The following is a 95,441-nucleotide window of genomic DNA, read 5'->3' on the forward strand; positions in this document are numbered from 1 at the left end:
CAGTATCGGACAACTGATTTCACCGGTCATTACTGGTTATTTAATCGAGTTTAGCCAATCATATTTCAGCGCCTTCCTTCTCGCTACGCTTATCAGTTTCATCGCGTCCATTAGTGCCTATAAACTACACCGTAACGAAGTAAATCAAGCTACCATTGAGCTCGAGACAAAGTCTGTATCAATGAAATAAACCAAAGTGAGGAGCTAATCAAAAAAGCCCCTCACTTCTCTTATTTACATATTCCTTTTTACTTAGAATATAAACCAAGATCCGCTAAATAGACAGGTGAATCCAGTTATGCCATATTGAACGGACTGCTTGCGATATTTCTTTACCAAGTCTGGTTTTGATACGGAAAATGAGTACTTAAAATAATTCGCCATTGCAAAAAGTAATAATACACCTGCCATAATCAAGCCAAACTGAATACCTGCCACATACATTGATGATCCCTCCTTATGTTTTTTTAATGACGATGACTTTTTGTTGTCTTCAAGTATGATTTTGCTATCGAGTGAATTTCTGGTGTCCAAGAAGACAGCGAATGTATCATCGCTTTATTGACCTGCTGAACACCTTCATCATGATAATAATCATAATGGCGTTTGTTGTTTTCTATATTTTCTAAAAATTTAGTTAATTTGTCAAGGGCATCGCTTGCGTCATCTCCTCGTGCAATGATCTCACACTTTTCCCCTACTTTTGTCATGATCAATAAAGACATGACCCCTAATATACTTTTGCCATTGGACGTTTGATTATTTTTGGAAAAGGAAATACTACTCTCAAATTGATCTGCCAACATCACTAGTTCGATGACTTTATGAACCGTTAACCCTCTAAACATCGTGATTGTTGCTTTCCTCTCCATAGCTACCCCCCTTATTTTTTAAAAGAGCATGATTCATGTTCTTTAATTATAAGTTTATTATGCCAATTACCAATCTTCCATAAAATTGTTAGATCATCTCACACCTTTTTTAACAAAAAGCTGTCCAAAAAGAGGGTTACCCTCTATTGAACAGTTCTAAACATATATTTATATGTTTAACTATATTGCGGGCGCATGTTTTTACGTTTGTTTACCTGCTGCTCTGCATCTAGTGCTGCAATGGATCATCTGCTACCTTACTCCTCAACTATAAATTATGACTTACGTTTTGATTATTTCTACCTAAAACCGATAATAAATCTCGTAGAATATGATAAACTGTTCATAAAAAGAGAATTTGTTCGATTTACAATAACATTCTCTAAAACTATTCCGAACTGGGGGGAGCTCCTTTGTTATTATCAAAGGGAACAAAAGAACTAAAATTAGAAAACGAAAGGTTAAAAGAGAGAATTTCTGACCTTGAATCCTTATATGAAAAAAAGCATAACGAAACTGATCAACTTTTATCCGAGCTATCTGATAATTTACAAACGATTATATCTGACCATGAAAATGTCAATGATCAGCACGGGCAGTTACGTACGATTGTCAACACGATTAAAGACCGTTTTCATACAGTTGAAAACATTAGCAATGACTTAAGTGATAACTCACAACTTATGGCTCAAAAAGGACAATCGTTAATCCAATCAACAGATGAAATGGTTGTCAAATCAAATGAAGGTCAAGAGGCTGTAGAAAAAATCCAAGCTTTGATTACACGGCTAGGGGAAGAATCAAAAGAAACCGCAAACAGCATGTCTAAACTAGGATCCCGTTCAAAAGAGATTGAGGGGATCGTCAAAGTCATAAATGAAATCGCTGAACAAACCAACCTCCTTGCCTTAAATGCCTCAATTGAAGCTGCGAGAGCTGGGGAGCACGGTAAAGGCTTCGCAGTTGTTGCCAATGAAGTTCGTAAACTAGCTGAAAATACAGCCCAAAGCACCAAAAGCATTGATGAACTGATTAAACATATTCAAGTCGAAACCGAAAAAGCGATGAAAGACTCAACGAATACATTAACAGCCGTGAATGAAGGAATTGAACACAGCAATACAACATCAAAGAGCATTAACGAGATTTTAGAAGCGACTCAACTTGTTAAATCAGAAGTATCAGATGTACTCGAAACCATCCATTCACAAGAGCAATTAAGTACCGATACGATTAAAGAAATCCATGCCACAAAAGATACATTTGAAGAAGCCAATCAATTAATTATTAAACATATTGATGATGCAGCCCATGTCGATGAAAAGCTAAAAGATGGCGTCAATGAATTACGTCGAAAAGAAGACGAATAGACCTAAAAAACCTATTGATTTTAGTGCATCAATAGGTTTTTCTATAGATTTAATTTGATTCTTTCTCAGCTTCTGCTGTTAACGCTTCAAGATCAAAACCTTTCTCAACATACAAGCTTCGACTTGGGAAGGCAACAGAGACTCCCTCTTTTTCTAATATACCCATAATCTCTAAATTAACTGCTTCTTTTACAGCTAAATACTCTCCCCAGTTGGTCGTTTTCGTAAAGAAGTAAAGGAATAGATCTAGACTGCTATCGTTAAATTTATCAAATGTAACGAAAATGACTTCTTGGTCTATATCATCGCGCCCGCGAAGCATCTCTTCAATCTTATGGACACATGCTTCTACCTTTTCTTTCGGCGTTGAATACATCACACCAAGATGAAACGTAATTCGGCGTTTCCCCATTTGCGTCCAGTTGGTAATTGCTTCGTTTGCAAGGGTCGAGTTAGGGACTGTCACAACAGCATCGGCAAATGTTCTTATTTTGGTACTGCGAAATGTAATATCTTCGACGGTCCCCTCAACACTCGGTGTATGGATCCAATCTCCTTTTGCAAATGGCTTTTCTGTAATGATAATGATCCCGCCAAAGAAATTTCCGATCGTATCTTGAGCTGCTAGTGCAAACGCTAAGCCACCTAAGCCAAGACCGGCAACAAATCCATTTACATCATACCCCCATTCTCCGGCGATAATGCTCAAGAATAGTGCAACAATCAAAAACCGGGAGAATTTTGACAAAAATGGGATTAGCATGCTATCTCCGTCAAGATCCAGTTTAGCACCAACCTTTGCAAAGAAACTCGAGGACTCCGAGGCAAAATTATAAAGCCCCCAGCCGATACAGAGGATGATAATCGTTCGGTACAATTTCGTAATCCCTACCATCGTCTCAGCAGACAATGGTAAATAGAGTAAAGACAGGTATATCCCCACGAAAACAAAGAAGACCCGCAATGGCTTCTCAAACGCTAATAACACATTCGTAAACACATCTGTTGGGGCTTTCCGTGATAATTTAATAATTAGTTTAAAAATGTACCTTGTAAAAATCTTACGAAACACTAAAAATAAAATAAAAATCCCAAGAGCAATCCCAATATCAAACCAAGGAATAGCTAATAGATAGTCTTCAAACCACGTGTAATCCAATTGTAACCCTCATTCCATAATCATTTGTGCATGTCTTATTTTATCATTATCTCAAAAATGATTCATTTATCCAGTATTTTATTTCGGTAAGATCATGAGGGCACTATTAGTTACTATGTTTCCCACTTATAATTAGCTATTCCAAACGCCTCGCCTATATCCATAACACCAGTAGTAGAACCCTCATGATCAAGGTATCGAGAGGATTCAATAAGAAGTGTTTTTATTGCATCAGGTGTTGCAGAAGGAAAAGCCTCTTTAAGCAGAGCGATTGCTCCTGAACAAATTCCTGTCGCCATCGATGTACCAGATAGTGATAGATAGTTACGACCAATCATCTCCGTTGCTGCTGATACATTCGCCAGCGTTGATTCCGGTGCTAATAAACTAACAACATCAAACCCTGGGACAAGTACATCTGGCTTATCAAGTCCATCAACGGTTGGTGGCCGACTACTAAACCGAGCTAACGTATGCTCACGGAGATTAAGAGAGCCTTGATCATTCGTTGCCCCGACCGTGATAATTGTTGGTTCGATTCCTGGTGTAACAATTGAGCCACCAGTTCCAGAGTTACCAGCAGCAGCGACGACAACAACCCCACTTATCCATGCTTTTCTGCATGCAGCCGTAAGTGGGTCATGCCTATAAGAGGTAGAAGGATTCGCACCAAGAGAGACATTCATAATTTGAATTCCATAGCGACTACGGTTTTCAATGACCCAATCAATTCCTGCAATAATAGAGGAAATTGTACCTCCCCCTTGTTTATTAAGAACTTTCACTCCAATGAGATTTGCTCTAGGTGAAGGGCCTCTATACGTACCGTTTGAACTCCTTCCATTTCCTGCAGCACACCCGGCAACATGGGTGCCGTGTCCATGATCATCATAAGCCTCACTTCTATCATTAATAAAATCTTTAAAAGCAATCAATCGATTTGTTGGAGTGATCAAATCACGATGAGGGTATATACCGGTATCTAGAACTGCAATCCCAACATCGTTACCTGTCACCCCAACCCTTTGCCCTACATTAACCGCTCCAATCGCAGGCGTTGCCACATCTAACACCGCTTTTACTGGATAATCAAAACAAATATATTGAATATCTGGGTGTCGCTGCAGATCTTCTATCGTTGTTCTACAATAGCTACCCGTCATCATTTTTAAGCCACGTAGTGAAGATCGATGTTGATCTCTCTTCCTTAAGCGACAATAATCGTTTATATGACAAGAAGAGACAGTGTCTTTTAATGTGATGACGACGGGAATAACCTCCGCCTCATTATGAGATAGCATCTGCATGACCTTTTTATCCGTCTTCATACTAGCCTCCTTCCCCCGTATCTTAAATGTTTTGACATACATCTCGAGGGATCATAAATTATCTTCTTTTTATACCATGCAATGAATAGCCATATGGAAACGGTCAGAAGCGGAAACAACAGATTCCTTCTATTCTCGAATAGAAAACAAAAAAAAGGCTCCAAAGGTATACTTCTCACCTATGGAACCTATCTAAAGAATGTTAAACCATGACTTTACATATATTATTTGAAAACTCAACAGGATCTTCTACTGGCAATCCTTCAATCATACATGCTTGATTATATAATAAGTTTGTATAAAGCTTAACTTTCCCCTTGTCATTTTCAAACGCCTCTTTCACCGAATGAAACACATCGTGCCCTGTATTAATTTCTAATACCTTATCTGCCTTGATATGTTGGTTATCAGGCATCGCCTGAATCACTTTTTCCATTTCAATACTCACGTCACCTTCACTCGCCAAACAAACCGGATGATTTTTTAATCGCTTCGAAACACGCACATCCTTGACTTTGCCTGCTAGTGTTTCTTTCATGAGATCAAATATTTCTTTGTACTCTTCTGCTTCAGCTTCTGTATTCGCATCGTTTTCATCAGCTTCAATCCCTAAATCCCCACTTGCAACGGATTTGAATTCTTTATCTTTGTAACTCATCAACACCTTAATCGCAAACTCATCGATATCTTCGGTGAAATAAAGAATCTCATAACCTTTATCTGCAACTAGCTCTGTTTGTGGTAGTTTTTCGATACGGTCATACGATTCACCCGTTGCATAATAAATATACTTTTGGTCGTCAGACATTCTTGACACATACTCATCTAGCGTCACGAGTTGCTTTTCTGTTGACGAATAGAACATCAGTAAATCTTGAAGAACATCCTTGTCACTACCAAAGTTGCTATACACACCAAATTTTAATTGGCGTCCAAACGATTCATAGAACTTTTTATAGTCCTCTCGTTCATTTTTCAGCAATCGCTGCAATTCACTTTTAATTTTATTTTTAATGTTTTTGGCAATTTGCTTTAATTGACGATCGTGTTGAAGCATTTCACGGGAAATATTGAGCGATAAATCCTCTGAATCAACCATACCTTTGACAAAGCTAAAGTAATCCGGGAGTAAGTCCGCACATTTATCCATAATCAATACGCCATTTGAATAAAGCTCTAAGCCTTTTTCATACTCCTTCGTATAATAATCAAAAGGAATCGTCTCAGGGATAAATAAAATCGCATTATAACGTAGCATTCCATCGACGCTAATATGAACATGTTTTATCGGCTTGTCAAACCCATAGCGTTTCTCTTGATAAAAGTTCTCGTAATCTTCATCGGTGAGCTCACTTTTGTTTTTTCTCCAAATCGGAACCATACTATTGACGACTTGTTCCTCTCGAACTTCTTCGTACTCATCATCGCTACCTTCTTTTTTCTTTCTTGTTGTCACATCCATTTTTATTGGGTAGCGGATGAAATCGGAATATTTTTTTACAATCTGTTGCAGGCGATGTTCCTCTAGGTATTCATCAAAGCGCTCATCTTCGCTATTTTCTTTTACCTTCAATATCACTTCTGTTCCGACTTCATCCTTTTGCGTCTGCTCAATCGTATAGCCTTCTTCTCCGGTTGATTCCCATTTATAAGCAACATCACTGCCTAAAGGTTTACTGATCACAGTGACCGTATCTGCTACCATAAAAGCAGAATAAAAACCAACACCGAATTGACCAATAATATCGTATCCATCTTTTAATTCTGTCTCGTTTTTGAATGCTAGTGAACCACTCTTTGCAATCGTCCCAAGGTTATTCTCAAGTTCCTCTTCTGTCATTCCAATACCGCTATCAATAATCTTTAACGTTCGATCTTCCTTATCCGCAACCACTTTTATGTAGTAATTATCTTGATCAAAGACGAGCGAATCATCTGTAAGTGCTTTGTAATAGATTTTATCAATTGCATCACTCGCATTTGAAATTAACTCACGCAAAAAAATTTCACGATGGGTGTAAATGGAGTTGATCATCATTTCTAATAGTCTCTTTGATTCTGCTTTAAATTGTTTTTGGACCACGTAAATCTCTCCTTCCAGTGTATACCTCTATTGATTCCGAAGTACTGCTAGCACTCGATAAACCCAAGTGCTAATCACATATTTTATTTATCATAAAGCAGTAATAGTGTCAACACCTAGTACTAGTAGACACTTAGCACTGGACAAGAAATTCCATGAATTTACCATTCCACCTCCCCATACTAAAAGCAATCGCAAACATAGTCTGTCACTATAAGGGTTTTCCCTTAATAAAAATTTCTTGGAGGGATGATAATGTTCGACATCGATGTAAAAAAAGTAAAGAAAGTGATTGAAGACTTGCAGCAACAAATGCAAGATCAAAAGCAGTGGCAAGAGCAGTTACAAAAACAACTTCAAGAACAGCTGCAGGTGCAAAAACAGCTTCAAGAGCAACTTCAGGCACAACGACAAAATCAAAAACAAGTTGATAAGGACGATATCAAGTTCGGTGATATCGGTAACAACAAAACGGTTGTCTCCCACGACAATACGTTCCTTATCATCTTAATTATTGTCATCTTTGTTGGTGGTGGATCTGGATATGGATTAGATACGGTTCTTTCACAACTATCAAATAATGACAATTAATCAAGAAATGACCCTAGCAAATGTTCAACTCTGGAGGTGAATGAAACCAATGCTCGATTTAAACTTTATTTATACAGCTAAATTAATAAAACAATTACAAGCTCAACAAGAAGAACAAAAACAGTTCCAACAAGAATTGCAACTTCAATTACAAGAACAGATTCAACTTCAAAAACAATTACAAGCTCAACTGCAAGCACAACAGCAAAGCCAAAAGCAACAAGACCTTGATACGATCACGTTTGGCGACATCGGAAACAATACGACGAAGGTTAACATCGATCATTCAACACTCTTAATCTTCATCTTAGTTGTGCTCGTTGGTTCAGGAAATTTGGACAACCGTTTACTAGAGCAATATCTACAGTCCACACAAGTATGATAGACAACACAGCTGCCCGATAGGGTTCTCCCTACTAGGGCAGCCTTTCCATACTCCTAAATCAAAGCGTGACAACGAGTTACAAATCGATAGGCTTTTTGATTGCGACTTTTATTTCAAAGGAAACATCCTCAATGTAACGGTCGATTTACATACTTACCGTGATCAGGAATTGCTATTTCCTCAAACTGGTTAGCTAGTTTCTCTAAGTTTTTGGACAAATCATCACCAGCCATTGGTAACCCGTGACCTGTTACAGCGATAGCTGGTTTTAACGATTCAAGCTTACGAACAGATGACCATGCACTCTGCCAATCTGGTGTTAAATAACGTGGTGGTCCGCTAATTTCCTGTTCTTGCGTTAGCACTTTATATAATGATTCTTGCTTCACCGTAACAAAAGCATCACCAGCAATTAAGGTGTGGTCTGAATCTCTGAAGAATGAAACATGTCCCGGTGTATGTCCAGGGGTGTGGAGCCAGCGAAATCCCTTAACATGCGGGAGACTTCCATCGGACGGTAGCGGTTGAATATAATCGCCTAGGTTAACCGGGTCATTCGGAAAAAGTGACGATAGCTTAGCCACTGCCCCACCCTCGACCGTCGGATCTGGTTCTGGATAACTCATTTCACCTGTTAAAAAGGGAAGTTCAAGTTCGTGAGCATAAACAGGTACATTCCAATGATTGACTAACTCAATAATCGCGCCAACATGATCAAAGTGGCCATGCGTTAAGATAATTGCTTTTGGTTTGCTGTTTGCCCCAAATCGCTGTTCAGTAACAGAAATGATCTCCTCGGCTGTTTCAGGCATACCTGCATCAATTAAGACAAAGTCCTCACTCTTTGGATCACCCACAAAGCATATATTGACGATCTGAACCGTGTACGTATATAGATCAGGCAGAACCTCAATCCCCTGACCACTTGCAAGTGAGGTTGCCGGAATATACTTGTAGTCACTTCCATAGCTTAATTCATTTTGCTTGTCCATTTGTCCTTCTCCTTTATTAAAAAATTAATGCATCGTTATTGTTCCTTAGATCTTTGATGTCATTCTTTTGTTTTCCTATAATCACCGCAAGAAATATTATTGTTGAATAACAGAGCACTGTCCTTTACGATAGTAAAGGGAGGCGTAGCTAATGGGGATTTTATTTGCACTACTTACAGCATTTGGCTTTGCAATTAGTAATATTTTTGTTCGAAAAGGGATGGAGAAATCAAAAGGTGATAACGGCTTTTTAATTACTGTGATTATTAATGTCTTAATATTAGGAATCGCTGCGCTTATTTATCGGTTAGTCGTTACGAATGTACCGATTACAATGTATGGGTTTCTTTTATTTGCCATTTCAGGTGTATTTACGACATTTTTAGGGCGAATGACCTTATTTATGAGTTACCGTGAAATCGGTCCGAGTCGAGGGGCAGCGATCAAAAACAGTGCTCCGTTATTTACCGTTTTATTTGCAGTCTTATTTTTAAATGAATGGATCGGCCTGCTCCCTTCAATTGGAACGTTCTTTGTCCTTGCCGGTTTAGGGATACAAGGGTTCTTTTTAATCCGACAAACAACTACCACAACGGCGAATGACCAATCAAACCTAAAAAAAGGCTATTTCCTTGCATTATTCTCAGCAATGGTATTCGGTACAGGACAAGCGATCCGAAAACCAGGGTTGGAAGAGTTGCCTGATCCTTTTTTTGGTGCTTTTGCCGGGGCATTAACGGCTCTTATCCTTGTACTTCTCAGCGATTGGAGTAAAGGTGTCTTAAAAACAAACCTACGCAATCAAATCACATCATTTAATTTATTTTACTTATGGTCAGGTTTATTCACGAGTATCGCAATGCTATCTTTTTTTATTGGTGTCACTTATATTCAAGTCTCTTATGTCGCCGCAATTGCCGCGATGGAGCCATTGCTTACGATTCTGTTAAGTAAGTTATTCCTAAGAAAGCAGGAAACGATTGCCCGCTATACGATCTTCTCTTCCCTTATTGTGTTTACAGGTGTTATTATCATTATTTTATTTACGTAGACATTTTCATGCTTATTTATACATAACAATCTTGAATTCGAAAATAGTAAATAACGTAAATATAGGTCCGGCAAAAGGAGATGTCTAACATGGCTTTTATTTGGGAAGCGATTCTTATGGTGTTTTGCGGGTTCCTCCTATTGAGGGTATCTGGACGGAAATCAATCGCACAAATGACCATTACTACAACCATCGTTATGATTTCAATTGGGGCTATTATTGTACAGCCAATTATTGAAGATAGTGTTATAAAAACAATTATAACCATTGCCATTTTTATTGGCATTCTTGTTTTGATTGAATACCTCCAAATGAAATTTAATACCCTTGAAAAACTCTTTACCGGAAAAGCGATATCCGTGATTGAAAATGGGCAAGTAAATACAAAAAACTTAAAAAAAATCCGCTTAACGATCGATAAACTAGAAATGCAAATTCGTCAAAATGGCATTTCAAGTATCGATGACATTAAAAATGCAACAATTGAACCAAATGGTCAATTAGGCTATGAACTTATGCCTGACGCTCGCCCATTAACAGTCGGGGAATTTAAAAAGCTAATGGGATCGTTGCAGCCACCTTCACCAGATAACACTAGAAGCCTTTTCCATGAGGTTCAAACGAAACAACATCCTACACCAAACAAAAATAAATTTAAGTAACTAAAAAAGAACCTAACTGCTAAAACAGCAATTAGGTTCCCTCTCTACTTATTCACCAATCATCTCAGCTACATGATCTTGATTTTCATCAATCCATGCTTGTGCAACCTCTTCAGGTGCCATACCGTCTTCAATGTCAATGATCATTTGTTCAACATCACTAACATCAATGTTCCAATTGCTTAAGAATTGATAAGCATCTGGGGCTCTTTCCTCTAGATCATTATTTGCAATGACATGTACTTCTGAAGCAACGAAATACCCTTTTGTGTCTTCTAATACTTTTAGGTCATAGTTGACAAACATTGGGTGTGGACGCCATCCGAAAAAGACAACTGGTTCTTCATTTGCCATCTGGCGAGACGCTTGTGCAAGCATTCCACCTTCACTTGAAGAGACATGGTCCATGTCAAGACCGTAATCTTCAATCAGTTCACGTGATGTCATCGTTGCACCTGCACCTTCTTCAATACCATAAAACTCATTGCCAAATTGATCTTCAATACCGATCAAATCTTCAACTGTATTAATGTCTTCGAGATATGTTGGAACAACCCAACCAATATCTCCATCAGGATAACTTACTGAAATACTTGAAAGCTTATCCCCAAATTGTTCCATATAATTCTTATGCATATCCGGTAACCATGCATCCATAAACACATCTAAATCTCCACGTGACAAACCAGCATAAACACCGCCTGCATCTGCACTTACTTCTTCAACTGAGTAACCCATATCCTCTAAAATTAACTTCGCTACTTGAGTTGGAGGTACAGTACTTGACCATGGTGTAACACCAAATGTAATCGTAGTATCTCCACTACTTGAATCGGTGTTCCCTTCCTCAGTCGCACCACAAGCAGCCACTACGGCTAAAATTAAAGCTAATAATGATAATTGTAATATCTTTTTCACGTTTCTTCCTCCTATTTATGCTTTTTGTCCTACACCTTGTGTAATTCGGTCTAAAATGATGGCTAACACAACGATTCCTAATCCACCTGTTAATCCAAGCCCAACATTCACACTAGAAATTCCAGCAAGAACCGTTGAACCTAGTCCAGGTGCCCCAATCATTGAAGCAATAACTGCCATGGATAACGCCAGCATGATCGTCTGATTGACCCCTGCCATAATCGTCGGAACCGCAAGCGGTAATTGGACTTTCAAGAGCATTTGTTTCGATGTTGCTCCAAATGCATGTGACGCTTCAATCAATTCTTCAGATACTTGTTTAATCCCAAGTGTCGTCATCCGTACAGCTGGTGGTGTTGCAAAGACAAAGGTTGAAATCACCGCAGGAACACCACCGAGACCAAATAGTAGAATCGCAGGAATTAAATAGACGAAACTAGGTAATGTTTGCATGAAATCAAGTACTGGGCGTAACAATTGGTCAACTTTTTTATATTTTGCACTTAAGATCCCGAGTGGAATACCGACTAGGATTGAAAAGATCGTCGCGACTAACACAATCGCTAATGTTTGCATCGCATCAGCCCATAAATTGACTGACCCCAAGTACAAGCAACCAAATAAGGTAAAGATGGCGATCCCTCGACTAGCAAACTTCCAAGCTAGTAAAATTAAAATGACTGTAATCACCTCAGCAGGAACCCATGTTAAAATCGATTCAACCCCGCCGATGAAAAAGCCAATAATGGCACTGATCACATCAAAGAATCCACCTAATACTGGAATTAACCATTCATTAACAAAAGTATTCGTCCATTGTTCAAGAGGTAAATCGAAATAATTCATTACGCGATCACCTCTTCTTTACGATTTGTTTTTCCTAAATCTAGTCCAGCTAGAATCGATGTTTTCACAACTACACCTATTAATTTATCGTCCTGAACCACCGCAATCGGATGTTTCGTGTCTGCCGCGACTCCAAACAATTGGTGTAACGGCGTGTTCGGTTTAGTAGTAGCAAAATCATGTACTAACAGGTCCTCTTCCCAGGACGACTGATTCATCCCTTCGACTGCTTTATCATAGGTTAATAGACCTTTAAGCTGCCCTTTGTCATCTACGACAAATATGCTTGACAACTCAGCTTCCTGCATTTTTTTCACCGCAACACTTGCACCTTCACTCCAAGTAACAACAGCTTGAGGCTTTGTCATCACATGAGCCGCTTCAAGGACTCTCGAACGATCGACATCGTTCACAAAGCTAGCAACATAATCATTAGCAGGAAACTCTAGTATTTCCTCAGATGTCCCGATCTGTACGATCCCACCATCTTTCATAATTGCGATACGATCCCCTAACTTAAGAGCTTCGTCTAAGTCATGGGTAATAAATAATATTGTTTTTCCTAACTTTTTTTGAAGATATAGAAGTTCATCTTGCATCTCTGTTCTTATTAATGGGTCGAGGGCACTGAACGCTTCATCCATCAATAGGATATCGGTGTTGTTCGAAAGTGCACGTGCTAATCCGACACGTTGTTGCATTCCCCCACTTAACTGGTCCGGATAACTATCCTCATACCCAGCCAGACCTACATCCTCAATTGCTTGTCTCGCAAGTTTTTCTCTCTCTTCTTTCGGTACATGTTGAATTTCTAAGCCAAATTCAACATTTGCTAGTACCGTCCGATGTGGAAACAAGGCAAATTTCTGGAACACCATACCAAGTTTTTTTCGTCTCATCTCTGTTAGAGACTGCTGGTCAGCTTGTGCAATATCATCGCCGTCGATGAGAATTTCACCACTTGTCGGTTCAATTAAGCGGTTGATCAGTCGTATCAGCGTGGACTTCCCACTACCTGAAAGACCCATGATGACAAAGAATTCACCTTGCTCCACTGTAAAGGAAGCATTGTTTACACCAACTGTCATCCCTGTCTCTTCAAGAATTTGATCTTTCCCTTCACCATTTTTAACTCGTTCTAACCCTTCTTCAGGGTTAGAACCAAAGACTTTTGTAAGATTACTTACTTCAATTTTCTTCATATGTCTCTCCTTTAAATTGTCAACTACCTACGAATCCCAATTTGTCTTCCGACCTCTTTTGGAATTTCTTTCTTTTTATCTCTTTTTGCGATCTCCTTAACATATCCATTGACCTGCTCTGGAAACGGTGCTGGACGCCCACTTGTTTCATCGATTCCCATCACCATTTGTTCACTAGTAGCCAACCGTTCGTCGCTCTCATTTTTTAGTACAAAAAAGAGATGTAAGCGTTTGGCGTCATGGTCGATTAATTGGAGTGTCACTGTAAGTGGTTCTCCTTCGTGAGCCTCACGTAAATAACAAATATGATTTTCTAATGTAAACATCGTATAATGATGCACTTCACGTTGCTTAGCATCTAATCCAATCTCTTCCATAAGTCGATCAATAGCAAAGCTAAATACTTGAGCATAAGCAGCATCATTCATATGGCCGTTATAATCCACCCACTCTGTGCGTACGTGTTCAGTTAGTAAGCACTCATTGATCATGATTTCTTTTCTCCTTCGTTTTCAGGCCAATATTCTTTCACAAGATCGATTAACTTCACAAGAAATTCATCGCGACGCTCTGCAAGTTCTGACACTGGGCGTCCATCCGCTTGCTGTTCACAACCTTCAACGACCCGCTCAATGAGTTCATCTGTCAGTTCTGGAGCTTCAAGCTTTGTCCATGGTAGCTTAAGAGCTGGTCCAAACTGTTGTAGCATATGACGCATGCCTTGGTCTCCTCCAGCAAGGTGGAACGTTAAGAATGGCCCCATCTGCGCCCAACGTAATCCTGCACCGTACACAATTGCTGCATCAACTTCTTCTGTTGTCGCAACTCCATCATTGACTAAATGAAGGGCTTCTCGCCAAAGGGCCTCCATTAGACGATCTGCAATGTGACCATCAATTTCTTTTTGCACGACTAATGTGCGCATATCAATTGACTGGTAGAAATCAGTTGCTTTTTGCATCGTTTCTTCCGTTGTCCTTTCACCTGCAACCAATTCTACTAATGGTAATAAATAAACAGGATTAAACGGATGAGCAACAATCACTCGTTCAGGTCTCTTGCAATCTTGTTGTAAAATCGTTGGCTTAATACCTGATGTACTTGAGCCAATAATCGCACCTTCTTTTGCATGTTTATCGATTTCCGCTAATAAGCTTCGTTTGAGCTCCTCACGCTCAGGTGCATTTTCTTGAATCACATCAGCATCTTTGACAGCCTCAGCAAGGTCCGCTTCAAAACGAAGACGATCTTTCGAAGCCCCAGGCTTTAAACCGATCTTTTCTAATGAAGGCCATGCACGATCGACAGCTGCTCGCATGCGTTCTTCTGCACCTTCAGCAGGATCTGTTGCGACGACATCATAGCCTTGTGCTAAACAACGTGCAATCCATCCGTTTCCGATTACTCCAGTTCCTACTACAGTTACTTGTGTCATTATTGATCTCCTCCGTGCGGTTTTTTCAGTCCAAGGTGTTGGCGAGCCTCTTGTGGTGTCATCGGTTCTGACCCAAGGCCTTGAATTAAGGTTGCTGCCTTATCAACTAATTGTTCATTACGAGCAAGTACACCCTTTTCTAAATAAAGGTTATCCTCTAATCCCACGCGTACATTACCGCCTAATAAAGCAGACTGAACAGCGATCGGAATTTGTAAGCGCCCGATACCAAACGCAGACCAACTTGCATGTTCTGGCAGACGATTTCTCATGCCAATGATCGTTTCTGCATCCGCATCAGCCCCCCATGGGATTCCTAAACAAAATTGAAACATTGGCTTCCCATCGATTAAGCCTTCTTGCACAAGTTGATTCGCAAAACGAACATGTCCAAAGTCAAAACACTCTAATTCTGGCTTTACACCACTTTCTTGGATTAGTCTCGCTTGACGCCTTAACCAGTCAGTTGGACTAATGTAAATTTGTTCACCAAAGTTCACACTCCCACAATCTAATGTGCAAATCTCTGGTAACAGCTCACCAATCGGTTCATGACGCTCCTCTGGCGTTTGAATATCAGTTCCAGCACCACCTTTTGTTGGATCGTCGTTACTTGGGATCCAGTCACCACCACCGCCTGCAGTTAAATTGATAATCACATCTGTATTCGCTTCGCGGATCCGCTCAACAACCTCACGGAATAAATTCACATCGTGGCTTAATTTCCCTGTTTTCGGATCACGAACATGGATATGAGCAACCGCTGCACCAGCCTTTGCTGATTCAATCGCTGATTCAGCGATTTCTTTTGGTGTAATTGGTACGTGAGAGCTTTTTGCTGTCGTATCCCCAGCTCCTGTTAAAGCACTAGTAATAATAATTTTTTTTTGCACAACTCTTCCTCCTTGATTGTTTGTATTCTAGCCGTTGTTCGAGTCGGCTCCATCCTCTGTTTGTGATAATAACCGTTGGTAAATGCGTTGTTGCAAATCTTCATCGATATATTTTAAACCTAATAACTCAGACAGCCACAGCCCATCTACGGCTAAGCGTAAAATTGTAGCGTTAACCGGATCAATTCCATCGGCCTCAATTTTTTCTTGCCAATCTTCATAGGCTTTTTGAATTGGACCTAATAATTTCGGGTCCATCGCCAGAGCAACTAAAAAACCCGCATTAATATCAAGGTTAGAAAACGTTTGTTCATACGTCTCCATAACAATGGCTCGCGTCCACTTCCCTTTTTCACCAGTGTCTGCTTCTGCTCGCTGCTTAATATTTTCAACATAGTCATCAATAACATGCTCGACCATCGCTGTTACTAGAGCTTCTTTTGATGGAAAATGGTAAAGCAAGCCGCCTTTGCTTACGCCTGCCTCTTTTGCAACTGCATCTAGCGTTAAAGAAAATACACCTTTAGTTTGGACAATTCGAGACGCTGCTTCGAGAATCTCGATATATCTCGATTTTTTTGGCATTGGTTTATACCTCTTCACAATTTTTTAGTTTCAAAGTGTACCGTTCAGACGGTTAAGTTACGAATATAACTTTACCAACCAGACGGTCCAGTATCAAACCGTATATCGATAAGAATGAACTAGTAAATTATCGAAATATAAGATTTGACCAACACTAATCAAAACAGAAAGTAAATTTTTAGCGATTTTTCACTAAAAATCACGTTAAATCGATAACAGACAACAATTTTCGCGTGACTATCAAAAAAATAGCTTATAATTAGCATGGACAAATTCGTTCATAATAGCCGATAAATAAACATTTTTTTCTAGGAAAGGTAAATTCATAAAAGCTTCCTTTCGAATATAAAAATAGTGTGATACTATTTTATGTACATTTAAGGAAAGATGGATGCTCATTGTTTTGGAGAAAGGATATGTTTGCGAAATGATTGATTTATTATGGCAATATACTTTAATTTTTATAATGGCTGCGACACCTTGGCTTGAAATTTTACTTGTTATTCCAATCGGTATTGGAATGGGATTACATCCTTTTTGGGTCGGCGTCGTTTCATTTGTTGGGAACTTCTTGCCCGTTTTGTTTATCGTGTACTCACTAAAAAAAATTCAGCACTCGAACATGTACCGTCGCTGGAAACAGAAACGTGAAGAAAAAAAGCAGCAGAAAGAAGCAGCAAAACAACTTGATCGAGATGAAACCATGGATTCAAATGATGAACGTGCTCATGCCGAAACTACCGAGTACGAATCGAATCATCCGAATGAAGTTGAAAAGAAATTATCAAAACAACAACGTGCTTTTTTAATTTTTCAAAAATACGGATTACCTGGGTTAGCCATACTTGGTCCATTTATCACCGGGATTCACCTTGCTGCGATCATTGCTTTAACGCTTAAGGCTGATAAGCATAAGACAACCATATGGATGGGGATCAGCTTACTGTTATGGACAGTCTTTTTGACAATTGCAAGTTATTATAGTATCGATTGGGTTTCAACATGGTTTTCTTAAGGTGAATGCATGGATAAAAATTGGCCGATTTCGCTTGAACATGGAGAATATGAAGAAAATCTTGAGCTTGCCATCAGCGATGTCACTATCTTTACCACGTACCAACATCGACAAGTTTCCATAAAACAAAGAGGGCAAACCGCTCTCGGTTGCCCCCTTTAGTAAGCTCATGATTTATTTAAAATGATTTTGCTTACCTCATATGCACTTGAAAACGACAATTCTGATAATTGCCCTTGGCCTTCACACCAATCTCCAGCGAAAAATGTATTACGTAGATCCGGAAAACAGATCGGCATCGCTTCTTGATTCATGTTCCACTTCACTTCTTGTACAACAGCACTTTTCGACACTCGCGGAACAGCTAAATTCTCTCGCCACCCGCTAAAGTGCTTATCATATAGCGCTTCAATTTTTTCCTTATAGGTATCAAGGACTTCTTTGTCACCGATCTCATCTTCCTTTAAGTATGCAATCGCTTGTAATAATTGCCCGCCTTCTGGAATACACGTCTCATCATAATATGAAATATCTGTGATAAACATCTGATTTTTTCGGTCATAAATGTAAGTAAACGGGCTCTCCACTCGTTTGGAAAGACCAATATCATAAACAAATACTTTCGATGACTTATAAGCAGCATAATGACTAAGTAAATTCTCTATCGCTGTTTCAGAGAATACTTTAACCAACTCTTTTGGTGGAATGGCGAAAACAAATTCACGAGCATCATAGATATGATCCCCACTCTGAATTTGCTTTACCCGGTCTTGTTCAACAACAACGTTTTGTACTTTCGATTTTTCAAAAATCTCGCCACCATTCGCTTCAATCACACGAACAAATTCAGAAATTAGCGATTGCCAACCCCCACCAATATAAGCAACCGGTTTGTTTGTCGTAAAGATTCGCTTATAGTATTGGAAGAATACTTCAGATGGTATTTGTTCTGGTTCACTTGTGAAAAAGTTTGAGGAAGCAAGCGTTAGCATCATTTTCTTTACATCATCATTGATGTTATGTTTTTCTAACCACTTACCAATCGAGAGATGTGGTTCCCCAGAATCAATACTTAGCATCGTCTTAAATACTTCCCACGCAAATACCACTTTCCCCGGACTTGAAAGAATTTTGGTTTTAAAAAGGCCACGTACATTTGATGGAACATGACTTAATTCAGTTCCTGAGTCATACCTTGCTTTATAGGGGTTAAAGTCTTTCCATTCGATATCTAGCTTTAACTCTTTTTCAAACGTTTTCAAAATTGACGTATCTCGTCCGTAAATGGCATGTGCACCAAAATTAAAATTAAACCCTTTTATCGGTAACGTAACAGCTCTTCCTCCTAGTTTCCCTCGTTCTAGTAAGGCTACCTTTTTTCCATGAGACGCTAAATAAGCAGCTGATGAAAGCCCTGCCAATCCTCCACCAACAACGACTACATCATAGTGCTTTGTTTGATTATCCATAATGACCTCCAGTATGTAATCCTTTTCATCTGTGTCTACATAAACAGGATGACTTTACACTATATTAAACTTATAAATAGTAAAATCTAATCCTATGATATTATGATATAATTCTGAAATCAAATCAACGGCTTTTCATCGTTCTATTAAAATATTTTTCATTACAGTTCCCGAAAACAATTTAGCTCTTGTTTCACATGATGATTCCAGCATTCTCTGTTCCTACTGCTATACCCTATCTCTACAAGTATATTTCCTGGAAGCTCTAGCATAAATAACCATTATATTAAAAAAAGCAAAGGAACTCTCGCCTCGTAAAGTTCCTTTGCAAATTATGACTAGCCTACCTCTGAATCGTTAGCAGAACAGATACTAATATAAGCACGATTCCAATCACATTCCACCCTGTTAAAAGATCACCAAAAATGATCACACCAACAGCAATCGCAACAACTGGTTCAATCGTTGAGAGAATGGATGCTTTACTTGATTCCACATACTTCAAACCAAGCGTATAAAAAATATATCCTAAAACGGTCGCAAACAATGCCAAACATACACCATATATTAGGACACTTTGTTCCGTAAATACTTCCGCTTTTTTCCATAATGCACTCGTCGGGATAACAAACAGCGCACCTAAAAGCATCGAATAAAAAGTTATCGTTAATACGTGATAGCGTTGGCTGACGAACTTTCCAAAAATCGAGTACAACGCATAAAACAAACCAGATCCGATTCCCAAAATTAGCGTCCAATAACCAATTGATAAGTTCCCTCCAGGAATCAATCCAACCGTAAATCCACAACCAATCAGGACGACAAACAACGCAAGGAGCTTTTTGACCGTAAATGATTCTTTAAATACGAATTTAGACATCAGTGTCACAAAAACTGGGGCTGTATATAAGAGAACAACGGCAATGGAGAGATTTGCATGCTCCATGACTGTAAAAAAACAATAGTTAAAAAATGCGATACTAACAACACCAGTTCCGACAAAATAAGGAAAATCCTTTCTTTTTATTTTGAAAAGATCTCGATTATATCCTAGTAAAAATAGAGCGAGCAAGATGGTTGAAAATGACAGCCTAATACCAACAACTTCCCAAGGTGTAAAGCCAAATGTATACAGATGTTGAACAAATAACCCTGTAATCCCCCACAAACTAGCACCAAGGATCACGAATACATATGCTAAACCTTTCGACATCTCGTCTCCCTCCTTTCTTTTATTGCAAACAACTGCCATTGTAACAAGTTCTATGAAAAAAATATAGGTTATCCCCTTTTGAAGAAACAATCAGCCCTCGATTATTTTCTACCAACCAAACGACTGGAAACAGTTCATCCAAGACAACAACTGAATAAATCTAGTATAATACAAGAAACGACAAAGCATAGGAGTTAATGCACATATGTATCGAAATTTAGAAGAGAGTATTCTTGATTTAGAGAAACACGGTCATTTAGTAAGAATTAAAGAAGAAGTTGATCCTTACCTTGAGATGGCTGCTATTCACCTTAAGGTTCATGAAGCTGGTGGTCCTGCCCTTTTATTTGAAAATGTTAAAGGGACAAACTACCAAGCCGTCTCAAACCTTTTTGGAACTGTCGAACGCAGTAAATTTCTATTTAGAAAAACATGGGACTCAACGCAAAATGTAATCAGCTTGCGAAATGATCCTATGAAAGCTATCAAAAATCCGTTTGCGCACCTAAACTCAGGGATTGCCGCTTCAAAGGCATTACCTAAAAAATCGAACAGCTTACCGGCTGGCACAAAAGAAATTTCAATATCTGATTTACCACTGATTCATCACTGGCCTGATGATGGCGGGGCGTTTGTCACCTTACCTCAAGTTTATACAGAAGACCCAGACAAGCCTGGGATTATGAATTCGAACCTAGGGATGTACCGTGTCCAGCTTAGCGGCAATGACTATGAAATGAATAAAGACATTGGTCTTCACTATCAAATTCATCGTGGGATTGGTGTTCATCAAGCGCGAGCAAATCGACAAGGTCAACCATTGAAAGTGAGTATATTTATCGGCGGACCACCGGCACATACGCTATCCGCGGTGATGCCTTTACCAGAAGGGTTAAGTGAAATGACATTTGCAGGGCTCTTAAGTGGGCGACGTTTTCGCTATAGTTATGTCGATGGGTACGCGATTAGTCACGATGCAGATTTTGTCATTACAGGTGAGGTTCATCCTGGTGAAACAAAACCAGAAGGGCCATTTGGAGATCATTTAGGGTATTACAGTCTAACCCATGAGTTTCCTGTGATGAAGGTACACAAAGTGTACGCACGAGAAAATGCGATTTGGCCGTTTACAGTTGTTGGTCGACCACCTCAAGAGGATACAGCTTTTGGAGCGATTATTCATGAGTTAACGGGTGATGCTGTAAAGCAGGAAATCCCTGGTGTCAAAGAAGTTCATGCCGTTGATGCAGCGGGTGTACACCCATTATTATTTGCGATCGGTAGCGAACGCTACACACCGTATCAAAAAGTGAAACAGCCTGCAGAACTTTTAACCATTGCCCATCGTATATTGGGGACAGGCCAATTAAGCCTTGCCAAGTATTTATTTATTACAGCTGAGGACGGAGAGCCAATTGATACGCACCATGAAGTTGATTTCTTAACGTACATTTTAGAGCGAATCGACCTCACTCGTGACCTTCATTTTCATACAAACACGACGATTGATACGCTTGATTATTCAGGTACAGGGCTAAATAAAGGCAGTAAAGTTGTAGTCGCAGCTTACGGTGACAAAAAACGTGACTTATGCACGGATGTCCCCGAGGAGCTAAAAGAATTACGTAACTTCAATGGTGCTCGACTTGTCATGCCTGGGATTGTTGCGATTGAGGGGAAGGCTTTTACCGACTATCAAGTAGCTGCGGGCGAAATGAACGCATTCACGGATGCGATCAAACAGAGAGGTTCACTAGACTCATGTCCTATGGTCATTGTTTGTGATGATAGTCAATTTATGAGTGAGAACATCAATAATTTTCTCTGGGCGACATTCACTCGTAGCAATCCTTCACACGATATGTACGGTGTGAACAGCTTTTATGAGCATAAGCATTGGGGCTGTGATACGGTCATCATTGATGCTCGCATCAAACCACATCACGCACCTCCACTGATTCCAGATCCAACGGTGGAAAAAAAGATTGAACGGTTATTTACAAAAGGTGCAAGCTTAGCTGATGTAAAGGTCGATTAACCAAATACAAAAACCACTGTTTGAATACTAGTATCGTTCAAACAGTGGTTATTTGTATTTTTACTATACAGTCGTCTATCATCACATCTTTAACCCTAATTCTTCCGCGCGTTTTGAATGCGTATATAAACCCCATTCAGAAACCCCTTTCCGGGTCATTGCTTTTTTGATTAACTCAATTTCGGTGTACATACGCTCAGACAACACATGTCGATCAATATTTCTTTTTATTTCTACATAAAAGTCTGCTAGTATCGGTAACGGTAGTCGCTCATAAAAATTATCTCCCGTATCCAATGCAATTCCTCCTTCACATGTGCTTTTATACGAAAGCGCTTACAGCAGTATAGGGGGTGTGTCTCAATTAATAGTTTTGACAATGAGCAACAAAAACCCTTTTTTTCTCTACTAAAATAGTACTAATGGTCCCTTTCTCACCTACAAAGCGTTAGATGGACTCACATTTTTGGCGACATCATTTTTATTACAAAATGCGTGAAAACGGACAACAGCCTTCATTGTACGTTTTCACGCATTTTGGAAAGAATTCTTTTCACTTCCGCCAACTCTTCATCCGTAATCCCTTGTCGAACCGTTTCATTAAACTCTTCTGTGATCGGGATGACACTGTCCCCAAGTTTTCGACCAGATTCAGTTAAATGCAAACGCTGAGTGCGCCGATCATTCTCACAACATTTTCTTGTAATATAGCCTTTTTGCTCAAGATTATAGGCCATACGTGCTACATTGGTTTTGTCTTTATCTAATTGTCTTGAAATTTCATTTTGCGATTGTCCATCTCTTTCCCACAACAGCATCATAACCAAATTTTGTTCTGGTGCGATGTTAAACGGTGCTAACTTCGTCTTTACAAAACTTGTTAAATGAAGATCTGTTTGATGAATAAAGATACTAATATAGTCCTTAAAAGATAACTTCATGCGATCACCATCAATTAATTTATACTATTTTTTCCATTTTAGTATAGTAAAAATTTCACAAAGAGTCAATCACTTCAAGGAGAACAACGTTCGTTTTCAAATCATGGACTCACATTTCATTAAAAAATAGGGATTGTTACGAACAATCCCTATACCTTACATTTTAATTAAAATTCTTTTGCAAGTGATTCAGCTTTCTTTAACCCTGCTTCAATAATTTCTTCAGCTTGGTCAGGAGCTTGGTTATGACCTTCAACAATCACTGTTGAAATATCTTGTACGCCCCAAAATTGAAGTAACGTATTCACTAAATTCACAGCCATTTCAGCGGATTGAGCAGGACCCTCTGAATAAACACCACCACGAGCATTGAGAAGGGCTACCTTTTTGTCTGGAATTAGGCCAACAGGACCATCTTCAGTATAACGGAACGTTTTACCCGCTTGTGCTAAGTAATCTAAATATGTGTGTAAAACAGCCGGAATCGTCATATTCCATAGTGGGAATGCGAACACAACTTTATCAGCTGCTAAAAACTGATCTAAATAAGAAGTAACAAGATCTGCACCTTTCGCTTCAGCTGCTGTTAATTCTAATCCTTGTGCTGTTTTGAACATGCCATTAATCATATCGGCATTGTAATATGGTAAATTTTCTTCAAATAAATTTAGCTCTGTAATTGTATCTGATGGATTCGCTTCTTTATAACTATCAACGAACTTGTGATAGAGCTTAACACTTACTGATTGATCAATTGGTCGATCATTTGCTTTAATAAATAATACATTTGCCATGTTTAAAATCCTCCGTAAAATGATATTTTATAAAGTTGTTATAGCAACTATTTGCTATGAAAGAGATTCATAACAATCAATATGTTCCGGAACCTTCTACTCCATTAAAATCACGAAATAATAGTTGCTACACATACTAATTACATGAGTTAGTATAAATAATTGAATTTACGTTGTCAACGAGAAGCACTTCCAGAGTAAATCAAAACTACCCCATGCATGTTAAAGATTAATGTGGTTAGTTTCCAAAGGATCGTGACACCAGGTAGGATACATGATCGGGAAGTATAAACGTTATACACTTTCAATTTACCTATATTTTACCTCATTCAACTTTTCAGTTTATCTCTGTATAATAATCGTAACAACCTACAATCAGAATACGAAAGGGGATAGAGATAATGGGGCAACCCGTGATTGATAAAACTCAAACGAGAAAGCGACCAATTTTGATTACGTTTATCGTTGTTCTTTTTATCATAAGTGGTCATTCAATCTACGGTTATGTAAAACCACTTCCAGAAGGTATATCATTTGAAGGCGAGGTTCATGAGAATCAAGAAGTTGAATTTTTAGTTGATCTCACCTATCCTACCGAAGATGCTTTGCAACATGAGCAAATGATTTTTGAACGGATTTATTCTATTATTAAGGATGCTGAGAAGTTTATCCTCTTAGATATGTTTCTATTTAATGATGAATATGACCGTACAGCAGATTTCCCATCGCTCTCAGACGATCTTACAGAGCAGCTTATTACAAAGAAACGAGACAATCCAGAAGTGGAGGTCATCGTCATTACAGATCCAATCAATACCTTTTATCACTCGTATCCCTCTCCATTGATTGAAAGATTACGTGATCACGAGATTGAGGTAATTCTGACAGATTTGACATCGTTACGAGATTCTAATCCAGCTTATACGGGGGCATGGCGTACATTCTTTCGCTGGTTTGGAACCTCGGAAAATGGTTGGCTCCCAAATCCTTTTAGTCCCGACTCTCCAGATGTAACGATCCGTTCTTATCTTGAATTGTTAAATTTTAAGGCGAATCATCGCAAAGTCGTGATTTCGGAACAAGAAGCCATCGTCACATCAGCTAACCCACATGATGGCAGTGCCTATCACTCTAACATCGCTTTTGCGCTTGAAGGAGAGATATTAGAGGAGCTAATCGAATCAGAAAAAAGTGCTGCAGTTATGTCAGGAGCTAATGCTGATCGATTTGAATCACTGACTCCAGTACACAGTGAACCTACTAATGAAGACAACGGTGGGGTTCACCTGCAATTACTAACGGAAGGGATGATCAAGAAACACCTTCTCGCTGCGATCGAACAAACCGGTGGAAGTGATGCGATTTCAATTGGCGCCTTCTATCTTTCGGACCGAGACCTCATAGCAGCCATACTTGATGCATCTTCCCGTGATGTTACGATTCGAGTCCTTCTTGATGCAAACAAAGATGCATTTGGCAGAGAGAAAAATGGAATACCTAATCGTCCTGTCGCCCATGAGCTTAGAGAAAAAAGCGACCAGCAAATCCAAGTTCGCTGGTACAACACATCTGGCGAGCAGTACCATACAAAGCTAGCGATCATTGATCGTGTAGAAGAGGTCGAAGTGTTCGGCGGTTCGGCAAATTTTACGAAGCGTAACCTAGATAACTTTAACCTTGAAACAAATGTAAAGCTTATCGGTACTAACGATGATGATGTTATTCGCGATATCGATCACTATTTTGAGCGGTTATGGAACAATGATGGCGGGGAGTATAGTCTTGATTACGAGACATACGCCGATGGCTCATCAATGAAACAGCTTTTATATCGATTTCAGGAATGGAGTGGCCTCTCGACCTTCTAGCTACAATAACAAGAAGGCTTTATCATTGCATGTAAAACATAAAAAGACATATACTATCCTTGGATTTATAGCTATGAAAGGGGTCTATCTATGGGGCAAACGATTTCGGGTAAGACAGCACTCGTAACAGGTGCTGGAAAAGGAATAGGAAAAGAAACAGCGCTCGCTTTAGCGAAGGAAGGCGTCAATATCGGCTTGTTCGCTCGAACGGAGGAAGATTTACAACAAGTAGCATCAGAAATTAAGGAGCATGGGGTAAACGTTGCCTATGCGACCGTTGACGTCTCTTCACTTGACCAAGTCGAAAAAGCAGTTGGTGACATCACAAGCCAACTTGGCTCTTTTGATATTTTGATTAATAATGCTGGGATCGGGAAGTTTGGAGGCTTTCTCGACCTTACCCCTGATGAGTGGAAGCAGATGATTGACGTAAATTTACTCGGCGCTTATTATGTCACCCGAACTGTTCTTCCTCAGCTTATCGAAAAGAACAGCGGTGACATTATCAATATTGCCTCCACAGCGGGTCAAAAAGGGGCACCTGTTACAAGTGCCTATAGTGCATCAAAATTCGGGTTGTTAGGCTTAACTGAATCTTTAGCATTAGAGGTTCGCAAACACAACATACGGGTAACCGCCTTAACCCCAAGTACTGTCGCTACAGAACTGGCATATAAAGCAAATTTAACGGACGGCGACCCTGAAAAAGTGATGCAACCAGAAGACTTAGCTGAATTTATTGTCGCTCAGCTTAAACTGCACCCGAGAGTGTTCATTAAATCTGCAGGCCTTTGGTCGACAAATCCATAACAAAAAAGACACAGGTGAAAACGTTTCATCTGTGTCTTTTTTTTACAATTCAATCGTGCCATAATTCGATTCGCTCTTCAACATTCTTATGTTGATTAACATCCCACCATTTTACTACCATATAAACCTTCTCAATATCCTCTCGGGTCACTGGCTCGCCTTCTTCATTTAAATATGGCCCTCCATCCACCGTACCTATCGAGTGTTCAGCGATATTCCCCCCGTGCCCGCTAACTGAACCTCCATGAACTCGCTGTTCCTTATTCCCAATCATGACCGTCGTGTAAAAAGAAAAGAAATCGGTATGGTATTCATCCGTACCCTTCATATGAAGAATTCCACTCCCTGCCGCAAACGAATCAGGTGTGATTTCCATTTGATAACCTTCAAGTTTCCATCTTTTACTCTCACCTACAAAAGAAAAGTAATCGTGCCGGAGATCCATTTGAGTCCCACACCCTGACACGAACAAAAGCAAACTGATGATGGCTAGTAAAGCCCGTATATCGATAGATCGTATATTCATATGTCCCCACCCGTCTTTGTACAATAACTATCCCATTCATTCCCATCATTCTATCAGCTATTCAACCGTCCTACATGAATGGCGAAAAAGTAAAGGTTCTAATTCTTTTAATGTTGGCATAGCCATGGTATCTTTGTTCATGAGGACTCTCTACTTGTTTGTTTTGTTGGCCAAACACTACTTCACAATAAGAAACTGGTATTTTTGTCATCACTTTGCCGAAATGTCGTTAAAAAGTTGTTGTTGAACTGCTGATAGAGAACTCACTCCTCGATTCGTGTAACTTCCATCCCGTACCAATGGAGATACCCACAGCGATTACACATTAACGTTGTTGAAGATTCATTAAGCCAATCCAGATCAAAAAACGTCATCCCTCTCGTATTTAATAAAGCATCTCCTTTTTCAAAACGGTCATGCTTACATTGAACACAAAGGATTTGATCACCATGCTTAGCACGATATTTTTGGTTTTGTCTCTCACGACCTAAATCCAATTTTTCTGCTCTTTCTTCGCCTTCTTTTCGCATCCGTTCTAATTCTTCTTTGCTATAGTACAACGAAAACACCTCCAGAAAAAATAGACTGTACGAATAGGAATTATTCCCTTACGTACAGCCCTTACAAAGCGATGTTACTAATCGTCAAAACCGATCATAAATTCATCTGGGTGAGGGCCGAAACGTTCATTTTTATTCAACCCATCAATCTTTTCCATATCTTCTTTTGATAATTCAAAATCAAACACATTTGCATTATCGATGATGCGTTGTTCTTTAATCGACTTTGGAATCGTAACGACTTTATTTTGTAAATCCCAGCGTAGAATCACTTGCGCCTCGGTTTTCTGATGCTTTTTGGCGATCGCTGAAATCGTTGGTTCAGTAAGAAGTTCCCCATGCTTTAACGGTGACCATGCTTCTAATTGGATCCCTTCTTTTTGACAAAAGCTTAATAGTTCCTTCTGTGTTAAATGTGGATGGTATTCGACTTGATTGACCATCGGTTTAATTTCTGCCTCACTCATTAACTCTTCAAGGTGATGAATTTCAAAGTTACAAACTCCAATGGCTCGAACCCGACCATCTTTATAAAGCTTTTCAAGCGCTTTCCACGTGTCCTTGAACGTGTCTTTTCCTGGCCAATGGATTAAATACAAGTCCAAATAGTCTAAATCAAGTCGATCTAAACTTTTATCAAAGGCTTCAAGAGTCTTCTCATATCCATGGTCACGATTCCATACTTTCGATGTGATAAATAGCTCGTCTCTTGGAACACCTAATTCTTTAATCGCTTGTCCAACACCTTCTTCATTTTTGTATACCTTTGCTGTATCAATACTCTTATACCCATGTTTCAGCGCAGCCTTCACAGCTTCGATCACTTCTTCGCCTTCCTCAACCTTAAAGACCCCGAGGCCAAACCAAGGCATTTCCACTCCATTATGTAAGGTTGTCGCATCTTGTAAACTTCTAGGCATGTTAGTTCCCCCTTTTCTGCTTACCTCGTTCTAGAACACCTTTTTCTAGAAACGTGTAGCATCCTGCCACACTATAGCAGCAGGATACCCATGACTAGTTTATCATTGTTAAACCTGTAAGAAAAATGATTCAATTCTTTCTCTTTCTTACTAGCCTAACCTCGCTAACCAAGTGTCTTTGATAAGATCAAGAAGGAACGCAGATACCCATGGCATTAACCCTAAAAATAGCACAATCCCCATGATGACCATAATCACACCGCCAACTTTCATAATCAGTTGACCACGTCGAACAATCCACCTTGTCGAACCAAGGAAAAACGTTAACACGAGAAATGGCAATGAAAAACCGACTACATACATCATCGTATAAAAAATTCCTTGCGCAGGGTTACTCGCAGCTAACAGTAGAATTGAGCCAAAAATCGGGCCGATACATGGGGTCCATCCAGCTGCAAAACCAAGTCCAACAAAAAAGGTACCTACATAACCTGCTGGCTTTTTCGAAAAATGAAAACGCTTCTCTTTCATCAGCCATGTAATCTGGAGCCATCCTCCTATAAATAAGCCGATAATAATAATGAACAGACCTGCTACTCGTTGCAGGAACAGACCTGTGTCCCCGACTAATAAGCCCTGAATCCATTGCCCGAAAAATGACGCACTCGCTCCTAAACTGATAAATATCGTTGATACCCCTAATAAAAAGACGACTGAATGACTGAGGAGCTGACGCCTCACTTTCGGTTTATGCTCTCCCTGCAAATCCTTAACATTAATTCCAGTAATATATGATAAATATGCTGGGAAAATCGGTAACACGCATGGCGACAAAAATGATAATGCCCCAGCTCCAATCGCTAGTAACATTCCAACAACTAGCATTGTATCTGCTTCAATTCCTGTCATGATAATCTTCCTTTCTTTTACAAAATGCCCTCTTAAACACTGCAACCCCCGAAGCCCCCGTCTGTAAACTTCCTTACTTACGATAAAACAGAAATATTAACATCTCGTTAAGAACAAAAAAAATGATCACACTTATCCATAGTTTTTTCTCGTCCACATTATGACCTTCTAAATGACCAAAGCACGATAAAAAAGCATTCCCAAATAATTAGTAGGAATGCTTTTTATCGTAATCGTCAAATATCAACGAGTTATTTAATATACTTCATCGCCCCCCAACTCCCACAGAAAAAATTTCTTGAAACCACTCGCCCCTGAATTAATTGATCTTTAACAAGTTGTCTACGCACTCGTTCGTTGCTGTGAATTCTTCTTTTCCTTCTTCCTTTTCCAGAAAACGATATAACCTGCACTAATCCCTAAAACAACAAGAAAAACAGCTAAATAAGAAGTAATTTTTCCTGCCACTTCTAAATCACTAATATTATTTGGAATAAAGGCAAAAAGAAATGTAAAGAACGTCAGGATGCTAGGCAATAGCTTGGCATCCCTTTTTGAAAAAAACTCATCTTTTGCCACATAAATCCCAAGAAAGTGCGCAGTCACTATCGTCGTAAAGAGGGCCATTGTCCATATCGTCATCGCCAGTGATTCCAAGCGCTCAAAAAAACCGCCTGGCACTTCAATTTGTTTAGCTAATTCGATCATTGGAAATGTTATCTGTTTAACCGTCTCTATTGTAAATACAGTATATGAAGCAATCGTAACGATGACGAAGAAAAAAATAAGCACCACACTCGCAAGATAAAGCGGGATTATGCTAATATCTTTCTCCTTCATTTTAGTTAAAATAATAAACATCAAGGGAATGACTCCAATAAAAGATAGAAAAGTAGCTGGGACTCCTCTAAAGATAGGGAGAATGCCTTCAGCTAATACCGGTTGAACTTGCTCAAACTCCATCTCACCAAGATTGGCTAACACTAGTACTAACATCACAAAAATAATAATCGGTATAAATAGCGCATGAATATGCACAATTCCTTGTAGTCCTTTACTTGCACCATATGCACTTAAAAGCAAGATGACGGATACGATCACTTCCGATGGAGTTTCTGCAAGTAAGTATAATTTCACTGCGATGGAAAGAATTCTTGCTACAAGCCCCACTAAAAGGAGACAGTAGATCACAATCAAAACACTGTATAGTTTTGCAAACCATCTTCCAAGATGACCTTCCCGGAAAAATTGGATGAGATGTTGATCTGGAAATTTCTTTTGTAAACGAACATAAATCGTAAGCATAATCATCATTAACAATCCAGATAAGATGATCGAAATCCAACCATCTGGTGTGTCCATTTCTTCAGATAACGTTCTTGGTATCGTTAGTATCGCACTTCCAAATGCAGTTGAAACATAAGTCGCAGCGATCTCTGCTTTTGAAATCTGAAAATCCTCTCTATGCATCGACTTATTCCTTCCATTTTATCGGGCTGATTAACAGTATTTTGCACGTATCGTTTTGTACCTATTCATAAATGAAATTTCTATTGCTACTTGAGCTGTGCTAAAATAAATAACGTTATCCTTTTCCATGATTAGCAAAGGCTGACATTAAACAGAGACTATCATCTGAGTTGGAGTGATTATATACCCTATGAAATTTAAAAAAGAATTATCGATCTTATTTGCAACCATGTTTCTTGTCATGGTTGGCTTTGGAATCATTATTCCAGTTATTCCTTTTTATGCAGAGGAAATGGGAGCCTCCCCGACACAATTAGGGTTACTAATGGCGACGTATTCCTTCATGCAGCTTGTCTTTGCACCAATGTGGGGACGAGTTTCTGATCGCATCGGACGAAAACCAGTCATTATGATTGGAATCTTCGGCCTGGCGTTATCATTTTTCTTACTTGCTGTATCAACAGAACTTTGGATGTTATTTGCAGCTCGAATCATCGGTGGCTTTCTGTCTGCTGCTAATATGCCGACAGTCATGGCTTATGTAGCTGACATAACGTCCGAAGAAGACAGAGGAAAAGGGATGGGGATTATTGGAGCAGCGATTGGACTGGGCTTTGTATTTGGTCCAGCGACCGGAGGGGTTTTTTCTGAAATTAGCTTAGCGATGCCTTTCTATGTGGCAGCAACCTCCTCTTTTATTACTCTTTTCCTTATCTTTTTCATGTTGAGAGAATCATTACCACTTGAAAGTAGGCAGAAACGTGCGAAGAAGAAACGATCACTGCGACTGGAACTTCAAGGTCCAAAGTCAATCCTGTTTTATTTACAGCTCTTTGTCTCGTTATCACTCGCTGGCCTTGAAGCCACCTTCGCCTACTTTGCTGCCGAACGAGCAGGACTTGGACCTGTTCAATTAGGATATATCTTTATGATCATGGGACTTGTGGGTGCGATGATTCAAGGAGGTCTTGTAGGCAGGTTAACAAAGAAATACGGGGAAGGCGTTGTCATTCAAGCTGGAATTACGATTTCAGCGATTGGTTTTGCGTTAATTTTACTTATTGATAACTTTGTAACAGCGGCTATCTTTTTATCGATCTTTGGGATTGGGAACGGCCTCATCCGTCCAAGTGTATCATCGTTATTAACGAAAGAATCAACAACAGGATATGGAAGCACAACGGGCTTACTATCGTCGTTTGATTCGTTAGGAAGAATTATTGGTCCACCTTTAGGCGGTTGGCTTTATACGTTTACCATTGGGATGCCCTACCTTTCGGGGATTTTCTTATCCGTTGTCGCCTTATTCCTGTATCGAATCTATGTAGCACGTTCTCATCATTCATCATTGCATCAGCCAAATTAACACCTACACAAAACCCTCGAGTCTGATACTCAGAGGGTTTTGCTTCGTTTATTTTAGCTATGACGATTCGTTTTCTTCTTTTTCTCTCTCTTTGACGCGTTTGGAGTCCCTCCAGATCGTGAATGAGGGTTTGTTTCATTTGCATACTCTACAGCTTGCTCAAGTTTCTTTTTCATCGTAATGTCCTCCCCAAAAAGAAAAGTCATGTTGTTCTTTTTTAGGGTTACCGAATACGTTTCATTCACTCCTGACAAAAACTACATAGGTCGTATAGACTACTGATGTGTATCTCCTCATTCAAGTGATACAAGCATTTTCTCTTTTGGTATATGAAGAAACAAAATGATGAATAATAAAAGATCGATATTCTATACGGAGGTGAATATGTTGCGCTCGAAGAAAATGGCCAATAAGGTACCATATCTTTTGTTGGGTGTGATCCATTTGTTCATCCTTGTTTACACTTTTTATAAAAGTAAAGATAAAAAAAGGCATATCATATTATTATTAAATTATATCGGCTTTGCTTATATATTTGATTACATTGTTGTTTCATTATATAGTGGATATCAGTACCGTCCCAAATTCCTCAAACAAAAACAATTAGATGATATCCTTGGCTCGGTTTTATCTCAGTTTTTTTATGTTCCTGTTACCGCGTTATTTATTACCTCTTTTCACTTAGGATGGAAAGTAAAACTGCTCTTTACTGTTTGCTTTTCCATGATTGAACGACTATTTATCTATTTAGGTATTTTTAAAAACAATTGGTGGAAAACAATGTATACATTTGTGTTGATTTTCATTTCTTTTATAATCAATGACATATGGTATCGCCAGCTAAAAAAAGAAAACCTATTCGTAACAACTATATCATTTTTCAACATGATCCAAGTAACTTGGATGAACATCGTCTTTACGTTTGCTGTTTTACGACAATTACGTTATGGGTCTGATTGGTTTTTCTCCTGGAAGGAGCATTTTAGAGTTGCACCTGCAATTGGATTACTCATCTCACTGTTATTAGCTTGGGGAACACGTATCGGAAGTTGGAGGGCAAAACTGAAACTACTCTGTTCGATGCTAGTTATCGATATGTTTTTAATGAAAGAACAATTATTAAAGGTAAAATCATTCCCCATCTTACTGACCATCTATTTGCTAATGATTTACTCAGCAAGTTATTTTAAGCGCTTAGTCTTTATTGAAGCAAACAAATGTAGATCATGATTGATGAACCTTCTTCATTCAACTTTGACATGGATCTTAGCTACTGCATTGTACCCATACCCTTTTTTATTCCAATGTGGTTCCTGTGGTTGGAGTCGTCCTTTTGAGTCAATTGCTCTTGACTGGATGGTGTACTCACCTTCCTGCTGGACCCTCCAATCGATTGACCACTTACACCATGTGTATCGATGAGTAGGATCGGTTTCAATCAATGCCTCTTGCCATGTATTCCCTTCATCAAAACTGATTTGAACGTTAGTAATTTCACCCTTCCCTGTCCAGGCAATCCCATGGACTCTATGAACACCATTTTTAATAATCGTATAATTCAGTGGATACTGGATCGTTGAATTCACATTTATTGTCGTCACCGGAAAAGGTTTCATTTCACCTTCGTTAGGATAATAAACATAATCATCGGTTTGAAAAGGGCCTTCGAAGGAATGGTCAATAACAGTAATATTTTTTAACCATTTTACAGATGCCATCGCATACCATTCAGGTACAATCAGTCGAAAGGGAAAGCCATGTTTATAGGGAATGGTTTTACCATTATAAGCATATGCAATAATCGTATCCGGATGAAGGGCTTTCGCAAGCGAAAGGCTCCGTTGATAAGAGACCACTTCACCTGTACCTGTTTTCTCTCCAACATCCCAACCTTCGAACACCACTTCTTTGGCTTGCTTTGATAGACCTGTATATGAGAGCAACGTACTTAGTGAGACACCTTGCCATTGCCCCTGACTGATTGCTCCTTCTTCCCATTGTTCACCGTATACACGTGGATCAAATTTTGACCGTTTATTCCCTGCGCATTCAAGAACAACGGTTAAAGTCTTCCGATCCAAGCAAAAGAGTTCATTGTAAGTAAATGTATAAGGATTGATGACTTCACCTGTAATTGGGAGCGTATAGCTTTGCGGACCTAAAACTGGATAAGAAAAATGATTTCGCCGAAAAAAATAATATGAGGGAATGTATTGCTGAGGTAAAAAATGAATAGGAGACTCTTGATTTTCCGGGTCAAGACTTTTTGTGATCAAGTATGGGTATCCTTTATGTGAAGGCATATTCTTCATCACTCCATTAATCTCCAATAATAGTTTACTTATATTAACTGATGAAGAACTTTATTCTGTCCTTTTATCGTATAATCACCCTTTTGAAACTATTTATCCTTAGCAAATGTTTTTAAGACGCCTAAAGGGGAAAACCCCCTTTGGGCACTTACAACAATGCAATGTGATACGTTAGCGAACCCCTTAAACGCCTTTTAATGAAGGCATTCTTAATAAACGCTTGAACTGTAAAGTCAATTTTTTTAGTAAGAATACCACTCTAAGAGCTTCGAAAAACAATGTTGGGAAGAAGCGAAAAAGGATGTTCAAAGTGTATCCCTCCACATTGAAGTTATCATGTTTGCAAAAGCAAACATTAGCATTAGTATCTACCACATTTCACAATATCATTCTTGTCTCCCCTAAAAATTCGATACCTGACTACAGGAAGTATATACATATATAGACTTCTCTAGTTTTGGAGATAGTAACGTTAAATCATGATATGAAAGGAATGTTGCTATTTCATGGACGATAAGACAAAAATTCAATTAACATCTACAGAAATGTCCGGCTTATGGAGTCAGTATTTAAATGACACACTGGCTACTTGCGTTAATACATACTTCCTCGAGAAGGTAGATGATCCTGAAACGAGATCGATTATAGAATTCACATTAGGTGTAGCCAAAAATAACTTGTCCATCATGGAAGGCATCTTTAAAAAAGAAGGATTTCCGATCCCGATTGGTTTCACCGAAAATGATGTTAATCCAAGTGCACCTCGACTCTTTTCCGATGCATTTATGTTAATGTATTTACGACATATGTCCATTCTTGCAATGGCTGCAAGTAGCGCCGCAATCGCTGTTGTTACTCGTCCAGATGTTGTTGATTTTCACAAACGTGTACTAAATAAATCAGTGAAGTTGCAAGACTTGACCCGCGATCTCATGTTGCAGCAAGGAACATATCAGAAACCACCACTCATTTCGGTCCCAGACGAGGTGGATTTTGTCGAAAAACAACAATTTTTAGCTGGATTCTTTGGGAAAAAGAGATCGTTAACCGCAGTTGAAATTACTCATTTATTTTTAAATGCACAAACAAACATGGTTGGGAAAGTTCTTATGACTGGCTTTGCTCAAAGTGCTGAACGTGATGACGTGAAACAATTTTTAATACGTGGAAAGCAATTGGCACAAAAACATATTGATATTTTTAGTGAAATCCTTCAAAAGGATGACTTACCGGTTGCTATGAGTTGGGATTCGTCTGTAACCAACTCCACAACCAAAGTATTTTCTGACAAGCTGATTATGTTTCACACGTCTGCAATGATCGCTGCTGGTATTGGAAATTATGGAGTGGCATTAGCAGCAAGTCCACGTAGGGATTTAGGGTTGAAATATGCATCGATGATCCCCGAAATTTCCTTGTATGCTGAAGATGGCGCCAATATTATGATTAAACACAAGTGGATGGAAGAACCACCACAGGCCGATGATCGTGATCAATTGATAAGAGGTTAAACCTTCAAAAGCAATTAGCCCTACTAATGCACAAACTAGATTTCCAGTGCACCATTTACATGGAATAATTCCATGGGAGTTTTCGTTGTGTACCCATATTCACGATTAGACCATTTGTCTACCTCCTCCTTTTTTTGATTTTATCCACCATACTGGGGGCTCCTACCTGTTCCACCTTTTTGGCCACCACCATCTCCAATTATCCTTTAAGCGGCTGTCCTAAAAGGGGTTATCTACCTTTTAGGACGATATCAATTTTGATCAAGTTCTTTATACTGACATAACAAATACGTTTTATTCTGCTTTTTCATCTCCTTGCAATAAAATTCACCCTTGTGATTTTTAATGGGTTTGTGCCGAACAAGCCCCGCCGACTTACTTATTAAAAGAATGTTAATATTTTATTAATATATTACTCTAGTTTTATTCATCCAAACGTATTATAATAAGTTCTTCGAGTTCTTTAATTTATTCACGGGTGGGAAATACAATGTCTGGAAAAAAAATCCAAAATCAAAAAAGTGATACGAAATACACACTAAAAGAATATCTACGCTTCCTTGTTCCTTCATTACTAGGGATCTTCCTTTTCATGGTGCCTTTAAGCTATCAAGGTGACGTCACCATTCCTGTTGCTTTTATGGCAAACCAAGTAGAAGCACTACTTCAAGGGATTCTTCCGGCACTGATCACAATCATTCTCTTTTTTGTTGCCGTCATGACAACAATCGTAAGCACGTTTCAACCACAATCACTGATGCGCTATCCATTGATACAAGCCCTATTTTTTGTGCAACCCATTTGGCTATACACACGCATTCTTGGACTTATTTTTGCAGTGATGACGTTCTTTCAGATCGGCCCGGAATGGGTGTGGTCGATGGACACTGGTGGGTTATTACTAACAGACTTAATCCCTATTCTGTTTTCTGTATTTTTATTTGCCGGCTTTCTCTTACCTCTCTTATTAAACTTCGGGTTATTAGAGCTGTGTGGGGTTCTCTTAAACAAAATTATGAGACCTTTATTTACGCTCCCGGGCCGCTCTTCAATTGATTGTTTAGCCTCTTGGATGGGAGACGGGACGATTGGCGTATTACTCACAAACAAGCAGTATGAGGAAGGCTATTACACGAAACGCGAGGCTGCGGTCATTGGCACAACATTTTCGGTTGTATCTATTACCTTTAGTATTGTGATTTTATCGTATATGGATTTAGAGCATCTATTTTTACCTTTTTATCTAACGATTATCGTTGCTGGTTTTGCTGCGGCTGTGATCTGTCCGCGCATTCCACCACTATCACGAAAAAAAGATGAATATATGATCGATAATCCTCAACGAATTTCAGATCATGAGTTACAAGATGTTTCTGTAGTAAAATTTGCAATTAAAAAAGCAGTGCAACGAGCCACTGCAAATGACAATGGCTTTGCTACGTCAACTAAAAATGGCTTAAAAAATGTGCTTGACATGTGGTTTGGGGTGATCCCTGTTGTGATGGCATTAGGAACCGTCGCACTTATTATTGCGGAACACACACCAGTATTTGAACTATTAGGAATGCCATTTATTCCAATCCTACAGCTCTTACAAGTCCCTGAAGCAGCTCAGGCTGCACAAACAATGGTGATCGGCTTTGCTGACATGTTTTTACCGGCGGTGATCGGTAGTGGGATTGAAAGTGAGTTTACCAGATTTGTGATTGCGGCGGTCTCAGTTACGCAGTTAATCTATATGTCGGAAGTTGGTGGATTGCTACTTGCTTCAAAGCTACCAGTCACATTTAAAGATCTAGTGATTATCTTTTTACAACGAACGATCATTGTTTTACCCATAATCACTTTACTTGCTCACTTTATTTTCTAAAAAAGCTAAGGCTGCTTGCCACGTCTACATTGGCAAGCGCCTTAGCTTTTTTTCATATGAATTCCTACTGCAAAGGAACATAGCCTGTTTGCTCGACGATCTGTTGACCTTGTTCCGATCGCATCCACTCAATAAACTTGTCAATATGCGGATGGTTATGGTCTGTCCTAGTGATTGCATAGAACTGATCGACAATCGGGTACGTTTCCGTTTGTATCGTATCCACCGTCGGGCGTACACCTTCTACCGCGATATGTTTAATCTCCCCACTTCCCACCATTTCTCCTGAAAAATACCGAAACGAAAACCCAATCGCACTCGATCGGTTTCGATAATTTGTCGTTTCCGTAATAATACCACCCATGGCAGAAACGATATCCTCAGAAGGTGGGTCCATTAACGGTTTACTGTTCATCATACTCTGTAAGGCCGATTGGCTTCCACTTCCTTCTGGGCGCTGAAAAGCACGAATCCTTTCATTTTTGCCCCCAACGTCCTGCCAATTCGTGATCTCCCCACTATAGATCCCTTGCAGTTGATCGATCGTTAACTCATCAACGGGATTTTTATGGTGAACAAAAAAAACAAACGCTTCCCTCCCAATCGGTGTTAGTGTTAACTCAACACCAAGACGCTCTGCTTGCTCAAATTGCGTTGCTGAGGGTTCAGCGATAAATATAATATCTACGTCTGAGTAAAGGAGACGTTCAAAGGCGTTAGCCGTTTGACTTGAGACAACCTCACTCGTATGTAATGGATACTCTTTTTCAGGGTAAACAGCTTGCACAAAGCCCGCATACACTGGATACAAAGCCGTCGCACCATCTAAAAGGGGCAAATTCTCCTCAATCCTATACATTGACTCCTCGTCAAGTGAAACAGCCTTTGTTTGTTCAGCAAACGGACGATACTCCAACAAATCTACATCTTGTGTACTGACGATTTCTAGACTCTCAAGATAACTTTGATAGGATTCATACGTGATCACAGATACAATGGCCAAGATGATAAACGAAAACACGCCCATCCTTGAATCTCTACGTTTCATCTGACCGTAGATCGTCAAAATCACAATCGCGATCAATCCTATCGTTACTACTGTGACGAACGGAACATAAAACGACGGTCTGAGCATAATTGAAGCGATAATAGCGGCTATATACCCGACAAATCCTAAAACAATCACAACTAGAAAAGCAAATAATAGTTTCATTGTTTCCCCTCCCTTTTTACTCTTTGTCTTATCTGAACATTTCTGGCATTGATTCATATCTGAGCTTCCTTATGGTAAACTATACCATAGTTTACGAGTATTCTAGCACAGAGAAAGGGGCAGCACTCGTGAAAAAACTAACAATCTCTTTATTACACCTGTTGCCGGTGGCTGGAGACATTACATATAATCAAAAGCTCATCGAGAAGGCAATCAATGTCGCTGCTACAAAACAGGCTGGCTGGATAGTAACCCCAGAGCTAGCGACAAGCGGGCTGCAATTTACGAATGTAGTCGGGACGGATTGGATCAACGAGCAGCCGGATGAATGGTTGACACACCTATCTAAGGTTGTCCAGCAGGCAAATGCTACGCTCTTTCTAGGCTCTGCCGAACGCTCGAGTACTGGTCACCTCTATAATTCCGTCTATGTCATTGACAGACAAGGTAAGGTTATAGGAAAACAGCGAAAGCTTTCAGCCATCGATCAGTGGTCCAGTCCAGGTGAACGGATTGAACCCATTGAAATAGACGGTATCAAAACAGGCATCATCATTTGTGCAGATGCCTATCCGAGTGAAATCGCCTCGACACTTGCAAACAAGGGTACAGAGCTCCTGGTTGCTCCGTCCTCATGGGGACCTGGTCTGCACGGACCAACAGGTGAGTGGGAGCAACGATCATGTGAAACTGGATTGCCTTTATTTGTTTGTAATCGCACCGGTGAAGACGAAACCGTTTCCTTTTGGGAAGCAGAAAGCCTCGTCATTCATCATGACAAACGGCTACTCGCTCATCAATCAAAACAATCAGCATGCCTAACGTTTGACTGGGACGTTGATAAAAACGAATTGATCTCTACTACATTTGATGTTGATCAACTTGATTAATAAGCTTGAAGAACGTGTTTTATTGACCTCTATCACCCAAATTTATAAACCTTGATCTTTTACAACCCTTTTCGTTTCCTAGCATTGGGTAATTTTGTTATAGTTACAGTAGACTTTCACACATTAACTAAATTGGAGATGATCATATGTATCGAAAAGTATCCGACTTTTTAACAGATTGGTCTAATGGGGCTAACGGAACAGCACAAGTGCTAGAGGCTTTAACGGACGAAACAATAGATCAAGCGATTGTTGAGGGGCACAGTACATTAGGCTGGCTTGGCTGGCATTTAGCAACGACCCCCGCTTTCTTTGCTAGCACCGTCGGAGTAAAGATCGAACTAGAGGTTGATCCAAAAACTGTACCAGATCAAGCAGACACCATTTCATCAACATATCAAAAAGTATCTGAACAACTTCAATATCAAGTCGAACAACAGCTGACGGATGAACAACTATCAGAAGAAGTTGAAAGCTTTGTTGGGAAGACACCACGAGGTGCATTACTGAGAACGTTAATTGATCATCAAACCCACCACCGTGGTCAAATGACCGTTCTTCTACGCCAGGCAGGCTTATCAGTTCCAGGTGTTATGGGGCCAACAAAAGAAAACAACGCATAACTTAGTGAAAAGGGCTGAGACAAAAAGGAACCATCCTTTTATCCCAGCCTCTTTTTCGTTTGATGACTAATCGCTTAAAATCATCACGGAAGAAACAACACTTGCTACTTTCTTCTCATTTTGAACTAAATCAGAAACGAGATAAGCCACTTTCCTTCCCATTCTTTCCACTCTTGCCTCTACTTCTACCTCTCCAATTTGCACCGGTCGGTGAAAGGTCGTATGTAGATCAATCGATGTAAACGTTTGCTGTTCATTTACTTTAGAGGAAACCGCATAAGCCATCATCGTATCGGCAGCGGCAGCCACATAACCACCCATTGCCACACCGATTCCATTGATAAATTTATCGTCGACCGTCCATATGCCACGGGCGATTCCATCGCTTGCATATGTTGGTTCGATTTGTAACGTGACATCACAATTCGGCGGCTTCTTCCCTTTCGTTACCACTTCTGCTAAATCAGTTCCTTTAAAGATCTTGATCATTTTTACAACTCCCCTGTATATAATGTCTTACGATACTGAATATTCTAACATTACATTTAGAAAGTGTCATCGTAAACTAAAAGAACATCCCCCTCTCCTACGCCCGTTAAAGGTGCTGTGACTAGCTAGCCCGACTGTTTATCTTTCTTGTTAGGCATTCTAGTCCTTTACATGAAAAAAGACCACTTCACGTTAGCGGTCTATTCGTCAAAACGTTATGCCTTTCTCTTCGGTAGGAGTAAATGTTTTCTTCTCATCCAATCCCTCATTAATGCATTACACTCATGCGGTGCTTTTGTGGGTACTTGATGTTTTGTTCCCTGGACATAAACAACTTCGACATCTTCAACAACCCGACGAAACAGATGCTGATACGCATGAACGTAATAATCATGGGCCCCATAGATTAACAACAATGGAGCTTTAATTTGATGTAGACGATCGGCACTGCTGTAATGTAAGCCAACATGATATTGCTCAGCTAGCATTTGCGCATCTGTTCGTTTGATTTCTCTATACATTTCATCTGCTGCTTGCGGGTCGGAAAAATGATTTTTAGCTAGCCCCGCAGCTAAGATGGTCATTAATCCATTTTTCGCTGCCCAAATACCAAGTTGATATTCCTTTTCTAAAAAGAAACTGTTTACTGCAAAATAACCACCAATAATCATAAGACCCGCTGTCCGCTCAGGGTACGTAATGGCAAACTCTTGAGCAATACAAGCACCGTTTGAATAACCACAGATCACAGCTTTATGTACACGATTAGCATCTAATACTCGTTTCACATCGTAAGCTAGTTGTGTCATCGTCATCGGTTCGGAACTTCGATCACTCCGACCGTCGCCTCGAATATCAAACGTGATCAACTTACATTTATCCATTAAACCGACTTGATAACGAAATGTAAGGTGACCAACACCTGGTGGTGGGATAAAAATAATCGTTGTACCCTTTCCTATGGTTTCATAATAAATTGATGGTTGATGTCTTTCCTTAGCAAACGGCATCTGCTCATTCAACTCCTTATCACTGTTCCCTTATAAAAAGGACCGATGTCCACCTAATCTTATGTTCCTTCTTCATTTAACTTTTACTATCCCTCAATCTTTGACTCCTATTCCTAGGGAAAAAGTCAACACGAACAGAGGTCAGAAAATAATTATAGTATTGATTTAAGAAAAAAGGTTCCTGTGTTGTTATGGACGTTTCCCAGATTCAAGTGTCACGACTACAATTTCGGGGCGATTAAAAAGCCTTACCGGAATGATACTATTACCCAGTCCCCGATTGACAATCATTGTCGTCTCCCCTAGTGTATGCTTGCCTGAGTCATATGTCGGAAACAAGCCTTGATTAGGCGCGACAAGCCCACCAATGAGCGGAATTCTAAATTGTCCGCCATGGGCATGCCCCGAAAATACGAGGTCAATATCAAATTGTGAGTACAGCGATAATAACTCTGGACGATGGGACAATAAGACCTTATAATCTGTTTCACCTCTTCCATCTGCGAGTGCTTCTGTTATTGTCTGATCAACCATTTCATCGTCTTGACCATGTGTTCTAGCAGGATCGTCAATTCCGACAAGTTGAATCTGCTCATTTCCTTTACTCAGTTCAATACTAGAATCCCTAAGCACACCGACACCGGCCTCGATTAATTTCTGTTCAAGTAAATCGAAGTGACCAGACCGCCATTCATGATTTCCAGTTACATAATACACAGGTGCTACTTCCACTAATTGTTGCATCAAAGTTAGACTACGATCTTCATGATACGTTCTAGAATCCACCAAATCCCCGGTAAATACAATCAAGTCGGGTTGTTCAGCCTTAACCTTCTTAACTAACGTGCGTTGATTGTCACCAAACGATTTACTGTGTAGGTCTGATAATTGGACGATCGTCCAACCTGAAAAACTCTCTGGTACCCGTTCGGAGCGAACCTCATAGCCAGTGATTACAATCAAATTATTTTGAACATAAACAAATACGATCAATCCGATCAAGCTAAATAGTGCAACGAAACCAAACCTTTTCACTTTTCTTTTCAAAATAAAACACCTCATTGGGAATGGATGTATTTAATAAATAAGTTAGGAACCCTTGGGCATACTTAAAGTGTGTTTGAACATAAAGGAGGAACTACACTCATGACAAACGTCAACAAGAAAATGGAGGAACTGTTTCAAGAAACATGCGGCACATGGGAAAACTGTACGGAGACAAATATACAGTCGTTCTTAGAACAGTGTAGGCAGCAAAATATCGACCCGCAATATTGCATGAGCTGGGTTGAACAACATAAGTCACAAATCCCTGACTGGGAATCCGTTTCAAAAGTATCGCTCGATTGGGTGAATGAACACACGGCAACTGGATCTCCTGTCACTGACACAGATCAAAGCCCTTTTTAAAATGTGGAGAGCACGCCGACTCTCCACTAAATTTCCCATTTTACTCACTCTTTTCTTTCAAGCTCTTCAACACGCTTTTTTAATAATTCAATGTCATGCCTCTGTTTACTACTCCCAGTACGTTTACTTTTTAATACAAGTATTAGAATGATTCCGATTAGAATTAAGATCAATAGTAAAAAGAAATTTTGAAAGATAAAATCTACGATATCCCCCACTCCCTACCTCTTCATCAGTAATAAAGAGTATATCATACATATTTTGTTAGTTGTTTTCGTTACAAAATATTTAAATAGACATACCCAAAATAGTCGCCTATGCATACACTTTTATTGACCAAACAAATGGAGGGGATCCAATGGAGCACGTACATGAATATACTGATTCACAGGCACCCGCTGAAGCCTTTGCTCAAGGGTTTGATCATTTAGAGCGTCAGTTACCGTATGGTCCATATCATAGACGTCGATACCCATATTGGTGGTTTTTCCCGCCTTATTATCATAGCCCACCGTTTTATCCGCCATTTTATCCACCTTTCCCACCTTACTACCCACCATTTTACCCGCCTTACTTCCCGTTTGGTTATGGAGGGTATTAAAAAGACCGTCATTAAACGCCCCAAAACAGATAAAAAAGAGCGTCACTATCAAGTGGCGCTTCATTTCGTCATATGTACGAGAACTGCTTCAGAAACTCTTCTACTTTTTCATTATATTCTAGATCATATACTGAAGGTTGGAGCCACTACTTATGCTACAGACATTAGTTGCTCATGATTTCTTTGACTCTACCTACAATCCCACTTTCTAACCTAACCTTGATCCCATGTGGGTGTGTAGCAGAATTAGTAAGAATCGTTGATACGATACCTTCTGTTAGCTTTCCAGAGCGTTGATCTTGTTTTTGAACGACCTTGACTTTGATCCCTGGCTTAATATTAGCTCGCTTTGTTCCTGGCATGATTATAATCTCCTTCTTAAATATTTTTTTATGTTGGTTTGTTCTAAAATGAACGACTTGTAATGTTCCATCTAGATTATACCACTTCAACGCTAAACAAATCGAAAGAGCTGTCGAATCGACAGCTCTTTCGATTAATCATCCCATTCCACGTAGAGAACCTCTCTAGTTATCACATCAATACAGACGGTTATCTCATCGTCATCCCTAGTACTTTCTTTGCAAAAAGCTAAGTAAAGGTTTAGCTCACAAAAAAATAGAACAGGATCCCTCTGCCTAGGGTATAAGTCCTACTTTTCAATAAAGTCCTAAGCGCTGTTTAATTCAACATTTTACCCAGTCACTAGCTATAGTTGTATTCCGTCAATGATCACCGAAAACGAATGGACTCCATGCTTATGTAGGGAGCCATGTTCCAGTCAACAATGATTTCTAATCCATAAAAAGAGGGTGCCCTAAAAAAGTGTAATACCTTTTAAGACACCCTCTGATATGCTCTCTGCGCGCAATGAGAGTCACTCGTCATTTTTAGTTGTTATTGTTGCGGTTGTTGTTATTGTTGCGGCGGTTATTTACATTGTCGACATTGTTGTCGTTTGCAAATTCAACGTTTGCGTTGTCAACGTTCAATTCTTGATTGTTGTTGTTGCGGTTGTTATTACGATTGTTACGGTTGTTGTTATTGTTGTTTGCCATCGGTATCACCTCCACAACCATTACTTTTCCCTGAAAACTGTTTTTAATACAAACAATTTTAACCGAAGGCAATTATGCTTCATTCAAACGCCCCTATTTATCGACCAACAAAAATATCCACCTTCTCATGACTTGAAGATGGCATCATAAATAACGATTGTCTTGTCCACTTAAGATGAGGTCACTTGTTTTTTTATTTTTAATTCTTCATATTGATTTAAGAGTGTATCTAAATATTGGCTATATTGGACTGTTTTATCGGCTTTCAATCCATATTTCATCCCATAATAAATCAACTGTTCTCTCACAACATCTATTTCTTTCACCAACTGTTGCTGCTTCATTATGAACCTCTCATTATATTATATTTTTACACATAAGCCTTATTTTAACAGATATATCGCTCGATAGACATATTTAAATTATGTAATTTTATCTATATATATAACCCGTGCTTTAGAAGGATATATAACTCCGTGCCAGATTAACCTTCATATCCTCAGACCTATATCCTTCTATGCGACTAGGGTCGTTTCCTTCATTTGATTAATGATACTTATTTAAATGAAGTCACTACACACGTTACTCATGTTTCTTATGACAAGCACCCATATAACACAGATTTACATACATTATTAATAGAAATTCAATTCGCTACTGGGAAGGAGAACCTTCATTTATGAGTTTACTAGCTTCAGAAATCACCCAACATACCTATCAGAAGCCAATTCATTCTAATAACAATCTATACCCTCGATATACAGATCAAGAATTTTATCACCGACCGATCAATGACGATCAGACTATTGGTACTTCAAGCTCACATGTTGATAATCAAAACAGTTCTCTCATAAACCCTACAAAAATGACACGATCATTCCTAGAACACCTCCGTCAAGGTAGCTATATCTTTTATGCTAGACACGCAGAAGCGACCGCTGGGGAAGATTCCACATTCATGAATATTCAGGATTGTTCCACACAAAGAAACCTCTCTGAGAGAGGAAGAAACCAAGCCAGAACATACGGTGAAATTTTCGCTAGATCAAATATCCCTGTAACACTTTTCATTTTCAGCAGTCCGTTATGTCGAACGATCGAAACCGCACAACTTGCATTCGGCCCTAACAATGTGCAAGTTGATCCATTTTGGTTAAACTTTTATCAATTAAGTGGACAGTTACACCCGACAAAACAAGCAAACATCTTAAATACCCTACACTTAGTGTTAGAGACACCACCTCCTGCAGGAATCAATAAAGTGATTATTGCCCATAGTTTTCCACCTGGGGTTGGTTTAGGGCGAATGCCGAACATGGGAACAATCGTTGTAAGACCTCGTGGGCAAGGCCGAGGATACGAGGTTGTTGGTCAGTTAACATTAGATCATTTTGAAGGTTTACTTGATGAATAATGGATGAGAAACAGGAGATGATTCGTTCATCTCTTGTCAGATCAAGTATCATTTTCATTGGTCCGATCAACTAAACTTTACCTGAGGAATATCTTTATTTACGAAGATCTTGGCGAAGTGGAGGATAATTTGAACGCACCTATCATAAACTACAGGTATGGAGGTGGACCTATGGAAAATAAACCAATGCATTATGACGGAAGCATCCAAAACAGCGATGTGACAAACACAAACCACACCGAGGAACCATTTACATTAACGGATGAAATGAGAAAAAACATCAGTGCTAATCCTTACCAATCGACAGAAAATGAATAGAAGTGGTGGTGCGACTTGTACATACCTCATCTTTCATATGTGACAAACTGTATCAACTCTAACGCTCAGAAATGAACTGAGCGTTTTATTATTGCTCTTGTGTTATAAACCTGTTCAAACACACGTAAAGAAGGTCTTTAAGTTTCTGTATATGATTTCATTTTTTTCAAAAACTAATCTAGATCAATTAAAACAGAAAGGACAGGTACAAACAATGACACAAGTATTGTACATTACAGCACATCCAAATGACGAGACTCAATCCTATAGTATGGCAACAGGCAAAGCTTTTATTAATACGTATAAGGAGCAGAATCCTGACCACGAAGTCGTGCATATTGACCTCTATCAAACAGATATTCCTTATATTGATGTCGACGTGTTTAATGGCTGGGGGAAACTTCGATCCGGACAAGACTTTGACCAACTTTCAGCGGAAGAAAAAACAAAGGTTTCACGCCTTTCAGAACTATGCGAGCAATTTATTTCCGCAGATAAATACATTTTTGTTACACCATTATGGAACTTTTCATTCCCGCCACTTGTCAAAGCGTACATTGATGCCATTGCTGTTGCTGGGAAAACATTCAAATATACAGAAGAAGGTCCAGTTGGCCTCTTAACCGATAAAAAAGCCTTACATATTCAAGCGCGAGGCGGTATTTATTCAGAAGGGCCAGCAGCTCAAATGGAAATGGGGCATCGTTTTCTTGACGTTATTATGCAATTCTTTGGGGTCCCTTCGTTTGAAGGATTATTTGTGGAAGGTCATAATGCTATGCCTGAAAAGGCTGAAGAGATCAAAGCAAATGCGATCGCCCGAGCCAAAGATCTCGCACAAACATTTTAATAATCAAAAATTAAACCGATGGATCCCCTATTCTAAGGGGTCCATCGGTTTACCTATATACGAAAAGCAATCTTTCCAATCTGCGAAGCGGACTCTAGTCGTTCAAACGCTTGCTGAAAATCGTTCAGAGAATAGACGTGATCTACTACGGGCTTGATTTGATGTTTGTTGATAAATTCAAGCATCTGTTGATATTCTTCTGCACTACCCATCGTCGATCCGAGAAGATTAAACTGTCCGTAAAAGAACTGACGGAGGTTAAGCTTAACCTCATCTCCTGCTGATGCCCCGAATGTGACGACAGTCCCCCCAGGTCGTACTTGTTGTAATGATTTATCAAATGTAGCTGCACCTACACACTCAATCAGAAGGTCCACCTTTTCACCAACAAGTGCTTGATCCCAGTCCTCATGACTATCGATCGCTTTATCTGCACCAAGCTCAAGTGCCATTTTACACTTTTCCGACGAACGAGACGTCACATACACCGTTGCCCCTACTGCTTTTGCAAATTGTAGCAAAAACGTCGCAACACCACTACCAATCCCAGGAATAAGCACTTTCATATCTGCTTGAATGCGAGCTCTTGTAAACAACACCCGATACGCTGTCAATGCCGCAAGAGATAAAACACCAGCTTCCTCCCAAGATAAATGCTCTGGTTTTTGCACGACATTTCCCGCAGGAATAATCACCTGTTCAGCAAAGGTCCCATCATCAGGAAGACCGAGGATTTCGAATTCTTTGGGAGGGGCATCACTTGTCTCCTTCCAACCAAGGCCAGGGTTAATCACCACTTCATCACCGATTTTGACATCTGTTACACCTTCACCAACAGCATCCACAACCCCGGCACCGTCCGAACCAATGATAAGAGGAGGGTCAGTCGGTTGATGACGCTTAAGTACAAACAGATCACGATGATTTAAGCCTGCTGCCTTTAGTGAAACACGCACTTCACCCCGTTTTGGTTGTGGGGTTTTAACCTCACGACAAGAAAGCCCTTTCATCCCCGTTTTTGACTCATGTACAATCGCCTTCATATTCATCACTCCATTTTTATATGTATCTTACAAAAGATTCATTATCTTTATCATACATCTAGATGCTCCTATGAAACCACTTATACTAGCTGAATTCTCATTATACTAAATGGCAAACGATAATCGAAACTCTGTCCCTTTCCTCATCTTGCTTTACACCTCGATTTTACCATTAAAATGATTGACTAGCTTATGCACCATAAACAAGCCAATGCCTTGCCCTGCAACAAGGATATGAGAGCCATCGCTTACTTCTATATCTTCCGTTAGTGATATCGACTTTGTTTTTAGAGTCATGCTAACCTCCTGTTGTATTGTAGAATGCTTACATAATTATTCTCTATGAAGGTAGCAAAACCTTTCAAAAAGTCAGTTTTTACCTAATTTTAGTATTTTTAATATGATTATCATTTCATTCATGTTAGGCTCCTTTTCAAGTAAAGCAAAGCCTTTCGTCTAGTAGACTAGATTAAAAATGCTCACAAATGTTGTGAAATACATTTGTGAGCATTTAACTTTTATATAATGTTTCAATGCAGCGGTATCATGGTGCCAGTATTACTTTTTAGTATAAGCAGAATATTCACCGCCAAAATATATACCAAACCCTGTAAAATCACAACTACCCTCTTCTGATATTTCATGAACACGAATCGATTCATCAACTAATTCCAATGTAGCTTCACAACTTCCACTACTAAAAGATGCCGTATCAGCAGAGGTTAATTGGGCTTCTCCATCATACTCATTAAATTCCCAAGGCATTTGATAACCAGCTAACTGACCACCGGTAGGGTCATAACGGTAACCAGTTTGTGATACAAACGATATTGCGTTCGAATTTTTTTGATGCACATATAACTCCGTAGTCATACCAGTCCCTGTATATCCTAAATTATAATATTGACCTAACCATGCTGAAGATTCTATGTTCCCGGTTCCATCTCCTCCAACGCTTACAGTTCTTGTGGAACCTTCCCAATGTACGGCCTCCCCTAACGATTGACTAATGAAACGAAGAGGAACAAACGTACGTCCTTCCCTCACTTGCGCCGGAACAGAAATGTTCACTTCTTTTCCATTTACTTTTGCTGTATTAGATCCTATTTTCAACCACACCGTTGTGTCACCTTTTGCAGCATCAATGGTTTTTTCTTTTTGATTCCATTGAACCGTTGCACCTAATGATTCAAAAATCCCTCTTAACGGCACTAAGGTCGTGCCATTTTCAATGACACCTTCATTGTTGTAATATTGCTTTTCATCATTTTCTATGTAGATAGAAACATCACTATATGCATGAGCACGACTATCACTAACATTTAAAATACAAAATAGTGTTAAGCTAAGTAAAGCGAGCTTCAAAATATTCATTGGTTTCCCCCTATTTTTCATTTAAAGAAACTTTTAGGTAAATATTCCTTTAAACTTTAGCTAAATTTTACCACATTCATAATGAAAGTAGGTTAATTTCACTAATAAAATTAAATTTAAATGCTTTTTACAATTTCTCCTTACACTGTTTTACCCAGTTAAAAAATTCATATTTTAACTATCCTTCCTCATGACCATTGAACTTGACTGACATAAGGTTTGAAACATGGATTCAATTGAATTTTTGAGATGATTGTTGGAAGGAGACAATAATTGGAGATAACAAAACCCCTTGCCTAGCAAGGGGTTGGACGTTTATATGTATGGTGACCCGTACTGGATTTGAACCAGTGACCCCTTGCCTGTCAAGCAAGTGCTCTCCCGCTGAGCTAACGGATCATTTATTAAGAATATGTATAATATACAATAGAACAAGTCCCTATGTCAACAGCGATTTCATAATTGTTTTATCTGAAGCAACGTATGAATGTTTATTTAGAACAATCAAAATCCCCCCTCTCCTGCGACTTCGTAAAAAATCAGTTAAATATATGAAGGCTAACGATAAACAAGAAGAAAAATGCCATCGTTATGTGCAACTTTCTTCGCATTCCGGTTGCTTTTTTATGACGACGGTAGCCTGTAATTAATAAAACGACTAATACGATAAATGCGAAGTAGCCACTTATAAATTTCAAACTCGTGAACGAGCTTGGGTGATGCATCAACATAAGTGCTGCATGAACGATCACAAGTGCTGTACCTGTTATTGCAATTGGAATATGTAACTTCATAAATTTACGAGAACCTTTCGCTAACGCTTTTTTTATATTTCTGTTCTTGCTCTTACGAATGATCAAAAAGATAAAAAACATGTTCACATTTAAAAGAAAGAATACTAACGCCGCTTGTGCAATTCCTTTTGAGGTCGTAATCATCATCGATAGATATTCTTTTTGCCAACTAAATCCTAAGACACAAATCAAAAACAAGCCATTTAAGGCGATCCACCATTTAACCACCGAAATTCTCCTCTCTCTACCAAATCTATCCTCATTCTAACACGCCCCAAACACAACAGTGCCTTATTCTTAAAAATACCCACCTATATGACATATCTAACTCAGCTCAGTACTTGTCCCAAACTAAACATAAAAGAGGATAGGATAAAAGGTACCAATCTTTTATCCCATCCTCTAGATTCTCTTTTCTTTAGCGTTGTGGTCCTCCAAGACCACCTACAAACTGATGCCAAACCCAAGGCCAGAAACCTCCGCCATGACCTGGCCCAGGTGTTGGGGGTCTTGGGGGTCCCCAAGGCCCTCCGCCGTGTCCTGGCCATACTGGTTGCCAGGGAGGCCTTGGTGGGGTCGGGCCAAAATAGGGACTGATTCCGACAAGATCACTATGATGAACTTGGATAAACTGTTGTTGATAAGACGGCCTAGGATAAATAAATAGGCTAACCATTCCAGTGCGATGATTATAATCAAGCACATAGGCAACAACTTGACCGTACCCAGGGATCGTTGTGGTGATCCACTGGTTCATGTAGCGCTCAATCACAGTCGGCGGTAAAAATTGTAATGAAGGTTGTTGACGAAAATTAAAGTCATATTCATGTTGGTAATTATACACACTGCGTCTCTCCTTTCCTCGTTGCTATAGCCTATGTTTACACCCCCCCATTGTGTGAGAATCACACGAAAAACAGAAGCACCTGACTTCCCTCAGATGCTTCTGTTTGACAGGTACATTATTTATCTAGGTTATCCATTTCATCTTCAAGCTTTTTTGCAAACCGCACTAGCTTGTCTACGTGTTGGTTCCCTGAATCAATGGTCTCATCTATTTCATCTTGAATGTCTTTATACGCATCAAAGTATTGTTCATTCTTATCGATCGTTCTCTTCGACTCCTGCATCATACCTGCGATTTCTTGACTACTAGCCGTTAACTCCTCCATCGTCGCTGCAATCTTATCTATATCTCCAGAAAAGCCCTTTAACTGATCTAACACCTGGTCCAAACTTTCATGGACAGAAAAAAACATTTTTCCACCTTCATTAATCTCTTCACGATCATCGGTCATCGAATCAACGACAAATTGGACATCTTTATTTACAGCTGAAATGATATCTCCAATATTACTAGTGGCTTTAATCGAATGTTCAGCCAGCTTACGCACCTCACCTGCAACAACCGAAAAGCCTTTGCCATGCTCTCCAGCTCTTGCAGCTTCAATACTTGCATTTAACGCTAACAAGTTGGTTTGATCCGCAATATCTTTTATAATGTCAACGACTTTTTCAATTTCTTTCATTTTGTCATTTAACCCTCGAACAAGAGTTGCAGTCCCTTTTGATTCCTCTTGTATCGTGCTAATCTGCTCAGAAATGTCCTGTAAGGATTGTTGACTGTTTTTTGCTAACTCACTCGACTTTCCTGAACTCTCATTCACACGCTGGATCGTATCTGTGTTATGTTCAATCGAGCTCGTAATCTCTTGTAAAATACTGTTCGTTCGATCAAAATCGTATATACTTCCTTATTACTCTTGTTATACGTAGTAAGTAACTCATTTTGGTGCTCGTTTTTCTCATAAAGCGTATCAAATGATTGCTTGAACACCTTCGACTGTTCGTATACTTGATTTGATCTCCGTTGTGATTCTTCGATACTATCAGTTAAAGTTTCAGCTAGTGACGACACATTTTTCCCAAGTTGAGACATTTCATCATTCCAGCGATCTGTCGCCATTTTCTCAAAATTACCTTGTTCAATCTTTGCTAACTGTCTATTTACGTCATTAATTCTTTTCGTAATAAACAAGTGTGCAAAGATGACAACGAGTAGTGGAATCGTTAGTAACTGCACAAGAAAGGTAGAAGCAGTAAAGACCGCTCCACTTTCAACACCGAAACTGATTAATGCTGAATTAATCCAACTGACAACTGGTGATCCGATCAACGTACTGATGACAACGATCAACAGCAATTTAAATTTAATAGATTTTACAAATGCTAATTTTCCTATCGTATTTTCCATAGACTTATCCTTCCTCTCTACCATTTACGTTTCGCTTATTCATACCGTAACTTTTCTTGAATATCTCCTCCTCGTTTGGGTCTACTGAAATAAAAGCCTTGACCTTCGTCACACCCTAGTTTCTTTAAGTAATCCATCTCTTCTGCAGTCTCAATACCTTCAGCGATGACTCTAAGACCTAATCCGTGACTCATATTAATGATCGCCTCAGTAATTGCTTGATTTTCCTTGTCACGGTCAATATTTCGAATAAACGATTTATCTATTTTCAGCTTGCTAATCGGAAATCTCTTCAAATAATCGAATGAACAATAGCCCGTCCCAAAATCATCGATATTGACTTTGATCCCCATATTCAAAAGTGTATGGAACGCAGAAAATACTTCCTCATCATCACTAAGAGCAGCTAATTCAGTCACTTCAATCACCAACTGTTGTGGGTCTATCTTTGTTTCTGTCACTACATGGTTTATTTTGTTGATGATATCTGGCTGCTGAAACTGCTTTGCTGAAAAATTAATCGATAGTTTCAAAGGCCGAAGCCCTTTCTCCTGCCACGTGCGAATTTGAAGACAAGCCGTTTTCAGAACCCACTCCCCAATTAATAGAATCAATTCTGACTTTTCCGCAATCGGAATAAAGTCAGCTGGTGAAACCAATCCTAGTTCAGGATGTTCCCAACGAATTAATGCTTCAAGCCCTACAATTTCACCCGTTTTAAGGTAGATTTGTGGTTGATAACAAAGGAAAAAATCCTCACGTTCAATGGCCGTACGCAATTCGTTTTCAAGTGTGAAATGATTAAATGATTTATGACTCATCTCTGTTTCATAAAACATATAGCCATTCTTCCCCTTACGTTTCGCTTGATACATGGCCGTATCGGCATTTTTCATTAATGATTCTCCACTTTCACCATCGCTAGGGTATAAGCTGATTCCTGTACTTGTCGTTAAATAAATCGTATGACCTTCCATTTCAAAGGGCTCAGTAAACGCATGACTTATTTTTGTTGCAACTTCTTTAGCACGTTCTTTTCCTGTATCTGATAGTAGAATCGTAAATTCATCTCCACTAATTCGACTAAGCGCATCATGTTCACCAATACAATTCTTTAAGCGTTTCGAAAACTCAATCAATAGCAAATCACCCACTTTATGACCGAGCGTATCATTTATCTTTTTAAACCCATCACAATCACAAAACATAACCGCAAGGCTTGAGTTTTTTAGTTGCGCATACGTCATCGCCAAATTTAGTCGGTGGTTAAACAATGTTCGGTTCGGGAGTCCGGTTAGTTCATCATGGTATGCCAAATAGGATATTTTTTCCTCTTTTTGTTTACTTTGAGTCACATTTTGAACGAAAACAATGGCTACATCTTCCCCTTGATAAGGAAATGAACTACTTTTCGCACGTAATATAATATCTGTACCATCCCTCTTAATCCCCGTGATTTCAAAGGAATCGTCTGATAATGATAATAAATCGTTTTTTGTCTTCTCTTGATGCTCATCCGTGATAAAATCTAAGAAGTTCCTGCCAACTACCTCTTCTTCAGTATAACCGGTCATCGTTAAAAACGTTTGATCCACCTCTAGTATCGTCCCTTGATCATGGATAAAAATACCGTCTGAAGAATTTTTTATAATCTCTTCAAGTTGTAATTGCACTTCTTCTCTGACTTTACTCCTATCCACCTGTTCGATCCTATCATCATTATTCTTGTTAACCATTTATCTACTCCTTAAGTTATAGTCATTTGTCATCAATTACTATATAGGTGTAAACTCACCTCAATTGACTCTATTATTTTACATGAACATCGCCTTATTCTCCATTATTCTACACGATCCGACAAATGTTGTTATATTCCAAATAGTCATATTGTCATAGCGAAAAAAAGAACACCTCACTATTACCCTTGAAAGTTATAACATAAACACTTTTTCACAAAAAATAGCAGTTTTTCTCAGCACCTTATTATATTAGATAAAAATAAAAAAGAACCATTGTATGGTCCCTTTAAGAGTTTTATACTATTAATTTATTCCTTACTTATAACTGCAACTGTACAACGTGAGACACAAATTAACTTCTCTTCTTCATCTTTGATTTGTATGTCCCACACCATTGTCGTTCTGCCACGATGAAACGGTGAAGCAACGGCAGTTACGACCCCCTCTCTTTTGCTGCGAATATGATTAGCATTAATTTCTAAACCGACAGCTACTTGGGTATCCTGATCAATTAAATTCCAAGTCCCAATACTTGCAACAGATTCCGCCAGTACAACAGATGCACCGCCATGAAGAATCCCATATGGCTGTCTTGTCGCATCATGAACAGGCATTGTTGCAACTACTTTTTCCTCAGTTACTTCCATAATCTTAATCCCGAGTGCATCAACAATCGTACTTCCCATTAACTTTTGAACCTCTTGACCCAATCCTATCACCTCATTCTTAAACTATATTCACTACACTACCATTTATTACTAAATCAACCAATAAATGGAATTCTGTTCAAGACTTATGAGTACGGGTTTCCTCATTGATCTTCACAAACTTTTCAAAACTGTTATATATATTTACCCATATCTGTTTTTTAGGTATTAATTTTCACAACAAGCGTTCAACCCACTCTGTCAAACCTATTTTTTGAACTTTTATTGAATAAACCCCCTTATTATCAATCTCTCTAAAGATAACCAACTGTTCACATATCTATCACGACTCCACCTAAAAAATGTGATTTGCATCACACCTACGCTCGCATTTGAACTGTTATAGTTTTAGTATAATCAAATTGAAACACTTACATGGAGGGAATCGCAGATGAAACAATGGCGTAATTTTAACCAAGGGAAATGGCAAAGTGAAATCAATGTGAGAGATTTTATTTTAAATAATATAAGTGTTTATGAGGGAAATGAATCATTTTTAGAAAGTGCGACTGAAGAAACAAATGCACTTTGGGACAAAGTCATGGAGCTTACAAAAGAAGAGCGCGAACGCGGTGGCGTGCTTGATATGGATACAGAAATTGTTTCGACAATTACATCCCATAAAGCTGGGTATTTAAATAAAGAAACAGAAAAGGTCGTTGGTTTTCAAACCGATAAACCATTTAAGCGTTCACTTCAACCGTTTGGTGGTATCCGAATGGCAGACCAAGCGTGTGCATCTTATGGGTTTGAACTTGACCAAGAAGTTAGAAAGATCTTCACAGATTATCGTAAAACCCACAATGCCGGTGTCTTTGATGCCTATACCGATGAAATGAAAGCTGCACGCCGTGCCGGTATTATAACTGGATTACCTGATGCCTATGGACGCGGTAGAATTATCGGTGATTACCGTCGAGTCGCCCTCTACGGCGTTGATCGACTTATTCGTGAAAAGCAAAAGGACTTATCAGAAACCGGAACACGAATGATGTCTGAGGAAATCATCCGTCTTCGCGAAGAAATTTCTGAGCAAATCCGCTCACTACATGAACTAATAGAAATGGCAAAAAGTTATGGATTCGACATTTCACAGCCTGCCGAAACGGCCCAAGAAGCCTTTCAATGGTTATATTTCGCATATTTAGCAGCAATTAAAGAACAAAATGGAGCAGCAATGAGCTTAGGACGAACATCAACGTTTTTAGACATTTATATTGAACGCGATTTAGCGAACGGTGTGATCACTGAAAAAGAAGTTCAAGAACTCGTCGATCATTTTGTCATGAAGCTACGTTTAGTCAAATTTGCCCGAACACCTGACTACAATGAGTTATTTAGTGGAGATCCGACATGGGTAACAGAATCGATTGCAGGTATGGCACTTGATGGTCGTCCGCTTGTGACGAAAAACTCTTATCGTTTCTTGCATACACTAGACAACTTAGGCCCTGCTCCCGAACCGAATCTAACGGTGTTATGGTCAAGTCAATTGCCCGATACATTCAAACAATACTGTGCAAAAATGTCAATTAAAACAAGTTCAATCCAATATGAAAATGATGATTTAATGCGTGAGGAATATGGTGATGATTATGGGATCGCCTGCTGTGTATCAGCGATGAAAATCGGAAAGCAAATGCAGTTCTTCGGGGCACGTGCGAACCTAGCGAAAACATTATTATATGCGATTAACGGTGGAAAAGACGAAATTTCCAAAACGCAAGTTGCACCTGAGTTTGCACCTATCACCTCAGAAGTGCTTGATTATGACGTGGTTATCCGTAAGTTCGATCAAATGATGGACTGGTTAGCTGAGCTGTACTTGAATACGCTAAACATCATTCACTACATGCACGATAAATACTCCTATGAGCGTGTTGAAATGGCGTTACATGATACCAATGTATTGCGGACAATGGCTACCGGAATTGCTGGGCTATCCGTCGTTGCCGATTCATTAAGTGCAATTAAACATGCGAATGTAAAAACAATTCGAGATGAAGATGGTCTCGTTGTTGACTTCGAAGTTGAAGGAGACTTCCCTACGTACGGAAATAATGATGACCGCGTTGACCAATTAGCCGTTCAGCTTGTTGAGTCATTTATGGCAAAGTTAAGAAAGCATAAAACGTACCGTGATGCCGTTCATACGACTTCGATTTTAACGATTACGTCAAACGTCGTTTATGGTAAGAAAACAGGCAATACCCCTGATGGCAGACGTGCCGGTGAGCCATTTGCACCGGGTGCAAACCCACTGCATGGTAGAGACAAAAAAGGAGCCCTTGCATCACTAAGCTCAGTTGCCAAATTACCATATGTATCATCACAAGATGGCATTTCAAATACGTTTTCAATCGTTCCTAAAGCATTAGGAAAAGAGGAACCAACACAAGTCGAAAATCTCGCTGCAATCCTTGACGGATATACTGAAAAATTAGGGCACCACTTAAACATCAATGTCTTTAACCGAGAAACGCTAATGGATGCGATGGACCACCCCGAAAAATATCCTCAATTAACCATTCGCGTATCTGGTTACGCTGTAAACTTTATCAAACTAACAAGAGAGCAACAGATTGATGTCATCAACCGTACGTTCCATGCCAGCCTTTAATAATGAGCGATAAGGATACTGCCCTTCAGGTACAATGTGTGCTTCTATATATTGTGCCTGAGGTGACTATTCTATGGCAATCCTATGACTCTACTCAATCTGTACAATCGGCTCTTCTTACAAACGAGGAGATGATAATATGATCAAAGGGTTTGTACACTCTATAGAATCTTGTGGTACCGTCGATGGTCCTGGGTTACGATATATCGTTTTTTTACAGGGGTGTCTATTGCGGTGTAAATTTTGCCACAATGCAGATACATGGGAAATTGGTTCAGGTCAAGAGATGACTACTGATGAGATTATTTCAGACTTAAAAAGCTACCTCCCATTTATGAAAGCTTCCAATGGCGGCATTACTGTTAGTGGCGGTGAGCCTTTGTTACAGATTGACTTTTTAATCGAATTATTTAAGGCATGCAAACAACTCGGCATTCATACAACCCTTGATACATCCGCTGGGTGCTATTCAACGAATGATGCTTTCCAACAAAAACTTACCGAATTATTAAGCGTTACTGATTTAATTTTACTTGACCTTAAACATATTGATGAAACAAAACATAAAAGACTAACAGGCAAAACAAATGAGCATATCTTACAGTTTGCCCGCCTGTTATCTGAAAGAGGCGTTCCTGTTTGGATCCGTCACGTCCTCGTCCCAACAATTAACGACAATCCCGTTGATTTAGAACGATTACGTCAATTCATCCTAACACTTAAAAATGTCGATAAAATTGAAGTCTTACCATATCATAAACTTGGTGTTTACAAATGGGAGGCACTGGGGTTGACCTACCCTTTACACCACATTGAACCTCCAAGTGAAGATAGTATCCGTTATGCAACCGATGTACTAACAGGAGCTAGCAGCCCGAACAAACAGCCTGTTTCAATGTTAGAGTAAGCATTGCCTGCTCGGGATTAACTATCACTAGCAGGCTTTTCTCTCTGAAATGGTAACAGCAACTGTTCAAAACATCCACTTCTTTCCACATCCAGATTTGTGCACATCATAAGGTTATAATATGATACACTAAACGTTGTTTTAAAACTACGTGGGGAGGACTACGATGAAACATAAGATTTTTCTGGTCGTCATTGTAGTCTTAGTGTTTTCAAATATTTATTTTATCTCGAACTATATGACACAAAAATGGATTGCTGATCATTACCATTTCATGACCATCAATCAAGCGACAAACGCGTTGCACTCGCTGCCTAAACAGTTTGATGAGCTTTCGACCGCAATTTTGCATGATACTTCTACCGAAGATCAATTCATGAAAATAGCGGATTTGTCCTCTTCTTTAGCCACTGCTGAAAACTCATTTTCTTACGTTAACATTTACCTTAGTCATTCGATGCCACGAACGATTGGAGATAGTATGGGAGAAATCTCCACGTTTTTCAGGGACATTCACCTCTACGTGAATGGACAAATCAGAAGATATGTCACAGGCGATGAAACGATTTCAAGAGAAGATATTTTATATCACATTGATACGTTTCATCAAGCGACTGAATATTTAAAAGAACATCTAGATGAAGATATTCTCTATGAGGGGACTTACGATAACGTGAAGAATCATTGGAGTATTCTCACGGATGAGATAACAACAGAGTTTACTAATAATGATGTCTTAACACGTTATCGTGAGTGGTGGATTGATTGACTCGTTGATTTCGTTCAAAAAAACACTTGGATACTAAAAATCCAAGTGTTTTTTCCTTCCTATCAAAATCAATCCCATGGTTTGATAACCCCAAATTCATTAGCCAATTCTACTGTTTCCCCTCTTCGTTTCCTTCTTACCTCTGCTCTTGCTTCAGCCCCTTCATGTAGCTTCTTTTCTTCTGGTGTTTCTGGGATAACTTTTGAAACTTGAACCGGCCTCATGTTTTCATCCACGGCTACAAATGTTAAGAAGGACACCGCACAAACACTTCGCTCACCTGTTAATAAATCCTCACCGATCGCCTTAACGAAAACCTCCATTGACGTTTTGTGGGTCCACGTCACAAATGCTTCAAGACAAACCGCATGTCCTTCTTTAATTGGGTTTAAGAAATCAATTGAATCCGTTGAAGCTGTAACGACATCCTTTCTTGCATGCCTAGTTGCTGCAATCGCTGCGACATCATCAATATAAGACATGAGCTTACCACCAAACAATGTTCGGTGATTATTGGTATCAGGTGGTAGGACAATACTAACTTTGATCGCCCGTGATTCCTTCATTGCTTTTGATTCTTTCATCATCTGTCTCTCCTTCTTTTATTCCATTCTATTTTATGGTTTCCAAAAAAATTCACTTGTATATAACAATATGTTGTACTGTATGTATCCCATTTTTGTGAGTCACAAACCCAGATATCTATAATAGGATATAGTGCTGCTTCAATAACATCAAAGAAGGAGTGAGCTATGAATATTACGATCGTTCAAGGCAATGACTGCCAATTACCTTTTGCTGATGTTAACATTGTTATCGATGTTATCAGAGCATTCACTGTTAGTCACCTTTGCTTTTTACAAGGAGTCAAAGAGATATGGCTTGCCAAAGATACGAAAGTTGCCTTCTCTTTGAAAGAAAAGCACAAAGATTTCCTCTTAGCAGGCGAAATCAACGGTTTACCTATTGAAAATTTTGATTTAGACAACTCACCAAACAACATTATAACCCATGATTTAACCAACAAAACCATCGTTCAGAAAACAACCAATGGTGTCCGTGCAACCTTGAATTCCCTACAAGCTAAGGATGTTATAGTCACTGGCTTTTCAAATGCAAATACAACGGCATCTTTTATTAAAAATCACATCATGCCCCAAAATCCCACTCCAACCATTCACCTCGTTGCATCCCACCCATCTAGTGATGAAGACCTGGCTTGTGCTGAATACATCAATGCGATCCTCAAAGGTGAGGACACCCCTACTGAGGATACCGTGATTAAGAGGATAAAACAAGCAGAAGCTGCCCGGAAGTTTCATGATCGAACTCAACCAGACTTTTCCAAAGAGGATCTAGACTACTGTACTGAGGTTCGGTCCAGTTCATTTATTATGAAGGTAAATAACAATCACGAGACCCCAAAGATTGAGAGGTACAACATATGAATTCTTCAGGATTAACTTTACCAACAAGGTTTACTAAACCAAGGTCATCCGGATTAACGTTATTAATTGATAACGGAGTTCCAACAGAACTTTTTAAAGACACAGTCATTAGTAACGCCTCGTTGATCGACTTTGTAAAGTTCGGATGGGGAACATCGATTATCTCTAGCCACCTTGAAGAAAAAATCGAATGTCTACAAACGAATGAAGTTGAGTTCTTTTTTGGCGGAACCTTATTTGAAAAGTTTGTATTGCAAAGAAAAATTGATCAATATTATCAATACTGTAACCATTACGGGTGCCGTTTTATCGAAATTTCTAACGGAACGATTGAGCTAAGCAACAGTGACAAAGCAACATTCATTACGGATTTTTCTAAAGATTTCACCGTCCTTAGTGAAGTTGGTAGTAAATCAACGATCGATTCCCTCCATATTCACCCTTCAAAATGGATTGAGTATATTAACGAAGACCTTGAAGCTGGCGCTTATAAAGTCATAACAGAAGCTAGAGAAAGCGGCACAAGCGGGATCTGCCGTTCTGATGGAGAAATTCGATTTGGGTTAATTGAAGAAATCATCCAATCAACCATTCACACTGACGACATGATCTTTGAAGCTCCAACCAAACAATTGCAAACATATTTTATTGAAAAACTAGGATCGAATGTCAATTTAGCAAACATCCCATTTACTGGAATCCTCTCTCTTGAAACATTACGATTGGGTTTGCGTTCAGATACATTATCTTTATTTGAACAAGGAGGACATTCCTATGCGTGATCAAAATAAAGTCTTTCATTTAGCCGTCCCTTGCAAAAATTTAGAAGAGACAGCGAACTACTATCAAGCGCTAGGCTGCAGTGTAGCGAGATCCTACGATGACCGGGTCACCTTTGACTTTTTCGGTGATCAACTTGTATGCCACTTAAACCCTGAACAAATTGACCAGAAACCACAAATGTATCCACGGCATTATGGCATTACATTTTTAGATAAAAAAGAGTTTGATGCGGTTTACCATACAGCAAAACAGAAAGAACTACCGTTTTTTCAAGAGTTAACGACAAGGTTTGAAGGGAAAACAGAGGAACATATCACATTCTTCTTAATTGATCCTTCTAATAATTTATTAGAATTTAAGTATTACTTTGATGAACGTATGGTCTATTAATGACATTTAGTTGAAACAGGGACGTTCTTTAAAGAACGTCCCTGTTTTCTATGACCTAAACCCCAACTACATAGCCAAAATCAGTTTTTCGATAGTTTGATTGTTTATGGTACCTTTGATTGTTGACAACTACCCAATGAGTTGAAGCTTGTCCGCATTCATAGATAGAATCTTTTTCTTTTAGAATAATCCCCGACAATTGCTCCTTCTTACATTCTTCAAAATACGCTTGGCCATTCCCTTCTATAAACCTCACATGGACAAGTCGTTCTGATTCTCGAACAGTCTCCATCAATACTTGTTTCCTCTTAAAAAGCGGTACCGTTCTCAAATCCTCACCATCATGTCGAAGTATATCAAACAGACAATACGTCACAGGTCTTTGCTTTGCTAACTCGCGAACAACAGCAGGATCGTTTCGGTGAAAGCGATCAATTAAAGCCATGAAGTCTGGCTTCCCTTGTGTATCTGTTAAAATGACTTCACCATCGAAAATCGATCCACTCGGAACTGGCAAATCAAGCAATTCAGGAAATTGATTCGTTATATCTCGACCATCAATGGTATATAGTTTAGGTTCAGGAGTTGAATGATACTGAATACGAATACCATCTAGTTTTAATTCAGTAAGGTAACGGTCATCGTCAAAAGGTTCATTTATCTTGAATGGTTGCATCGGAGTAATAAACATATTCACATCACCTACCCTCCATCGTACCACCACTGCCCTCTTTATTCACTGGAAATTGTTTCGCGAATAGGCTAAGCAACCGCAACAAAACGTCATTTCAACTTCATTTTTTTCATTTAAGATCACAAGGTCAGCATCCTTCCCTGGTGCGATACTTCCTTTTCGGTCATAGATATTGATCTGCTTTGCCGGATTAACAGCGGTCATTTTAATCACATCTTCTAACCGACACCCGGAAAACGTCATCATATTCCTCACCGCTTCGTCCATATGAAGAATACTGCCTGCCAACGTCTGATCCGCTAATGTTGCTTGTTGGTCGCTAACCATCACTTTCTGGTCAGCGAATTGATAGATTCCGTCACCCAACCCTTTTGCACGCATCGCATCAGTAATCAAAATCACTTTATCTGCACCTTTTTGTTGAAAAGTAAGCTTGAGCATCTCAGGATGTACATGAATACCGTCTGCGATTAGCTCGACGATAAGACCATCATTCAATAGTGCACTGCCAACAACGCCAGGTTCCCGGTGATGCATCCCCCTCATGCCATTAAACAGATGAGTCACCTGACTTGCGCCGCGATCAACCGCCTCAGTCACCTGTAGAAAGGTCGCATCTGAATGACCAATCGAGGCAATGACACCGGTTTGGTAGAGGTAATCAATAAATTCTCCTCCACATCGCAGCTCCGGTGCGAACGTGACAACTTTAATAGCACCCTCACTAGCAGCTTGCCAGTCCTTAAATAGATCTTTATTTAGCTCAATCATATACTCAATCGGTTGTGCCCCTGCTCGCTGCGAAGATAGAAATGGACCTTCAAGATGAACACCTAAGATTTCTGCACACTTAAATGTTTGATTCTTCTTCCTATAAGTAGCAATCATTGATAACGCTTGATGAATCAAAGAAGTTGATTGAGTCATCGTTGTTGGAAGAAAACTTGTAACCCCTTCTTTTGGCAACACACTTGCAATCGTATCAAGTGCCTCTAATGAGCCATCCATTGTATCAGCCCCTCCTGCCCCGTGGACATGGAGATCAATCATTCCCGGTATGACTTTGTAATGATTAGGGAGTGTAATGACTTGTCGCAGGTTTACATTTATACCTTTTCGCACATCACCAATTGATTCAATTTTTCCGTCTTTAACTTCAACAAACCCGTGCTTATACGTTTGTTCTTCAGCATAAATTTGTACATTTTCAATTAAAAAGTGATTTTGATTTTCTTTCATGCAATCATCCCTCCTCTACTGTCGACACGATTCTCTAACAAAAATACCACTCTTTCATGATACTATTTTTGCATTCATTTGCTATTAACGTTACAGTTAAAGTGTAACAATTGGTAAGGTAGGAGGGAAATGTATGAAGCAATTGAAGACAAAGTTACAAAAAATAGATGGTAAAGGATATAAAGCATATAAAGACATACAAGGAGTATACAAAGGGAATAACTTCTCACTCCATATCGATCACGTCCAAAGTGACCCGTTTGCCGCACCTTCACGCATACGCGTCGTTATTCCGCTACAAGAGGTTACATATGATAATAGTTGGTTTGAAACATATGAAAGAAAAACTGCTGTTGAGGATTTTTTTGCACGTAAAGTCGCCCACCAGCTACGTACACTTCAAAACCATAAAAAAGGCTCAGGGAAAAGTGGACTGATCCATATTGATACCCCAGGACAAGAAGTGATTGAACGGACAGCTGTAAACATTAGTCGAGAAGCGATTGACATCCGTCTCTCGGTCGGCCTACCTGCAGCGGGCCGAAAGATTTTAGCCAGACAAGCTGAACAACTTCTTTGCGACCAACTTCCAACGCAAGTGACAACCGCTGTCTTCACATATAACCAAGTCAAATTACAACAGCAGTTATCATTAACCGATCAACAACAGGCCATTCGAGCGTACTTGAACGATCACCATTATGTTTGTTTCGTCGCAAACGGCTCGATTTTACCGCGTGAAAGCGGCGTTAGCAACCGACCACTCGACTCTAAGACTGTTGTACCGTTTCAATCACCAAAAGGCTATGAAATTGAGATCCCCGTTCCGCATGGAGACGCAATAAGGGGAATGGCCATTCCTGAAGGAGTTAGCTTAATTGTTGGTGGTGGCTATCATGGGAAATCAACGCTATTACAAGCGATTGAACGTGGAATTTATAACCATATCCGTGGTGACGGTCGAGAGTTTGTGATTACGAACGAAACAGCCTACAAAGTTCGTTCCGAAGATGGCAGACGAATCGAGAAGGTAAACTTATCTCCTTTTATTTCCAACTTGCCATTTAATAAAGATACGAAGCGCTTTTCAAGTGATGACGCAAGCGGAAGTACAAGTCAAGCCGCAAACATCATCGAATGCCTTGAAATGGGGAGTAAAGCGTTACTGATTGATGAGGACACAAGTGCAACCAATTTTATGATCAGAGATGCTCGCATGCAACAATTAGTGGCAACAGACAAAGAACCGATCACTCCATTTATCGACCGCGTTCGTCAGCTCTATGATACTCGGTCTGTCTCTTCAATCCTCGTCATTGGTGGCTCTGGAGAATATTTCGATGTTGCCGATCACATTATCATGATGGATGAATATCAGCCAGTCGATGTGACCGCAAGAGCAAAAGATATTTCGAAGTCATTTACAGAAAAACGAGAGTCTGAGCCACTTGGAGCATTCGGCGAACATTCAGAGCGAATCATTCAAAGACAAAGTTTACAAGCTTCAGCAGGAAAAAAAGAAAAGTTTGATAGCAAAGGTCTAACGAAAATCGTATATGGCAGAACTGATATTGATTTATCATTTGTTGAGCAACTCATTTCACCGAGTCAAACCCGAGCCATCGCCTTTATCATTCGCTATTTATCAAAAGGGAAGAACAAGCACGAGAGCCTTCCTAAGATGCTCGATGATCTATACACCCAGCTAGAAAAAGACGGATTAGATATGATCAGTCCATTTGCTGGCAAACACCCCGGTGATTTAGTCCTGCCCCGTAAAGTTGAAGTTGCCGCTGCCATCAATCGGCTGCGAACCCTTCAAGTTCAAGACTAACCCCAACATTCATTTGTGAGTGTTCAAGTAAGGATCATTTTCCTTTTTTTGAACACCCACCTCTCTCAAAAAGAATAGTGCCTCTGTCTTCTTGGAATAATAACCATAATCTCTCTCGTGAGCTTGCAAAAGGGGGCAGCGTTGATGTTTGACCTCATCAAAATGATCGTCAAAGTGAGGTATTGGACACTAGCATTGATCATTACAAGTTTCTTTCTTGTGAGCTCATTTGTGATTTATTTGATTGAGCCCGAAAATTTCCCCAACCCGTTTATCGGATTTTGGTGGGTAATGACCACCGTAACAACAGTTGGTTATGGTGATTATGTCCCTGAAACGATTCCCGGGCAATTGTTTGGATTATTTCTCTATATTATCGGTATCGGTTTAGTCGGTGTCGGCTTAGGAAAAGTTGTTGAGGCATTTGGAATTTATCGACGATTAAAGGAGGAAGGGCGATTGAATTTTAACGGTCATGACCACTTTGTCCTTGTTGGCTGGTCACAACGAGCCGAAAAAACCGCAAACGAAATCTTATTAGCAAGAGAAGACGCGATCATCGTCTTAATCGATACAATTGACAAAATTCCATTTGAGCATAGTCGCTTTCATTTTATCCAAGGAGATGCGACGGACAGGAGCGTGTTAGATAAGGCACACGTTAGTCAAGCAAGTGCCGTACTCGTCTTTGCTCCTGACCAAATTCTTGACCCCTCCTTTACGGATGGTAAAACATTGTTAATTGCCTCTACCATTGAAAGTTATGCAACAGAAAAAAGCAAAGACATTTACACGATCGTTGAGATTAGCAAAGAACGACATATCCCAAACTTCAAGCATGCAAATGTCGAGGCATTTGTACTATCAAGCGAAGCATTTTCTGATTTAATGGCAAAATCAGCCTTACAAAAAGGATCAACAAGCTTGTTTATGAAGCTGTTAAGTGCGGATCAGGGGGACAACATTTGGGAAATCAAAAAGAAACCATCATGGAAAACGTATAATGATGCCTTTGAAGCATTAAAAGAAATGGGGGCGAATTTACTTGCCGATCATCAAGATTTCGGAATCACTCGCCGCCTAGATGAAGAAATCCCCTTTGATGCAAAGCTCTACGTTATTTGCGATCAACAAACGTACGAAAAGCTCCGTTAAACCTTACTGCTAAGCGCGGTCCGCTTACGACCTTGGGCCGCGCAAACAATACACACTTATCACTTGTTCAACTGTTTCTGCTACTAACTGATCGGCACGTTCCATTGCACAATCAAGGGTTTGCGGGCGATCAGTTATACTAAAAAACGCATCTACACCATACTTAGCTACTTTTTTATACCCGTCATCTAAGCTTCCTGAGATACAAATAACCGGCACTTGTTTCTGTTTCGCACGTAATCCTACACCCATCGGCACTTTTCCAAAACTCGTTTGCTCATCCGTTTTCCCTTCCCCTGTAAGCACAAGACTTGCACCGTTCACCTTCTCATCAAAACCCAGAACATCAAGGACAAGGTCAACACCTGGTTGTAATCCCGCATCCAAAAAAGCGATCAAGCCCGCACCTAGCCCTCCAGCTGCGCCTGCACCTGGTAAATCCTTCACGTCTTTTCCCACTGTTTCTTTTACCACTGCTGCATAATGTGAGAGCGCTTGATCGAGCTGTTCTACCATCAAGTCTGTCGCTCCTTTTTGCGGTCCAAAAATAAAAGATGCACCATTCGGTCCGCAAAGCGGATTTGTTACATCACTGGCTACCACCACTTCAACATCACGAAGGCGAGGATCAAGATCTTCAATCGAAATAGAATGTAGCCGTTTTAACTGTGCCCCTCCCCGCTTTAATTCAACACCTGCTTCATCAAATAATTTTACACCAAGCGCAGTCGCCATCCCTGCTCCACCATCATTCGTTGCACTTCCTCCAATGGCAAGGAGCAATCGCTTGCAGCCATAATCAAGAGCGCACTTTATTAATTGTCCTGTGCCATATGTACTTGCTTGCAAGGGATTGAGACGGTCCGATGAGACTAGGTTAAACCCTGAGGCTTCAGCCATTTCAATTACCGCCGTCTCTTTATCTCCTAGTATTCCCCATTTTGCTTCAACAGGGTCACCTAAAGGTCCTTCAACGGACTCACGTTTTTGTTCCCCGTATGTATGATGAACCAGCGTATCCATCGTTCCTTCACCACCGTCAGCAACTGGAACCATCTCCACCTCCGCTTCAGGTATGGCCCGTTTCACTCCTAGTTTCATTTGTTCAGCTACTTCTAGAGCCGTCAAACTCCCTTTAAATGAATCTGGTGCAACAACTACTTTTACCAAAACTCCCACCCGCTTCCTCTGCAGTTTTCTTCATTATACTAGTTCACCCACAAACAGAAAAAGACCTAAAAGGGAAATAGGTCCTCTTAGGTCAGCTTGATATATCAAAGGGTGTACAGCTTTACATTAGTAGGTTATTTTCTCCCTCTTCTGCCACGGTCACGCTGGCCACGACCTTGGTTGCGATCTCGATCGCCACGGCGCTTCCCGCGGTAGTCCCCTTTATTTTTCTGGTTTGGTTGTTTCTTTACTCGAAGCGGCGCTTCTCCCGTTAATTTGATCGGTGTTGTATCCGGCTCTTTCGTAACCATCCGTAAAGCCGCAGAAACAAGTGCAATGGAATCATGGTCCTCTAAAAGCTCTTCTGCAGTAGCTTTATAATTATGGTGCTCTCCTTTACCGATGACTTCAAGTAATTGTTCAACGGCTTGACGCTGCTTTCCTTCAATTGCATCTTCAAGCTTTGGCATCGGTTTGCGTTCCATTTTCTTCTTCGTCGTTTGTTCGATCGTTTTTAAATGAGTCATCTCGCGTGGGGTGACAAACGTAATCGCAAGCCCTTTCTTTCCTGCTCTACCTGTTCGTCCAATTCGGTGAACATAGCTTTCCGGATCTTGTGGGACATCAAAGTTATAAACGTGTGTCACACCGCTAACATCTAGCCCTCTCGCCGCTACATCGGTTGCGACTAGCACCTCAATATTCCCACCTTTAAACTTACGTAAGACATTTTCACGTTGTCGCTGATTAAGATCACCGTGAATCCCTTCTGCGTCATATCCTCGTTTCGTTAACGCTTCCGCTAATTCATCTACACGACGCTTGGTTCGACCGAAGACAATGGCAAGCTCAGGTGAATGAATATCGAGTAACAATGATAACGTATCAAATTTCTTCTTCTCTGACACTTCAATATACTCTTGCTCAATATTTGGTACTGTCATTTCCTTTGCCTTTACTTTGATCAACTCAGGATCTTTCATAAATTTTTGAGCTAAACGCTCGATTGGTTTTGGCATTGTCGCTGAGAACAGTAACGTTTGTCGTTCGTCAGGCACTTCACTTAAAATCGTTTCAATATCCTCCACAAAGCCCATATTTAACATTTCATCCGCTTCATCAAGCACGACCGTTTTGATCGTATGCAATTTAATCGTCTTTCTCCGAATATGGTCAATAATTCGGCCAGGGGTGCCGACAATAACATGTGGTTTACGTTTTAAGGCACGAATTTGTCTTCCAATATCTTGACCGCCATAAATCGGTAGCGTACGTACTTTTTTAAATTGACCAATTTTATTTAATTCTTCACCAACTTGCACCGCCAATTCACGCGTCGGGGCGATGACGATCCCTTGCACTTGATCAAGCTCCATATCAATTTGCTCCAATAACGGGATCCCAAATGCTGTTGTTTTCCCGGTACCTGTCTGTGCTTGTCCAATAATATCTTTACCTTCCATTGCCAGTGGGATCGTCTGTGCCTGAATCGGTGTTGTTTGTTCAAATCCCATTTCACTTATTGCTCGATTAATCGTATGTTCTAAATTTAATTCATAAAACGTTGTTGCCAATCTTATCACTCCATCATCTATGTTTGTAGTACTTTTATTTTGTGCTTAAAAAAAGACATTATCCGTATCAAACAGATAATGCCTTTTCGCTTTCGTTGTTATATCAAATTATAGACGAACAACGTTTGCAGCTTGAGGGCCACGGTTGCCTTCTACAATTTCAAATTCAACTTTTTGTCCTTCTTCAAGCGTTTTGAAACCTTCGCCTTCAATTGCAGAGAAGTGTACGAATACGTCATCTCCGTCTTCACGCTCGATAAATCCAAATCCTTTTTCGCTGTTAAACCATTTTACAATCCCGTTCATGTTTTGGGCCTCCTAAAAAATAAAAGAAATTTGAAAAAAAGCAGAATACCTTAAAAATCACTTCCGCCTAACTTGAGGCCGCAAAATCATTTTCGATGTTCATTACTTTTTAACTCTCACTAACTATACCATAGGCCACAAACAAAAAGCAAATGGTTTTATAAAAAATATTTATCCACTTGTACAACTCAAGGAACCAATTCCCTCGATTTTTTTAAAACCTTTTCTCTCATACTAATTGTGAACGAAGAAGCCGTTCATACCTTTAACTTCCGCTCTGATGTCAAACATGGAAGGAGACATATGTATATGATAACAAATGAACAGCTTTCTACATTCCGTTCACTGTTAGGAGCGATGCAAGATTCGCTCACACACCGCCTAAAGGATCATGATCATTACGATATTGAAAAAGCTCATATACAAGAAAGCGTTGGCGAATTATCAAATTATGATAATCACCCCGGAGACGCTGGTACCGAATTGTATGAACGTGAAAAAGATAGCGCTTTGCTTGAGCACGTTGAGGATGAATTAAAAGCAGTTACCTCAGCATTGCAGCGTATCGACAAAGGCACATATGGTCGATGTGTCACATGCGGAAAAGAAATTCCAGTTGAACGTCTCGAAGCGTTACCGACAGCATCACATTGTAAGGAACATTCTCCAGAAAGAGTTGTTTCACGCAATCGACCAGAAGAAGAGGATATTTTGCGCCCTGCTTTTGGTAAATTCATTAATGACGATGCTGATGCGACCTTCTATGATGCTGAAGATTCATGGCAAGACGTTTCATTTTATGGAACATCTGAGACTCCATCAGACTTTACAGACCAAGGAAAGTTCAGCTATGAAACAATGTACATTGACTCAGATGAACCTATTGGGTATGTTGAAGATATCGAAAGCTTCTTAACAGCTAATATTGATGGACATTTTTCAGGTGTATCCGCCAATATCGTTCACGAGCAATACGAAACGATGTTAGATGCCAATGATGATATGGCAAATGATAACATGTTAGAAGGACTATACTCTCCCGAATATAAGCGATATGGAGATTAACAATGGTTTCACTCGCCAGATGTCCGTTGTGAGGAACCCAATCACAACGGGTTTTTAAAAGATAGTGGGATTACGCTCATTTTCAAGGCTGGGACAAAAGGTAAAAAACAACCTTTTGTCCCAGCCTTCGTTTATGAACCAAGCTTTTTTCGTTTCATCAGAACACCATCATCGTATGAATAAAAAACCTAACGCCTGAGGTGGCGCTAGGTTTTTCTTGATGAATGCTCGACCATTCACCTGTTTACAACTTAAAACAACGCAACAATCATTAGTTGTTGTTATTATTATTGTTGTTATTGTTGTTGTTGCGATTGTTGTTTAAGTTTTGAGCGTCGTTCTCATTTGCAAATTCTGCATTTAAGTTATCGACGTTCAATTCTTGGTTGTTGTTATTATTGTTGTTGTTGTTGCGGTTTCGATTGTTCTTTGCCATCCCTATCACCTCCCATGCCCTTATCTTGCCACCCTTTTCCTAGCTTATTCATCATTTTTTGACATTTTTTGACTCGCAACATCTTCAACAAGCAAACACACTCTATCGCTCTTCATTAAAACCTTCTTTTGGTAAATCAATATTTTTTCCGCGATATTCATCAATTTGCCCATCAACTGTCCCCTCTACATAAGCATCACTCACTTGCTCATGCGTAAACGAAAGGCCTTGTTCGACTTCTAAAGAGCTGTCATAGTCAGATGGATGATAAGAATTTTCTGCGACATCCGTGCTCTTTGCCTTTTTCGATTGCTTTCTAGGCTCATTCATTTGATATCTCCTCCTTTTTTTGTGATCGTTTTTAGTTTGTTCTTAAAAAAAATTAATATGAATGCAAGCTTCCGTAAAAACTGTAATCACAGGGAGGTGAGTAAACTGAAACATATTACAGCATTACTTATCAAAACTTTAATGGTTACACTTGTATTATTAGTTGTCATGAGTGCCATTTATAATTACCCAGTAGGTTCAACTGTTGCGCTGTCGCTAATTGTTGTCGCATTAAGCTACATTATCGGAGACATAGGAATCTTACGTGTGTCGAATAACACCGTTGCCACGATTTCCGATTTGCTACTCACAACATTTGTTCTATGGATGGTCGGACCACTCATCATCGGACTTACGGTTTCCTTTTGGGTTTCCTTTATATCAGCCGTATTGATTAGTGCTGGGGAATACTTCTTCCACAAATATGTATCCTCGCTCATTCTCCGAAAACGTGAAGACCCTTACACCCAAACATAAACGTATTTAAAATTAAAAAAAGCCCTTAATGGGCTTTTTTCCTTACTATTCTTCATTTCAATTGTTTCAAGTATACGACAGTGACTGACTAATTTCCCAGGAAATAGACGACATCCTATGCCATATCCAACTCATTAGCCATTTCCTCTTTTAGTTTCTCATCAATTTTCATTTTCCATTTCTTCTCTTCGTAATAACAAAAAAATTTACAACCCTGATAATCTTTATAACACCTAGCGTTTACGGTATTTTCTTCAACCAATTGATCTGTCAGGTCGCACATGTACGCCCCATTTCGTAAGGAAAAAAAGCCAGGGTCTTCCCAGTCAATAAATGGACAACACTCAGTAGACATTTTCCACCGCCTCCTTTTTCTACTTTTTCCGTCTAGTTTACAGTATGCAGCACAGACAAGCATCTAAACACATCTGACAAAACTAGACAAAATCAGCAAGAATCAAAGACAGGAAAAAGAGCAAGCGCTATGCTTGCCCGAGTGTCATTTTAATTTTTATCATCTTCATTATTGTTCGTCGGTTCTAGATCGTATTCTTCTTCCAACTCTTCAAGAATCTCTTCTTTGATGAGCTCTCGTTGTTTTTTACGGAACTTTCTTTTCTCAAGCTTCAAATCTTTACTCATCATAACGATAATTGAGATCACCATTAAGATCATGATAACCGCAAATGGTAACGCTGCTACAATTGAAGCAGTTTGTAAACCACCAAGCCCACCACTCAACAGAAGTACACTTGCTGTTCCGGCAATTAAAAAGCCCCAGACGATTTTGACCCCCATTGTTGGATTTAAGCTTCCTCTTGATGTCATCGCTCCTAATACATAAGAAGCTGAATCCGCAGAGGTAATAAAGAAGATCAAAATTAAGATCACAGCAAGCAAGCTCATGATTGACCCTAAAGGAAATTCCCCTAACGTCGCAAATAATGCTAACTCTACATTTTCTAGTACAATATCTGCAATGCCACCATTACCAAAGACTTCAATATGTAAGGCAGAGCCTCCAAACGCACTAAACCAAATAATTGCTAAAAGTGTAGGGACAATTAAAACCCCTGCCATAAATTCACGAATGGTACGTCCTCTTGAAATACGCGCAATAAATAAACCCATAAATGGCGCCCAAGCAATATGCCAAGCCCAATAGAAAATGGTAAACGATCCTAACCATACACTGTCTGTATAAGGAGTTAGCGTCAAGCTCATCGGAACTAGGTTTGTAATATACCCCCCAAGAGCCGTAACCATATTTTCAAATATAAATAATGTCGGACCAGCAATGAGTATAAATAATAGTAAAATCGCAGCCGTCGTTAAGTTTATGATACTTAAATACTTGATCCCTTTATTTAAGCCTGACGCTGCAGAAAACATAAACAAAATCGTTACAATGACAATAATGATCATTTGTGTAAGGACTGTATTTGGGATATTCGTTAAATACGAAAGACCCCCACTAATTTGCATAGCACTTAACCCAAAGGTTGTTGCAACCCCCGTCGAAGTAGCTAATACAGCAAGAATATCAATCGCACGACCAAACCAACCATCCATTCTCTTACCAAACAGCGGATAAAATGCAGAACTAATTAATGCTGGTTGATCCTTACGGTACTGTACGTAGGCTAGTGCGAGCGCTACCAATGAAAAGATTGCCCACGGATGTAATGCCCAGTGATAAATGGCATAACGGAGACCGACACGTGCTGCTTCAGCAGTCTCAGGGATCACACCATGTGGTGTATCAACATAGTAAAGAACTGGCTCTGCTACACCCCAGAACACAAATCCAACACCAATTCCAGCTGAAAACAACATCCCTACCCATGTATAGAAATTATATTCTGGCCGGTCATCTGGTTTCCCTAACCGTAAACGCCCATATGGACTAACCGCCAAGAATATGACAAATCCAACAAAAAAAGCTGCAACAACCATATAAAACCAACCAAAGTTTTCAATTGTTGCATTCAATGCATTGGAAGCCACATGATCTAAACTAGATGGACTAATGAAGCCCCAAAGCACAAACATTGCGACAAGAATCGCTGAAATATAAAAAACACTTCCTGGTTTTTTTTCTTTATATGTATATTTCATATAAAAGATTGCCAAAATTTGGATAAACCAAAATTTTAGACAGACATGCCCTCCTTTCACCTGTTAGAATTTCATCATTTCACTAAAAAATGACTTTTATGAGGCAATGTGTTAATTATAGTAATAAAATGAATAAGATTCAATATGTTTTACAAAAGAGGAGAGCAAAATCAAACGATTACTCTCCTCCACTCTCATGTTTACTTATTTCTTAGTGATCGTGAGCTTCGTCTTTAATCTCTGCTCTCATGTCCTCAATTGATTGCTCACGCCGCTCATTTTTTGCTTGAATTTTTTCCTTTTCTTCTTGAGAAGACGTATATTTCATCGTTTCTTCCGCCTCCTCGATGTTTTCAAGCGTGTGTTCGACCATATTCTGAAGCTTTTCTACGTTATCGCTTCTGTCATCTGGTTTTGGATGTTTATGCATGGTTTACCCCTCCTTCACTTTTATTATTTTTCGGCTTGCCAAAAAAAATACCACTTCTTTTTCTTTAAACACTGATCATCCGAACCTTAGGACAATCTATGAACCTATTGACAATATCATTAAGGCGGGAGTACATTATAGGTGAACTTGACTCAAGTGGATGGTTGAAAGCGCTGACTAAACTCGTACATGTTGAGCGGGTTTCTTACGTTTTTATATAAAGGAGTCGTGTCGTCATGAAAAAGCAATTTGCCGTCATTGGTTTAGGAAGATTTGGATCGAGTATTTGTAAAGAACTATATAAGCTCGGACATGAAGTATTGGCCATTGACACGAACGAACAGAAAATTAATGAAATTACTCGGTACGCGACACATAGTGTGATTGCAGATGGAACAGATGAAAAAGCGTTACAGTCTGTAGGCATTCGCAATTTTGATTATGTGATCGTTGCGATTGGTGATGACATTCAATCAAGCATCCTATCAACGTTACTACTTAAGGAGCTTGGCATTGAGCAAGTATGGGTAAAAGCCCAAAATTATTATCACCAACGCGTTTTGGAAAAAATCGGTGCTGATCGCATCGTTCACCCTGAACAAGACATGGGAATGCGAATTGCCCAACATCTCGTATCGGAAAAAATTATCGACTATATTGAGCTCTCCGAAGATTACAGTATTGTTGAAATGGTCGCCACTACAAAAGTCGATCAAGAAACGCTTGCTGATTTAGATATTCGTGCAAAATATGGGTGTACGATCTTAGGGATTAAGCGAGGGAAAGATATTAATATTTCTCCCCTTCCTGATGATCTTATCCACAAAGGTGACATTCTTATCGTTATTGGTCATAAAAATGACTTAAAACGTTTTGAAGATGAAGGTTTGTAGAATCTGTTGCACAAACTCTTATAACGAACAAAACAAAGAAGGAGAATGATCATCTAGGTCACTCTCCTTTCTGTTTTGTTACATTGTCACATTATATTCTTCTAGTGCTGATTTCAAATCAACAATCGTTTCAATCCGATCACCAAGTGGGATGCCAAGTTCAACCATCGTATTGGCAATCTCAGAACGAATCCCCGTTAGAACCGTGTCACAGCCCATCACTTTATAGCCATTTACAATGTTAAATAAATGTTGAACAACAGCTGTATCCAAATAAGCAACACCAGATAAATCGATAATCACTTTCTTTAATTTTAACCGCTCAATCTCAGCAAGAGACTTCTCTTGTAACTTTTTGGCCCGGAACGTATCCATCGTCCCTACAATAGGTAAAATCGCTACCGCATCAGAAATTGGGATCATCGGAACTGATAATTCCTCAATCACTTCTCGTTGAGAATGAAGGACTTTATTGTTGTATTCATTATAACTTATAAAATAATGATGGATAAACGAATCTAAATAATAATTTGTTTTTTTCTCCAACATAAAAAATTGGTCCATATCAATATTCATATATTTGTGAAAATTATAAAGGAAATCCCAGTATACTTCCTTGAAGCCACGAAACCATTCTAACTTTAGCGTTGATGTTAAATCACTTTTTGCCCAAGAAATCCCATGTTCTTTTGCCAAGTAAATCAGTTCATGCTCTGAATCCTCTTGGATATAATCAATGATTTTGTGTGTCGATTCAAACAAGTGATCCTCATCAAACGGTGAGCCTTTCACTTCTGGTAAAATACTTTTTATTTTTTCTTTGAGAATACGCTCAAAATGCTCTTTATTATATGTAATAAATTCACTAAACGAATGCCCATCGATATATGTTAATTTATCCAACGCAACCAACCTCATTTCTTTTTTTTCAATTATTGGAAAAATAATTGTAAATGTAGTTCCAACATTTACTTTACTTGTCACATTCACTTTTGCACCGTGCTTATATAAGGTTGAAAAAATTTGTGTGACACCCATTCCTGTACCTTCATCCTTTGTTGAAAAGAAAGGTGTGCCTAGCATTTCTAATTTATCTTCGGGGATCCCTACGCCTGTATCTTCAACAATAATAATTAATTCCGAATTCTCTCGATAATAATCTAACGTAATAGAGCCTTCTTCAGGAATGGCTTCAAAAGCATTTTTAAATAAATTGAAAAATGCTTTTTTTAATGCGTTTTTCTGACCATAAATGATTGTATCTTTATCTTTATACTCTTTGATAATTTCCACCCGATACACTTGGTCCTGAAACAATGAAAGGATAGATTCAAGCTCTGAATACAAATTAATGTTAATAAAAGCTTCTTCATTTTGTTCTGGCTTTGATACTTGAAGCAAATCATTTAATGTATCAATGGCGTGATCTAATTCATTTAAAGCAATATCAACATACGTATTCGCTTCTTCCTGTTGGATTAATTGTAAAAAGCCTTTTACGGATGTAAGTGGGTTCCTAACTTCATGTGCAATTCCAGCGGAAACTTCTCCTATTGAAGCTAGCCTGCTTAACCTAACTTTTTCATTTTCATCGACTTGTTGATGTGCATGATTCCCATTTAATCGCAAGAATCGTCGTCCCCCCTTTTTCATTTTTTTCAATATGAAACTCGTCCATTAGTGTTTTGACCCCTCGTAAGCCTAACCCTAATCCTTTGGGCTGTGTTCTCTTTTTACCGACCAAGATCTCTTCAAGGTTGCCAATCCCAGGGCCACAATCCTTGACGACAATTTTAATGCCATGACTTATAACTTCACATAAAAACCAGCCTTTACCGTTTGCATGATCTATAATATTTCTCGTCAACTCAGAAATGCTAACTAAAATTTTTTGTTCATCAACTGCCGAAAATGAACAGCGAGCTAACATTGATCGGACAGCTGTTACGGTAATTAAAATATCTTGCTCATTATTAATCGTTATTTTTTTAAGTTTTTGCATACCAAGCCCCTCCGCCAACAACTAACAGGAAGCAGGAAACATCCACAAATCAAATATTACCATATTTTCTTTCAAGTAGAATTTTTAAGAAGTTAGGTAAAATTTATTAGTTTCTAACACTTCCTTAGGTTAAATGAATGATAGTATAATGTACTCATTATAACAAATTATTTAAAATATTCCAAAAGTAATACCATTCCAACTATAGATGGATTATTCAAAATATTTTGTGACATAAAGTTTTAACTCTAAATCATAGTGGTCTAGGTATAAATGCATAACAAGCTTAATAAACTAGTCCTTTATTCTCGTTTTTATATTTTATCTAACGTTGACTAAACTGGAAAAGATTAGGCAGTTGCTTAATTTCTAGAAAACATAGTCATTTACCCAATCTCAACCTGCCTCGCTGACATAGATGTATTGTGTAAGCAACAAAAGGAGGTGTTCTTGAATGAGCGGAGTTGCCGGAGCAGGTTATTTCGGAGGATTTGCGTTAATCGTTGTCTTGTTCATCTTGTTAATCATCGTCGGTGCAGGTGGTTATTTAGGTTACTAATGTAAAAGAAAGAACAGATAACGAGTAATAAAAGGAGGAGTGACCTCATGTACGGACCAGGTTATGGTGTAGGAGCAGGTGCAGGATTCGATTATGGTGCTGGTGCAGGTTATGGTTATGGGGCACCTGGATGCCACACAACGTATGCGGCACCAGCTGCAGGATACGGTGCAGGACGCGGTTTTGCATTAATCGTCGTGCTATTTATCCTGCTAATTATCGTTGGTGCATCTAGATTGGGTTACTAATTTAGTGAACCATAGAACCTATCCAAAGAAAAACGCGGGTAGGCCCTACCAACAAAGTATAAAGGTTATCAGCATGAGCCCTTCCACTTTTTCAGTGCTTGCATAGAATGTAAGTGAAACGAATGAAAAGGAGGTTTCTCAATGGGTGCTGTAGGATATGGCGGCGGTTTTGCGTTAATTGTCGTGCTGTTCATCCTCTTGATCATCGTCGGTGCATCTTGGGGTTGGTAATGGAATGATAAAAGGGGCTGTTTTCTGACAGCCCCTTTCTGCTTACATTCATTAACGGCCAACCTTCTTCTTTTGAAAGATTTCTTTTTGACCGGTAACCTGTACTGTAAAATCAACAGATACGTTAAATTCTGCATTTTGCCAACCACTATCATGCCACCCTAGCTCTTCATAGAATTCGTAATCATCTACCCATATTCGTTGGCCAAGTAACCACGGTTCCACATTGAGTTCTTGCATCTTGGTAATTGTTCGTTCAACCTCAGCTTTGATTTCTTCTTCCATTTTCTCTTCAATCTTTTTTATGAAACCAATCTCAGCTTCAACCATCGGGCGACTTAATTCCACAACATCACCAGAACCACGAAGCTCTAACTCAAATTGGACAGGATTGGTTTTCTGAAAAGAAAGCTTTGGGGTAAATTCCACCCGTGTTAACGCAACCTTTATTTCTTCCCCCTCTTCTTCTAGTGTAATCGAATAGTTCATAAACTCTAAACGCTCATTCTTTAACAGTTGACTCACACTAACTTCCGATTTTGCTAATTCACCAACGAGTTGATGATCCTTAAACACACCCATTCCTTCAATCATTAGTCCCTCTTCAGTTAATGTTCCAACTGGAATTGTTGCTGCTCGTGACACTGTTGTACTGTCACGTAAATATTCAAACAATTTCGTATCTCTTGAACGACCAATTTTTTGGTCAGCGTCAAAAAAACGATCTAAATAGAGAGACGGAAGATTAACTAATGGTGATTCGGTATTAATAAATGTTTCTGCATCGACTTCTTTGATTACTAAGAGCAGCACTCGACTAGCGATTGCCGAATCACGACTCAGCTGATCGAGTACAGGTTCGAGGTTTTCTTTTGCCACCTCTTCAGAAATCGTTACAACTTTTAATTGCCCGAGAAAAAGAACAGTCGGTGTAATCGCTTCGATGTTTGCTAGCGCATCTTGAATCGAATCCCCTTCTTCTGATTTCACTTCAAACTCCCGTGTCAATTCGGCTCCACCACTACTACCAGCACCTCCAAAGATTGGGATTTGCACACCAACACTATATTCCTCCACGTCCCCTTTATCGATCGCTAATCCAAGAATCAATGAACGGTCATCTAATTCTCTTAGGTCTGTTTGACAACCGCTACACAGGACGAGAAGACTCATAAAAAGAATCATCCTACGACGAAATATTCGTATCATCTTTAGGTGTCCCTCGCTTCTTTTTTAATGTCAGAAAAATCAATAGAAGGGTTGGCATCACAAATCCGTACAAAATTAAGTTAATGTTATGAAATGCCCATTGATCGATAATAAATTCCGGCGTCATTAGTGATAACATGTAAATGACAGCTAAATAAATAACGATAAAAAGGTTTTGATTCACCACTGGCCACGCTTTTTTCGTTATATAGACCATAAACCATGTGTGTACAATGAATAATTTGTAAAAAGAAACGATCCAAAATCCGATAAATAATAAATCTAATCGTTCTAATAACCCTGTACGCGTTTCGATTGACTGCGTTAACGCTGTGATCGGCGATAGCAATTGCATCGCATGATCAAAGCCAAACGTACCTAAGACACCTAAACTAAGTCCACTATAAATAATAACAATCATGATTAAGCTCAGGTTCATCGGGGCTAATATCGCTTCCCCCTTTCTCATATACACTAAAAAGGCCAAAGTAGGCACAATGGCAGCATAACGTGCCATATCTGAGACAGAGCTTTTTAAAAAAGTAACTACATCTGTGGAAAACACCGGTGCCACAAAAATCCATTTAAAATAATCTTGAAAAAACGCCATGACAATGACACTTAATAGGACAAGGATCTCTAAAACGACAAAATAAACAGCAAAACGAGTGATCGCAATGATCCCATAATACACACCAACACCTGCAATGATGAAAAAAGGAAGTAAGACCATCCATTCAGGTGTGACCTTAAGTAAATGGACTTGAACAATCTCTGATAAACCGTTCGTTACTCGTGCTGCACTTAAAATCGTCCCAATAATAAAATAGAAAATGACTACAAAATAGAGCCACCCCCAAAGATGATCTTTCAGTGCTTTAAAAAAATCATAATCGGGGTATCTTTTCGTGAATAAAGAGATCAACCAAAGCATCAAAAAAAACGGTATTGAGACGACAAGTAGTTTTAACCAACTGCTCCTAATCTCTTCTCCAGAAACATATGGCAAAAACAAAACACCTAATGTTACTGTCGTACAAAACATAAACGCAAAGAGATCAAAGGCGCGAAATTGTCTTTTTATTTCCAAACAATCACCTTCTTTCTATGTTGATCGGTCCTTGCGTGTAGCAAAGCGGATAAACACGTCGTAAAATTGCTTTGCATTTAATGGTGAAAGTGGTGACAAATAAGGTTTACCAAATGATTGTAAATGACATAAATGGATCGTCACCAAAATTACCCCTAACATTAAGCCATAAATCCCTAAAATTGACGTAATCATTAAAAAGCCATAGCGAACAATCCTCCACGCTAACGCGAGCGACCAGGTTGGAACCGTAAAAGAAGCAATCGCCGTAATCGAAACGATAATTATCATCAAACTACTGACAATCCCGGCTTCAACAGCAGCTGTTCCAATGACAATCCCACCAACAATCCCAATCGTTTGTCCAACAAAACTCGGTAACCTAATACTTGATTCAACGAGAACATCTAAGGCAAACATCATTAACAATGCCTCAGCTGGAGCTGGTAATGGAATATTGCTCCGTGATTCGGTCATCGTTAGTGCTAATTTGGCAGGAAGCAATTCAGGGTGAAAGCCAACAAGGGCTACATAAAGTGATGGCAGCATCGTCGCGATAAACAGGCACACTAACCTCAACAATCGAATAAAAGTCGTATTCCAGACGAGGTCGTAGTTCTCTTCGCTTGTTTCATATAATTCAATCAGTGTTGTCGGCACGTACAGAACAAACGTCGAGTTATCTACAACGATCACGACCTTACCTTGACTCAATGCAAATGCCGCTCGATCTGGCCGTTCGGTTTGAGACGTCAACGGAAATACTGACATCGGCGAATCTTTGATCTTTTTTCCTAAATGTCCCGCTTGAATGATCGTATCGGTCTCAACACTTTTAATCCGTTTCTCTACTTCCCTGCATAAATCAGGATCAGCATATTCTTCTAAATAGAGCATCGCCACTTTATTATGGCTAAGTGAACCAATTTCAAACTGCTTCGCTTTAAAACGCGGATCACGAATAAATCGTCTCAAAAGCGCTACATTGGTCGCAAAGTCTTCAACAAATCCTGACTTTGGTCCATACACTTGATATTCCGTTTCTGGCGGGCTAATGTTTCGTTTTTCCGTCGTTTCAATCGGAATAACCGCAGGCTTCATTCCTTCCACATGACAGATTGCTTTACCATCTAATATCGCTTGAATTAAGTCTTTCCAACTCGTAGGCTCTCTGATCATTGCACTATATAGTACTTGTTTCAAATCGTTAACAGGAGATTGTTCACCATTTTCGATGCGAAGAATAAAAGGTTCAACAATGGTACTATAAAGAAGGTCCTGATTGACTAAACCGCCCATTGAAAAAATGATAATGTGTTGTCCTGACGGGATCGACAACACTCGTTTTTGAAAATCATCAATATCACTAAGCACCTTTTCAAGTATGTGTTCTAACTGAACAGGATTCATTGGAAATGCCTGTTCTTCTTTTTTAAAGCCTATTTTTTCTTCTAAGAAATCATCATAATCCCTCTCTTCAAAATGAGGGGCCTTCTGCTTTATCTTTTCTAATTGACCTTTAAAGAACATCATTCATCTCCTATTTATAAGCACTCAAAATTTACTATTTTTATTGTGTTCGTGATCAAAGGAAATATACGAAAATTCCCATTGTTGACGTCTGATACCATCTATGGCAACGAGCGTTATGATTTAGAAAAAAATCCTTGTTAACTGAATGAATTTGGCAAGATCACACATAATAGCAAATGCAACGTGAGTCATCGCTTCTATTAGGAGCAGGTCAGAGTTTGGGTGCGGCAACACCATCTAAAGGCTTGCAGCTACACTTACCTAGCCACGAGGATCGGGGGCTATCTCGTATAAAGTAACGACCATGTAAATCGTCCTTAAAAGTTTTACTTTAAAATGATCTCGAACTAAGGGAAGAGTTACTTACGAGACAGGGCCCCTTCCCCTAAAGCCATGCGCATAGAGTCGCTTCTATCGTATCTATTCATACAAGTAGCGAATTGTAGCATTGCCTACGAATCATAAAATGAGGAGGCCAACGAATCGGATGGAAGAATCCTGGGTCATTGTCGTTCGTGCTGTTATCGCCTTTTTCTCATTATTAATTTTCACGCGTTTATTAGGTAAACAACAAATGGGAAACCTCTCCTACTTTGATTATATTAATGGAATTACCATTGGTTCGATTGCAGCAAACCTGGCAACAAATCTGACCGGTAAAGCCTGGGTTCACTGGATTGGACTACTCGTTTTTATCTTATTATCACTAGCTTTACAATGGATCACGTTAAAAAGCCGTTATTTACACAAAATCATTGATGCTGAACCGGTCGTTGTCGTACAAGGTGGCAAAATTCTCGAACAAAACCTTTCTAAAGTTCGAGTAAAAAGCGATGAATTGCTCACCTTACTGCGGCAAAAAGGTTGTTTTGATTTAACAAGAGTTGAATATGCGATTTTGGAAACCAACGGTAAATTATCGATCTTGCCAAAATCAAAATATCAATCGTTAACTCCTGATGACTTAAATATAGAGGGCTCAATCGTTGGGCTAACGACAGAAGTCATCATCGATGGAATCATCCTCTCACAAAATCTTCGTCAACGTAAAAAATCAAAGCAATGGTTAATGCAAGAATTACATACAAAGAGGATTTATGATCTAAAAGAAGTCTCATTTGCCGCCATACTCCCTAATAATCAGCTCTATGTTGATACATTTGCTGATCGGGTTAACGATGAGGCAAACATGAGTGACTATGAAGGGCCATTTTAAGGGGTTTGATTATGAAGAGAAGATTATTAGTCTATGGTTTTCCGGTACTCATTATTGCTTTAAGTGTCGTCGTCATGACAAGTGGCAAAGTTGTCAAGCATCCACTGAAAGAGGATGATCATTTTATCGAACAAGTAAAACAAGTACATACGAATGTAACGGAAAAACAATGGGGAAAAGCAGAGGATTCAATCAAACAAGCCATTGATACATACGACTCAATCGTCAATCGTGTTCAATTTAGTGTCGAACGTGAATTAATCTATGATATCCACGTATCGCTTGCCCGAATCCACGGCTGTATTGTAACGAGGGATGACACATCTGCCATTCAAGAAATCTATGTACTTTATGAATTATGGAAGCATCTGGGTAAGGGATAACCTTGAAAATTGTGGTTGGGCGTGGCCCTTTTTGGAAAATGTGCCAATCGATACCGAGCATATGTATGCCTCTTTTTCAAATGCTAAGAGAAACTGAGATGATAAGAGGAGGCGACCATTTATGCTTCAACAACCAAAGAAAAGACAACCACAGGGAACCTCACAAAAAAATAAACCAACGTTTACAACTGATTTTCCAACCGAAGCCATTAAGAAAGAGTATTACAAACAAGACCAACCAGCACCCCAGCCAAAAGATTACGATGAAATCGAATACTAAGTCGACAAGTGTAAAAAGGCTGTCTCAGTCTGGGTTCGTTCCTTATGAGACAGCCCCTAAAACATGTGTTAGAAGTGATTGTTCCTCAAACTTGCATGAGGTTTGAGTATTATAATGTAACCACCGTTCTGCCCCGTACTTGGCCTTGAAGAATATTTTCGATAACAGTAGGCAATTGCTCTAAGTCTACTTCTTGTTCAATATCTTTCAGCAAGTGCTCTGGTTTTAAATCAGTCGCTAATCTTTCCCATACACGCAGTCGAGTGTCCATATCACAATATACTGAGTCAATTCCGACTAAATTAACCCCTCGTAAAATGAAAGGAAAAACAGTTGTTGGAAGCTTCGTTCCGCCCGTTAAGCCACTCACCGCCACCGATCCACCATACTTCGTCGAACTAAGTATGTATGCGAGTGTCTGACCACCAACCGGATCGACTGCTCCTGCCCATTGCTGTTGGTCTAATGGTCGAACCTTCTCCGGTGAAACCTCTTCACGTGATAAAATCGTTGTCGCACCTAATTGTTTTAAGTATTCATGTTCGCTTTCTTTCCCTGTACTTGCAACGACCTCATAACCTTTTTTAGCTAACATGGCAACCGCAAAGCTTCCAACACCTCCCGTAGCTCCGGTTACAAGAATCGGACCATCAGGAATATGACTTTCTTCAAGACGTTGAACCGATAACGCAGCTGTAAATCCAGCTGTACCAAATGTCATCGCATCTTTTAAGGTTAAGCCATTTGGGAGAGGAACAACCCAAGCTGCAGGTACACGAGCATATTGACTAAATCCACCGTAATGAGACACACCTAATTCATAGCTAGTGACAATCACTTCGTCACCTTCAGCGTAACGTTCATCCTTCGAAGAGACAACCGTTCCAGCTAAGTCAATTCCAGGTACAAATGGGTACGAGCGCACAATCCCGCCATTAGCGATACTTGCTAATCCATCCTTATAATTGACACTTGAATAATGTACGCGAATCAGTACGTCCCCTTCCGGTAAATCCTCGAATGAAAGGTTTTTGATTTCTGTTACGACTGAATCATTCTCTTTGTCAACTACGAAAGCCTTAAACATATCTGACATCTGCCTCACTCCTTTTTCTATTCCCTCATTTTCCTCTCTACTATATTATTATTCTCGCTTCCCTCCACGAATTCCTCGTTCATTACGGTTCTCATTTACACTTCAAAGCGTCATAACGATGTGCAAGCCTATTTAAACGCCCTGCACTGATAATTCTCCCCTTAAGTACTTTTACCCGCACACTTCAATCGAAAACAAACGAGATGCGAATCATCGCACCTCGTTTTGCCTTCCATATTATGTGTATTGTTTGATTGGATTAAGTATATCTTGATCCATTGGTTCGATCGGTTGAATATTCGTACGATTTGCTAAAAACTCTGGTCGTGGACTTTGACCTGAGAATGGCTTCACTAATTTATTTTCAATACTATTATAAACGAAGAACACATTACTACGTGGGAACGGAGAAATATTTCCTCCAGAACCATGCATAATGTTACATTCAAAGAACAGTACAGAACCTGCAGGACCTGTAGCTGTATCAATTCTACCTCCTGCTTGATCAACTAGCCATTTTAAACTTTCATGATCAGGAACCCCAAATTGTTGTTTTTGTAGCGACTGCTCAAAATGATTATCCGGAGTCTTACCCGGACAAGAGATATAATAATTATGAGAACCAGGAACTAACATGAGTGGTCCATTGTGCTCATAATTGTCCGTTAAGATAATTGAGCAACTAACCGCCCTCATATTCGGCATACCATCTTCCACATGCCATGTTTCAAAATCAGAATGCCAATAAAATTCTTTCCCCTTAAAACCTGGTTTAAAATTAATTCTTGATTGTGTAATATACACTTGGCTGCCTAACAGTTGGTTAGCAACCTCGACCAAACGTCTGTTTCGTGACAAACGCTTGAAAAAATCAGTGTTATTATGAACATCAAACACTGACCGAATTTCTGCACTTTCAGGTTCTCGGATTACATCAGCTGATTCTGCATGTTTATTTTCATCCATCACTTGCGCTAACTCTCGGCGCAAAACGTCCACTTCCTCAGGAGAAAATAAATTTTTGAACATTAAATAACCATTCTTTTCATAAAAATGGAGATCCTCTTTCCCCAGTGGACCTTCGTTTTGCATGGGATTCTTGTAAACAACAGGATCTTGTCGCTTCACGATTGCTGCTTTTTCACTCACTCTTGAAGGATATAAATCTGCTACCATCCAATCACCCCTATGTTATGTTATTTTATTGTTCAGTTCGTAAGGCCTATACCTCAACCTTACCGAGTACATTTTACCTCTACCTCATAAGTTTTTTCAAAATTAGGATAATCGTTTTACAACCAACATCCGTGCAAATTCTTCGATTATAAAAAATTACATAATAGTTTTTGTGATTTTACTTTCTTTATCGAGATATATTTCTTGTTATCACTCACCCGATACGAGTGCTAATATTTTTAAAGATGGAGTATTTCTAGAGGTAGATGGGTAAACATGGTAACAGAGAGCAAAGAGGAGGTATGTCAACATGGATTACCGTGTGGAAAAGGATACAATTGGAGAAATTCATGTGCCCGCTGACAAACACTGGGGAGCACAAACACAACGAAGTTTACAAAACTTTAAAATTGGGACAGAAAAAATGCCGCAAGAAATTGTTCATGCTTTTGCTACCCTAAAAAAAGCAGCTGCACTTGCTAATAAACAGTTAGATACGATTGATCATACAAAAGCAGATGCCATTGTCCGCGCTGCCGATGAAGTCCTTACCGGGAAGTTAGAGGAACATTTTCCTCTTGTTGTCTGGCAAACTGGGAGCGGGACACAATCGAATATGAATATGAATGAAGTGATTGCAACCCTTGCTAACAAACAGGTAAAAGACAGTGATAGCAAGGTACATCCAAATGATGACGTGAACAAATCACAGAGTTCCAATGATACATTTCCGACCGCGATGCATATCGCTGCTGTGATAAAAGTTGAGGACTCATTACTTCCTGCAATCAGCAAATTAAAAGAAACGTTAACCAAGAAGATGAATGAGTTTGACAAGATTATTAAAATTGGCCGCACACACTTACAAGATGCGACACCATTAACTCTAGGTCAGGAGATCAGTGGTTGGGTTAGAATGCTTGAGAAGACAGAAGAAATGATTACCGATAGCCTCGAGCATGTCCGCGAACTTGCCATTGGAGGAACCGCAGTAGGGACTGGAATTAACGCACACCCGAAATTTGGTGAGCTAGTGGCCAAAGAAATTAGTACGATGACTAGGAAAACATTTTCGTCAGCAAAAAATAAGTTTCATTCGCTCACAAGCCATGATGAACTCGTGTATACTCATGGTGCATTAAAAGCGTTAGCGGCAGATGTAATGAAAATTGCCAATGATATTCGCTGGTTAGCTAGTGGTCCACGTGCTGGCCTCGGTGAGCTTACGCTTCCAGCAAATGAACCAGGAAGTTCAATAATGCCTGGAAAAGTAAACCCAACACAAAGTGAAGCCTTAACGATGGTAGCGGCTCAAGTGATGGGTAATGATGCGACGATTGGATTTGCTGCAAGCCAAGGGAACTTTGAATTAAATGTGTTTAAACCTGTGATTATCTATAATTTCTTGCAATCAGTAACGCTTTTAACTGATGCGATGATTTCTTTCAATGACAAGGCGGCTGCTGGTATTGAACCAAATGAAGACAACATTAAGGCACATGTACAACATTCTCTCATGCTTGTCACCGCATTAAACCCACACATCGGTTATGAAAAAGCAGCAAAAATTGCAAAAGACGCTCACGAAAATGGACTCACGCTACGTGAATCTGCAATCAACAGCGGCTTCTTGAGCGAAGAAGAATTTGATAGAATCGTGAAACCTGAAGAAATGATTGCACCAAAGGAACTCTAATATTTCTAAAAGCGTAAAACCAAGGGTCTGTCTCCAAATGATGGTAACAGACCCTTGGTCTACAACCTTAAAGGACAAAATCTTCCAATGCTTCATCCATCATATCATCATTAATCCCAATATAACGTAAAGTGACAGATGGGCTTGAATGCCCAAAGATTTGTTGCAAAAGCGCAACATCCTTGTGTTGCTGGTAAAAATGATAACCAAACGTTTTTCTTAATGTATGGGTACCGATCGCTCCCTCGATATTTGCCGCCTTTGCCGCTTTATTTATGATGTGCCAAGCTTGGACCCGAGTAATCGGCCGATCCCCCTTCCGTGATGGAAAAAGATAATCAGAATCAGCCATGGCACGTGTGTATTTATCAATTTCCGTTCGTAACGACGATGTCATTTTGATCTTACGCGTTTTCCCAGTTTTGTTCTCACGGATTCGTAAATGTTCTGTATGAACGACATCCATCACTCGTAACGGTAAGATATCACTGATCCGTAATCCTGAATTAATCCCAAACGTAAATAAAAAATAGTCGCGATATGAACGATGAAGCAAATACTCTTTTATCTCCCGTATGTCTTCAACGTCACGAATTGGTTCGACTTTATTCGCTCCTTGATGTTTTTTCATGCCAACACCTCTCAACTCTCCAAACAATATGGTTCTAACGAATGATATTCGATACAGGTGACAATTTCCCCTCTTTTTAACCACCATTTGCTATTTTTCTTGTTGAGAGAGAAGCATCCAAAACAAAACGGATACCTAGATGATTTCATCATATGTATAACGAACAACATATTTGTTCGTTTTTAATTTCTTAATCTCCACACAAGGACCGATTTCATAACCATTATGCCAATTATCTTCTAATTTAGCCTTTAGACAACCCGCTTGAAACTTTGATTGAAATGTCTGTTTCCAATAGATCCAACGAGGCTTATTCATCATATCCTTTTAAAACCTTACCTTTCTACATAGACTGTTGTTTTCCATAGTGTACCCAATCATAAGCATATATTTTCTATTTTTTATAAGAGTTAAGCTTGGTGCTCTCATCACATCGCAGCCTATCCAATTAAATCTTCATCTTCTCGCTCTTTTATTTCCTCGTAGCGACGGTTTTCTTCACGATCACGAAGTCTATGTGCTAGTCTAGCAGCTGCACTTGCAGCAATGCTTGCGACAAGGTCATCTAAAAAGGTATGAATCTTTTCTCCTTTTGTATCTAGTTCTTTAATGATACCAATTTTCTCTTTGTCAAGATAACCGAATGTCGTTACAGCAATGCTACCAAAACCAAACACCGAGCCAAGTGCAACGGTTTCATCTACACCAAACAGACCTTCATCACTTTCAATTAATGATTGCAACGGTTCAGAGAGCTTCTTCTGTTCTGCTAGCTTGTCAAGCTCAACACCGACTAATATCGCATGTTGAATTTCTCGTTTACATAGGACAGCATCCGCACTTTCAAAGCAATCACTCATATCAAGACCTGGGTTGTATTTGATTTGCATTTGGTAGACAACTTTTGCAATGTCCTCTACATCTACTCCTCGCTCTTTCAATAGTCGTCTTGCCTCTTTTTCAACGACATGACAAGGCACTGGTGTTTTCATTCCATCATCCCCCTTATTCTATAGTTTACCATATCTAACCAAGGTGAGGCTCCATCTATGATTTGATACGATCACTAGTGCTCATAAAAATATGTTAGAATAACGTGTATATAACATTATGAAAGGACTTGAGACATTATGGCAACGTTACACGGGTCTATTATTGAAAAGACGATTACGAGTACAGAACTAGAAGACACCCGCGAATTATTGATCTATTTGCCTCCAAATTATTCCCCTTTATATACGTATGATCTATTAATTGCTCAAGATGGAAGCGATTACTTCCAACTCGGACGATTAGCAAGACAAGCGGATGAATTAATTAGCGAAAATCTAATCAAAGACTTAATTATTGTTGGGGTCCCTTACCGGTCCGTAAAAGAACGTAGTGAATTATATCACCCAAGTGGCAGGAAACACGAGGCTTTCATCCGATTTCTAACAACCGAACTCGTACCCTACCTTGATGACCATTATCAAACCCATCAACTTGCCTCGGGCCGGACATTAATGGGAGACTCTTTAGCGGCGACCGTTTCACTACAAGCTGCCTTTGCTTATCCAAATACGTTTGGCCAAGTAATCTTGCAATCACCCTACGTGAACGATCATGTCTTAACGAGTGTAAAAGCCTTTGGGCAACCACACATTCTAAAGGTTTACCATGTGATTGGAAAAGAGGAGACCGTTGTGAAAACAACCGATGGAAAAACGAAGGATTTTCTAACTCCTAATCGAGAGTTATCCAAGGTCATGAAAGAAAGAGGCTTTGATATTTTTTATGATGAATTTAATGGTGATCATACATGGAAATATTGGCAACCGGATCTACGACGTGCCCTGCTTCAAATGTTTGCATAACGACTCCCCTTGCGACTAAAATGGAACGTGACACTTTTCACTGTCCAAATTAAACAATAAGGAATATGAAGGGGATGACTAGACGTGGACATTATCACAGTAGAAAATCAAACACAACTTAAAGATGCCTTTGCAATCCGAACCGAAGTTTTTGTTCATGAACAAAAGGTTCCCGAAGAAGAGGAAATCGACCAATATGAAGATGACGCCATCCATTTTGTTATTTATGATGGAGACAAACCGGTGGGTGCCGGGCGCCTTCGCACAGTCGAGGACTATGGAAAAGTCGAGCGAATCTGTATAAAAAAAGACTATCGAAAAAGCGGTGCAGGCAAGCTATTGATGGATAAAATTGAGAAAACAGCTGAAGAGAACCAACTACCTGTTTTAAAGCTAAATGCTCAAACCCAAGCTGAAGGGTTCTATCAAAAGCTAGGTTATCAAACCTACTCTGGCGAATTTCTAGATGCAGGGATTCCGCATGTCGCTATGAAAAAAAACATCAAAAATTAAAAAATGAGGGAGTTCCTAAAAGGTAGATTGAACCTTTTAGGAACTCCCTCATTCATTTCCTTACCCTGTTTCATCAAACATTGTCCCTTTATTTGTCAATTGTGCTTCAATTTCTTTTCTCTTTTCCACCCATTTTGCTTGTTGCCTACTGGAATCTGGGTCACCCTGGTATTTCCTAAGGACATCATTAAACGCCACTTTCTGAGGTGCTGGCGCTGGTTTGATCCCTGACTTTCTTTTGACGATACGACTACCGTAATTTACAGCTGTAATATTGTGATGTGGTGGTACATAACCCATTTTAATCGCCCCTTTCAAATTCATCGAACTAGCTTCTTTCCTTCGGGAATTGACTCTTAAACTTCTACCGAAGGGGGCGCGAGTAAGCTCTCTTCTCTGCTCTACATCATGCTAGCTGACTCCGGACCCTTTTCATAAAACTATTCGTTGTTTGCGAGCGATATGTGTCCTCTATGAATCTATACCCGTTTTTTATTAATTTTATTCACTTATTTAGTTTCATGTGACAACTTTATTTGGTACGATAGAAAATAGACATTTTTTACGGAAATAATCATCGATCCACTGACAACGGGGGGAAGTTCATGCATATCGCTTTACTTGAACAACAGACAGTGAATTTACATTCATGCGAACGAACAGATTTCCAAAAAATTTATACGGCAAGTGTTCACGGTCGAGTGACATGCATGCATTGCGGCACTTCTGTCCGATTGCGGTTAGGTATTTTTGAGCGACCTCGCTTTATTCACCCGCCGACAGACTTTGATTGTGAATCTGTCGTCGAGACCTTTGACAAAGTCGAACGAACAAAAGCAACAAAAGAATTAGACAATAAAAATGATGGCTTTACGATTCCTAAACATCGTTCAATTACAGGTGAGGACAGAAATAAACAGAAGGACAATTGGAAAGAGCCTGAGGTCATCAAAGCTTTTACGCCATTTGAAGAAGATACTAACGATATTTCTCCATTGGAACCTCACCCATACTACCAGCAACTAGCAGCCCTAAATTACCCGCTAGATTCCAGACAGTGGGAAGCTGTGACAACAGTAGAAGGGCCTTTACTTATTCTTGCTGGAGCCGGGAGCGGTAAAACACGTGTCCTAACCTCAAGAGCGGCTTATATGATGACGGAAAAAAATATTCCCGCAAACCGACTTGGGATGGTCACGTTCACCGCAAAAGCAGCCAAGGAGATGAAAGAACGAATGCTCCTTTACCCAAACTTAACGAGGCAACACTTACAATCATTAGTGGTCGGAACTTTTCATAGTATCTTTTATAAAATGCTTCTCCATCATCAGCCAGACCAATGGCAGCCAAACCAACTGCTCAAATGGGACTGGCAACGAGATAAGCTCATGAAAGAAGCCGGGCGAGAAATCGATCTTGATGAAAAAGAATTTGCCTATGACCAAGCACTCGCTCAAATCGGCTTATGGAAAAACAGCCTCGTTTCACCCGCCGATGTGAAAGCAAAAGACATTTGGGAAGAGCGCGTTCTCCACCTCTACAAACGGTATGAAGAAATGAAGAATCAAAATCAAATGTTTGACTTTGATGACATGCTGATCGGCTGTTACAATCTCTTAACGGACAACCCAGCCTTACTCGAAAAATATCAAGAACGCTTTTCTTACTTACTAATTGATGAGTTCCAAGATATTAATCATGTCCAATATGAAATCATTAAACACTTAGCAGCAAGTCATAACAATCTTTGTGTTGTTGGTGACGATGACCAGTCCATTTATGGTTTTCGGGGGAGTAATCCAACCTACATTTTGAACTTCAAAAATGATTATCATCAGACAAAAACGGTCATATTAAACCGTAACTATCGCTCGACACATCCAATTGTTTCCGTGTCGAATCGTGTGATTAAACAGAATAAAAACCGCTACACAAAAGATATTAAAGCCTTATCGGATAGTAGCGAAGCGCCAACTGTCTTTTTTCCATATGATGAAGAAGAGGAAGCGACGATGATTGTTACAGATATCAAAGAACGAATTGAAAAAGGAGCCAATCCAAATGATTTTGCGATCTTATACCGAACGAATGTGTCAATGCGCGCGCTTTTTGAACGACTAGTTCAATCTAGCCTCCCCTTCACAATCGAGCAGGAAGGAGATTCCTTCTATCGTCGTAAAACGGTTCGTAAAGTGCTTGCTTATATGCGTCTAGCCAAAAATCCGGATGATACCGAGGCGATGGGTGATTTAATTGGAGCATTATTTTTAAAACAAACAGCCTTACAAGACTTAAAAGCTCACAGTATTACTTCTGACTGCACAATCGTTGAGGCACTCAGTAAATTAACGAACCTACAACCCTTTCAACAAAAAAAGCTTAAAAAAATCGTTCCGTTGTTTAAACGAGTAAGCAAACTCACCCCTCTAAAGGCGATTGACCTGATTGAACGGGAAATGGGTCTTCAAGATTACTTGAAAAAGCAAGGCAATGAAGGCAATGCGATGGAGAAAGGGTCTGATGATGTCCGCGATTTAAAAGTCGCAGCCAAAAATCACCATTCCATTTCTGACTTTCTTGATCACGTTAATCATATGATTGCAAAAAATGAAGAAATGAAACATAGCAAAAACAAGCAAAGCGACGGTCTACAACTAATGACAATCCATCGTTCTAAAGGCCTTGAATTTAAGCATGTGTATATTATCGGTGCTGTTGACGGAAGTATCCCTCATGACTTTGCATTAGAGGCTTGGCGTGATGGTGATGATACACTTCTTGAAGAAGAACGTCGTCTCATGTATGTAGCGATGACGCGAGCTCAAACGTCATTAATGATTTCTGTGCCCAACCAACGACGCGGAAAGAAAGCGTACCGATCAAGGTTTGTGCGCGATATGTTCAAACAAGCCTATAAATCAGCGATAATAAAATAAGCACTTATGCAAATGTAACCTATGACCCTACTAGCAGACCCATCACTCCTTGAATCAACTTCTCCTCATCAGTGGATTCTCCCTCATTCTCCAATCAAAAGCGGTGCGAGTAAGCGAACTTCCCCGATTACTCATCCTGTTCGCGCACTCCGCCCCTTGAACTTCCTCGAGCCAACTTCTTTTCTTCAGTGATTTGATCCTAAAACTTAATCCTAAGGCGGTGCGAGTAAGCATTCTTCTTTGATTACTCACCCTGTTCGCGCACTCCGCCCCTTGACCTTCCTCGAGCCAACTTCTTTTCTTCAGTGATTTGATCCTAAAACTTAATCCTAAGGCGGTGCGAGTAAGCATTCTTCTTTGATTACTCACCCTGTTCGCGCACTCCGCCCCTTGACCT

Annotated in this window: 105 protein-coding genes, 1 tRNA gene and 1 pseudogene (1 of these 107 only partly in view); 41 read left to right on the top strand and 66 right to left on the bottom strand. The window is 39.5% G+C overall.

Features of this window, described 5'->3' with window-relative positions; translation table 11 throughout:
• Positions 1 to 190: the final stretch of an MFS transporter gene (locus tag KH400_RS09215; protein WP_217224148.1), read on the top strand. The gene continues 1,079 nt to the left of window position 1, outside the view; the window shows 190 of its 1,269 coding nt (coding positions 1,080–1,269); the start codon falls outside the window, past its left edge; the stop codon is at positions 188 to 190.
• Positions 191 to 252: 62 nt separating this feature from the next.
• Here KH400_RS09215 and KH400_RS09220 read toward each other — a convergent pair whose 3' ends face one another.
• A complete protein-coding gene (locus KH400_RS09220; protein WP_217224149.1) occupies positions 253 to 444 on the bottom strand; it encodes a hypothetical protein in 192 nt (63 codons plus the stop codon).
• A 23-nt stretch (positions 445 to 467) separates the two neighbouring features.
• Positions 468 to 872, bottom strand: coding sequence for an HPr family phosphocarrier protein (locus tag KH400_RS09225; protein ID WP_217224150.1), 405 nt, complete (start codon positions 870 to 872; stop codon positions 468 to 470).
• A 413-nt stretch (positions 873 to 1,285) separates the two neighbouring features.
• On the opposite strand from KH400_RS09225, the gene KH400_RS09230 reads away from it, so the two are divergent.
• Complete coding sequence (locus KH400_RS09230; protein WP_217224151.1) at positions 1,286 to 2,242, top strand: methyl-accepting chemotaxis protein; 957 nt, start codon at positions 1,286 to 1,288, stop codon at positions 2,240 to 2,242.
• Between the two features lie 49 nt (positions 2,243 to 2,291).
• Here the strand turns inward: KH400_RS09230 and KH400_RS09235 are convergent, their stop codons facing one another.
• The 3 genes from KH400_RS09235 to htpG form a co-directional block, all read right to left on the bottom strand.
• Entirely contained in the window at positions 2,292 to 3,401 is a 1,110-nt protein-coding gene (locus KH400_RS09235) for a mechanosensitive ion channel family protein (RefSeq protein ID WP_217224152.1), read from the bottom strand.
• A 113-nt stretch (positions 3,402 to 3,514) separates the two neighbouring features.
• Positions 3,515 to 4,729, bottom strand: a complete 1,215-nt coding sequence (locus tag KH400_RS09240) for a S8 family peptidase (RefSeq protein ID WP_217224153.1) — start codon at positions 4,727 to 4,729, stop codon at positions 3,515 to 3,517.
• 202 nt (positions 4,730 to 4,931) lie between these two features.
• Positions 4,932 to 6,812 carry a molecular chaperone HtpG gene (gene htpG / locus KH400_RS09245; RefSeq protein WP_217224154.1) on the bottom strand — a complete coding sequence of 627 codons (1,881 nt, stop codon included), beginning with the start codon at positions 6,810 to 6,812 and terminating at the stop codon, positions 4,932 to 4,934.
• Positions 6,813 to 7,067: 255 nt separating this feature from the next.
• Between htpG and KH400_RS09250 the strand changes: the two genes are divergently transcribed.
• Together KH400_RS09250 and KH400_RS09255 are read left to right on the top strand one after the other, a co-directional pair.
• On the top strand, positions 7,068 to 7,403 hold the full coding sequence (locus tag KH400_RS09250; RefSeq protein ID WP_217224155.1) for a hypothetical protein: 336 nt from the start codon (positions 7,068 to 7,070) through the stop codon (positions 7,401 to 7,403).
• Between the two features lie 40 nt (positions 7,404 to 7,443).
• Positions 7,444 to 7,785 (top strand): hypothetical protein, encoded by a 342-nt coding sequence (locus KH400_RS09255; RefSeq protein ID WP_217224156.1) that lies wholly within the window; start codon positions 7,444 to 7,446, stop codon positions 7,783 to 7,785.
• Positions 7,786 to 7,916: 131 nt separating this feature from the next.
• Here the strand turns inward: KH400_RS09255 and KH400_RS09260 are convergent, their stop codons facing one another.
• The gene (locus KH400_RS09260; RefSeq protein WP_217224158.1) at positions 7,917 to 8,780 is read right to left on the bottom strand and encodes an MBL fold metallo-hydrolase; all 864 of its coding nucleotides are present in this window, start codon (positions 8,778 to 8,780) and stop codon (positions 7,917 to 7,919) included.
• A 151-nt stretch (positions 8,781 to 8,931) separates the two neighbouring features.
• Here KH400_RS09260 and KH400_RS09265 point away from each other — a divergent pair, with 151 nt between their 5' ends.
• Together KH400_RS09265 and KH400_RS09270 are read left to right on the top strand one after the other, a co-directional pair.
• Positions 8,932 to 9,831 carry a DMT family transporter gene (locus tag KH400_RS09265; protein WP_217224160.1) on the top strand — a complete coding sequence of 300 codons (900 nt, stop codon included), beginning with the start codon at positions 8,932 to 8,934 and terminating at the stop codon, positions 9,829 to 9,831.
• A gap of 89 nt (positions 9,832 to 9,920) precedes the next feature.
• On the top strand, positions 9,921 to 10,493 hold the full coding sequence (locus KH400_RS09270; RefSeq protein ID WP_217224161.1) for a DUF421 domain-containing protein: 573 nt from the start codon (positions 9,921 to 9,923) through the stop codon (positions 10,491 to 10,493).
• Positions 10,494 to 10,541: 48 nt separating this feature from the next.
• On the opposite strand, the gene KH400_RS09275 is transcribed toward KH400_RS09270, so the two are convergent.
• Genes KH400_RS09275 through KH400_RS09305 form a run of 7 tightly spaced genes read right to left on the bottom strand, consistent with a single transcriptional unit; the run spans position 10,542 to position 16,372 of the window.
• Positions 10,542 to 11,411 carry a glycine betaine ABC transporter substrate-binding protein gene (locus tag KH400_RS09275; protein WP_217224162.1) on the bottom strand — a complete coding sequence of 290 codons (870 nt, stop codon included), beginning with the start codon at positions 11,409 to 11,411 and terminating at the stop codon, positions 10,542 to 10,544.
• Between the two features lie 15 nt (positions 11,412 to 11,426).
• Positions 11,427 to 12,257, bottom strand: coding sequence for an ABC transporter permease (locus tag KH400_RS09280; protein WP_217224163.1), 831 nt, complete (start codon positions 12,255 to 12,257; stop codon positions 11,427 to 11,429).
• Positions 12,257 to 13,459, bottom strand: coding sequence for a quaternary amine ABC transporter ATP-binding protein (locus tag KH400_RS09285; protein ID WP_217224164.1), 1,203 nt, complete (start codon positions 13,457 to 13,459; stop codon positions 12,257 to 12,259). Before KH400_RS09285 ends, KH400_RS09280 begins: the two co-directional genes overlap by 1 nt.
• Before the next feature lie 23 nt (positions 13,460 to 13,482).
• On the bottom strand, positions 13,483 to 13,950 hold the full coding sequence (locus tag KH400_RS09290) for a thioesterase family protein (protein ID WP_217224165.1): 468 nt from the start codon (positions 13,948 to 13,950) through the stop codon (positions 13,483 to 13,485).
• On the bottom strand, positions 13,947 to 14,894 hold the full coding sequence (locus KH400_RS09295) for an L-carnitine dehydrogenase (RefSeq protein ID WP_217224167.1): 948 nt from the start codon (positions 14,892 to 14,894) through the stop codon (positions 13,947 to 13,949). The genes KH400_RS09290 and KH400_RS09295 overlap by 4 nt, the downstream gene beginning before the upstream one ends.
• Positions 14,894 to 15,787, bottom strand: a complete 894-nt coding sequence (locus KH400_RS09300; protein WP_217224169.1) for a beta-keto acid cleavage family enzyme — start codon at positions 15,785 to 15,787, stop codon at positions 14,894 to 14,896. Before KH400_RS09300 ends, KH400_RS09295 begins: the two co-directional genes overlap by 1 nt.
• A 27-nt stretch (positions 15,788 to 15,814) precedes the next feature.
• Positions 15,815 to 16,372: a TetR/AcrR family transcriptional regulator gene (locus tag KH400_RS09305; protein WP_217224171.1), complete on the bottom strand. Its 558-nt coding sequence runs from the start codon at positions 16,370 to 16,372 to the stop codon at positions 15,815 to 15,817.
• Between the two features lie 427 nt (positions 16,373 to 16,799).
• On the opposite strand from KH400_RS09305, the gene KH400_RS09310 reads away from it, so the two are divergent.
• Positions 16,800 to 17,387 carry a small multi-drug export protein gene (locus tag KH400_RS09310; RefSeq protein WP_217224173.1) on the top strand — a complete coding sequence of 196 codons (588 nt, stop codon included), beginning with the start codon at positions 16,800 to 16,802 and terminating at the stop codon, positions 17,385 to 17,387.
• A 167-nt stretch (positions 17,388 to 17,554) separates the two neighbouring features.
• Here KH400_RS09310 and KH400_RS09315 read toward each other — a convergent pair whose 3' ends face one another.
• Both KH400_RS09315 and KH400_RS09320 read right to left on the bottom strand, forming a co-directional pair.
• Entirely contained in the window at positions 17,555 to 18,856 is a 1,302-nt protein-coding gene (locus KH400_RS09315) for an FAD-dependent oxidoreductase (RefSeq protein ID WP_217224174.1), read from the bottom strand.
• Positions 18,857 to 19,199: 343 nt separating this feature from the next.
• On the bottom strand, positions 19,200 to 20,069 hold the full coding sequence (locus KH400_RS09320) for a DMT family transporter (RefSeq protein WP_217224175.1): 870 nt from the start codon (positions 20,067 to 20,069) through the stop codon (positions 19,200 to 19,202).
• 205 nt (positions 20,070 to 20,274) lie between these two features.
• Here KH400_RS09320 and KH400_RS09325 point away from each other — a divergent pair, with 205 nt between their 5' ends.
• On the top strand, positions 20,275 to 22,107 hold the full coding sequence (locus KH400_RS09325) for a UbiD family decarboxylase (protein WP_217224176.1): 1,833 nt from the start codon (positions 20,275 to 20,277) through the stop codon (positions 22,105 to 22,107).
• A gap of 81 nt (positions 22,108 to 22,188) precedes the next feature.
• Here the strand turns inward: KH400_RS09325 and KH400_RS09330 are convergent, their stop codons facing one another.
• The 3 genes from KH400_RS09330 to KH400_RS09340 all read right to left on the bottom strand — a co-directional run bounded on the left by KH400_RS09330 (position 22,189) and on the right by KH400_RS09340 (position 23,842).
• Positions 22,189 to 22,404 carry a hypothetical protein gene (locus tag KH400_RS09330; RefSeq protein ID WP_217224177.1) on the bottom strand — a complete coding sequence of 72 codons (216 nt, stop codon included), beginning with the start codon at positions 22,402 to 22,404 and terminating at the stop codon, positions 22,189 to 22,191.
• Between the two features lie 218 nt (positions 22,405 to 22,622).
• Positions 22,623 to 23,048, bottom strand: a complete 426-nt coding sequence (locus KH400_RS09335; RefSeq protein ID WP_217224178.1) for a MarR family winged helix-turn-helix transcriptional regulator — start codon at positions 23,046 to 23,048, stop codon at positions 22,623 to 22,625.
• 167 nt (positions 23,049 to 23,215) lie between these two features.
• Entirely contained in the window at positions 23,216 to 23,842 is a 627-nt protein-coding gene (locus KH400_RS09340; protein ID WP_217224180.1) for an FMN-dependent NADH-azoreductase, read from the bottom strand.
• A 401-nt stretch (positions 23,843 to 24,243) separates the two neighbouring features.
• On the opposite strand from KH400_RS09340, the gene KH400_RS09345 reads away from it, so the two are divergent.
• On the top strand, positions 24,244 to 25,710 hold the full coding sequence (locus KH400_RS09345; RefSeq protein ID WP_217224182.1) for a phospholipase D family protein: 1,467 nt from the start codon (positions 24,244 to 24,246) through the stop codon (positions 25,708 to 25,710).
• 90 nt (positions 25,711 to 25,800) lie between these two features.
• Entirely contained in the window at positions 25,801 to 26,520 is a 720-nt protein-coding gene (locus tag KH400_RS09350) for a 3-ketoacyl-ACP reductase (protein ID WP_217224184.1), read from the top strand.
• A 49-nt stretch (positions 26,521 to 26,569) separates the two neighbouring features.
• Here KH400_RS09350 and KH400_RS09355 read toward each other — a convergent pair whose 3' ends face one another.
• The 5 genes from KH400_RS09355 to KH400_RS09375 all read right to left on the bottom strand — a co-directional run bounded on the left by KH400_RS09355 (position 26,570) and on the right by KH400_RS09375 (position 30,905).
• A complete protein-coding gene (locus KH400_RS09355) occupies positions 26,570 to 27,046 on the bottom strand; it encodes a hypothetical protein (RefSeq protein WP_217224185.1) in 477 nt (158 codons plus the stop codon).
• Between the two features lie 263 nt (positions 27,047 to 27,309).
• Positions 27,310 to 27,606, bottom strand: coding sequence for a hypothetical protein (locus tag KH400_RS09360; protein ID WP_217224186.1), 297 nt, complete (start codon positions 27,604 to 27,606; stop codon positions 27,310 to 27,312).
• 77 nt (positions 27,607 to 27,683) lie between these two features.
• Positions 27,684 to 28,526, bottom strand: a complete 843-nt coding sequence (pgoN, locus tag KH400_RS09365; protein WP_217224187.1) for a glyoxal/methylglyoxal reductase — start codon at positions 28,524 to 28,526, stop codon at positions 27,684 to 27,686.
• Between the two features lie 150 nt (positions 28,527 to 28,676).
• On the bottom strand, positions 28,677 to 29,435 hold the full coding sequence (locus KH400_RS09370) for a cytochrome c biogenesis CcdA family protein (RefSeq protein ID WP_217224188.1): 759 nt from the start codon (positions 29,433 to 29,435) through the stop codon (positions 28,677 to 28,679).
• A 342-nt stretch (positions 29,436 to 29,777) separates the two neighbouring features.
• Complete coding sequence (locus tag KH400_RS09375; protein WP_217224189.1) at positions 29,778 to 30,905, bottom strand: GerAB/ArcD/ProY family transporter; 1,128 nt, start codon at positions 30,903 to 30,905, stop codon at positions 29,778 to 29,780.
• 190 nt (positions 30,906 to 31,095) lie between these two features.
• Here KH400_RS09375 and KH400_RS09380 point away from each other — a divergent pair, with 190 nt between their 5' ends.
• Positions 31,096 to 32,271: an MFS transporter gene (locus KH400_RS09380; protein ID WP_217224190.1), complete on the top strand. Its 1,176-nt coding sequence runs from the start codon at positions 31,096 to 31,098 to the stop codon at positions 32,269 to 32,271.
• 53 nt (positions 32,272 to 32,324) lie between these two features.
• On the opposite strand, the gene KH400_RS25275 is transcribed toward KH400_RS09380, so the two are convergent.
• On the bottom strand, positions 32,325 to 32,447 hold the full coding sequence (locus KH400_RS25275; protein ID WP_281418675.1) for a hypothetical protein: 123 nt from the start codon (positions 32,445 to 32,447) through the stop codon (positions 32,325 to 32,327).
• Positions 32,448 to 32,655: 208 nt separating this feature from the next.
• On the opposite strand from KH400_RS25275, the gene KH400_RS09385 reads away from it, so the two are divergent.
• Positions 32,656 to 33,501, top strand: coding sequence for a hypothetical protein (locus KH400_RS09385; RefSeq protein ID WP_217224191.1), 846 nt, complete (start codon positions 32,656 to 32,658; stop codon positions 33,499 to 33,501).
• A 14-nt stretch (positions 33,502 to 33,515) separates the two neighbouring features.
• Here the strand turns inward: KH400_RS09385 and KH400_RS09390 are convergent, their stop codons facing one another.
• Positions 33,516 to 34,583, bottom strand: coding sequence for a sulfite oxidase (locus tag KH400_RS09390; RefSeq protein WP_246589488.1), 1,068 nt, complete (start codon positions 34,581 to 34,583; stop codon positions 33,516 to 33,518).
• A 506-nt stretch (positions 34,584 to 35,089) separates the two neighbouring features.
• On the opposite strand from KH400_RS09390, the gene KH400_RS09395 reads away from it, so the two are divergent.
• The gene (locus KH400_RS09395) at positions 35,090 to 36,094 is read left to right on the top strand and encodes a DUF3231 family protein (protein WP_217224192.1); all 1,005 of its coding nucleotides are present in this window, start codon (positions 35,090 to 35,092) and stop codon (positions 36,092 to 36,094) included.
• A gap of 490 nt (positions 36,095 to 36,584) precedes the next feature.
• A complete protein-coding gene (locus KH400_RS09400) occupies positions 36,585 to 37,964 on the top strand; it encodes a YjiH family protein (RefSeq protein WP_217224193.1) in 1,380 nt (459 codons plus the stop codon).
• 64 nt (positions 37,965 to 38,028) lie between these two features.
• Here the strand turns inward: KH400_RS09400 and KH400_RS09405 are convergent, their stop codons facing one another.
• Positions 38,029 to 39,177 (bottom strand): PstS family phosphate ABC transporter substrate-binding protein, encoded by a 1,149-nt coding sequence (locus KH400_RS09405; RefSeq protein WP_217224194.1) that lies wholly within the window; start codon positions 39,175 to 39,177, stop codon positions 38,029 to 38,031.
• Between the two features lie 128 nt (positions 39,178 to 39,305).
• On the opposite strand from KH400_RS09405, the gene KH400_RS09410 reads away from it, so the two are divergent.
• Positions 39,306 to 40,067, top strand: coding sequence for a carbon-nitrogen hydrolase family protein (locus tag KH400_RS09410; RefSeq protein WP_217224195.1), 762 nt, complete (start codon positions 39,306 to 39,308; stop codon positions 40,065 to 40,067).
• A 146-nt stretch (positions 40,068 to 40,213) separates the two neighbouring features.
• Positions 40,214 to 40,690: a DinB family protein gene (locus KH400_RS09415; RefSeq protein ID WP_217224196.1), complete on the top strand. Its 477-nt coding sequence runs from the start codon at positions 40,214 to 40,216 to the stop codon at positions 40,688 to 40,690.
• Positions 40,691 to 40,756: 66 nt separating this feature from the next.
• On the opposite strand, the gene KH400_RS09420 is transcribed toward KH400_RS09415, so the two are convergent.
• The 3 genes from KH400_RS09420 to KH400_RS09430 form a co-directional block, all read right to left on the bottom strand.
• Positions 40,757 to 41,179, bottom strand: a complete 423-nt coding sequence (locus KH400_RS09420) for a PaaI family thioesterase (RefSeq protein WP_217224198.1) — start codon at positions 41,177 to 41,179, stop codon at positions 40,757 to 40,759.
• Positions 41,180 to 41,394: 215 nt separating this feature from the next.
• Positions 41,395 to 42,189 (bottom strand): alpha/beta fold hydrolase, encoded by a 795-nt coding sequence (locus KH400_RS09425; protein ID WP_217224199.1) that lies wholly within the window; start codon positions 42,187 to 42,189, stop codon positions 41,395 to 41,397.
• Positions 42,190 to 42,378: 189 nt separating this feature from the next.
• Positions 42,379 to 43,236 carry a metallophosphoesterase gene (locus KH400_RS09430; protein WP_217224200.1) on the bottom strand — a complete coding sequence of 286 codons (858 nt, stop codon included), beginning with the start codon at positions 43,234 to 43,236 and terminating at the stop codon, positions 42,379 to 42,381.
• 99 nt (positions 43,237 to 43,335) lie between these two features.
• Here KH400_RS09430 and KH400_RS09435 point away from each other — a divergent pair, with 99 nt between their 5' ends.
• A complete protein-coding gene (locus KH400_RS09435) occupies positions 43,336 to 43,599 on the top strand; it encodes a hypothetical protein (protein ID WP_217224201.1) in 264 nt (87 codons plus the stop codon).
• Positions 43,600 to 43,643: 44 nt separating this feature from the next.
• On the opposite strand, the gene KH400_RS09440 is transcribed toward KH400_RS09435, so the two are convergent.
• The 5 genes from KH400_RS09440 to KH400_RS09460 all read right to left on the bottom strand — a co-directional run bounded on the left by KH400_RS09440 (position 43,644) and on the right by KH400_RS09460 (position 45,602).
• On the bottom strand, positions 43,644 to 43,817 hold the full coding sequence (locus KH400_RS09440; protein ID WP_217224202.1) for a hypothetical protein: 174 nt from the start codon (positions 43,815 to 43,817) through the stop codon (positions 43,644 to 43,646).
• Positions 43,818 to 43,928: 111 nt separating this feature from the next.
• Positions 43,929 to 44,126 carry a hypothetical protein gene (locus tag KH400_RS09445; RefSeq protein WP_217224203.1) on the bottom strand — a complete coding sequence of 66 codons (198 nt, stop codon included), beginning with the start codon at positions 44,124 to 44,126 and terminating at the stop codon, positions 43,929 to 43,931.
• A 238-nt stretch (positions 44,127 to 44,364) separates the two neighbouring features.
• Complete coding sequence (locus tag KH400_RS09450) at positions 44,365 to 44,562, bottom strand: YwbE family protein (protein WP_217224204.1); 198 nt, start codon at positions 44,560 to 44,562, stop codon at positions 44,365 to 44,367.
• Positions 44,563 to 45,090: 528 nt separating this feature from the next.
• On the bottom strand, positions 45,091 to 45,258 hold the full coding sequence (locus KH400_RS09455) for a hypothetical protein (RefSeq protein WP_217224205.1): 168 nt from the start codon (positions 45,256 to 45,258) through the stop codon (positions 45,091 to 45,093).
• Positions 45,259 to 45,428: 170 nt separating this feature from the next.
• Entirely contained in the window at positions 45,429 to 45,602 is a 174-nt protein-coding gene (locus KH400_RS09460; protein ID WP_217224207.1) for an aspartyl-phosphate phosphatase Spo0E family protein, read from the bottom strand.
• 335 nt (positions 45,603 to 45,937) lie between these two features.
• Between KH400_RS09460 and KH400_RS09465 the strand changes: the two genes are divergently transcribed.
• The 3 genes from KH400_RS09465 (at position 45,938) to KH400_RS09475 (ending at position 47,840) form a co-directional block, all read left to right on the top strand.
• A complete protein-coding gene (locus KH400_RS09465) occupies positions 45,938 to 46,672 on the top strand; it encodes a histidine phosphatase family protein (RefSeq protein ID WP_246589483.1) in 735 nt (244 codons plus the stop codon).
• A gap of 171 nt (positions 46,673 to 46,843) precedes the next feature.
• Positions 46,844 to 46,990: a hypothetical protein gene (locus KH400_RS09470; RefSeq protein WP_217224208.1), complete on the top strand. Its 147-nt coding sequence runs from the start codon at positions 46,844 to 46,846 to the stop codon at positions 46,988 to 46,990.
• A gap of 214 nt (positions 46,991 to 47,204) precedes the next feature.
• Positions 47,205 to 47,840: an FMN-dependent NADH-azoreductase gene (locus tag KH400_RS09475; RefSeq protein WP_217224209.1), complete on the top strand. Its 636-nt coding sequence runs from the start codon at positions 47,205 to 47,207 to the stop codon at positions 47,838 to 47,840.
• Between the two features lie 53 nt (positions 47,841 to 47,893).
• Here KH400_RS09475 and KH400_RS09480 read toward each other — a convergent pair whose 3' ends face one another.
• From KH400_RS09480 to KH400_RS09525, 10 genes are all read right to left on the bottom strand, one after another.
• The gene (locus KH400_RS09480) at positions 47,894 to 48,883 is read right to left on the bottom strand and encodes a zinc-binding dehydrogenase (RefSeq protein WP_217224210.1); all 990 of its coding nucleotides are present in this window, start codon (positions 48,881 to 48,883) and stop codon (positions 47,894 to 47,896) included.
• A 153-nt stretch (positions 48,884 to 49,036) separates the two neighbouring features.
• Positions 49,037 to 49,180 carry a hypothetical protein gene (locus KH400_RS09485; protein ID WP_217224211.1) on the bottom strand — a complete coding sequence of 48 codons (144 nt, stop codon included), beginning with the start codon at positions 49,178 to 49,180 and terminating at the stop codon, positions 49,037 to 49,039.
• 261 nt (positions 49,181 to 49,441) lie between these two features.
• Positions 49,442 to 50,257, bottom strand: a complete 816-nt coding sequence (locus KH400_RS09490; RefSeq protein WP_217224213.1) for a copper amine oxidase N-terminal domain-containing protein — start codon at positions 50,255 to 50,257, stop codon at positions 49,442 to 49,444.
• A 324-nt stretch (positions 50,258 to 50,581) separates the two neighbouring features.
• Positions 50,582 to 50,656: transfer RNA gene (locus KH400_RS09495), tRNA-Val, on the bottom strand.
• 140 nt (positions 50,657 to 50,796) lie between these two features.
• The gene (locus tag KH400_RS09500; RefSeq protein ID WP_217224214.1) at positions 50,797 to 51,279 is read right to left on the bottom strand and encodes a hypothetical protein; all 483 of its coding nucleotides are present in this window, start codon (positions 51,277 to 51,279) and stop codon (positions 50,797 to 50,799) included.
• A 190-nt stretch (positions 51,280 to 51,469) separates the two neighbouring features.
• On the bottom strand, positions 51,470 to 51,895 hold the full coding sequence (locus tag KH400_RS09505) for a hypothetical protein (RefSeq protein ID WP_217224215.1): 426 nt from the start codon (positions 51,893 to 51,895) through the stop codon (positions 51,470 to 51,472).
• A 118-nt stretch (positions 51,896 to 52,013) separates the two neighbouring features.
• Positions 52,014 to 52,718 carry a methyl-accepting chemotaxis protein gene (locus KH400_RS09510; protein ID WP_312889102.1) on the bottom strand — a complete coding sequence of 235 codons (705 nt, stop codon included), beginning with the start codon at positions 52,716 to 52,718 and terminating at the stop codon, positions 52,014 to 52,016.
• Positions 52,715 to 53,305, bottom strand: coding sequence for a methyl-accepting chemotaxis protein (locus tag KH400_RS09515; RefSeq protein WP_217224216.1), 591 nt, complete (start codon positions 53,303 to 53,305; stop codon positions 52,715 to 52,717). The genes KH400_RS09510 and KH400_RS09515 overlap by 4 nt, the downstream gene beginning before the upstream one ends.
• Before the next feature lie 35 nt (positions 53,306 to 53,340).
• Positions 53,341 to 55,041 carry a putative bifunctional diguanylate cyclase/phosphodiesterase gene (locus tag KH400_RS09520; protein WP_217224217.1) on the bottom strand — a complete coding sequence of 567 codons (1,701 nt, stop codon included), beginning with the start codon at positions 55,039 to 55,041 and terminating at the stop codon, positions 53,341 to 53,343.
• Between the two features lie 311 nt (positions 55,042 to 55,352).
• Positions 55,353 to 55,730: a hotdog fold thioesterase gene (locus KH400_RS09525; protein WP_217224359.1), complete on the bottom strand. Its 378-nt coding sequence runs from the start codon at positions 55,728 to 55,730 to the stop codon at positions 55,353 to 55,355.
• Between the two features lie 412 nt (positions 55,731 to 56,142).
• On the opposite strand from KH400_RS09525, the gene pflB reads away from it, so the two are divergent.
• The 3 genes from pflB to KH400_RS09540 all read left to right on the top strand — a co-directional run bounded on the left by pflB (position 56,143) and on the right by KH400_RS09540 (position 60,047).
• Entirely contained in the window at positions 56,143 to 58,371 is a 2,229-nt protein-coding gene (pflB, locus tag KH400_RS09530) for a formate C-acetyltransferase (RefSeq protein ID WP_217224218.1), read from the top strand.
• A gap of 142 nt (positions 58,372 to 58,513) precedes the next feature.
• Positions 58,514 to 59,278, top strand: a complete 765-nt coding sequence (gene pflA, locus KH400_RS09535; RefSeq protein ID WP_217224361.1) for a pyruvate formate-lyase-activating protein — start codon at positions 58,514 to 58,516, stop codon at positions 59,276 to 59,278.
• A 166-nt stretch (positions 59,279 to 59,444) separates the two neighbouring features.
• Complete coding sequence (locus KH400_RS09540) at positions 59,445 to 60,047, top strand: hypothetical protein (RefSeq protein WP_217224219.1); 603 nt, start codon at positions 59,445 to 59,447, stop codon at positions 60,045 to 60,047.
• A gap of 68 nt (positions 60,048 to 60,115) precedes the next feature.
• Here KH400_RS09540 and KH400_RS09545 read toward each other — a convergent pair whose 3' ends face one another.
• Positions 60,116 to 60,631: an acyl-CoA thioesterase gene (locus KH400_RS09545; RefSeq protein WP_217224363.1), complete on the bottom strand. Its 516-nt coding sequence runs from the start codon at positions 60,629 to 60,631 to the stop codon at positions 60,116 to 60,118.
• A 168-nt stretch (positions 60,632 to 60,799) separates the two neighbouring features.
• Here KH400_RS09545 and KH400_RS09550 point away from each other — a divergent pair, with 168 nt between their 5' ends.
• From KH400_RS09550 to KH400_RS09560, 3 genes are read left to right on the top strand one after another with little or no spacing between them, the layout of a single operon-like run.
• Positions 60,800 to 61,495: a 2-phosphosulfolactate phosphatase gene (locus KH400_RS09550; protein WP_217224220.1), complete on the top strand. Its 696-nt coding sequence runs from the start codon at positions 60,800 to 60,802 to the stop codon at positions 61,493 to 61,495.
• Positions 61,492 to 62,277: a phosphosulfolactate synthase gene (locus tag KH400_RS09555; protein ID WP_217224221.1), complete on the top strand. Its 786-nt coding sequence runs from the start codon at positions 61,492 to 61,494 to the stop codon at positions 62,275 to 62,277. The genes KH400_RS09550 and KH400_RS09555 overlap by 4 nt, the downstream gene beginning before the upstream one ends.
• Positions 62,270 to 62,668 carry a VOC family protein gene (locus KH400_RS09560; RefSeq protein ID WP_217224222.1) on the top strand — a complete coding sequence of 133 codons (399 nt, stop codon included), beginning with the start codon at positions 62,270 to 62,272 and terminating at the stop codon, positions 62,666 to 62,668. The genes KH400_RS09555 and KH400_RS09560 overlap by 8 nt, the downstream gene beginning before the upstream one ends.
• Before the next feature lie 55 nt (positions 62,669 to 62,723).
• On the opposite strand, the gene KH400_RS09565 is transcribed toward KH400_RS09560, so the two are convergent.
• Positions 62,724 to 63,389: an ATP-dependent DNA ligase gene (locus KH400_RS09565; protein WP_217224223.1), complete on the bottom strand. Its 666-nt coding sequence runs from the start codon at positions 63,387 to 63,389 to the stop codon at positions 62,724 to 62,726.
• A gap of 15 nt (positions 63,390 to 63,404) precedes the next feature.
• Complete coding sequence (gene nagA / locus KH400_RS09570; RefSeq protein WP_217224224.1) at positions 63,405 to 64,601, bottom strand: N-acetylglucosamine-6-phosphate deacetylase; 1,197 nt, start codon at positions 64,599 to 64,601, stop codon at positions 63,405 to 63,407.
• Between the two features lie 133 nt (positions 64,602 to 64,734).
• Between nagA and KH400_RS09575 the strand changes: the two genes are divergently transcribed.
• Both KH400_RS09575 and KH400_RS09580 read left to right on the top strand, forming a co-directional pair.
• Complete coding sequence (locus KH400_RS09575; protein ID WP_217224226.1) at positions 64,735 to 66,435, top strand: ABC-ATPase domain-containing protein; 1,701 nt, start codon at positions 64,735 to 64,737, stop codon at positions 66,433 to 66,435.
• A gap of 117 nt (positions 66,436 to 66,552) precedes the next feature.
• Positions 66,553 to 67,590, top strand: a complete 1,038-nt coding sequence (locus tag KH400_RS09580) for an ion channel (RefSeq protein WP_369009378.1) — start codon at positions 66,553 to 66,555, stop codon at positions 67,588 to 67,590.
• Positions 67,591 to 67,614: 24 nt separating this feature from the next.
• Here the strand turns inward: KH400_RS09580 and KH400_RS09585 are convergent, their stop codons facing one another.
• The 3 genes from KH400_RS09585 to cspD form a co-directional block, all read right to left on the bottom strand.
• Positions 67,615 to 68,760, bottom strand: coding sequence for a glycerate kinase (locus KH400_RS09585; protein WP_217224230.1), 1,146 nt, complete (start codon positions 68,758 to 68,760; stop codon positions 67,615 to 67,617).
• A 134-nt stretch (positions 68,761 to 68,894) separates the two neighbouring features.
• Positions 68,895 to 70,334 carry a degradosome RNA helicase CshA gene (gene cshA / locus KH400_RS09590; protein WP_498067629.1) on the bottom strand — a complete coding sequence of 480 codons (1,440 nt, stop codon included), beginning with the start codon at positions 70,332 to 70,334 and terminating at the stop codon, positions 68,895 to 68,897.
• Between the two features lie 108 nt (positions 70,335 to 70,442).
• On the bottom strand, positions 70,443 to 70,640 hold the full coding sequence (cspD, locus tag KH400_RS09595; RefSeq protein ID WP_217224232.1) for a cold-shock protein CspD: 198 nt from the start codon (positions 70,638 to 70,640) through the stop codon (positions 70,443 to 70,445).
• A 309-nt stretch (positions 70,641 to 70,949) separates the two neighbouring features.
• On the opposite strand from cspD, the gene KH400_RS09600 reads away from it, so the two are divergent.
• Entirely contained in the window at positions 70,950 to 71,705 is a 756-nt protein-coding gene (locus KH400_RS09600; protein WP_217224234.1) for a TraR/DksA C4-type zinc finger protein, read from the top strand.
• 271 nt (positions 71,706 to 71,976) lie between these two features.
• On the opposite strand, the gene KH400_RS09605 is transcribed toward KH400_RS09600, so the two are convergent.
• Together KH400_RS09605 and KH400_RS09610 are read right to left on the bottom strand one after the other, a co-directional pair.
• Positions 71,977 to 72,141 (bottom strand): hypothetical protein, encoded by a 165-nt coding sequence (locus tag KH400_RS09605; RefSeq protein ID WP_217224236.1) that lies wholly within the window; start codon positions 72,139 to 72,141, stop codon positions 71,977 to 71,979.
• A gap of 102 nt (positions 72,142 to 72,243) precedes the next feature.
• Positions 72,244 to 72,471 (bottom strand): YozQ family protein, encoded by a 228-nt coding sequence (locus KH400_RS09610; RefSeq protein ID WP_217224237.1) that lies wholly within the window; start codon positions 72,469 to 72,471, stop codon positions 72,244 to 72,246.
• Between the two features lie 96 nt (positions 72,472 to 72,567).
• Between KH400_RS09610 and KH400_RS09615 the strand changes: the two genes are divergently transcribed.
• Positions 72,568 to 72,948 (top strand): DUF2512 family protein, encoded by a 381-nt coding sequence (locus KH400_RS09615; protein WP_312889105.1) that lies wholly within the window; start codon positions 72,568 to 72,570, stop codon positions 72,946 to 72,948.
• Between the two features lie 115 nt (positions 72,949 to 73,063).
• Here KH400_RS09615 and KH400_RS09620 read toward each other — a convergent pair whose 3' ends face one another.
• The 3 genes from KH400_RS09620 to tlp all read right to left on the bottom strand — a co-directional run bounded on the left by KH400_RS09620 (position 73,064) and on the right by tlp (position 75,496).
• Entirely contained in the window at positions 73,064 to 73,303 is a 240-nt protein-coding gene (locus KH400_RS09620) for a hypothetical protein (RefSeq protein ID WP_217224238.1), read from the bottom strand.
• 149 nt (positions 73,304 to 73,452) lie between these two features.
• On the bottom strand, positions 73,453 to 75,066 hold the full coding sequence (locus KH400_RS09625) for a BCCT family transporter (RefSeq protein ID WP_217224239.1): 1,614 nt from the start codon (positions 75,064 to 75,066) through the stop codon (positions 73,453 to 73,455).
• 211 nt (positions 75,067 to 75,277) lie between these two features.
• Positions 75,278 to 75,496, bottom strand: coding sequence for a small acid-soluble spore protein Tlp (gene tlp, locus KH400_RS09630; protein WP_217224240.1), 219 nt, complete (start codon positions 75,494 to 75,496; stop codon positions 75,278 to 75,280).
• 236 nt (positions 75,497 to 75,732) lie between these two features.
• Between tlp and KH400_RS09635 the strand changes: the two genes are divergently transcribed.
• On the top strand, positions 75,733 to 76,389 hold the full coding sequence (locus tag KH400_RS09635) for a potassium channel family protein (protein WP_217224241.1): 657 nt from the start codon (positions 75,733 to 75,735) through the stop codon (positions 76,387 to 76,389).
• 78 nt (positions 76,390 to 76,467) lie between these two features.
• On the opposite strand, the gene KH400_RS09640 is transcribed toward KH400_RS09635, so the two are convergent.
• Both KH400_RS09640 and KH400_RS09645 read right to left on the bottom strand, forming a co-directional pair.
• Positions 76,468 to 78,018, bottom strand: a complete 1,551-nt coding sequence (locus KH400_RS09640; protein ID WP_217224242.1) for an ATP-binding protein — start codon at positions 78,016 to 78,018, stop codon at positions 76,468 to 76,470.
• On the bottom strand, positions 77,978 to 78,391 hold the full coding sequence (locus KH400_RS09645) for an ATP-binding protein (RefSeq protein ID WP_217224244.1): 414 nt from the start codon (positions 78,389 to 78,391) through the stop codon (positions 77,978 to 77,980). The genes KH400_RS09640 and KH400_RS09645 overlap by 41 nt, the downstream gene beginning before the upstream one ends.
• 454 nt (positions 78,392 to 78,845) lie before the next feature.
• Here KH400_RS09645 and KH400_RS09650 point away from each other — a divergent pair, with 454 nt between their 5' ends.
• The 3 genes and pseudogenes from KH400_RS09650 to KH400_RS09660 all read left to right on the top strand — a co-directional run bounded on the left by KH400_RS09650 (position 78,846) and on the right by KH400_RS09660 (position 79,429).
• Positions 78,846 to 78,950: a YjcZ family sporulation protein gene (locus KH400_RS09650; protein WP_217224246.1), complete on the top strand. Its 105-nt coding sequence runs from the start codon at positions 78,846 to 78,848 to the stop codon at positions 78,948 to 78,950.
• A gap of 170 nt (positions 78,951 to 79,120) precedes the next feature.
• Positions 79,121 to 79,198, top strand: a pseudogene (locus KH400_RS28475) (YjcZ family sporulation protein); the annotation flags it as partial.
• A 141-nt stretch (positions 79,199 to 79,339) separates the two neighbouring features.
• Entirely contained in the window at positions 79,340 to 79,429 is a 90-nt protein-coding gene (locus KH400_RS09660) for a YjcZ family sporulation protein (RefSeq protein ID WP_217224248.1), read from the top strand.
• 51 nt (positions 79,430 to 79,480) lie between these two features.
• Here KH400_RS09660 and KH400_RS09665 read toward each other — a convergent pair whose 3' ends face one another.
• Genes KH400_RS09665 through KH400_RS09675 form a run of 3 tightly spaced genes read right to left on the bottom strand, consistent with a single transcriptional unit; the run spans position 79,481 to position 83,261 of the window.
• Positions 79,481 to 80,638, bottom strand: a complete 1,158-nt coding sequence (locus KH400_RS09665) for a Ger(x)C family spore germination protein (protein ID WP_312889106.1) — start codon at positions 80,636 to 80,638, stop codon at positions 79,481 to 79,483.
• Positions 80,616 to 81,728, bottom strand: a complete 1,113-nt coding sequence (locus KH400_RS09670) for a GerAB/ArcD/ProY family transporter (protein ID WP_217224250.1) — start codon at positions 81,726 to 81,728, stop codon at positions 80,616 to 80,618. Before KH400_RS09670 ends, KH400_RS09665 begins: the two co-directional genes overlap by 23 nt.
• 15 nt (positions 81,729 to 81,743) lie before the next feature.
• Positions 81,744 to 83,261, bottom strand: coding sequence for a spore germination protein (locus tag KH400_RS09675; protein ID WP_217224251.1), 1,518 nt, complete (start codon positions 83,259 to 83,261; stop codon positions 81,744 to 81,746).
• 487 nt (positions 83,262 to 83,748) lie between these two features.
• On the opposite strand from KH400_RS09675, the gene KH400_RS09680 reads away from it, so the two are divergent.
• From KH400_RS09680 to KH400_RS09690, 3 genes are all read left to right on the top strand, one after another.
• The gene (locus KH400_RS09680) at positions 83,749 to 84,477 is read left to right on the top strand and encodes a DUF421 domain-containing protein (RefSeq protein WP_217224252.1); all 729 of its coding nucleotides are present in this window, start codon (positions 83,749 to 83,751) and stop codon (positions 84,475 to 84,477) included.
• An 11-nt stretch (positions 84,478 to 84,488) separates the two neighbouring features.
• Positions 84,489 to 84,860 (top strand): DUF4363 family protein, encoded by a 372-nt coding sequence (locus KH400_RS09685; protein ID WP_217224254.1) that lies wholly within the window; start codon positions 84,489 to 84,491, stop codon positions 84,858 to 84,860.
• Positions 84,861 to 84,981: 121 nt separating this feature from the next.
• On the top strand, positions 84,982 to 85,140 hold the full coding sequence (locus KH400_RS09690; RefSeq protein ID WP_217224256.1) for a hypothetical protein: 159 nt from the start codon (positions 84,982 to 84,984) through the stop codon (positions 85,138 to 85,140).
• Between the two features lie 109 nt (positions 85,141 to 85,249).
• On the opposite strand, the gene KH400_RS09695 is transcribed toward KH400_RS09690, so the two are convergent.
• Both KH400_RS09695 and thpD read right to left on the bottom strand, forming a co-directional pair.
• Entirely contained in the window at positions 85,250 to 86,236 is a 987-nt protein-coding gene (locus KH400_RS09695; RefSeq protein ID WP_217224258.1) for an NADPH:quinone oxidoreductase family protein, read from the bottom strand.
• 237 nt (positions 86,237 to 86,473) lie between these two features.
• Positions 86,474 to 87,412 (bottom strand): ectoine hydroxylase, encoded by a 939-nt coding sequence (gene thpD / locus KH400_RS09700; RefSeq protein WP_217224259.1) that lies wholly within the window; start codon positions 87,410 to 87,412, stop codon positions 86,474 to 86,476.
• Between the two features lie 310 nt (positions 87,413 to 87,722).
• On the opposite strand from thpD, the gene fumC reads away from it, so the two are divergent.
• Positions 87,723 to 89,108: a class II fumarate hydratase gene (gene fumC / locus KH400_RS09705; protein ID WP_217224260.1), complete on the top strand. Its 1,386-nt coding sequence runs from the start codon at positions 87,723 to 87,725 to the stop codon at positions 89,106 to 89,108.
• A gap of 67 nt (positions 89,109 to 89,175) precedes the next feature.
• On the opposite strand, the gene KH400_RS09710 is transcribed toward fumC, so the two are convergent.
• The 3 genes from KH400_RS09710 to KH400_RS09720 form a co-directional block, all read right to left on the bottom strand.
• Positions 89,176 to 89,739, bottom strand: coding sequence for a site-specific integrase (locus tag KH400_RS09710; RefSeq protein WP_217224261.1), 564 nt, complete (start codon positions 89,737 to 89,739; stop codon positions 89,176 to 89,178).
• A gap of 135 nt (positions 89,740 to 89,874) precedes the next feature.
• Positions 89,875 to 90,060, bottom strand: coding sequence for a hypothetical protein (locus KH400_RS09715; protein ID WP_217224262.1), 186 nt, complete (start codon positions 90,058 to 90,060; stop codon positions 89,875 to 89,877).
• A gap of 119 nt (positions 90,061 to 90,179) precedes the next feature.
• A complete protein-coding gene (locus KH400_RS09720; protein WP_217224263.1) occupies positions 90,180 to 90,731 on the bottom strand; it encodes a phosphatidylglycerophosphatase A family protein in 552 nt (183 codons plus the stop codon).
• Positions 90,732 to 90,869: 138 nt separating this feature from the next.
• Between KH400_RS09720 and KH400_RS09725 the strand changes: the two genes are divergently transcribed.
• Entirely contained in the window at positions 90,870 to 91,595 is a 726-nt protein-coding gene (locus tag KH400_RS09725; protein WP_217224264.1) for an alpha/beta hydrolase, read from the top strand.
• Between the two features lie 84 nt (positions 91,596 to 91,679).
• Positions 91,680 to 92,108, top strand: coding sequence for a GNAT family N-acetyltransferase (locus KH400_RS09730; protein WP_217224265.1), 429 nt, complete (start codon positions 91,680 to 91,682; stop codon positions 92,106 to 92,108).
• Positions 92,109 to 92,168: 60 nt separating this feature from the next.
• On the opposite strand, the gene KH400_RS09735 is transcribed toward KH400_RS09730, so the two are convergent.
• Positions 92,169 to 92,432 (bottom strand): hypothetical protein, encoded by a 264-nt coding sequence (locus KH400_RS09735; protein ID WP_217224266.1) that lies wholly within the window; start codon positions 92,430 to 92,432, stop codon positions 92,169 to 92,171.
• 281 nt (positions 92,433 to 92,713) lie between these two features.
• On the opposite strand from KH400_RS09735, the gene KH400_RS09740 reads away from it, so the two are divergent.
• Positions 92,714 to 95,044 (top strand): ATP-dependent helicase, encoded by a 2,331-nt coding sequence (locus KH400_RS09740; RefSeq protein ID WP_217224267.1) that lies wholly within the window; start codon positions 92,714 to 92,716, stop codon positions 95,042 to 95,044.
• Positions 95,045 to 95,441 lie beyond the last annotated feature (397 nt).

The sequence above is a fragment of the Desertibacillus haloalkaliphilus genome (genome assembly GCF_019039105.1).
GTDB lineage: Bacteria > Bacillota > Bacilli > Bacillales > KJ1-10-99 > Desertibacillus > Desertibacillus haloalkaliphilus.

Coding starts and splice junctions, on each gene's coding strand:
- KH400_RS09435 (WP_217224201.1), top strand. CDS start 43,336: ATGACAAACGTCAACAAGAAAATGGAGGAACTGTTTCAAGAAACATGC.
- KH400_RS09695 (WP_217224258.1), bottom strand. CDS start 86,236: ATGTCAGATATGTTTAAGGCTTTCGTAGTTGACAAAGAGAATGATTCA.
- tlp (WP_217224240.1), bottom strand. CDS start 75,496: ATGCATAAACATCCAAAACCAGATGACAGAAGCGATAACGTAGAAAAG.
- KH400_RS09525 (WP_217224359.1), bottom strand. CDS start 55,730: ATGGGAAGTACGATTGTTGATGCACTCGGGATTAAGATTATGGAAGTA.
- KH400_RS09450 (WP_217224204.1), bottom strand. CDS start 44,562: ATGCCAGGAACAAAGCGAGCTAATATTAAGCCAGGGATCAAAGTCAAG.
- KH400_RS09740 (WP_217224267.1), top strand. CDS start 92,714: ATGCATATCGCTTTACTTGAACAACAGACAGTGAATTTACATTCATGC.
- KH400_RS09370 (WP_217224188.1), bottom strand. CDS start 29,435: ATGACAGGAATTGAAGCAGATACAATGCTAGTTGTTGGAATGTTACTA.
- KH400_RS25275 (WP_281418675.1), bottom strand. CDS start 32,447: ATGAAAAAGAAACTTGAGCAAGCTGTAGAGTATGCAAATGAAACAAAC.
- KH400_RS09415 (WP_217224196.1), top strand. CDS start 40,214: ATGTATCGAAAAGTATCCGACTTTTTAACAGATTGGTCTAATGGGGCT.
- KH400_RS09715 (WP_217224262.1), bottom strand. CDS start 90,060: ATGATGAATAAGCCTCGTTGGATCTATTGGAAACAGACATTTCAATCA.
- KH400_RS09720 (WP_217224263.1), bottom strand. CDS start 90,731: ATGAAAACACCAGTGCCTTGTCATGTCGTTGAAAAAGAGGCAAGACGA.
- KH400_RS09735 (WP_217224266.1), bottom strand. CDS start 92,432: ATGAATTTGAAAGGGGCGATTAAAATGGGTTATGTACCACCACATCAC.
- KH400_RS09265 (WP_217224160.1), top strand. CDS start 8,932: ATGGGGATTTTATTTGCACTACTTACAGCATTTGGCTTTGCAATTAGT.
- KH400_RS09260 (WP_217224158.1), bottom strand. CDS start 8,780: ATGGACAAGCAAAATGAATTAAGCTATGGAAGTGACTACAAGTATATT.
- KH400_RS09710 (WP_217224261.1), bottom strand. CDS start 89,739: ATGAAAAAACATCAAGGAGCGAATAAAGTCGAACCAATTCGTGACGTT.
- KH400_RS09340 (WP_217224180.1), bottom strand. CDS start 23,842: ATGGCAAATGTATTATTTATTAAAGCAAATGATCGACCAATTGATCAA.
- KH400_RS09400 (WP_217224193.1), top strand. CDS start 36,585: ATGTCTGGAAAAAAAATCCAAAATCAAAAAAGTGATACGAAATACACA.
- KH400_RS09460 (WP_217224207.1), bottom strand. CDS start 45,602: ATGAAGCAGCAACAGTTGGTGAAAGAAATAGATGTTGTGAGAGAACAG.
- KH400_RS09555 (WP_217224221.1), top strand. CDS start 61,492: ATGAATTCTTCAGGATTAACTTTACCAACAAGGTTTACTAAACCAAGG.
- KH400_RS09320 (WP_217224175.1), bottom strand. CDS start 20,069: ATGTCGAAAGGTTTAGCATATGTATTCGTGATCCTTGGTGCTAGTTTG.
- KH400_RS09220 (WP_217224149.1), bottom strand. CDS start 444: ATGTATGTGGCAGGTATTCAGTTTGGCTTGATTATGGCAGGTGTATTA.
- KH400_RS09310 (WP_217224173.1), top strand. CDS start 16,800: ATGATTGATTTATTATGGCAATATACTTTAATTTTTATAATGGCTGCG.
- KH400_RS09315 (WP_217224174.1), bottom strand. CDS start 18,856: ATGGATAATCAAACAAAGCACTATGATGTAGTCGTTGTTGGTGGAGGA.
- KH400_RS09420 (WP_217224198.1), bottom strand. CDS start 41,179: ATGATCAAGATCTTTAAAGGAACTGATTTAGCAGAAGTGGTAACGAAA.
- KH400_RS09280 (WP_217224163.1), bottom strand. CDS start 12,257: ATGAATTATTTCGATTTACCTCTTGAACAATGGACGAATACTTTTGTT.
- KH400_RS09475 (WP_217224209.1), top strand. CDS start 47,205: ATGACACAAGTATTGTACATTACAGCACATCCAAATGACGAGACTCAA.
- KH400_RS09425 (WP_217224199.1), bottom strand. CDS start 42,189: ATGCCGTTTGCTAAGGAAAGACATCAACCATCAATTTATTATGAAACC.
- KH400_RS09725 (WP_217224264.1), top strand. CDS start 90,870: ATGGCAACGTTACACGGGTCTATTATTGAAAAGACGATTACGAGTACA.
- KH400_RS09470 (WP_217224208.1), top strand. CDS start 46,844: ATGGAAAATAAACCAATGCATTATGACGGAAGCATCCAAAACAGCGAT.
- KH400_RS09385 (WP_217224191.1), top strand. CDS start 32,656: ATGTTGCGCTCGAAGAAAATGGCCAATAAGGTACCATATCTTTTGTTG.
- KH400_RS09325 (WP_217224176.1), top strand. CDS start 20,275: ATGTATCGAAATTTAGAAGAGAGTATTCTTGATTTAGAGAAACACGGT.
- KH400_RS09690 (WP_217224256.1), top strand. CDS start 84,982: ATGCTTCAACAACCAAAGAAAAGACAACCACAGGGAACCTCACAAAAA.
- KH400_RS09520 (WP_217224217.1), bottom strand. CDS start 55,041: ATGGTTAACAAGAATAATGATGATAGGATCGAACAGGTGGATAGGAGT.
- KH400_RS09600 (WP_217224234.1), top strand. CDS start 70,950: ATGATAACAAATGAACAGCTTTCTACATTCCGTTCACTGTTAGGAGCG.
- KH400_RS09250 (WP_217224155.1), top strand. CDS start 7,068: ATGTTCGACATCGATGTAAAAAAAGTAAAGAAAGTGATTGAAGACTTG.
- KH400_RS09680 (WP_217224252.1), top strand. CDS start 83,749: ATGGAAGAATCCTGGGTCATTGTCGTTCGTGCTGTTATCGCCTTTTTC.
- KH400_RS09295 (WP_217224167.1), bottom strand. CDS start 14,894: ATGACACAAGTAACTGTAGTAGGAACTGGAGTAATCGGAAACGGATGG.
- fumC (WP_217224260.1), top strand. CDS start 87,723: ATGGATTACCGTGTGGAAAAGGATACAATTGGAGAAATTCATGTGCCC.
- KH400_RS09380 (WP_217224190.1), top strand. CDS start 31,096: ATGAAATTTAAAAAAGAATTATCGATCTTATTTGCAACCATGTTTCTT.
- KH400_RS09390 (WP_246589488.1), bottom strand. CDS start 34,583: ATGAAGAATATGCCTTCACATAAAGGATACCCATACTTGATCACAAAA.
- KH400_RS09560 (WP_217224222.1), top strand. CDS start 62,270: ATGCGTGATCAAAATAAAGTCTTTCATTTAGCCGTCCCTTGCAAAAAT.
- KH400_RS09285 (WP_217224164.1), bottom strand. CDS start 13,459: ATGAAGAAAATTGAAGTAAGTAATCTTACAAAAGTCTTTGGTTCTAAC.
- KH400_RS09240 (WP_217224153.1), bottom strand. CDS start 4,729: ATGAAGACGGATAAAAAGGTCATGCAGATGCTATCTCATAATGAGGCG.
- KH400_RS09405 (WP_217224194.1), bottom strand. CDS start 39,177: ATGAAACTATTATTTGCTTTTCTAGTTGTGATTGTTTTAGGATTTGTC.
- KH400_RS09650 (WP_217224246.1), top strand. CDS start 78,846: ATGAGCGGAGTTGCCGGAGCAGGTTATTTCGGAGGATTTGCGTTAATC.
- KH400_RS09490 (WP_217224213.1), bottom strand. CDS start 50,257: ATGAATATTTTGAAGCTCGCTTTACTTAGCTTAACACTATTTTGTATT.
- KH400_RS09645 (WP_217224244.1), bottom strand. CDS start 78,391: ATGCAAAAACTTAAAAAAATAACGATTAATAATGAGCAAGATATTTTA.
- KH400_RS09270 (WP_217224161.1), top strand. CDS start 9,921: ATGGCTTTTATTTGGGAAGCGATTCTTATGGTGTTTTGCGGGTTCCTC.
- KH400_RS09345 (WP_217224182.1), top strand. CDS start 24,244: ATGGGGCAACCCGTGATTGATAAAACTCAAACGAGAAAGCGACCAATT.
- pgoN (WP_217224187.1), bottom strand. CDS start 28,526: ATGCCTAGAAGTTTACAAGATGCGACAACCTTACATAATGGAGTGGAA.
- KH400_RS09635 (WP_217224241.1), top strand. CDS start 75,733: ATGAAAAAGCAATTTGCCGTCATTGGTTTAGGAAGATTTGGATCGAGT.
- KH400_RS09485 (WP_217224211.1), bottom strand. CDS start 49,180: ATGACTCTAAAAACAAAGTCGATATCACTAACGGAAGATATAGAAGTA.
- pflB (WP_217224218.1), top strand. CDS start 56,143: ATGAAACAATGGCGTAATTTTAACCAAGGGAAATGGCAAAGTGAAATC.
- cspD (WP_217224232.1), bottom strand. CDS start 70,640: ATGAACGGGATTGTAAAATGGTTTAACAGCGAAAAAGGATTTGGATTT.
- nagA (WP_217224224.1), bottom strand. CDS start 64,601: ATGAAAGAAAATCAAAATCACTTTTTAATTGAAAATGTACAAATTTAT.
- KH400_RS09395 (WP_217224192.1), top strand. CDS start 35,090: ATGGACGATAAGACAAAAATTCAATTAACATCTACAGAAATGTCCGGC.
- KH400_RS09540 (WP_217224219.1), top strand. CDS start 59,445: ATGAAACATAAGATTTTTCTGGTCGTCATTGTAGTCTTAGTGTTTTCA.
- KH400_RS09575 (WP_217224226.1), top strand. CDS start 64,735: ATGAAGCAATTGAAGACAAAGTTACAAAAAATAGATGGTAAAGGATAT.
- KH400_RS09625 (WP_217224239.1), bottom strand. CDS start 75,066: ATGAAATATACATATAAAGAAAAAAAACCAGGAAGTGTTTTTTATATT.
- KH400_RS09225 (WP_217224150.1), bottom strand. CDS start 872: ATGGAGAGGAAAGCAACAATCACGATGTTTAGAGGGTTAACGGTTCAT.
- KH400_RS09465 (WP_246589483.1), top strand. CDS start 45,938: ATGAGTTTACTAGCTTCAGAAATCACCCAACATACCTATCAGAAGCCA.
- KH400_RS09545 (WP_217224363.1), bottom strand. CDS start 60,631: ATGAAAGAATCAAAAGCAATGAAGGAATCACGGGCGATCAAAGTTAGT.
- KH400_RS09350 (WP_217224184.1), top strand. CDS start 25,801: ATGGGGCAAACGATTTCGGGTAAGACAGCACTCGTAACAGGTGCTGGA.
- KH400_RS09685 (WP_217224254.1), top strand. CDS start 84,489: ATGAAGAGAAGATTATTAGTCTATGGTTTTCCGGTACTCATTATTGCT.
- KH400_RS09480 (WP_217224210.1), bottom strand. CDS start 48,883: ATGAAGGCGATTGTACATGAGTCAAAAACGGGGATGAAAGGGCTTTCT.
- KH400_RS09305 (WP_217224171.1), bottom strand. CDS start 16,372: ATGCCAAAAAAATCGAGATATATCGAGATTCTCGAAGCAGCGTCTCGA.
- KH400_RS09610 (WP_217224237.1), bottom strand. CDS start 72,471: ATGAATGAGCCTAGAAAGCAATCGAAAAAGGCAAAGAGCACGGATGTC.
- thpD (WP_217224259.1), bottom strand. CDS start 87,412: ATGGTAGCAGATTTATATCCTTCAAGAGTGAGTGAAAAAGCAGCAATC.
- KH400_RS09375 (WP_217224189.1), bottom strand. CDS start 30,905: ATGCATAGAGAGGATTTTCAGATTTCAAAAGCAGAGATCGCTGCGACT.
- KH400_RS09550 (WP_217224220.1), top strand. CDS start 60,800: ATGAATATTACGATCGTTCAAGGCAATGACTGCCAATTACCTTTTGCT.
- KH400_RS09335 (WP_217224178.1), bottom strand. CDS start 23,048: ATGAAGTTATCTTTTAAGGACTATATTAGTATCTTTATTCATCAAACA.
- KH400_RS09455 (WP_217224205.1), bottom strand. CDS start 45,258: ATGGCAAACAACAATAACAACAACCGTAACAATCGTAATAACAACCGC.
- KH400_RS09660 (WP_217224248.1), top strand. CDS start 79,340: ATGGGTGCTGTAGGATATGGCGGCGGTTTTGCGTTAATTGTCGTGCTG.
- KH400_RS09290 (WP_217224165.1), bottom strand. CDS start 13,950: ATGATCAATGAGTGCTTACTAACTGAACACGTACGCACAGAGTGGGTG.
- KH400_RS09355 (WP_217224185.1), bottom strand. CDS start 27,046: ATGAATATACGATCTATCGATATACGGGCTTTACTAGCCATCATCAGT.
- KH400_RS09515 (WP_217224216.1), bottom strand. CDS start 53,305: ATGGAAAATACGATAGGAAAATTAGCATTTGTAAAATCTATTAAATTT.
- KH400_RS09445 (WP_217224203.1), bottom strand. CDS start 44,126: ATGGCGGATAAAACGGTGGGCTATGATAATAAGGCGGGAAAAACCACC.
- KH400_RS09620 (WP_217224238.1), bottom strand. CDS start 73,303: ATGTCTACTGAGTGTTGTCCATTTATTGACTGGGAAGACCCTGGCTTT.
- KH400_RS09255 (WP_217224156.1), top strand. CDS start 7,444: ATGAAACCAATGCTCGATTTAAACTTTATTTATACAGCTAAATTAATA.
- KH400_RS09665 (WP_312889106.1), bottom strand. CDS start 80,638: ATGATACGAATATTTCGTCGTAGGATGATTCTTTTTATGAGTCTTCTC.
- KH400_RS09605 (WP_217224236.1), bottom strand. CDS start 72,141: ATGGCAAAGAACAATCGAAACCGCAACAACAACAACAATAATAACAAC.
- KH400_RS09675 (WP_217224251.1), bottom strand. CDS start 83,261: ATGATGTTCTTTAAAGGTCAATTAGAAAAGATAAAGCAGAAGGCCCCT.